Raw genomic sequence first — 115,343 nt, forward strand, 5'->3', positions numbered from 1 at the left:
CTTATTAACTAGTAGACTCTAGAATATAGGTTTTATAAGATAAAAGCAAAAAATATAACTTAAAATGCCGAATTGCTAAATTTGCTCTAATATTTACTTAGAAGGCTCGGACGATACCTTAGTTGCACTTATGCAAATCATTACGTTGGGGCGAGTAATCGAACCCAGACAGACAAAATTCATCAAAAAATGCTGGCACTAAGTAAGTACCAGCATTTTTTAATTTATTTATGAATTTGAGATGTAGCCTCTGCAACAATTTTTTTACTCAATGCGTAATCTTGTTCACGTCGTCTTTCAACTTTCATACGATTAGAGAGTTTTCTTTCATATTCAGAATAGTTCATCCCATGAGACTTTTCCATAGCCTTTTCCATTTCATGTGTATACTTCATGTATAACTTAATCATCCTTTCAAAAGGTATAAAATAATTTTAGCACTTGATGTTTTATCTTACAACATGAAATTCAAAGGATATAGTTCGATTCATGAACGTATAACACTCTTCCAATCATATATGATTAAGTTATACAAAATTGCTTTATTATCCTGCCAAATACTAATGTTTATTTGTCATTTTGTCCTACTGGAACTACTGCACCATCATATTTTTCTAATATAAAGTTTTGAATCTCTTCTGAGTGAAGAACTTCCACTAATTTTTTAATTGCTTCATTATCTTTATCTTCAGCGCGAACAGCAACTACGTTCAAGTATGGTGAATTTTCATCTTCAATAAATATTGCATCTTCTAAAGGATTTAATCCTGCTTCAATGGCATAGTTCGTATTAATTGCTACTAAAGCATCTGCTTCTGATTCATACATTTCTGGTAAGAATGCTGCATCAACGTCAGGTGAAAATGTTAAATGATGAGGATTATCCACAATATCGTCTACCGTTGCTTCCGCTTTTTTAACATTCTTATCTAACGTAATTAAACCTTGTGCCTCGAACAATGCAAGGACACGACCATGGTCAGCAACAGAACGACTCATAATGACTTCTGCGCCATCAGGAATATCTTCTATACTTTTAATATTTTTAGAATAAACACCCATTGGCTCTACATGAATTCCATCAAAATAATCTAAATCATTTCCAGTGTCAGCAATTGTTTGCTCTAGATATGGAATGTGTTGGAAAAAGTTCGCATCTAATTTGCCATTTGCCAAATCATCATTTGGAAAAACATAATCTTGGTATTCTTCAATATTTAATGTAATACCTTCTTTTTCTAAGAGTGGTTTTGCCTCTTCTAAAATTTCAGCATGTGGGGTACTAGAAGCGCCAATGGTGATTTCCGCATCCTCTGTTGATTCATTTGCTGAATTCTCATCTGATGATCCACCACAAGCAGTTAACACGATGGTGAAAAGTAAGACTAGTAATGTACCTAATAATTTCTTCATATTTACTCTCTCCCCTTATTATTTTTTGCTTATAAAGAAGACTTCCATCAGTAGGGATTTTCCTTCATCCCCACTGATGGTTAGTCGCTTTTATCGGATCTTAACGGGTAGTTGACTTCTTTGTTCCCCTTAAGCTTGAGGTGGGGGTCTTACTGCCCGTTTAAGCTTGTCTATCTTTTATCCATTTTATTAGTGATATAGTCTCCAATAAATTGGAAAATAAAAACGATAATTAAAATCAGAATCGTACATAGTAAAACAACATCAAATTGCCTTCTCTGGAATCCGTAAAAATATGCATAGTCCCCTAGTCCCCCGGCGCCGATAACACCTGCCATTGCGGTATACCCAATTAATGCTATGGCGGTTACGGTTAAACCAGAAACTAAAGCTGGTTTTGATTCAGGGATAAGCACTTTAAAAATAATCGTACTTGTTTTTGCCCCCATAGATTTTGCCGCTTCGATTACCCCTTTATCTACTTCACGAAAAGCAATTTCAGCTAATCTAGCATAAAAAGGTGCCGATCCGATGATCAGGGCCGGTAGAGCAGCTGTAGGTCCCCGAACCGTTCCTACAAGAAAATTCGTAAATGGGAAAAGTAATAGTATTAATATGATAAAAGGAATAGCTCTAAAGACATTGACAATACTCGCAACGATAACGTTAAAAGTTGTATTTTCCCAAATTGCATCTTTAGATGTTAAGTATAATAGTAAACCAAGGATAATACCTATAATAGCTGTACCAATAAGTGCGATAATAGTCATATAAAAGGTTTCATAAGTTGCAGTCCATATATCTTCCATCTTTATATTAGTCAGCATTACGTATAACCTCCACTTCTACTGAGGTTTCATGGTGAATGAATTCAATCGCATTACTAATATCTTTTTCATTACCTATAAATTGCGTAATTAATGTTCCAAATCCACCTGTTTGTGTCTGCGTAATTTTACCTTGCAAAATATTAATGTCAATTGGGAATTTCTTCGCTAATTGACTTATTAAAGTCTGATTTGTTGACTCTCCGATAAAACGCAAACGTAATAGAACACCGTCATGGTTTACATTATGTAACAGATTCTCAATATCTTCTGTTTCATCTTCAGAACCCGGCTCCATTAACTGAGCTACGAATTTTTTCGTCACAGGTTGTTTGGGATGAGAAAAAACATCAAGGACATCACCTTGCTCCACGATTTTCCCTTTTTCCATTACGGCAACCCTATTACAAATTTTACGAATCACATTCATTTCATGAGTAATCAAAATGACTGTGAGACCAAGCTTCTGGTTAATGTCGACTAATAAATCTAAAATAGCATTGGTTGTTTCTGGATCTAGTGCCGAAGTTGCCTCATCACAAAGCAATACTTTCGGATTGTTTGCTAATGCACGTGCTATCCCAACACGTTGCTTTTGACCTCCACTTAATTGAGAAGGGTATGCTTTTTCTCTACCAGATAACCCTACTAAGTCAATTAATTCTTGGACTATTTTTACTCTTTTTTCTTTGGAAACCCCTGCAATTTCAAGTGGAAAAGAGATATTATCTTCAACCGTACGGGACCATAACAAATTGAAGTGTTGGAAAATCATCCCAATTTCCTTTCGTGCGGAGCGCAACTCATTCTTTGTTAATGAGGTGATTTCTTGTTTATCAATAATAACATTTCCTTCAGTTGGTTCCTCCAGGCGGTTTAGTAGTCGTACGAATGTACTTTTTCCAGCACCACTGTAGCCTATGACACCAAAAATCTCACCATTCTCTATATCAAGGGTTAAATCATCTACCGCTGTTAATTTCTTATTGTCTGATGTATAAACCTTACGTAACCCTTTAATTGAAATCAAAACGAATCCTCCTTCATTCAGCTAGAATCTCTTTTAGTATACAACATCTAGCATTGGAAATACTTGCAATAATCGTGTGATACAAATGTATACTAAAATAAAAAACGCCTTTCTGAACATGAGAACAGAAAGACGCTTACTATGTCATTCCATTCTCTCATCTTTCAAAGCAATATGCTTTGCAGGAATTAGCACCTTTTTCAAACAACATTGTTTGAAGGTTGCCGCGGTTTCTTCAGGCCTTGTCCCTCCACCGCTCTTGATAAGAGATTGATAGCTTACTAGTATAATATTAAAACCATGATAGCACTATGCCCTTAGGTTTGTCAAATAACGAAGCAAAGTTACATATCCCCTTAGGAAACTTGGCATGTCGTCAAGCTTTTTAAGAGAATGCCTTAGTTAACTCAGACAGATAGGAGAGTATTTTCTGTCCTACCGATCAAAAATAAACCGGCTTTTGTCGATTTCACTTCAGTTATTTCCAAATAACTCTGGCTTATACTGAATTAAATAACGATAAATATTTCCTATAGACCTAAAAGCATAGATTTTTTCTTTTATTTGATTTTCTTCTTTAATAAGTAAACATGGAACACTTTCAATCTTGTTGTCATACATAAATTCTGGAAAATACGATGCATTCATTTCATAAAAAATGGTTTCTTTATGAACAGATTCGATTTTTTCTAACATCGTTCTTGCCACACTACATGTTCCGCAAAAAGGGGTGTAAATATATAATAGATATCTTTCTTCATTTAATGCTTGTTCTGTTATTTCTTGCAATGAAACCACCCTATACCGATTAAATTGAACGAATAATCATTTAAAATTCTTTTATTAAGAATAAAGGGTTAACTGAGAAATGTTTACCAACTAGTGTAGTTGCAAGGATATGTTCGGGTGTTGTTGCAACCTCCCTATATTCACTACTTACATAAATATGATCAGCATGTGGTAATTCACGCGCAAGCTGCTTTCTGAGTTTTATTCCTGAACGATCTTCGTCCACTAAAATAAAAACATCCCTATCATCTAATTGATACATTTCTAACATCTCGTCAAATCGCTCTACTCCTAGTGTACCGTTCGTACAGACAATCGTTACGTCGTCATTGATAACTTTTTCGATTTGACGTTTATCGGTCAACCCTTCTACAATGATTACTTTTTCCGAATCAGACGTTATCATCACACAGCACTCCCCATGTAAGCAAGTAAGATGCTCGTTATAAGTATCCTGTTTACATAAGTATATGATAAAATGGAGGATAACTATACGCTTTTTAGAATAAATGTACGTTAGCCATGTTTTTTTGTTTTAATTATCTATTAGTTCCTCGTACTCATTTGGCTTCAACATTGAATCTAATTCAGACTCACTTGATGGTTCTACTACAATCATCCATGCTTTTTCGAAAGGTGACTCATTCACAAATTCTGGATGATCTTCTAATTCATCATTTACTTCAACTACTTTTCCGGTTATTGGAGCGTATAGCTCAGACACCGTTTTAACTGATTCAACACTACCGAATGGTTCATTTAATTTAATCTCATCGCCCACTTCAGGCAGTTCCACGAATACAATATCTCCTAGTTCATCTTGTGCGAAGTCCGTAATCCCAATACGTACGTTATCCCCTTCTTTTTTTACCCATTCATGCTCTTTTGAATATAATAAATCTTTTGGTAAACTCATCATCTATCCCTCCAAATGTTCGTTTGTATAATCCTATTACTTATAGGAAAAACTTATGTTTATAATGCTGTTCAAAAAGGGCCAAGATCAGCTAAATTCGCAGTGTTTTTTTCACCAGACTTTTGAACAACCTCTATAACCAATTTTCTGTAAACATCTCTTCTTTAAATCCAACCGTTACTTTATTTCCATCTGTAACTATCGGACGTTTAATTAGCATCCCATCTGAAGATAAAATTTCTGCCATTTCCTCTGTGGATGCATCCTTAATCTTTTCTTTTATATTTAATTCTCTATATTTTTTCCCACTTGTGTTAAAGAATTTCTTTGCAGGTAATTCGCTCTTCTTTATGAGACTTAATAACTCTTCTTTTGTAGGTGTTTCTTCTACAATATGAATTGCATGATACTCTATTTGATTATCATCAAACCATTTTTTTGCTTTTTTACATGTTCCGCAGTTTGGATACCAGTAAAAAGTTAATGCCATTATGTACACTCCTTGCTCATGATCATTTCTTCTATCTTATCATGTTTTCCAGCTAAATACATTAGTTTGACTTATCACTGGCGATAGATAGACTTTACTAGAATCAAACATGAAACTATAGCATTCATACCAAGTTATCAGTATTCACTCGCTGAATATCAGTACAACTCAACCTGAAAAGCAAATAAAGATATGATTCCCATTATATTTCGGGAATCATATCTTTTTCTTTGTTTACCAGGGAATTATAAAATTCGCTGCATGTGGATAATTATTCAGAGAAGGCCACGTCCAGCTCCAGCGCCTTTGTTCTTTCAAAATCAAACTACATATTTTTCTTCTTCAATAATTTTAGCGGCAATTTCACGCTTTTTCTTCACAACGTTAATTGGGTTGTGACGTGTTAATTTACGTAAGGAAGATAACATCATACGTAAAGTATCTCCTTCGCTGGCAGCGATAATCGTTTCTTTCGCATCAGCTTCCACACGATTAAATGCTTCTTGTACGTACACTTGTGTATAAAGAAGTTTTTGGTTATTAGCTGCTTCTCCGGATTTTTTTATTGCCTTTTCTGTCCGTAGAATAGCCGCTTCCATATTATAAACCTCGGAAACCATGTCTGCCAAGTTCACAAGGATTTCCTGCTCAAATTCAATCTTTTGCTGGTATTTTTGAACAGCTAACCCTGCAGCAAACAATACGATTTTCTTCGCATTTTTAAGTAAGTATTTCTCTTGTTCCAATGTACCAGTTCCAACCTGTTCAGGCATCTTCGTTACTAATTCTTCTTGAAGATCTTGAGCTTGTTGCATTAAAGGTAATTCACCTTTCATCGCCTTCTTCAATAAAGTTCCAGGTACAATCAATCGGTTAATTTCATTTGTTCCTTCAAAAATACGATTAATTCTTGAATCACGGTACATTCTTTCAACTGCATATTCTTGAATAAATCCATTTCCACCATGTAATTGAACTGCTTCATCTACTACATAATCCAATGCTTCTGTAGCCGTAAATTTATTTAATGAACATTCTATTTGATATTCGGCTATAGCTGCAGCTACTTCCCTTCCATCATTTAATTGCTCATCTGTTAAGGCTCCCATTCTTTGTTCAAATAATCCAACTGTACGATATACAGAACTTTCATTAGCATAGATACTTGCAGCCATCGTAGCGAGTTTTTCCTGTGTTAAAGAAAAACTAGAAATCTTCGTATTAAATTGCTTACGTTCATTTACATATTTCACACTAGCTTCAAGTGCATCTTTTGCCCCACCAATTCCGCCAATGGCCAATTTATATCTTCCAACATTAAGAATATTAAAGGCTATCTTATGTCCTTTCCCTTTTTCACCTAAAAGATTCTCTACTGGGACCTGTGCATCATCTAAAACTAGCGTTCGTGTAGAGGATGATTTAATTCCCATTTTCTTTTCTTCCACACCAGTAGAAACTCCCGGATAGTCTCGTTCAACGATAAAGGCACTGAAGTGTTCTCCATCAATCTTTGCATAGACTACAAATATATCAGCAAAAGCAGAATTCGTAATAAATTGTTTTTCGCCATTTAATACATAATGTGTTCCAGCCTCATTTAAAACTGCGGTTGTTTTGGCTCCCAATGCATCTGACCCTGATGTAGATTCTGTTAGCGCATATGCTGCAATTAGTTCACCAGTTGCAAGTTTTGGTAAGTACTTTTTCTTTTGTTCTTCATTACCAAAAAATACGATTGGAAGAGAACCGATCCCTACGTGTGCACCATAAGAAAGGGAAAAACCACCAGCTCTTGAGAATTCTTCTGTAATTAGAGCAGAACTTGTCTTATCTAAACCTAATCCACCATATTCTTCTGGGACATCAGCTCCTAGTAGACCTAATTCTCCAGCCTTTTTAAGAAGATTTTTATTTAAATCGAAGTTCTGATTTTCTAACTCTTCTATGTTTGGTAATACCTCTTTATCAACGAAATCATGTGTTGTTTTAGCAATCAGTTTTTGTTCATCATTGAAATCTTCTGGTGTTATAACATCGTCACTTGTTAAGTCTTCTGTTAAAAATGCTCCACCTTTAAATAATTTTTCCTTTGTTTCACTCATTTTCTTCATCCTTTCTAAAATAGATTACTAGTTTTTATAAAATTGAGTGTTCAAAAAGGAGGATAAAAAGGACCGAGAAGTTCAAGGCGGCTTTGCGCCCAACGTCGGCATACCCCTTTTGCAGGGGCATGTCATTTTTACCGTACTTTTTGAACATCCTATAAAAGTTCAAATACACCGGCTGCCCCCATGCCCCCACCGATACACATGGTAACGACACCAAATTGAACATCTCTACGCTTCATTTCATTCATTAAGGTTAGGGTTAATTTTGTACCAGTGCAGCCGAGTGGATGGCCAAGAGCAATTGCCCCACCGTTGACATTTACTTTATCGATATCTAAGTCCAAAGCATGAATGACGCGTACTGCTTGTGCAGCAAATGCTTCATTTAATTCAAATAAACCTATATCAGATAATTCCAATCCTGCAATTTGTAATGCTTTGGGAATAGCAGCTACGGGGCCAACCCCCATAATTTCAGGTTCAACTCCTGCAACCGCAAAGGAGCGGAATTTAACAACTGGGGTTAATCCAATTGATTTTGCCTTTTCCCGATCCATTACTAAAACGGAAGCAGCTCCATCACTCATTTGTGAGGAATTACCTGCTGTTACAGTCCCTTTATTTTTAAAAGCTGGACGTAACTTGGATAACGTTTCTACACTCGTTTCCGGTCTCACTCCTTCATCGATTTTAAACGTAAAGGATTCTTCATCTATTTTATTGTTATTTCCTAAAACACGTTCCTTTACATCAACAGGAACAATTTCATCTGTAAAGCGTCCCTCTTGAATAGCTTTAGCAGCACGTTCATGACTTCTTGTCGCAAACTCATCTTGGTCAGTTCTAGATATGCCAAAACGACTTGCTACCTCCTCGGCTGTATGACCCATGCTCATGTAATACCCGGGTGCATTCTCAACTAATTTCACGTTTGGCTTAATCACATGTCCTCCCATTGGTATTAAGCTCATCGATTCTGCTCCACTAGCAATAATCGTATCGCTTGCTCCGACCATAATTCTTTCTGCAGCATAAGCAATTGACTGTAAACCTGATGAACAATAACGATTGATCGTTACCCCTGGAACATCATGACTTAAACCAGCCAACCCTGCTACGTTGCGGGCCATATTCATACCTTGCTCAGCCTCTGGCATGGCGCAACCGATAATGACATCATCTATGTTTCCATCATAATCATCTGCACGTTTTAATGTCTCTTTTATAGTTAATGCCGCCAAATCATCAGGTCTTGTATTTGCTAAGGAACCTTTAAATGCTTTTCCCACAGGGGTTCTCGCCCCTGAAACAATAACAGCTTCTTTCATTTTACCGCCCCCTTAATTACGTAGTGGCTTACCTTTCAATAGCATGTGTTGCATTCTTGCTTGAGTTAAAGGCTCTCCAATTAAACTTAAAAACGCTTCTCTTTCCAGATCCAACATTACTTGCTCATCAATGATACTTCCTTCTCTTATACGTCCACCTGATAAAACATAGGCTAATTTTTCCGCGATTTTAATATCGTGTTCAGATGCATAGCCTCCATATTGAAGTGATTTAGCACCCATCAGCATAGCAGCATATCCTGCTTCCCCAACAACAGGGATCTTTTCACGAATTGGCGCTTTATATCCTGTCTTAGATAAAGCTAATACTTTTTCTTTCGCATCATGTAATAGATAGTCTGAATTCACACTTATACTATCGCCATTACCAAGGAATCCGTTTTCAATAGCCTCCGCTGCAGATGCCGAAACTTTAGCAGTAGCCACTTTTTCAAAAACATCATTCGCTACCTTACCTAAATCAATTGATATACCTTCAGGGATTTGACGTAATTGTTTCAAATAAAGTTCTTTCGTTCCTCCACCACCAGGAATTAAACCAACTCCAACTTCGACAAGTCCCATATACGTTTCGGCAGATGCTTGAACAGAGGTAGAAGGTAAAGCTACTTCTGCGCCACCACCCAACGTCATATTAAACACAGCACTAACTACTGGTTTTTCACTATATTTAATTTTCATTCCTATATTTTGAAATTGGCGAATGACTAAATCAAGTTCATCAAAATTATCATCCTGTGCTTCCATAAGCATAAGTGCTAAATTTGCACCGACACTGAAGTTTCTCCCTTGATTCCCGATAACAAGTCCTTCATAATTTTTTTCTACTTCTTCAATAGCGGAATGAATCATCTGGATCGAATCTATTCCTAAAGCATTACTCTTCGAATGAAATTCTAGTAATGCAACACCATCACCCATATCTATTAAACTTGCACCTGGATTATGTTTAATGACACCTTTACTTTCTTTTAATCGTTGAATATTAATTTCCTTTTTATTATGAGGAAGGAGTTTATATTCTCCTTGATCATAGAAGTAATCTTCATGACTATCATATTTGTAAAAGGATTCATATCCATCTTCTAATAGATTAAGTACCCATCTAGGAACTGTATCCCCTTCCTTTTGCATTCGACCAACCGATTTTCTTAGTCCTATTGCGTCCCAAGTCTCAAATGGGCCTACTTCCCAACCAAATCCCCATTTCATTGCTTGATCAATCGCTACAATATCATCAGAAATCTCTCCAACTAGTTCGGCTGAATAAAGTAATGTTGGTTTTAAAATAGCCCATACTAAATCACTAGCCTTGTCTCCCGGAGCATTCAGAAGTGTCTGCAACTTTTTATTGACACCTTTTTGTTGCTTTACCATCTCTGTTACTTTCGTTTTTAGCTTCCTTCTTTCCTCATATTCAAGCGTTGAAGGGTCGATTTCCAAAATTTCTTTTCCTTTTTTCCAATAGAATCCTTGATTTACCTTAGCACCAATCCAACCTTTTTCATTCATTTGATGCATAAATTTAGGAATTTCAAAAACCTCTTTCTCATCTCCATCTACATGGTCATATACATTTCGAGCAACATGGATGAAAGTATCTAAACCAACAACATCTAATGTTCGGAATGTTGCACTTTTTGGTCGGCCAATCATTGGTCCTGTAACAGAATCAATTTCACCAACACTATACCCTCTCTTTAACATCTCTTTAACCGTGACAAGTAATCCATGTGTTCCAATTCGATTGGCTATAAAGTTAGGTGTATCCTTCGCTTCAACTACACCTTTTCCTAAAAATTCTTCTCCGAAAGATTTCATAAAAGTTAAAACTTCTGGTTTTGTATCATTCGTTGGAATAACTTCCAGTAATTTCAAGTATCTTGGCGGGTTAAAGAAATGTGTCCCTAAGAAATGTTTTTTCATATCATCTGAACAGTCTGCAATCATTGCATTTACAGAAATACCAGATGTATTAGTGGATACGATTGATCCAGATTTCCGGTACTGATCTACTTTTAAGAGAACATCCTTTTTTACTTCAAGGTTCTCTAGAACAACTTCAATAATCCAATCTACTTCAGATAATTTTTTTAAATCATCATTTAAATTACCTATTTCAATTAAGTCGAGACTTTTTTTCGATGTAATAGGTGAAGGTTTTTGCTTTAATAACGCTTTTTTACCATTTGCTGCAAAGCGATTTCGAACAGCCGGGTGATCCAGTGTTAGGCCTTTCTTTTCTTCATCATTAGCTAATTCCCTGGGAACAATATCAAGCATTAAAACAGGAATTCCATTGTTAGCAAGATGCGCAGCAATACCAGAACCCATTACACCAGACCCTAAAACTGCAGCTTTCTTTACTTTGTAATTCATACTTCATCCCCCTTCGAAATACTGAGTGAATACTCATTCATTTTAAGTTCAAAAAAAATATCAATTACTTATTTTCCTATTTACACTATATACTATATTCTGATATTTCGCAATAAGTTTATTCATTAAAAATGGTGATAACTGTAAACATTGGACTTAAAAGACGCAACTTATTCAAAAAAAATATCATAATCGTAATCATTCTTATTTACAAATCGGAATCATTACGTTATTATATTTAAGTATTTTAGTTGCAGAGGAGACAAATTAAATGAGAATTGGTAAGGTATTTATCCTATTGTTTATTATCGCAGCAACCATGTTTGGATGTAATTCTAATAATGAATCAGAAACAAAAAGTAATGAATCCCTCAAAGTATATACGACACTCTATCCTATTCAATATGCGATTGAAAGGATTGCCGGAGATAGTGTTACAGTAGAATCCGTCTATCCTCCGGGAGTAGATGCGCATTCCTACGAACCTACTTCAAAAGATATAACAAATATTGCTAAAAGTGATGCATTTTTTTATTTAGGTGCAGGAATGGAGGCATTTGCGGAAACAGCTGCTGATGCGCTAGGTAATCAAGATGTGGCACTAATAGAATTAGGTAAACATGAAGAACTCTTTCATGTAGAGGAATCTGAAGAACGAGACGAACATGCAGAACAAAATGAGGATCATGATGGACATCATCATGGTGATCATGATCCTCATATATGGATTGATCCAATCCGCATGTTAGAAATGTCCAATATTATTAAGCAAGAACTGATTAATTTAAATCCAGAACAAGAATCACTTTATAATAAAAATTTTGCAAAATTAGAAGAGGATTTACTGGAACTAGATCAGGACTTTAAAAACACGCTTAAAGACAAACAAAATAATAAAATTTTAGTTACACATGCAGCGTATGGATATTGGAAAGAAAGATACGGTATCCAACAAATTGCCATTAATGGGCTATCTTCTAGTAGTGAGCCATCACAAAAAGAGTTAACCAATATCATTAATCAAGCAAAAAAGAGTAAATTAAAATACATTATTTTTGAACAAAATTCTTCTAATCGTTTATCTGAAGTAATTCAACAAGAAATCGGCGCGGAAACAGCAGTCATTCATAATTTAGCCGTATTAACGGATGAAGACATTCGAAATCATGAAGATTATTTAACTTTAATGAAGAAAAATCTAGCAACCTTAAATCAAGTAACTAGCTAAATAAATTGTTAGGAGGTGTTCGTTTGGGAAAACCAGTAGTATCAATGAAAAATGTTACGTATGCTTATGAAGATAAAATAGTTCTTGATCATATCAATTTCGAAATACCCCAAGGTTCCCTTATGGGGTTAACCGGACCAAATGGTGGCGGAAAAACAACTTTAATTAAATTATTGCTTGGTATATTAAAGCCTGATGAAGGTACAATCAATATTTATGAAGAACCTGTTAGTAAATTTAAAGGAAGAAGTAAAATCGGCTTCGTATCCCAAAAAGCAAACTCCTTTAACCGTGGCTTTCCTGCAACTGTTTTTGAAGTTGTTTCAACTGGACTTACTGCTAAAATTGGCTACTTTAAATTTATGAATAAAAAACATAAAGAAAAAATACTTCATGCTATTGATCAAGTTGGGATGTCAGAATACACGTACCAGAATATCGGGAATCTTTCAGGCGGACAGCAACAACGTGTCTTTATTGCTAGAGCACTTGTCAGTGATCCGGAATTATTAATATTAGATGAACCAACGGTCGGGATTGACTATGAAAACGTAAGGCGTTTCTATGACTTATTACACCAACTACATGAAAAGAGAAACATCACGCTTCTTTTGGTTACGCATGATACTGGTATAATGACTGAACATGCTACCGATATTGTTTGTCTCAATAAAACATTACATTTTCACGGTAAACCGGAAGAATACCATTCCTTATCAGAGAAGGAACTATCTAATTTCTACGGTTACCCAGTTCATGTCGTTGAACATAACCATTAGAAAGGAGGCGTCGTCTTGTTAGCTGATTTTTTTCAATATGATTTTTTACGTTATACATTTTTAACTGGGTTATTAATTGGTATTATTGCCCCCTTACTAGGAACTTTTATTGTAGTAAGAAGGCTATCCCTAATCGCCGATGCCCTTTCACATGTAACGCTTGCAGGAATATCTTTTGGATTAATGTTGGAAAAATTACTTGTTATTTCTTTTAGTCCATTACTTGGGGGGATGATCTTCTCCGTCATTGGTTCCATTCTAATCGAGAGACTGAGAAGTGTATATAAGGCATACCAAGAAATCGCAATTCCTATTATTCTATCAGGCGGTGTTGGTTTAAGTGTTATTTTTATCGCGTTAGCTAACGGATTTAATAACGACTTATTTAACTATTTATTTGGTTCTGTATCCGCTGTTAGTAGAAGTGACTTTTTGATGATTGTAACCATTTCTATTTTTGTTGTATTTATGGTTACTATATTTTATAAAGAATTATTTACCTTATCATTTGATGAAGAGCATGCAACTGTATCTGGGTTACACTCGAAAACTATTCATTTATTATTTATTGTCTTAACAGCCCTAGTTATTGCCGCTTCCATTCGTATTGTTGGGGTATTACTCGTATCAGCACTTATGACACTACCAGTAGCCGCGGCAATGCGCATAGCAAAAGGGTTTAAACAAATGATTGGATTATCCATCCTATTTGGTGAATTAGCTATTATTATAGGTTTAATATCAGGCTATTATTTAAACATTCCACCCGGTGGAACAATCGTGATGGTATCTATCCTTATTTTATTAATTTCAATCGGAATGAAACGGTTAAAGTTTTTTAAAGCTGTAAAAGCGAGGGAAATCAAATGAACGTAAACGAAGCAATAGATCTCTTGAAACATAATGGCTATAAAGCAACAGGCAAAAGAAAAGATATTTTAGACTATTTTTCTGAACAAGATGGTTATCGAACTGCAAAGGATTTAATTACACATCTAGAAAACGACAACGAGACAGTGAGCTTTGATACCATTTATCGGAACCTTCACTTGTATAAAGAAATGGGCATATTAGAGACGACGGAATTAAATGGGGAGAAGCATTTTCGTATGAACTGTGCTAAGCATCATCATCACCATTTTATCTGTAATGAATGTGGGCGCACAAAAGCAATTGATGTGTGTCCTATGGCGGATGTCAAGAAATCTTTGGCTAACTATGCAATTGAAGGTCATAAATTCGAAATATATGGATTGTGTCCAAATTGTCAAAACAATTGAATAGAAAATTATATATAGCGGTTGGGATTGGAGGAATGATTGGTGCAGTTAGTCGATATGGAATCTCATCCGCTTTTTCTTACTTTGAAAACTTTCCAATCGGCACACTAGCTGCTAACCTATTAGGTTGCTTTATTTTATCATTTTTATTACAACACCAATCCATTAAAGAAAAACTTTCTCCAGAATTTTTAACTGGCCTTACAACTGGGGTAATTGGAGCATTTACTACTTATTCCACTTTTGCATTAGAAACCATTCAATTGTGGCAACAAAATGCCGTGCTAAGCATCTTATATGTAGGTTTAAGTATGTTCGGCGGTTTACTAAGCTGTTATGTGGGCTTTAAATTAGCAAATAAAAGGCAGGATATGAAATAAATGAATATTATTTTAGTTGCTTTAGGGGGATTTTTTGGTAGTATTCTTAGATTCTATATCTCACAAATAACCGGGAAACGTTTAATAGGGACGTGGATTGCCAATATTTCCGGATCTCTTTTACTAGCATTTATTTACTACCTACATGTGAATGGCCAAATAACCGCTTCGATTTGGGCCTTATTAGGTGTAGGTTTTTGTGGAGCGTACACGACATTCTCCACTTTTGGTAATGAAACATTAGAATTAATTTTCGACAAAAAGTACAAAATAGCTTTCCTATATGTTTTTACTACGTTAAGTGTCTCTTTCATTCTTGTTTCCATTGTCCGTTACATAACCTATTAAAGAATTAGAGTTTTACTTCAACTAATCTTTTATTTGATGTATACTATTCTTGGTAGAAAAATGTAATAGGAGAAGAAGTAATATGAATAAAAAACGAGGTTTTTTGACATTTTTATTATTTATACTAACCATCGCTTTCATCGCCTTCGTTATTATTATGCAGCATAACTTTTTAAATCCTGATTTTGCAACAGCGGAAACGAATGAAAATATAAATTTAAATGACAACAAAGACAAAAGGAAAGAAAACGTAAAAGATGTAGAAAAAGTGGATAAAGATAATGATGTCTCTACGGAAGAAGACCAAGATAAAACTATGCCAACTACAAAGTACGTGAACGTGGATTTATTAAATGTTAGGAGTGACCCAAACACTAACAGTGAGATTGTAGGCGTTGTTACATTAAATCAAAAAGTAAAAGCGGAAAATATCGATAATGATGAGGGCTGGGTTAAAATTACAACCGATGACTTTACAGGATTTGTAAATAGTAAATTTTTAGATGAAGAAGTATAAACAAGAGTTCTAGAGAATGAGTATCTCTAGAACTCTTTTCATATGAACTTTTATCTTTCACAAATAAAAAAACCACCTCATTTAGGTGGTTTTTCTATTTGTTTTACAATTTTATCTTACTCGTCGAACATGTCCAGAGAAATGATCTTTCCAGTATCCACTAGACATATTTGCTACGTCTAAACCAGTGGAATTTTGTGCACCGATGAATTGACCTCCACCTAAGTAGATACCAACATGTCCATTTGTTTTATACGTATCAAAAAATACTAAATCACCAGGTTGTGCTTCACTATAAGAAACCTTTGTACCTACACTTTGTAACGCAGATGTACTTGATGGAATAGATATTCCTGCTTGTGCAAATGCCCATGATACGAACCCGGAGCAATCAAAACCACCTGGAGCTTTACCACCCCATACATATGGAGTACCTATATGACCAAACCCAGCATTGATAGCTGCCTGAATGCCTCCACTTGATTTTGTATCTGTGTTTGAGTCGCCCTGCTTACTACTTGTTTCTGATTTTGTTGATTTGCTAGATGATTCATTAGACTTACTGGATGGTTCACTAGATTTACTAGATGATTCGTCAGATTTACCGGATGGTTCGCTAGATTTACTAGATGATTCACCAGATTTACTGGATGGCTCGCTAGATTTACTTTCTTGACTTTGAGTTGTAACTTGTTCACTGGATGATGAACTTACATTTGCAACTTGAGTCTCTTTTGCCGGTTCTGTTATTGTTTGCATGTTTTCTTTTACTTCTGCTTCAAGTGAAGCCAATTCATTATCTTCCAAGTTTAACTCTGTTTTTAGATCTTCTAATTTTTGTTGTTCATTTTTTAATTCTTTTGCTTTACTTTCCTTTTGACTTTTTTGCTCATTAATTGTTTCTTGCATACCTTTTAATTCTTCTTTTTTCTCTTTTAATCCTTCAAGCTCGTCCTCTAAGGATTTTTTATTCTCTTCAACTTTTTGTTTATCTCTTTCTTGTGCATCTATTAAATTTTGATCAGATTCTGTAATTTTTGATACTGCGTTCACTCGACTAACAAAATCTGAAAAGTCGGCTGAGCCAAAAATAACTTCCAAATAATTAACAGAACCACCAGATTGTTGATAAGATTTCATACGTTCTTTCAAAATATCATAACGTTTTTCAATTGCTTCCTCAAGCTTAGCAATTTCATCTTCCAATCCTTTTATTTTCTCTTCTGTTGCGGAAATGTCCCCTTCCGTCTTATTCATCTTTCCTTGATTTTCTTCTAATGCACGATTTACACGATCAATTTCTTCTTGTAAATCATTTAATTGAAATAGGACATCTGCAATTTGGCTTTCTGCATCTGAAAGCTTTGCTTTAAGATCCCCACGTTGATTTTGAATTTCTTCTTGTTTTACAGTTAATTCCGCTTTGGTTTCTGCATGAACCGTATTTAATAATGCTGGACTGCTAAAGCCAATTACAGCAACCGTAGACAATGCTATCATTGTTTTTTTCAATCTTACTTCCCCGCTTCCTTTACCATTCAAGTAATTTCATATTTTTTTCTATAAATCTATCACAAGTTTTCTATTATATATGTATAAATCTTTCATATTCAACATGTCGTAGTATAACATCAAAAGGTTTCACACATATTATATTAATGTTACAATTATGTTTCAAAAGCGACAGAAATCGATAATACTATAAAAAAAACAACGGTATCCCTCTTATTTCTTTGCGAATACCGTTGTTATCTATTTAATTAACTTGAAAATTGTTCCATTTCGGTGGAGCCTTGTAGTGCAGTAGTGGAGGAAGTCCCACCTGAGATTACTTGTGCAACTTCATCGAAATACCCTGTACCAACTTCACGTTGATGTCTTGTAGCAGAATATCCATAACGTTCACTTGCAAATTCAGCTTGCTGTAATTCAGAATAGGCAACCATTCCTTCTTCGCGATATTTTCTCGCTAATTCAAACATACTATGGTTTAATGCATGAAATCCAGCAAGTGTTACAAATTGGAATTTATAACCCATTTCTCCTAATTTATTTTGAAAACTAGCAATCTCCGTATCTGTTAATTTTTGCTTCCAATTAAATGAAGGGGAGCAATTATATGCTAATAGTTTAGTTGGATATTTTTCATGAATTGCATCAGCAAATCTTTGTGCTTCTTCAATATTCGGTTCAGAAGTTTCGCACCAAATCAGATCAGCATATGGGGCATACGCTAGACCACGCGAAATCGCTTGGTCAATTCCTGAACGGGTACGGAAAAATCCTTCTGTTGTTCGACTTCCTGTTAAAAATGGTTCATCATAAGGGTCCACATCACTTGTTATTAGATCTGCAGCATTTGCATCTGTTCTTGCGATAATAATTGTTGGTGTCCCCATTACATCAGCTGCCAATCTTGCTGCAATTAAATTTCGAACTGCTGTTTGAGTTGGAAGTAATACTTTCCCACCAAGATGACCACATTTCTTCTCTGACGATAATTGATCTTCAAAGTGAACACCTGATGCACCTGATTCAATCATAGACTTCATCAATTCAAATACATTCAATTGACCGCCAAAACCAGCTTCCGCATCAGCTACTATCGGCACAAACCAATCAATTTCTTCATTTCCTTCTGCACTATGAATTTGATCTGCACGTTGCAATGCTTGATTAATTCGCTTTACAACATTAGGTACACTATTCACTGGATATAGACTTTGATCTGGATACATTTGTCCAGCCATATTTGCATCTGCAGCTACTTGCCACCCACTTAAATATATAGCTTTCAATCCCGCTTTAACCTGTTGAACAGCCTGGTTTCCAGTTAGTGCCCCTAAAGCGTGGATATATCCTTCCCCATTAATAGATTCCCAAAGTTTATTTGCACCACGAGTTGCTAATGTATGTTCTATATCTATAGAACCCCGTAAACGAATAACATCTTCTGCAGTATATGGTCTTTCAATTCCTCTCCATCTAGGATTTGTATCCCAATCGTTTTTTAATTTTTCCGCCCGATTCATTTCCATTTTTATTCCCCCTCATTATTTAACTGTTCATATGCTGGTATTGTTAGAAACTCTGCAAATTCTTCTTGCATAACCAATTCACTAAAAATAGTTGCAGCTTTTTCATAATTTCCTGTTGTAAATGCATCCTCTCCAACTTGCTCTCTTATTTTCATCAGTTCCTCATCGATTAACGTTGCAACCATTTGCTCCGTAATATCTATTTTATTACCTATTTTTCCTTTAGGATGTCTTATCCACTGCCATATTTGTGCTCTTGAGATTTCTGCTGTCGCTGCATCCTCCATTAGATTGTTAATAGGTACAGCGCCCATACCACTCAACCACGCAGCTGTATAAAGAATCCCTACATTAATATTTGTTCGAACTCCTTCTTCGGTAATTTCTCCTGTAGGAACTTCCAATAACTTTTCAGCCGTTACCTCTACATCTTCTCTTTTATTAAAAATTTGATTTGGAGTCGGCATTCTTTCATTAAATATTTCCTTTACAAGTTCAACCATTCCTGGGTGGGCAACCCACGTACCATCATGACCATCCCTTACCTCTCTTTCTTTGTCAGCTCGAACTTTTTGAAATGCAACTTTGTTCGCTTGCTCATCATTTTTTACCGGGATTTGTGCTGCCATTCCACCGATTGCCGGAGCATTTCGCTTATGACAAGTCTTAATTGCTAGCAATGAGTAAGCCCTCATAAATGGAACTTCCATTGTTACAATAGAACGATTGGGAAAAATAACATCCTTATGATTTTGAAACTTTTTTATAAAACTAAAAATATAATCCCATCTTCCACAATTTAACCCCGCTGAATGTTCTTTTAGTTCATATAAGATTTCATCCATTTCGAACGCAGCGGTAATAGTTTCAATTAGAACAGTCGCCTTTATAGTGCCTTGTGGAATTTCAAGATGGTTTTGCGCGTAAATAAAAACGTCATTCCATAATCTTGCTTCATAATGGTTTTCCAACTTAGGTAGGTAAAAATATGGTCCGCTTCCCCGACGTAGTAGCTCTTTCGAATTATGATAAAAATAAAGTCCAAAATCTACTAAACTACCAGACATCGGTCTACCTTCATAGTGAAGATTATTCTCTTCTAAATGCCATCCTCTTGGACGAACGATTAATACCGCTGTTTCCTCATTCAATTTATAATCTTTTCCATTATTTGCTGTAAAATCTATTTCACGTCTAATGGCATCTCTTAAATTAATTTGACCTTGAATCATATTTTCCCAAGTTGGTGAGGTTGCATCCTCAAAATCTGCCATAAATGTTTTAGCTCCTGAATTTAAAGCATTGATAATCATTTTTCGGTCAACTGGTCCTGTTATTTCTACCCGGCGATCTTGTAAATCCTTTGGAATAGGATTAATCACCCAATTACCATTTCTTATGCTTTCTGTTTCTTTAAGAAAATCAAGTGTCATACCTTGATTTAACTTCTGTTGTAGTTCCTCACGCCTTTTTAACAATCCCCTTCGACGTTCATCAAAATGATAATGAAGCTGCTCGATAAATTCCATTGCCTCTGGTGTAAGAATTTCTCCAAATCTGTTTTTCTGATTGCTTTTTATTTCTGAAGTATTTAGCATAACTCCCTCTCCTTTGTTATAGTGTAGATTCACCTTAATCAAATTGTTATATAACAATTTATACAAAAAAATTAATCTTCTCTTTTGGAAAGACAATAATCACAAACCATTGAATAGCTTTTTGCATCTACTTCTTTTCCACATTCTGGACAGTAAATTGTTTCCACTTTTACACCCCTAATCCCCATTATATTTCAAATCATTTATGTTATATTACAAGTATTTTATATCACATCTGTTGTACAACATCATATTCAAAAAAATTAGTCCTCTCTTTTGGAAAGACAATAATCACAAACCATTACATAACTTTTTGCATCTACTTCTTTTCCACACTCTGGACAGTTGACTTTCTCCATTACTTTCACCTCTCTTATATAACAGTTATTCAACTATCATTTGTTGTTATAATACAGTCTATTCGATAATTTCAAAAAAATCAACCCCTTTTTTTAAAATTATTTGAAAATCCCTTTCTGGGTTGAGGCAAAATATTGAAATGCTGCACTTAATGGGTGATTATTTAAAAAATGTAAAATAAAAGGGAGTAGAAAGCGGACTTATATAAAAGCCACCCTTCTACTCCACTAAATCATGTTTAAACGCATAAATAACAGCCTGCGTGCGATCCTGTACTTCTAATTTTCCTAAAATATTACTAACATGTACTTTTACTGTTTTTAACGAAATAAACAACTCATTCGCAATGTCTTGATTTGATTTTCCTTCTGCCATTAATAACAAAACTTCCATTTCTCTATCTGTTAATTGATGAAATAATTCGGTTTTAGTTTTGTTCCTCATTTTTGTCATAATTTTCCCCGTTACTTCCGGTTCCAATATGGATTGCCCTTCGTACGTTGCACGTATTGCTTTTGCAATTTCATCTGCTTTTGATGTCTTTAGCATATAACTTGTTGCACCAGCTTCTAATGCAGGGTAAACTTTTTCATCGTCCAGAAAACTCGTAACAATAATTATTTTCGCTTCTGGCCACGCTTGAATAATCTGTTTCGTTGCTTCGATACCGTCCATCTCTTTCATTACGAGATCCATCAAAATTATATCTGGTTTAAGTTCTAGTGCCAATTTTACTGCGGGAGCTCCATCATCAGCCTCAGCAACCACTTCGATATCAGATTGGGCAGAAAGATATGACGAAACTCCGATACGAACCATTTCATGATCGTCCGCAAACAATACTCTAATCATTTTGTTCCTCCACCTTTTCTAATATAGGTACTTTTACTTCTAGTTGTGTCCCCTGATTTGGTAAACTAACTAATTTAAAGGTTCCACCAACTTCATAAGCACGCTCACGCATATTTTGTAATCCATAAGAGCCTGTTTTCATACTTTCCATATCAAATCCCACTCCATTATCAACTACACGAAAAATAATCGTTTCATCTCTTACGATTAACAATACGCTTAAATTCGTCGCCTTCGCATGTCTTAAGGTGTTGGACAAAGACTCTTGAAGAATACGGAATAGCTGATCTTCTACTCCTTTATCCATTGGGAACTGTTCTATTTTTTGCGTGATTTCCATTGGTACTTTTTGTGTAAGCTCACGTAATAGCTCCTCTATGCCTTCTTGTAATGTTTTTCCTTTTAGTGCGACCGGTCGAAGATGCAATAATAATGCTCGCATTTCTAATTGGGACTGATGAATCATTTTTTCTACCATTCGTAATTGATCTTTCATCTTTTGGTCACTTGGTGGGTTAGATTCATTTATAGCGGACATCATCATGGAAGATGCAAATAATTGTTGGCTAACAGAATCGTGAAGCTCTCTTGCCAAACGATTCCTCTCCTGTTCTACAATTTCTTGCAAACCTTTCTCTCTTTCCTCTGTTCGTTCGGTTGCCAAACGCTGGGACAACTCTACTTGTTTCTTCATTTTTTCTTGTAACTCATACATTTTATGTCTTACCTGTTCCATTTCTCTATATGAGTCATCAGACATCGCAAGTTTTTTCCCTTTTATTAATTCATCTAAATCACGTTCGACCTCATAAACCCGTTGTTTCCAATATACTCCAATCGTTACGCCAAAAATAATCCCCGTTACAATGGTAATTCCGATAATCCAAAGTAAATAAGATACACTACCAAGCTTTTCATTCCAAATCAGCATCCATTCTTTTAAAGGAAAAAACAGGAATGTTATACTTATAATTGCAGCGGAAAGTAAAATGGAAAACAATACAGAAGTAAATATATGCCTAATAATAATATTCATATTCGCTTCACCTCAATATCTCCAGAAAAGATTGAGGTGATAATTTTTACTCTAGGAAAAGACCGACCATAATTTTCCGTCTGATAGAATAATGATTTATTCATTAGTTTCCAATGATGTTCACCAAGAATATGAGCTCGACCAAAAACTGAGCTATGATGAATACTAACTTCTACTTCATAAGGGACATAGATTTCAATATTCCCCATAAAATGCCTCATCGAAATAACGGCTGTATCATTTGGTAAAACGGTATTCGTTAAATCGATTATTTTATCCCCAAAAACGCTATGGATATTAATATCTCTCCAGCCATAAGCAGTTTCTTCTGTTTTTTGATCCTCAAATAACGTGTGATCAAATAACGGCTCCATTTGAATGATGGTACCTTGTTTCACTTCTTCTCCTGGAAGTGTCGGTGTTATAAACTCATCCTCTTTTTTCTTTTTGGCATAATCAAGAATCCATAAAACAAGTACCGTCACAATCAAGAATCGAACGGCTAAAATATTAAATAACGAAAATATAAAACTAATTAGGAAAATCCAAAATAGAATTTTCCCCCATAGTTTGTAAAAGTTTTTCCAACCAATGTACAGAAACAAGGCGGAAAAAAACACTTGAAATAAGGCTCCACCATGGAAAAAAATAATTTCAAAAATGAGGAGGATAAGACCGATAATTAAAATCCAGTTAAATGTATCTGTACGAAAACGTTTTAACATTTTATCCCCTCCTCTTTTCATTATATACGAATACAGGCGTAAGTTACGCCTGTATTATACCATGATTTACCAATAACTGTATGAATATTATATTTCCATCTCTTTTTCTTTTAATTCCTTTTCTAGCTTGTCTATTTTACCATCAAAGGTACTTCGGAAATAAGATTGATTCACTTTGTACTCTAGCCCTTCAATATAACGTTCCATTTCTGAGAATCTTGAATATGGTTCTTCAGCTGAATGTTGCATTACTTTATTAATTTGATGGTTAGCATGGGCAATATTTTCTCGACCCATTAAATCCATTCTTCTTAAATGCATATCTTTTAAGCGATGTTTCATTTCTTCATATTTTTGCTCTAGCTTATCTAATTGTTCTATCGCTTCATTTTTGGAAACTTTCATTCGGTCTGCACGATTTTTGTATTCTTCGTGTTCCTTCATCGCAAATTCGAACATTTCCACTTCATTTGCCTTTTCAGCAACTTTCGCTTGGTTTAAGCGTTTTTCAGCAAAATGAGTTGCTTTTTCAAATTCCTTTGTAAACTCTTCTTTTAATTTGTATTGACGATCAATTAATCTTCTTACTTTTTCCGTTTCTTGTTCGGCTTGACGTAAATATTGGTTCAAAGCTTTAATCGGATTCTTCTGTTCTTTTTTATCCAAAACATCATGTAAGTCTGCTTCCACTGCATTTTTAATTCTTGTAAAAATATTTGCCATTAAAATCCGCTCCTTTAATTATTTATTTAATTCTGCCCACTCGCGCTCAAAGTTTGTAAATGGATCATCATCTTCTATCACACGAACTACTGGGTCATCGTCTTCCTTGTTCCAATTTTTATATATTACATACAATGCGTAGGCTGCGACCAAACCAATTACCGCATATAAATTGGAAAAGGCGATACTAGCGATAATTAGGCCTAAAATAGCCCAACCTATTTTCCCGAAAATTGACTCACTTCTAACAAACTTCTTGAAGACAATGTATAGCAACCAAACGGATAGTCCTAATAAAACCATTGATCCAAGATTTGCCAAAAGAAGTAGTAATGCAACCAATCCTCCAGCAAACAACATAAATTTTTTCATATTTTTCCTCCTTCCTTATCTTGATTCCATCATAACGAAATTTACGTTTTCTTTTAATGATCCTGAGGAATATTTTTGTATAGGACTTGAGGCGTATTTGGGGTAATACTTGTGTTTAAATGTATTGGATGTATGAGTTGCAGTGTGTTGATTTTTACGATGTGTTCCGGCACTCATCAGGTCGATTAAAAGAAGCCTGGATACACAAATTATCCAAGCTTCATTAAAATATAATTGTTTTATCTAGGATCACGCCAAACAAAATTCCTCTGCCAAGAGCTGATACGATTTTTTTCGAGCTTCGTAGCTATGGGTAATAGTTACAATCATTAATTCGTCGACTTCATATTCGGATTGTAAGTTCTCTAGTTGCTCCCGAACTTGAGAAGGATTCCCTACGATTTGGTTTTGTTTCATTCTTTCTATTCTTTCCTTTTCCTCCAATGAATATGGATATGCTTTAGCTTCTTCAATGGAAGGAACACCTTCTTTTCCTTCTCCCTTGTCTTGTAATATTTTCCACAAATAATTGCTCATTGCTATTTCTTCCGCTTCTTCTGTCGTCTCTGCACAAATCGCAGAAACGGTAACAATCACATTAGACTTCCCATTAAGAACATTTTTCATATACTCTTTGACGATAGATGGTCCATCTTCATTACTCATAAAATGACCAAACACAAATGGTAACCTTTTTTCAATCGCTAACTTTGCACTCTTATTACTCGTTCCTAATAACCATGGTACTGGAGGTGTTTTTGGTACTGGAGTTGCAGAGACTTTCGCATACATATGATCACTTGGAAAATCTTGATGTAAAAAAAGAATAACTTCATCCACTAATTTTGGATACATCCGGACCTTTTCTAAAAAGTTTCCAGCAAGTGCTATCGAAACTTCTGCGGATCCACCAGGTGCTCTTCCAAGTCCCAAGTCCACCCTATTTGGATACAATGTTGCAAGTTCATTATATCTTTCAGCAATATGATAGGGACTATAGTTTGGTAACAATACTGCACCTGAACCAATGCGGATTTGTTCTGTTTGCGAACCAATAATTCCTAATAAGATATCTGGAGCCGGTGACGCTAAACCGCCTAAATCATGATGCTCTGCTACCCAATAACGGTGGTAACCAAGTTCGTCAGTCAGTTTGGCAAGTTCAATGGATGCCTCTAAAGCGTCTTTCGGAGTCTTTCCTTTAGAAATTGGGGACTGGTCTAATATACTTAATTTCATTTGTAATCCACCTCTTTATGAAAAAGCGAACCTACCACACTGGTAAGTCCGCTTGTCTTTTATATAGAAATCATTTTAGATTGTACATAATGATAAAGCAAATTCTCTGTTTCCTTTAATGAATCTTCATGGGTTCTCTCAAAAGCATGAGAGGAATCAATCCCAGGTCCAATTAATCCATGTACAATATCATATCCGGAACGAATCGCAGCAGAAGCATCTGAACCATAATATGGATAAATATCTAGCTTATAACCGATATTATTTTCCTCGGCTAACCTGACAAGATGTTTCCTTAATTCATAATGATAAGGACCACTTGCATCTTTCACACAAATGGATACGGTATATTCATCTGTAGATTGTCCATCTCCCATTGCACCCATATCCACTGCTAAATATTCCACTGCTTCTGGGGTAATATTTGAATTACCTCCATAGCCTATTTCTTCATTGTTAGAAATAAGAAAATGGGTTGTATATGGAAGAGTAATACTTTCTTCTTTTATCCGTTTTATTAATTGAAGAAGTATAGCCACACTTGCCTTATCATCCAAATGACGTGACTTAATAAATCCATTTTCGGTAAGTTCTATTCGAGGATTAAAAGAAACGAAATCTCCAACTTCAATTCCTAGTTCACGTACATCATCTGCATTTTTCACTTTCGCATCAATTCTAACTTCCATGTTTTTTTGATTACGCTCCGCTTCTCCTGCATTTTTATATACATGCACAGAAGTTTGATGCATCAAAATAGTTCCTGTATATTTCTTTCCTGTTGTAGTGTGAATTTCACAATATTCTCCTTCAATTGAATTGTAGCGAAATCCACCAATTAAATCTAAACGAAGCCTGCCATTCTTTTTTACTTCTTTTACCATAGCACCTAATGTATCAACATGAGCTGTTAACATCCGATGTTCATTTTCTACTTTACCAGGGATAGTAGCAATTAACCCACCTTTCCGATTTCGTTTTGTATCTACGTTTAAACTGTTCAAATATTCCTCAACAAATTGTATGACTTTAGCGGTATTTCCAGATGGACTTGGGATAGAAACAAGTTCCTTGATTAATTCCTTTGTTTCGTTAACTTTTGGATATGTACTCATTTTTTCCACTCCTTTAATATTAGAATGATTTTATTCTTCTATTTCATCCACTATTTTCTCCGCGGCCCTTCGAAATAAATTACTCATATGTGTAAAAGATGCAACTAGCAGAAGTTTTCTTAAATACTCTTCATCCTTATCATCCATCATTTTATCTTCTATCTCTTTGTAAATATCTGAACTATCATTTTTAAATTGCTCCACATTTTTCTCATTAGAAGTAATATAAGTATTGTATACATCCTCCAAAGAAAACTCTTCTGCTAAAACTTTTTTATTTAATGGTGACAATGTTTTCTTGATATCATTTATAGATAACGAACTCTTCATTTGATAGATCATACTGATAAGCATGATATGTTCTTTTGAATATTTTTTATTCTTTACAGGGAAAAATAACTTACCCTTAGCATAATTATTAATCATTGTTTTGGTAAGTATTTTTTCTTCATCATTCCGCTTCGTTTGGGAAAACTTATTTTCGAATAACTGAATCACTTGGTCCATATATAAATCTATATCAGGTATTTCCTCTATTGTTAATTGAGTATCCAGATATAGTTTTTCTAATAGTTCATCTATATTTTGCATTATAATAAACCCCTATTGTATTTTCTTTTATTATAAAATAAATATTTTATTTAGTAAAACATTGACTACATGATAACAATACGTGTATGATTGATATATAGTTTTCGAAACTACATGTTGAAGTGGAGGAATAAGTAAATGAATTCTTATATACGGGAACCTATTAACACATGGACCCATTTAATTGGAGCAATTTTAGCAGTTTTTGGTTTGGTAGCAATGATTGTAAAGGCAGTAATTACTTCCGGTTCTTGGCTCGTCACTACAGCTGTTATTATTTTTGGGGTAAGTATGATTTTATTATACTCGGCATCCGCTACATACCATATGGTAATAGCTAAAGACCGTGTTATAGCTTTCCTAAGAAAAATTGACCATTCCATGATTTTTGTTCTTATTGCTGGGACGTACACTCCATTTTGTTTAATTACACTACAAGGAACGAAACTTGGATGGATATTGTTTTTTATCGTAAATGGTCTTGCTATATTAGGGGTAACGTTTAAATTAACTTGGTTCCACTCCCCGCGTTGGCTATCTACTGCGATTTACCTAGGAATGGGATGGCTTGTTGTCTTTTTCACCGGAGAATTAGCACCTGGATTAGGTATTGGTGGAATGACTTTTCTTATTTTAGGTGGTGCTTTTTATACAGTAGGCGGACTTATATACGGATTTAAACCAAAGTTCCTTCAATTTAAAAATTGGGGATTTCATGAGATTTTTCACCTTTTCATTTTGTTTGGAAGTCTCTTTCACTTTATTTGTATCTACGCATACGTTTTATAACACGCCTTAATATGGCGTGTTTTTTTTGCATAAAAGCTCTCCTTTTCCAAATACTAGTAAGAAACAGTTTTCCTAGGAGGCTATTTATGAAAAAAGTATTATTCCCTATTGTCTTTTTGTTTATTTTTCTAACGGGTTTTGATCACGCTGAGAACCTAGAGATTACAAAAATTGAAACAACGGTCGATGAGGCAAACCATGAATTGCGTTACGACTTTGAAATTAAAAATAATGGAAACGAACCTATTAAAAGCGAATTTGATTACCCAGGAAGCCATCCATACGGAATTGAACTAGTAGTTAAGCCTAATGAAGAACTAGCTGGTTTAATGGAAATGGAAGAGAATACAAAACATCAAAAAATGCTTTCTTTGAGCAGTGGCAGTAGAGGCTTTTTCGAACCGAACAGCGAGTCTTATTTTTACGTATCTTACCAAATAAAGAACGGAGCAAATTTTGCTAAAGTAAAAAAACATGCGCTAGATTCAACATTACTCATATTAGACGGAGTTGAAGTATCAGCAGAATTCCCTTTACAGAATATCAAATAAGTTACAAAAGCGTTGGTTTATCTACCAACGCTTTCCCCTTTTAAAAATCTTCTACAAATCGTCTACGGTCTAGAACAACTTGTTCAAGTTCATTCTCTTTTAAATGAATCTGTTCTTTTATATTTTCAACGATTCGACCTACTTCTAACTGTTTTTGACTAATTTGATCCTGTGATTCATTAATTCTTTCTTGAACCAAATAATCAGTGAAGAAATTATCCAAGAAAAAGTCGGCAAATTTCAACATACTTGAAATATCTATCGAAATATTTAAATCCGCTTCTACATCTAATAATTCCTTTTGAAACTTACGTAAGCTTTTTTGTGCACGGTTAATAGCTTCCATAGCTTCATCCATATTACTATGTTTCAAGAGCCCAGATATTGCACCACCTCCAAACATATCGAATACTCCCCATGTCGCAGCATTATCTATTGAATCTCCTGCAATATCGAGGTCAGCTTTCGCTTTATTTCCAGCTATTAAAGCTTCATCTAATTCTTCTATGTATGCTCTTAAGTCTTCTTCCTGTTCACTAAATTCAAATAATGTAGTGGAAGATGCACTTTGTTTAATGATTCCTTCTTTTTTAGTAAAAATTTCGTTATAACGATATTCTACATCTCCCATTTTTTCAATACGGTATTGAAGATTACTTATTTCTAATTCAACATCCTTTTTATGTTTCTTTGCCTCGTTTAATTGGATTTGAACAGTAAGGACTTCCTGTTTTTCTTTTTCCAGTTTTTCTACCTTATTGCCTAACAAGGTTTGGACCAAATTGGAAAAACTTAAACCCTCTAACTTTTCCACATCTTTTTCTTCTTCCTTTAATTGATTGGAGAGAAATGATATATTTTCTTCAATTGCCGTAAGTTCATTTTCATAATCTACAATTTGTAATTGCCACTTTTTCTTTTTTCTCATTTTCGTTTTTAATTCCATTAGTTCTTGGTTAAGTTTTTCTTCTATCATCTAAAATCCCCCTCCATTATTATACGAACGAACTTATTTAAAAGTTTCATACTCATTTAAAAAATCCCGCCAATATACACGGCAGGATTTTACCAATCTAAGCATGTTCCTCATGCATAGCCTCTTCTTTTGTCTGGTGAACAGTCCCGAATGGATGTTCAGGTGGTGCATAGATAGAATATAATTTCAATGGCTTGTTACCAATATTCACGATATTATGCCAAAAACCAGCCGGAACCATGATTGCATCATCGTCAGAAACTTTAACATTATAATCCAAGCGATCTTTTTGTTTCCCCATTTGAACGATGCCTTTCCCGTCTTCCAAGCGTAAAAATTGGTCTGTTGTTTGGTGATTCTCCAATCCAATATCTTCTCCTACGGGTATACTCATCAAGGTGACTTGTAAATGCTCCCCTGTCCAAATTGCTGTTCGAAATGTATCATTTTCTTTCGTAGCATCCTCAATATCTAAAGAAAAAGGCTGTTTCCCATGATCTTTAATTATCCTGTCTTCTATTTTAATGTTTGGGTTAAACGAATAATCATACATGTTTCCATAAGGCAGTGGCATATTTACTGGCTGTCTAGCATGATAGTATCCATGTGGATTAACGTAAAACGGATTTGGATAAAAATAAGGATAATAATACATCTGAAACACTCCCCCAATTGAATTCATGTCATCCTATCCTATGCTACAGATACCAAAATGTACTTTGTATTATTTTTTTCAGAAAATCGCATCTAGCATTTAATGTTATACTAAATTTAAACATTCTTTTATAGAAACAAGGTGTCTACTATGTCTTATATCCAAAAAGGAACTGCATCCTACCGTAAAGCACTGTTCGCTTTATTCTCTGGAAGTTTCGTAACATTTAGCTTACTTTATAGTGCTCAACCTTTAATTCCAATATTTTCAAGCGAGTTTGGTGTATCACCTACAAATGCTAGTTTATCGCTTTCTTTTTCTACAGGAGTCTTAGCCATTGTAATGCTTTTTACTCCGAGCTTGTCTAATTCCATTGGGCGCAAACAGATTATGTCGATTGCTCTTTTGGCAGCTTCTATTCTTTCCATTTTAACGGCTATAACACCAAACTTTTCTCTATTACTACTTAGTCGAGCATTATTAGGTGCTGTTTTGGCTGGCTTTCCAAGTATTGCCATGACTTATATATCTGAGGAATTCCACCCGAAGGAACTAGGTACGGTTATGGGAATCTATATTAGTGGAAATACAGTTGGGGGGCTTTCCGGAAGAATTGTTACTAGTGCCCTCACGGATTGGTTCACTTGGGAAATTGCCCTCTTCATCATTGGAGGTATCGCACTCTTCATTAGCATATGGTTTTGGAGGCATTTACCCGAAGAACGACATTTCGTAAAAGAGCATGGCACTTTAAAAAACTTAATCCCTGAATTAGGCTACCATTTTAAAAATCCAGCTTTGCTTTGTCTTTATGGATTATCTTTCTTGCTTATGGGGAGCTTTGTCACTCTATATAACTACATTACCTATTTATTAATCGGCGAACCATATCATTTAAGTCATGCTGCGGTAGGCTCCATCTTTTTTGTCTATTTAGTAGGTACATTCAGCTCAACCTTTATGGGTAATCAAGCTGATCGGCACGGAAAAGCCAAAGTATTGCCACTCGGCATTTTGATTATGACAATAGGTGCAATCGGTACATTATATGAAGGTTTGTGGTTAAAAATTGTAGCAATCGCTATATTTACCTTTGGTTTTTTTGGCAGTCATTCCATCGCAAGTGCTTGGGTTGGGCAGAAAGCAACAGCCCATAAGGCACAAGCTTCTTCTCTATATTTATTATTCTACTATGGTGGTTCTAGCTTATTTGGTACATTGGGGGGGATCTTCTGGAGCAATTACGGTTGGAACGGTGTAATCGGAATGATTAGTGTATTATTAGTCATTGCTTTTGTATTGGTAGGAATTCTTGTCTTTTCAAAAAGTACGTTACGATCCAGGTAAATAGTAAAAAGGCATAAATTCCATAATAAGGAATTTATGCTCAACTTGGAGAGACTAATCACCTTTTAAACCATTGTAAATTTTATCAATATTATATTCTAAAAACTTAATATACGTGTCTCCGGCTTCCCCTTTTTTTCCTATTTCATCTGAAAAGATTTTGTCTTTATAGATTTCTACTCCACTTTCTTCGGACACGGTTTCCATCGGTCTAGAATCCACATTCGATTCTAAGAATAATGTAGGAACGTCGCGCTCTTTTAGGAAATTAACAAGAGATTTTATTTGCTCTGGAGATCCGTTTTCCTCCGTATCAATCTCCCAGATATAACCTTCTTCTAGCCCATATCTGTCTGCCATATATTGAAATGCACGTTCACTTGTTACTAGAATTCGATTTTCTTCTGGAATATCGGCAATTTTATTTTTATATTCTTCATCAATTTCTTTTAATTTTTCTATATATGCCTTAGCATTCTTATCATATTCCTCTTTATTCTCTGGGTCTGCTTTCACTAATGCATCATGTGCGTTTTCCACTATAATCATACCAACATTTGGATCTAGAAAAGCGTGAGGGTTCATTTCATGTTCTGCTTCCCCTTTTCCATTTAAATACTTGGGTTCTACACCTTTCGTTAATTCAAAGATATTTTCGTCTTTTTGTCCAACAGTGTTCATCATTTTAAAAAACCAGCCATGCTCTCCACCTTCTAGATTTAAACCATTATAAAATAATATATCTGCATCTGTAGCCTTCTTAATATCTTCTGGAAGTGGCTCATATTCATGTGGATCTGTACCAATTGGAACGAGATTATGAATCTCTACATGCTCCCCACCAATTTGATGTACAATATCCTCTAACAACGTAAAACTAGTTACGACTTTTAAAACATCGTCATTGTTATCATTCGCAGTAACATCCTTATTTCCACAAGCAGCTAATAGTAAGGATATAGCGGCTAAGCTTAACATTAATCGAACTAACCTTCTCATCTTTTATTACTCCTTCTCTTTTTAAATAGAAGCTTTGTTTCTCTTTTCCCTTATCGCACGCCATAAGATTCCTTGTTTTGGCGAGAAAATAAAAGCTAAAATAAAAATAAATGTTGTAGCAAGGACAATGACTGCACCCGACGATAAATTATATTCTGAACTAAAGTACAAACCGATGACAGCTGATAAAGCTCCAAAAAAGGCTGATAGGAATATCATCGTTGATAAGCGGTTTGTCAATAAATACGCTGTAGATGCTGGTGTAATAAGCATTGCAACTACTAATATAACTCCTACTGTTTGCAAGGAAGCAACGGTTACTAAGGTTAATAAGATCATAATGACGTAATGAATAAAACGAACTGGTAACCCGTAGGCTTGAGCCATCGTTGGATCGAACGTTGTAATAAGAAATTCTTTATAAAATAAAATAACAATAAGTAAAACAATGGCACCAATGATTAATGTTAACCACATATCTGATGATTGAACAGATAAAACATTACCAAACAATATTTGGGTTAAATCTATGGCTGTCGAAGCTTTTGTAATCAGTATTACCCCTAGTGCAAAAAAGGATGAAAAAACAATACCAATCGAAGAATCACTTTTAATACGGCTATTTTGACTTATATAACCAATACCGACAGCAGTTAATAAACCAATAACCACTGCACCATAAAAATAATTAATCCCTAACATGAAAGATATAGCGACACCTGGTAGAATAGCATGGGAAATAGCGTCCCCCATCAGGGCCATACCTCTGAGAATGATGAAGCAACCAATAACCCCACATATTATTCCAACCATTATTGAGGTAAACAACGCTTTTTGTAGAAAGCCGTAATTCATAAGGTCTTGTATAAATTCCATTACATTTTCACCCCAACATTTTCCAATATAGAAAGGTTTGCACGATATGCCCGAGTAATCTTTTCTGGTTTAAATACTTCTTGAACGGGGCCGAAATCCACTAATTCCTTATTTAACAAAATTAGCTCATCAAAGTAATCCTCCACTTTCGTTAAATCATGGTGAACAACTAATACTGTTTTTCCTTTGTCACGAAGTTTCTTTAGAATTTGGATAATGGTGGTTTCACTAGATACATCAATCCCAACAAAAGGCTCATCCAAGAAAAATAATTCCGCTTTTTGCGCAAGTGCCCTAGCAAGAAACACTCGTTGCTGTTGTCCTCCTGACAGTTCTCCAATTTGCTGTTTACTGTAATCCTCCATTCCGACTTCTTTTAAACATTGGAATGCCCAATCTTTTTGCTTTGCATTAGGTCTGCGCATAAGACCAAGATGTGGGTATGTTCCTAGAAGAACCGTGTCTATAACATTAATAGGAAAATCCCAGTCCAAATTATTACGTTGGGGAACATAAGCAATTTTTTTTCGTATAGCTTTTAAAGGCTTCCCTAATACCCTCACATTTCCCTTATCTTTAGGAATTAGGCCAAGTGTAGCTTTCATAATGGTTGATTTACCTGCGCCATTTGGACCTATTATTCCTACTAATTTTCCTGTATCAATTGAAAAGGAAACATCTTTTATAACTTCCTTTCCATAATAAGAAACATGTAGATGGTCTACCGTGAGCGCTTTTCCCATCTTTTTCACCTTCCTCTTCCATTTAATACTATTACTAGCTAATATTTACCTCACAAACAACTTTTTCCCTAGGGCAACATTTGATCATACTCTATTCAATAAAAACTAAAATGGTTCATTAAAAATCACTTTTATAATAACTAGTGTAAATGACAAAGTCTTTTATTGTCAACAAATAGTTTCCCTAAGGCAACATTATGTCAGGTATACAAATATATGCATGAACAGTTGTGATTTTCTCTGCAAATATAACTAAACCAACTCTTATTAGTACGGCTACCACATCGTTACCTAAAAATAAAATGGTTCCCCATTTTCTATGATGGGAAACCATTCCATTACACTTTTATTTCTTTTTTCTGATACCTATTACACGTCCCACTTCTTTCGGTTTCTTCATAGGAGTATGCTTTGCTGCGAGTTCTTTTACTTGTGAATAAATTTCCTCTGGGAACGGTGATGCTTTCCCTGTTGACTGATCAATCCCCATTAGCATTTGTTCGCTTGTTGCGGCTCGTTTACCATGTTCTCCGTACAATTCAAAAAATAGATGAGTACGTTTAACATCATAATCGATAACGTACATACGGATCTCAAATGGTTCGTCAAGTTTCATTTCATTTAAATAACAAACATGAGTTTCCATCGTGTACATCGTATATTGACTCTTATTCCGGTAATCTTCCGTTATACCAATGAAGTTCATAAAGGCATCGACAGCCCAACTAAATGCACGTACATATTCTGCATCATTCATGTGTCCGTTGTAGTCAATCCAAGTCTCTGGTACTTTATCCTGAATAATCAATTTGGATTCGTTCAAGTTCTATCTTCCCTTCTAAAAACTAGTTAAATGACTCGTAGCTTCCGGACATATTTTCCCCTGGCCAGTATTTTTCCAATAACTGTTGTAATTCAATTAAAAACTGATCACGGCGGTCTTCTAGTCTTTCCATTTCCACACCATCCGTTTGTGCTTCACAACCAGTAATTACTTTTTCAGCTAGTTCTTCCGTTAGTTCTGGTGCTTCCAGTTTGGTCCATGGTAATTTCAATGCAGGTCCGAATTGTTCCAGCAGGTGACGCATCCCTTCTTTCCCTCCACCCATATGTAGAGTCATGAATGGTCCCATTAGCGCCCATCTGAGTCCTGGCCCATATATAATGGATGCATCCACTTCTTCTGTACTTGCAGCACCATCGTTAACAATATGAAGTGCTTCACGCCAAATTGCTTCCATTAAGCGGTCAGCAATATGACCTTCAATTTCCTGACGAATCACTAATGGTTTCATCATTATGTTGTCATAAAACATTTTTGCCTTTTCAATATAAAATTTGTCGGTTTTATCCCCGCCAACTAATTCCACAAGCGGCATCAGATATACCGGATTAAATGGATGGGCAACCATAACACGTTCTGGATGATTCTTGCAATCCGCCTGTAAGCTACTTGGTAATATTCCCGATGTGCTTGAAGCAATAATGGTTTCTTCTTTGGTATATCGATCAATATCAGCTATAACCTTTCTTTTTAATTCCTCTCGCTCCGGGACATTTTCCTGAACAAAGTCCGCTTCCTTTAATGACTTTTCTAAATCAGTTTCAAAAAATAAATGATCTTCTGGAGCACCCACAGCTAATCCCATTTTTTTCATCCAAGGCCATGCACGTTCCACAGCTTTACGGGTCTTTTCTTCTGTGTTGGGATCTGGATCATATGCAGTAACGGTGTAGTCATTTGCTAAAAAGCGTGTTATCCACCCATTGCCAATTACACCCGTTCCGACAACTGTGATATTTTTAATTGAAGTTTCTTTCGTCATACTAGCCTTCCTTTCCATATGGGTTACGTAAATTTAGATGCTCTCGCGCTTCGGTCGGCGTCATAATATCGGAACCTAAAGCTTGTACCATACCGACAGCTTTATCAACAAGTTGCTCGTTTGTAGCAAGTTTTCCTTTTTCTAAATACAAGTTATCTTCAAGGCCTACACGGATATTTCCACCTTGAAGTAGGGATTCCATCGCTATTGGCATTTGCATTCTACCAATTCCAAAAGCTGCCCATTTCGCGTTATCCGGAATACGACTCTTCATGTAAGACAGCGTTTCTGCATCCGCTGCTGCTCCCCATGGGATACCAAGGCAAAACTGAAATAGTGGAGCTCCTTCAATTAAACCTTCCTCCACTAATTGGTTCGCGAAACGAATATGACCTGTATCAAAACATTCTAATTCTGGTTTCACCCCAATATTTTTAACAAGTTTCGCCTGTCTTCTTAACCAGTCAGTCGGGCTTACGTATAACATATTGCCAAAGTTTAAGCTACCACAATCAAGGGTGCACATTTCTGGTAGAAGTTTTTCAATAGGTTCGTGGCGTTCTTCAGGAGTTTGAATATCGGTTCCTTCTCCACCTGTAGTTGGGGCATCTTCACTTGGTATCCAGTCTCCACCCCCACCAGAAGTAAGATTTATAATTACGTCGGTCTCTGACTCACGAATACGTTCTACGACTTCCTGAAACAGGCTGACATCATGGCTTAGCTTGCCAGTTTTTGGATCACGAACATGGATATGTGCAATTGTAGCCCCTGCCTTAGCAGCTTTAATGGCTGAATCTGCAATTTCTTTTGGAGTTACGGGTACATGTGGACTTTTTGCCGTTGTGTCACCAGCTCCTGTTAATGCGCATGATAAAATTACTTTTTTATTCATTGCTTAATTCCTCCCATTCTTTTTCTTCGGTACGTGTTCGAATATTTCACCGCTTTCAAAAAACTCAGTTACTCGACGAATCCAGTCATAGTAGTCCATCCAATCCCTCATTTCATGAAAAAGTTCATTAATAGCCTCTTCATCCTCCTCAGTAAGTCCAGATACATTCTGTAATTCATCCAATGTCTTTAAAAGCCTTTGTTCAAAGGTACGGCTACGTTTAATAGCTTTATGCCAAGTAGAGGTAAAAAGAGAAATAAATGTTTGGTAATAATCTTCTTCTACTTGAAATAAATCTTTTCGAATACCTTTTTTAAATACACGCTCCGCAATATCTAAATCTATCATTTCCCGGACAACCTGACTCATTCGAGTTTTGCTCATTCCGGTCTCTTCTGATAACTCGTCGAGGGTCATCGGTTTCTGGTTCATATAAATAATTCCGAGAACACGTCCAACACTTGTCGAGACACCAAAAGCATTCATATTATCCGTTATTTTTTCAATAAATTGAGTTCTGACAACTTCAATTCGTTCATCATGAATTTTCATAGTACTTCCCCTTTCGGCATGCTACACATAAAGAAGACTTCCATCAGTGCGGGTTTTCCTTCATCTCACACTTATCGGACCTTTACGGGCGGTTGACTCCCACCTACCTTCTTTATTTCCCCAGAAGCTTGAGGTGGGATAAAATTAATTCAACCTTTAAATAGTACTAGGAGAAATAATTAAATTTACAAAGGGTTATTCGTTTCATTTTCACTTATTTCTCTAGTGGTATTATTAATTTCGATGCCTTTTCTCCTCCCTGATAAATGTATTCAACCGCAGCTTTTCCCTCCGTATGTGTTTTTGTTGTCGTTCCGTTATTTAAATTGATATCATAAAATGGTGCATTACTTGCTGCTATATCTAACCTCAGACGATGGCCTTTTTTCAGGGTATAAGATGTAGAACCTATTTCGGTTTCCAAACAAAATGGCTGATTCACATTTTCAACCTTTTCCCTGTGAAACGTATCAACAAAATTATACGCACGACCTAATTCGTCCACATCTGATAGTCTCAAAGAAATATCAAATAGATTTGTTGGAGAGGAAACCCAAATTTCTGCTTTAATAGAACCCAATAGTGGTAATTCCGTATCAAGTTCCATACTTGTATATACGAGGACATCATCACGATCCTGAATATCACTAACATCAAACATTCCTGACTCATGTCCTGCAATCAATACTCCTCCGCCACGAGTCGGTACTGGATTGCTCGGATCTAGTTTTAAGGAACTTTTCGTTTGTGTTGGGGAAGGCTGTATGTTTAACCTCCCATCTCCATGACGTGTTTGTGACATGCCGTTACTTTGAAGGTATACTTCACTTAACTTCACATCCTGTTTTATTGGCCACTCATCAAAAGCTTCCCAACTCTCTCGCCCCATCATATATAGATGAACAGGCTTTTTTATGGGCATTGGTTTATCTTTTAGCCAGTAATCAAACCACTTAATATGAATTTCTGTTGGATCTTTTATGTTATCAGTCCCGATATTTTCAGCACCAGCGTTAAAAAACTTGTCCCCACATCTACCTGTCATTTCTTCATGTGTCCACGGTCCAACCCATAACATTCGTGGTCCTTTATAAGCTTGATAGGTTTCCAATGTAGAATCCAATAATGCATCAAACCATCCACCGATAAACAATGCCGGAATATCTATATGTTTTAGTTTTTCAGTTAGGTCTGTACATTCTCTAAGTTCTGGAGATAAATTCCCCTTTATAAAATCAAAGTAATAAGAATCTGGGTCAAGATCTTGGATTGGCTCCCATTCATTACTAGGAGCATAAGATAACCATTCTGCTATATCCTCTAAATAATAGTAGAATTTTTTCTTGTCGAAGTTCCCCTTACGTTTCAACTGGTCCTCCATCATCGACCCTAATTCCCAAGTTTGTAGATTAGCTGATGCGAAGGCTTCCCCCTCTTTTCCTAGAAAGTTCCCCATCAGATTTGCTCCCGTCATAACCGGTGCAATCGCCTTTAAAGAAGGTGGCTTTTCCACTGCTGCAGCTAACTGAGTATAGCCGTGATAAGACATCCCAAAAAGTCCAACTTTGCCGTTCGAATAGGGAAGTTTTGCCGCCCATTCTACCGCCTCATACCCATCTTTTCCCTCATGGATAAATGGATAAAATTTACCTTCTGATGCAAACCTTTCACGTACATCTTGAAGAATGACGATATATCCAGCTTGAACCATCCGAGGTACTTCTAAGTACTCATCATAATAACGTGGCGTTTCTTTGTTATAAGGTAAGCGCAGCATCAGCACCGGATAGCGTTCTCCATCATCCGGACGATACACATCGGAACGAAGGATGGTTCCATCTGATAATGTGCAAGGAACATTTTTTTCAAGTTTAATCCCAATTTCCCCCATAGTAGTCACCTCTATCTATACTTTCGCTTTTACGTAACTATTACTCTATAAACCTATCATGCTGCTCTAGATTTAGAGGACTTAATAGGTTGGAGTTTCCTTTCAATCCATACCATAATTAGATCAGCAATAATGGCCATCAACGCTGTCGGTATAGCACCAGCTAGAATAATTGCTGTTCCATCTGATGCATTCGTTCCCGTTAAGATAACTGCCCCTAATCCTCCAGCCCCGACAAAAGCTCCAATTGCAACAATCCCAATACCTATAACTAGTGCCGTACGTAAACCAGCCATAATTACACTAATAGCAAGTGGAAGCTCCACCATTCTTAAAAGCTGGAACCTCGTCATTCCAGAGGCAAAGCCAGCTTCAATAACTGTTTTATCAACATCCTTCATCCCTACATAGGTGTTTTGCACAATCGGTAGGATGGAATAAAGCATTAATGTTACAATTACCGTATTTGTGCCGAGACCTAGTACAATCATAATGACAGCCATAGCACCTAAAGCAGGAATAGTCTGAACGATACTTCCAAGCGCTAGGACCCAACTACTCAATTTCCCATATTTTGCAATAAGGATACCTAAAGGAATAGAAATAATTGCTGCAAACAAAACCCCATACGCTGCCATTAGGAAATGTCTATAAAATTGAACCCAAATATATCCACCATTTTGGGTGACATAGTATATGAACTGTTCCAACGTTTCCATATTACTTCTCCCCCTTATCTGTATCCTCAAAGAAATTATGGGTTTCTAGAAAATCCATTGCAACTTTCCTTGGACTCATTAATTTAACATCCGCATTATAATTTAATTCCTGCATCGTTTCCGTTGTGATTTGCTCATGAAGGCGTTCTGTAATATCCAATATCTCTGGATATTGTTCTAAAACCTTTCCAGCAATAACAGGTGATGCATCATATGGTGGGAAGAAGCGTTTATCGTCCTCTAAAACTTTCAAATCAAATTCTTTAATTCTTCCATCTGATGAATAAGCTAGTACAACATCCATATGATCATTAGCGGCCGCCTCATATACTAAACCAATATTCATTGGGTAAACTTCACCAAATGAAAAATAGGTTTCTTGAAATCCTTCATATCCATCCCCTTTACGGTTGATCCAGGCATTATCCACTCCAAATCGCAGCTCACCTGCATAGGCTTCTAAATCTGAGATTGTTTCGATGTTGTTTTCCTCAGCAAAATCTGTTGTAACAGCAACGGAGTAACTGTTCTCAAAACCATATGGACTTGCCCATGTTTGATTGAAACGATCTTTAAATTCATGAGATACGATATTCAACGCCTTTTCAGGATCTGTAATCGGGTCCATTCCCAGTGATCCCGACAGATCTGTTCCTGTATAACGTGTACTTGTTATATCAAGGTCACCTCTTAACATACCCTGGTGTTGTACGATGGATGATCCTAGATGTGTAACAAGATCAGTAGTAGCATCTGTTTCCCGTTCAATCAAGATAGATAGCATTTCAGCTAAAATTTGTGATTCAGATGTACCAAGAGCCCCTATTTTTAACGTATCTTTTGATGTACTTGCAAGACCTGGCAAGGAACAACCAGCAAGCATCACTACTAAAAGTAAAATAAAACATCCTCTATATAGCATCTTTTTCAGCACAACTTTTCACCTCCAACATTATGCGGCTTCATAAGATTTCTTTAACCCTTCCGGTGTCAATCTTTTTTCTATAATGGCTAGGAAACGATCGGAAATCAAGGCTAGGACGGTTGCTGGTACTGTTCCCGCAATAATCAATGAAGGCTGATATAAGTTCAATCCATCAAATATAAAATCACCAAGACCACCACCACCGATGAATGCTGCCAATGTCGCCCAACCAATCAAATATACGGTCGATAAGCGAACACCCGCCATAATTACCGGTAAGGACATTGGAAATTCAACTTTTATTATCGATTGCAAATTACTCATCCCCATACCCTTACCTGCTTCTATCACACTTTTATCCACATCTCGAACCCCAATGTAAGTGTTTCGTAAGATTGGTAATAGCGAATAGAAAAATAGTGCCAAAATAGCAGGAATTTTTCCAACACCTAAAAATGGAATAAAAAATGCTAGGATTGCAAGACTTGGAATAGTTTGTAGAATACCAATAAAAGAGATAAACTTATCAGCGAAGTTTGGCACCCTTGAAAGGAGAATCCCGAGGGGAATAGCAACTACCACACCTAGCAAGATGGCCGCAACAGAAATATACAAGTGTTCCCATGTTTTTATTATTAATTCATTACCATGTACAGCAAAAAAATCCATCATAACGATCTCTGCCTCCTTATTCTGCTACTGATATGATTTCTTCCAATTCCGTTCCGTCGCCCCAAATTGTGTCATAAACAAGCGTTGCAAGCGTCGCACGTGTAACAATTCCGACTAGACGATGCTGATCATCTACAACAGGAACATATTGAGCTCCATGTCTGAGTATTTTGCGAACGGTATCACTTAACAAACTATCTTGAAATACAGAATAAAGTTTGGTCTCCATTACTTCCTCGACCTGATTAGCCTTTTTATAATTAAGATTAATTGCTTCAATATCAAGATATCCTTTTAATACATTATCTGAATCTGTGATAAGTAGAGAATCAACCCGTTTATCTCGCATCGTAGAAATAGCAGATTTTAACGTTGTGCCAGTTTGTACTGTAACCGGGGTACTATTCATAATCTGTCCTACTGTTGTGACATCAGGTCGACCTTGAATCAACCGTTCCTTACCCAAGAATTCCTCTACAAATTCATTCGCTGGGTTTCTAAGAATTTCATCTGGTGTATCAATCTGAACAATTTCTCCTTCCCTCATGATCACAATTCGATCAGCAAGCTTAATTGCCTCATCCATATCATGTGTAACGAAAACAATTGTTTTATTTAATTCCCTTTGTAACTTTTTGAACTCTTCTTGGAGGGAATCTCTCGTAATCGGGTCAAGTGCACCGAATGGTTCATCCATCAATATCAATGGAGGGTTTGCAGCAAGCGCACGTAATACACCAATCCGCTGTTGTTGTCCACCACTTAATTCATGTGGATATTTATCTAGATATTCTTCTGGCAAATCTACTAACTTTAATAACTCACGTGCCCGTTCCTCTTTTTTCTCTTTTGTCCATTTTAATAAAGTACCAACTAACACAATATTTTCTTTGATTGTCATATGCGGCATCAATCCAATTTGCTGGATCACATACCCAATGGACCTGCGCAATGCTACCGGATCTTGATCCTTAATATCTTTCCCATCAACTAAAATGGATCCATCTGTAATGTCAATTAGTCGGTTAACCATTTTCATCGTTGTTGTTTTACCACACCCACTTGGACCAATAAAACAAATAAATTCACCTTTCTTTATCTTTAAATTCAAATTATTTACAGCAAACTTTCCGTTATTATATCGCTTTGTTACATTATGAAACTCTAACAATTTCCTAGCACCTCCATATGTGATCCGTTTAATCTTTCTTGTAAGTATAAGTTAATAACGGAATAAAGGAAATAGTCATATAAGTCCATAAAGTACGATAAATTTGTATAATTTTTATTGTATAAACTTTATAGAGTGCATATCATAGAAATCCTGCATATATCTAGATATTTCACCTGTTTATGACTTTCCGTATATTGTAGCTGTAATAAATAAAGGCAAGGTGATGTCGAAAATGTTTGATTGGAAAGACAACTAATTCTACCTAAACTCAAATAAAAAAGACTAGCCATCAGTAGGGTTTTTCCCTCATCCTCCACTGTTGGTTAGTCGTACTTATCAGACTTTACGGTCAGTCAATTTTCCACCCATCCCCTTCTCCATGAACACTTTTGTAAATATTTCAACATCCTCTTTAGTGAATGTTCGGTCAAATTCAATTTAATCTCCCCCTAAAATAGTTTGAAAGAAAAATTTAAAATCTATCTATGTTCTTTAATAAGTTCAGATAACCTTATAAGCCCTTTTTCAAGTTCTTCTAATGATGCATAGGAATACGATAAACGTAAATGTTCTTGATTATTCTTATCATAGACACTTCCCGGATTTAATAATATGCCGTCCTTAAGAGCTGTTTCAAATAATTTTCGCGTGGATATCCCTGGTTGTAATTGAAGCCATAAATAAAATCCTCCCTTTGGAATATTCCATGTTGCAATATCAGAGAAATATGTATTTAAAATTTCGATCATAAAGTCCCTTCTACGTTTTAATTCTACACGCACTTGATTTAAATACTCCCCATACAAACCATTTTTCATCCACTTATTTACAATAAATTGCGATATGGAACTTGACCCATAATCTGTTTGCATTTTTATATCGGCGAGACGATCAATAACCGGTTCTGGACCAACAATCCATCCAATTCTAAGCCCCGGACTTAACGATTTGGAAACACTACCAATGTACAGCACATTCCCTTGTTCATCGTTTGCCTTCATTGGTTTTGGAGGTGGTGTATCCAACCATAATTCACCATAAACATCGTCTTCTATAATCGGAAGTGCTTCTTTTCTGCAAACCTCTAATAATTGTTGCCTTCTTTTTTCTGTCATTAAAGTGCCTGTTGGATTATGGAATGATGGAATCGAATAAAGTAATGCTGCATTGTGCTGACGTTGTAAACGACTAATAGATTCATGCACTATCCCTTCTTTATCCATAGGAATACCAAATAAATTCATACCAGCTGATTGAAACACATGAACTGAGTTGAGGTATGAAGGTGTTTCGTGAAAGATAACTGAACAGCGTTTTAATAAACCAATTGAGATTAATTGTAGTGCCTGTAATGCCCCTGAGACAATTAATATGGAAGCAGGTGCAGCTTCAATGCCTTTCTTTTTTAAATAGTGGCTAATAGTTTCTCGCAGTTCGAAACTTCCTTTTGGCTCTTCATAGCCTAGAGATAGGGTATCGCCCACCTCCATCTGTAAAAACTTCTTCATTTGTTCATTAGGTAGTAAATCAGGGGAAAGTTCCCCAGTACCTAAACGGATGATATTAGAATTTGCTTCCGACTCGTTAATTTTTTGAATCGTGCTTATATTAGGCTCATAAATACCTGAACGAACATAACTAGTCCAATCGGGGGGTGGTGTTGATGCAAGGAGACTCCAAGTATTATTTACTACCCTTGTACCACTCCCCACTTTCGATTCAATAAATCCATCTGCGACCAAGTCCTCAAGTGCAGTTACAATGGTACTTCGATTTACTTGAAATTGTTCGGCCAAAATCCTCTGTGACGGTATTTTCGTGCCGATTGTCCACTCCCCATTCAAAATTTTCTTTTTCATATAATTGGTGATTTGCAAATGTAAAGGTAATGTTGAAGATTTTTGCGGTTTCCATTCTATTTTAGACATATCCCTACTCCATCTTTTTTCTATAAGTGTATCAAATGGTTGGTTACATTACCATCCATTTGGTTGGAGACATATTAATGCCAATCATTTATTCTATATTAGATTGGAGGGTAAAAGATGGAAGCCTTTATTCACGGAATGGCGCTTGCTTTCGGATTAATACTACCTTTAGGGGTACAAAATGTTTTTATACTTAATCAAGGTGCAACACATAAAAGATTTACTAGCGCATTGCCTGCTGTTATTACGGCCGGAGTTTGTGATACGTTATTAATTTCTTTAGCTGTTGCTGGTGTATCTATTATTATTCTAAGTTTCGAGTGGTTAAGAACAGTCATGTTTTTGATTGGATTTATTTTCTTAGTGTACATGGGATGGCTAATGTGGAGAGAAACACCCGAAGTAAAGAACCACCAAGAATCTAATCCTTTCTCCGCAAAGCGACAAATTATATTTGCCGCTTCTGTATCCTTGTTAAATTCTCATGCTATTTTGGACACAATAGGCGTCATTGGGACTAGCTCGTTGGTCTATACGGGGCATGAGAAGTGGATTTTTACAATAGCCTGTATTCTCATTTCTTGGATGTGGTTTCTAGCTTTAGCCCTTACTGGGGAAAAAATCGGTCAAATCGATAAAGACGGAAAACTGTTAAAACGGATGAATCAATTTTCTGCCATCATTATCTGGGTTATGGCTGTTTATATGGGGGCGCAGTTATTTTAAATCGATTGTAATAAATGGAACATTAAAGTTATTAGAGTTTCTTAATCGCAAGGTACATACTAGTTGATATATGTGCCTCATTATTTTAATTATTTTAAAAGGAAAAATTCATATCCTTATTTTTCTACTTTTTGAACAAACTTTTCCTTAACAGTAAAAGCGATAATAATATGCTATAATAAAACATAGACTGGCTTCGCATGAGGGGTTTTTGGTAGCACTGTCGATCTGCCGTTTTGTCTTCATTGAGAGACTTCTCGGGAGGGAGGTGCTTGCCTATGGACATTGTTAGTGCGCTAACGCTTATGATATCCTTCGGGATGTTGGTGGCGTTTATCGTTTCTGATAAAAACCATAAAAAATAACCCCTCATGCACTCTAGCAGGTATGTGAGGGATTATCTCTCTAGCTACCTACCCCTCTTGACGGGGTTCGGTCTATTGCGACCGCTCCATGTACCAGCATGGGCGGTCCTTATTATTGTATGCACTTAGAGATTTTCTATGTTAATTATACCACGAAATCAATGATTGTGTACATTGATTTTATACTTTACCCTCGGACCTTTTATGTCAATAGGTACCCATTTTTAATTTACAATATACGATCTTTATGATCAAACTATATTAATTTCCGACAACTATGTTAGCAAGTTCATCTATTGCATATTTTATTTCATCTTTCGTGTTGTAGAAATGGGGAGCAATTCTGATTACAGGAAATTCACATATTTTTGATTACAACCATGTAACCCCGAGAAATGGGAAGTATAGCGATGAAGCTCTAAAAAATAAGTTGTTATTTGAAGAAAACTTTTTTAAGTTATAGTTAGCAAAAAAACCACCAACTTATGTATTGGTGGAGACGGTGGGACATGCTCTTCCATGCTTTCGTCATGGCACTGACTATATCTTGAACCTATTTGAAGGTCCTTCGGCGTTTTATACGAAATATAAATTTACCATAATGGTAGGATTCCGTATCCTAGTACTACCTGATAGGCAGCCTATAAGTCGATAGATGGCTGTTGGATTACTCCACATACCACTCGGTATTGCCTTATTGCTATATTTATAAGCAACTTAGGTTTCACCGATAAAGCCGAATTTTCACTTTTGTGTTACCACAAAAGGCGACTAAATTACTAATCGAACCCACGTCCAAGGGCATCGCCACTTAGGCTTCTACGCGTGTAGTTGGTATATTATCTTTCGCCATTCCTTCAGCCTACCAACAGGCTTCCAGATGGCTAGTCTGATTAGTTTCTGCAACAATCCTCAGACTGCGGATTGAAGCAAAAGCCCGCTTCATTTGAGACCCTTCAAGGCTACCACACGGGCGATGGTAGGAAGGATCGCTTTAGGCTACTTACGCAGCTGCTAAAGCAGGTTGATTATAAGATTTGCCAGTTATTATTAGGCGATAACGTTTTACGAGTCGTAACCTCGACGCGCGACCAAAGCTCGACCTACCCCTGTCGAATCCGTAACGTCCCCATATAAATGATGTTATTCAAAAATAATTTGAATACATACTTTAATGAGAAACGCTCAAGGATAAATGAGCATTCGCTATTAACTTGTATCTTTATTATAACAAATTAAGAGAAGAAATCAAGGACTGGTAGAAATTACATCCCTACCGGTTCATATCTTTGAGTGCTCGATCTATATCTCTCTTCATTTGTTTCTTCTTCAAATCTTCGCGCTTATCATATTTTTTCTTCCCTTTTCCAAGTCCGAGAAGAATTTTTGCATAACCATTTTTTATATATAACTTCAATGGAACAAGCGCATAACCTTGTTGTTGAATCAAACCGATTAATCTATCAATTTGTTTTCGATGCAAAAGTAATTTTCTTGACCTCGTAGGATCATGGTTGTAACGATTCCCTTGTTCATATTCAGAAATATGCATGTTTATTAATTGGACTTCTCCATTACGATCTATTCTTGCATGGGAGTCTTTTAAATTTACCCGACCATTACGGATTGATTTAATTTCTGTACCTTTTAATACGATTCCCGCTTCGAACGTTTCCTCAATTGCATAATCATGATTTGCTTTTTTATTTTGTGCGATTGTTTTTCCTTGTCCTTTTGGCATAAGGTGTATCCTCCTACAGCTCAGGTAATCCTTATTTTAACAAATTATTACTGTAATTCCAATTGATTAGGCAAGTAGTATTAAACTAACTGCCATAATTGCCATTCCAAATATCACTCCATAAATAGACAAATGGGCTTCATCATATTTTTTAGCGGCAGGTAATAATTCATCTAAAGAAATGAATACCATGATACCTGCGACCATGGAAAATATGATTCCAAACAATACATCACTTAAAAACGGCATGAGGATTAAGAAAGCAACTAAAGCCCCTACTGGCTCTGCTAAACCGGACAGGAAAGATAGTTTAAAGGCTTTTTTCTTATCATTTGTAGCGTAATAAATTGGAACAGATACCGCAATGCCTTCCGGGATATTATGAATAGCAACGGCAACAGCAATGGCAATACCAATACTCGGGTCGTTTAAGGCCGAAATAAAGGTTGCAATTCCTTCTGGGAAATTATGAATTGCGAGAGCCAATGCCGTAAAAATCCCCATTTTCATTAGATCCGGGTCATTTACTGGAGATGTTGATTTTTCCATATCTTCTACTTTTTTAACTTCATGAGGATTCGAATATTTAGGAATAAATCGATCAATCAGTCCAATTAAAAGCATTCCAGCAAAAAATCCAATTACAGTTAACCAATAGCCACTCGTTTCATCAAGTGCCATCGTTAAAGAATCTTTTGCTTTAAAGAAAATTTCAACCATCGACACATAAATCATAACCCCTGCTGATAAACCTAATGCAAAGGAAAGAAATTTGGTATTCGTTGTTTTTGCGAAAAAGGCAATTAAACTTCCTACACCAGTGGCTAATCCAGCAAACAATGTTAGTAAAAAAGCAAGCATTACTTCATTCATCTGAAGTACCCCTCTCATGATGTCTCCCGTTTAACCTTTATATAGCTTATTATTGTTAATCAGTATAAAAGACGATAATTTAGATGTCAACAATAAGTTTTCCCAAGGGCAAAATCCATTAATTGATATAGATAATGAATTATATGCAGGGCAATTGTCCAATGTTTTAATAAAGAAGACTAACCATCAATAGGGTTTTTCCTGTATCCCCAACTATGGTCAGTCGTACTTATCGGACTTTTATGGGCAGCTGATCCCACCTACCTTCTTTATCCCCTAGAAGCTCGAGGTGGATAAAAAAAGCGAGCCCAATCAACTGAAGGCTCACTTTCTTTTTTTCTTATTCTTCTTTTGCTTCTTTTTTGGAGGTCGACCTTTTTCGGATGATTTATCATTTTTAATTGGCTTTCTCTTCCTTGCTTTTGTACCAGAGCCAACTAATTCAAAATCAATCGCGTGTTCATCCATATTAACTCCAGCGACTCTTATTTTCACTTCATCACCCACACGATACACATTAGCCGTCCGTTCACCAATTAGTGCATGACTTTTTTCATCATAGTGATAGTAATCATCCGTTAGAAAACTAACATGGATAAGGCCCTCCACCGTATTAGGTAGCTCGACAAACATACCAAAATTCGTTACGGAACTAATAACACCAGTAAACTCTTCACCGATTTTATCTTGCATGTATTCCGCTTTTTTCAAATCATCTGTATCTCGTTCTGCATCTACAGCTCGTCTTTCTCTTTCCGAAGTATGACGTGCTATTTCAGGCATACTTTCTTTCCAATGCTGAATGGTTTTACTATCCATTTGTTTATCAATTAAATACGTTCGAATTAAGCGGTGGACAATTAAATCCGGATATCTTCTAATCGGCGAGGTGAAATGTGTATAAAATTCCGTTGCCAACCCAAAGTGTCCAATACTTTGCGGATCATATTTTGCTTGTTTCATGGATCGAAGCATAAGTTTAGAAACAATCATTTCTTCTGGTTCACCTTTAATTTCCTCTAGAACCTTTTGTAAAGCTTGTGGGTGAATTTCATTAGCAGTACCTTTTACTTTGATTCCTAATCCACCAAGGAATTCAAAGAAGTTTTGTAGTTTCCCATCATCAGGATCTTCATGAATACGATGTATAAAAGGGACATCCATCCAATGAAAATGTTCCGCTATCGTTTCATTTGCTGCTAACATAAATTCCTCAATCAAACGTTCCGCAACAGAACGTTCGCGTAAAACAACATCGAACGCTTTACCTTCATCGTCCACTAATACTTTTGCTTCCTTAAAATCAAAATCAATGGCTCCACGTCCCATTCGTTTTGCTCTTAATATTTCCGCAAGCTTCTCCATGTTTTCAAACATCGGAACGAGCAATTCATAACGATTGCGAAGTTCCTCATCATGGTCAACGAGAATTTTATTCACATCGCTATAGGTCATCCGCTCCGTCGTTTTAATCACACTTTGGAAAATTTCATGGTTTACGACTTCACCGGTCGAAGTAATTTCCATTTCACAACCAAGGGTTAATCGATCGACTTGTGGGTTTAATGAACAAATCCCATTGGATAATCGATGCGGAATCATCGGGATAACCCTATCTACTAAATACACACTTGTTCCCCGATCAAATGCTTCTACATCTATGGGAGAACCTTCTCTTACATAATAACTAACATCAGCAATGTAAACCCCTAATTTATAGTTTCCATTTTCTAACTGTTTAACGGAAACGGCGTCATCTAAGTCTTTCGCATCGGCACCATCAATGGTTACAATCATTTCATCTCGCAAATCTCGACGTCCTTTTAGTTCATCTTCCGAAATGGTTTCCGGTGTATCAGCCGCTTGTTTTAAAACTTCTTCTGGAAAATCAATGGTGATTCCGTGCTTATAAATAATCGAAAGTATATCAATTCCTGGGTCATTTTTATGCCCCAAAATTTGAATTACTTCTCCTTCTGCACTTTTTCTTCCTTCAGGATATTTCGTGATTTCCACAATTACCTTATGTCCATCTACAGCACCATTTGTTTTTCCTTTTGGGATGAATATATCATTTGGGATTCGTTTATCGTCTGCTATGACAAAACCAAAGGAGCGATTGTCCTCAAACGTTCCAACTACTTTTGTCACTGCCCTTTCTAATATACGAATAACTTGTCCTTCAGGGCGATTTCCCACATCAGACATTTTTTCGATTCGTACGAGAACTTTATCATTATTCATGGCGGAAGCTAAGTCAGATGCGTGTATATAAACATCTGATAAACCTTCCTCATCAGGAATTAAAAAGGCAAAACCCTTTTGATGCATCTGAATTCTACCACGAATGAGGTTCATTTTTTCTGGTAGCCCAAATCTATTTTTCCTCGTACGTACTAATTCACCAGCTTCCTCTAATTCATTTAATGCAATGATAAGTTCTTTAAAATCACTTGAATCATCTATTCCAAGTTCACGTTCAATCTCATCGACGGCTAATGGTCTCATCTCAGTTTCTTTGAACATGCTTAGTATTCTATCTTTCATCTTCTCACCTGCTTTCCAATTTATTGTTTGCTCTCTATTCTATTTATACTCAATCATTCCACTGAAGGCTTTCTAAAAATTGATAAATGTCTTCGTACAATTCTTCCTTTTCATCTCCCAAGGTAATTACATGAGTAGAGTTTTCATACCATTTAATGCTTTTTTCATCAGATTCTACGTTTTCAAATATATAAGTTGCACTATCTGTATTTATCATTTCATCGTTACGAGCTTGTACGACAAAAGTTGGTGTATATATGGTGTCAATGTTACTTTTTACTTCGTTAATCGTTTCTCCTAATTCATGGAATAAATCTAATGAATCTTCCATTAACTGATTTACTTCTTTTTCAATGGTTTGCTCATCTTTGCCTTCTAATTGTTTATACTCTTTGGCAAATATTTCAAAACCCTTAGATAGTTGAAACTCATTATCAAAAAACATTGGAGCACACATTGAAATAACCGCTTTTATCGGTGTTGAGTAGGCTAATTTAAGTCCTAAAACACCTCCAAGGGATAGCCCGGCAACAGCTATTTCTTCATATCCTAATTCTTTTAAATGATTTAACCCTTTATTGACATCTTCCCACCATTGCATTGGATTAGATTTAAGAATCTCTTCAGGTGGCAAACCATGTCCTCTATAGATTGGTGCATGGGACGAGTATCCTTTTTTCTCTAAAAATCGACCAAGCATCCGTACATCAGCAGAATGCCCAGTAAATCCATGTAATAAAAGTACGGCTCGTTTACCTGCTTCAAATGTAAATGGTTTTGGTTGAACTATTTTCATGATGCTACATCTCCTATCTTTATATGTATTCCCTAATTTTACCAATTTTAAAATAGGTGTTCAAAAAGAAGGATGAAAGCAAGCCAACTAGAAACGTTGAAGTGTCATTTTCACCGGACTTTTTGAACAACCTTTTAAAAATCATAATTAAACCCTTATCACTTCTCATTGTGATAAGGGTAGAATATAATTATACTAAATATCCACTTATAAATGCTAATACAAAAAATAAAACGCCAGTAATTACTGTACCACGATGTAAAATTAAATCCATACCACGCGCTTTTTGTTTACCAAATAATTGCTCAGCGCCACCAGAAATTGCTCCGGACAGCCCAGCACTTTTTCCAGGCTGTAGTAGAACGAAAGTGATTAAAATAATCGCATCAATAATCAATAATGTATTTACTAATCCAGACATATTTCCATCATACCTCCTATTTCCGACACTAACTACCCTTTACTTTAGCACAAATAATTTTAAAATACCATTGATTTAACTAAAAGTGTGTGTTCAAAAAGGAGGATGAAAAGGATCAAGCAGTTCGAGGCGGCGTAGCTTTGAGTACCGGAACGTATGCAACTAATACGTGAGGAACGGAAAAGCAAGCCAACGAAGAAATGCGAAGTGTCATTTTCACCGGACTTTTTGAACAACCTCTAAAAGAAAGGATGATCAGATGGGACAGTCCTTTTGGTTTAAAACAAAAGATTATACGGATTTATACATAAAAAGATGGTCAACAGAAAATGCTAAACCAAAAGCAATTATTCAAATTTCCCATGGAATGTCTGAACATATAGAAAGATATGATTCCTTTGCAACGTTCCTAACGAATAAGGGATTTACTGTATACGGAAATGATCATAGAGGCCATGGACAAACTGGCTTAAAACAAGGTTTGCTTGGTTACTTTGATCAAAATAATGGTTTTTTTAAAGTAGTTAATGATCTTCATCAGATTAATGTTCACATAAAAGAGGAACATCCTCATGTACCAATTTTTCTTTTTGGTCATAGTATGGGTTCTTTTATCGCAAGAAGTTTCATACAAAAATATAGCCATTCGATTGATGGAGTAATCTTATCTGGAACCGGTTATTATCCAGATAGCATAACCATACCAGGTAAATTACTTTCCATGCTATTGCCTAGTAAAAAGCCATCTAAGATTATGAATCGTTTAGCATTTGGAAATTATAATAAGAGAGTTACAGGTCATAAAACGGCGTATGATTGGATATCTAGTGATGAATTAGAAGTAGAAAAGTATTTGAAAGACCCTTTATCTGGATTCATTCCAACCGCTCGTTTCTTTTATGATTTAATGTCCGGATTAAACCAAATGCAGAAACAAAATCATTCCATACGAAAAGACTTACCGATGCTTTTTATAAGTGGTTCAGATGATCCAGTAGGGAATTATGAAAAAGGCGTATGGAAAAGTGTTCAATTATATAAAGATGTGGGTATAAAGTCGATAGATACACATTTATTTAAAGGCGCTCGACACGAGATATTAAATGACTCAGTCAAAGAAGAAGTCCATTCCGTCATTTATAACTGGATTAATCAACAATTAAGTAATATCAAGCATAGCTGAAAAAGAGATGGAAAGGTTGTAGTAATTAAAATGACACACATCAATGGAATTGCAGCATCGTCAGGAATTGCAATAGCAAAAGCGTATCAACTAGTCACTCCAGATTTATCTTTTGAAAAGAAAACGATCGATAATCCCAGTGTAGAAATAGAAAGGTTAAATCAAGCACTAGAAACATCTAAATCCGAACTTGAGAGAATTAAAGAACATACGAAAAATTCCTTGGGAGATGAGCATGCTGAAATTTTTTCCGCACATTTACTTATTTTAAATGACCCTGAAATGATTAATCCCATGAAGGATAAAATCAAGGAAAATAACGTAATGGCGGAAACAGCTCTTGAAGAAGTTACAACAATGTTTATTGAGATGTTTCAAAATATGGACAATGAGTATATGCGAGAACGTGCAGCTGATATTAAAGATGTGACTAAACGTGTGATGGCCCATTTATTAGGTGTGACATTTCCTGACCCTGCATTAATTAATGAAGAAGTGATTGTAATTGCTCAGGATTTAACACCATCTGATACGGCTCAATTAAATCGCCAATATGTGAAAGGTTTTGCAACCGACATTGGTGGAAGAACCTCGCATTCTGCCATTATGGCTAGGTCCCTTGAGATTCCGGCTGTCGTAGGAACGAAGAATGTAACTACCTCCGTAAACCAAAGCGACATGGTAATCATTGATGGTATAGAAGGAAAAGTAATTATACAGCCTAGCGAAGAAGAATTAACAAGCTATCGTGAGAAACAAAACTCTTTTCGCAAACAACAGGAAGAATGGGCAAAATTAAAAGACGAACCGACATTCTCCAAAGAAGGGGAACAAGTTGAATTAGTTGCTAACATTGGAACCCCGAATGACATTGACGGAGTTTTAAATAATGGGGGCGAGGGAGTAGGACTTTATCGTACAGAATTTCTTTATATGGGTAAAAGTGAACTACCATCAGAAGAAGAACAATTCGAAGCGTATAAAACTGTCCTAGAAAGGATGGATGGGAAACCCGTCGTTGTTCGAACGCTGGATGTTGGTGGAGACAAGGAACTTAGTTACCTTAATCTGCCTAAGGAAATGAACCCTTTCCTTGGTTTCCGGGCCATCCGTTTCTGTTTAGAAAATGAGGCTGTTTTCCGTCCACAATTGCGCGCATTACTTCGCGCTAGTGCTTACGGAAACTTGAAAATTATGTTCCCAATGATTGCAACGTTAGAGGAATTCCGCCAAGCTAAATCCATTCTTTTAGACGAGAAGAAATCCCTAAAAGCCGATGGTGTCAAAGTATCAGAGGATATTGAAGTCGGAATTATGGTTGAAATTCCATCGACTGCCGTTACCGCAAAGCAATTTGCAAAAGAAGTGGATTTCTTTAGTATTGGAACGAATGATTTAATTCAATATACGATGGCAGCGGACCGGATGAATGAGCGAGTTTCTTACTTGTATCAACCATATCATCCAGCTATTCTCAACTTAGTTAACAACGTTATCCAAGCCGCACATAAGGAAGGAAAATGGACTGGTATGTGTGGTGAAATGGCTGGCGACCCAATTGCCATTCCCATTCTTTTAGGACTTGGTTTAGATGAATTCAGCATGAGTGCAACATCTATCTTACCTGCACGTACACAAATTAAAAATTTATCTAAAAAAGATATTTCCAAACATAAAGAGCAAATTCTATCGATGAGGACTGCGGATGAAGTGGTGGAGTTTATTAGGGAAATAACTGAGTGAAACGGCTAACACCTTGTCTATATTTTGACAAGGTGTTTTTTGATCGAAAAAGTATGTTCGACATTTTGAATTTAGAACTCCACAAATTCCATTTTTTCTCCTATCGGTGTTCTCCCTTTATCAATGGGAATCTTTTTTGGATACCCAATTTGCATAACAGCTGCTATTTTAATTTTCTCGTTTTCTAACCCTATTTCTTTTGCAAACTGTGGATCGTGCATATAGGGTGTGATAGTCCATAACATACCTACCCCAAATTGCCATGCAGCTAGTTGGGAATTTTGTATGAACGCACAAATGGAAGCATATTCCTCTTCATTACGAATTCTATCATCAGGTTGTTCATAATAAATCACAGCATGATGGGGAATAGCTAGAAGAAAACTGGATAAGGAATCTATTGTTTTTAACGTTTTCGGATGATCATCATCTTTAATCATGCCAATCCTTTGATAGCTTTTCATGATGCTTTGAACAAATTTCTTCCTACCGTCACCTTGGTACACCTTTATCTTCCACGGTTCTTTCATATAATGGGTCGGTGCATAGGAACCATATGTGAAAATTTGCTCCAATATTTCTTTACTTACTTGTTCCTCTTTAAATGAATGGATAGACCTACGGCGCTTAATCCCCTCTAAAATATCTATACGAGTCCCCTCCCTGTCGTGTAAATTTTTCTATTTTGTCTTTATTTTAGCATAGATAGGATGGTAAAGATTGGTGATTTGAAATAGCGTCTTTATCTCTTTTACATTTTAAAAGTCTCCATCGCATATGGTTTTTCGATTTCACAGTCCCATCTTCTTGGCATCTCTTGCCATAGTCTAAGACTATATCAAGTGATAGATTTTATGTGTTACCCTATATTTATTTTTCCATGCTACACTTACTTTACATCAAATTCAAACAAGGAGAGGGTTAAGTTAGATGGGAATATAAGTATAAGGCGGCCTATCGGGTAGGATAGCGAAGTGATTCAAATATGAAATAGATTGTTCAAAAGGTTGAACACAAAAATTAAGGGGAGGAAATTCGTATGAAACGCAGTTTAGAAGAAAGGCTGAAAGATGGAACGGTTATTGCAGGAGAAGGTTATTTATTTGAATTAGAACGCCGAGGTTATTTGCAAGCGGGCTCCTTTGTGCCAGAAATAGCATTGGATAATCCAGAAGCACTTAAACAAGCATATCGAGATTACATGAATGCAGGTTCAGATGTGGTATTGGCCTTTACATACAATGCCCACAGAGAAAAAATGCGTATAATTGGTAAGGAAGATTTATTAGAACCTCTCAATAGGAATGCGATACGATTAGCAAAAGAAGTCGCAAAGGAACACCCCTATGAAGAGGCATTGGTTGCAGGTAATATATCTAACACGAATATTTTTGATCCACAAGACTCCGAATCGAAACAAAAGGTTAAAAATATGTTTGCAGAAATGGCCGGATGGTGCAAGGAAGAAGGAGTCGACTATATTAATGGTGAGACGTTTTACTACCATGAAGAGGCAGTAATCGCACTGGAAGAAATTCAAAATCAAGGATTACCAGCTGTCATAACTTTAGGTTTAATGGGTGAAAATATTTTAAGAGATGGGTATACAGTAGCAGAATCATGTAAAATACTTTCCGAAAAAGGTGCATTAGTGGTGGGAATGAATTGTTTTCGAGGCCCTAATACGATGCAGCCTTACCTTGCTGAAATACGTAAAAATGTGGATGGCTACGTAGCTGGATTACCAATCCCTTACCGTACAACAGAAGAAAATCCTACATTTTTCAATTTACCAGATGGTGGGTGTAGTTGTCATTTGCCTTTAGAAACAACTTTTCCCACTGCTTTAGACCCACTTTATCATAATCGTTACGAGTTGGCTGAGTGGGCTAAGGAAGCCAAAGACATAGGAATAAACTATATAGGATTGTGTTGTGGCGCATCCCCTGCGATGCTGCGTGCGGTAGCTGAAGCTGTGGGTATTGAAACGGTAAATTCCAAATACTCGCCTAACATGGAAAAACACTTCTTGTTCGGGAACGATAAAACATTAAAAGATCATAACTTGAACTATCGTTTAAAAGCCTAAGTCTGAAAATATTTTTGAAATGTTGAACATCTAATTTCCAAAACAGTTAAACGATTAAGGCTCGGTTCTACAGAATAGAACCGAGCCTTTTTAATCGCAAAATTTTATACAAAGGAAAGCCCATAATTCTTCCTAACCAATTCAATATATTTCCATCATCTCTTTATTGATTCCTTATCCTGACTTTTTGGACAGCTGTGTCATTTCTACTGGAACAAGTTCCACCCATTTGAATTTTAATACTAGAAAAGTGAAAAGTACCGTTAATCCCTCAGCTACCGGAAAAACAAGCCAAATCGTGTTAGGACCGAAGACATTCGGTAAAATCCAAAGCAAAGGGATAAATAAAATTATGCTACGACTTAAGATAATCCATGTAGCAATGCGGATTTTTTTAATAGATTGATAATATTCCACAAAGACCATGTTGATCCCTAGAAACAGATATCCTACAAAAAAGTATACGATCCCTATTTTCGTATAATTGATGATTTCGGGAATATCAATCCCGAATAAATCAATAATAAATCCTTTTCCGAAAAGCCCAATAATAAATACAGCTGATCCAAGACCAAATCCTGTAACGAGCGCAATCCGGATAAATTGTTTCATACGCTGATAAAGTTTCGCACCGTAATGATAGCTTGTAATAGGTTGCAGGGCTGCTCCAATCCCGATAAAAAGCATAAGAAACACCGTATGCAAATAGTTGACAACCGCATAGGCTACAACTCCCGTTTCTCCGACATAATGGCTAAATGTTATATTGAATGCAACCATCATCACCGCGGTTGAGCCTTCCACGATAAAACTCGGAAAACCAATCGAGAAAATATTACCAAGTATTGACAAGTCAAGTTTCGTATGGACGAACCCTAGTTGTTTTTTCCTCGTTAAGAAGTGTGTAAGTAAAACAAGAATTCCTATGAAAGTACCGATTACTGTTGCATAAGCGGCCCCTTTTACCCCCCAATGAAAAATGAAGATAAATAGATAATTTAAAATAATATTCACAACAGATGTTACAATTAACCCTGCCATCGCAAGCGTAGGATTTCCATCGTTTCGGATAAAAATACTTAAAATATTTTCAAATACAAAGACAAGGCCAAATAATAGGATAATGTGAAGATAATCGTCAACATATGAAATAATGGAATCGTTTGCCCCGAATAAATAAGCAAGTGGTTCCTCAAATAATAGACAGAATCCTATAATCAATCCTGTTGTCAAAACAGCAAGAATAATCGAATGTGTAAATATTTCTTTCGCACGATGTTGATTGCTTTGGCCAAGTGCAATCGAATACAACGTGGCACCGCCCATCCCAATCCACAAAGAAACGGATAAAATGACCGAATAAATCGGCACTGCAATATTAACCCCGGCTAACCCTTTTTCTCCAACACCATGGCTAACGAATAGACCATCAATTAAAATATATCGCCATCAACACCATTCCAAATAAGGAAGGAATTAAATACTTCATAAATAGTTTACGGGGCTCCATCGTTTGCATCATTAAATGATTGTTTTCCATAAAAATACCACCTCAAGTTTACATTCTTTGATGTCTATGCCTCATTCATTCGGCGCTTGTCGACCTTTCTATGTTATGATGATAAAGTATTCGGTTACCATATAGTCAAGAGTGAAGAGGTGAAAAATTTGGAGTCCACTAAAATACTATTTACGACAGGAGAATTTGCGGATTTATGTGGTGTAAAAAAGCAAACACTCTTTCATTATGATGATATCGGTCTTTTCAAACCAGAGTATAAAAACGAAAATGGGTATCGCTTTTATTCCGTTCAACAAGCAGAGGTTTTTAGCGTGATCGAAATGTTAAAAGAAATTGGTATGTCTTTAGTAGAAATTAAAGACTTTTTACATTTCAAAAACCCTAAGCAAGCAATCGAATTATTAACGGAAAAAGAAAAAGCAATGAAAGAGAAAATTGTGAAAATGCAACGTACGCAGCAAATTATTCAAAACAAGAAAAAACAAATTGAGGAAGCGTTACGGTTGGATTTTGACAAGTTTACAATTGAAGAGATGGAAATAGAAAGCTATGTATTAAGTGAGGACATTTTAAACTGTTCCGATAAAGAATATACGAAATCCATTATGTCATTTATTAAATACACAAAGCAAAAGGAACTTGATACCGGCTATCCTATTGGTTCTCTAGTTCGACAAAAGCAATTAGAAACGGGAGACTACTGGAATTATTCGCATCTATATATGCGTATCGATCAACCTGATTTTGCGGAACCTTTTATCAAAAAGGCAGGCAAATATGTAATTGGTTATCATAAAGGAAGTTACGTAACGATTCCAGAAACATATGAAAAAATGAAAATTTATTTAAATAAGGAAGGCTATAACATTTGTGGGGACAGCTTCGAAGAGTATGTGATAGATGAGGTAAGTGTACACGGAGAAGATAACTATGTGACAAAAATAATGATACAGGTAGAAGAAAAATAAGCAAAGTGTTATTTTTCTTCTGCCATTTTTAGTTATATCGCTTATTTTTTCATTTTCTTCTTCTAGTATGATTGGATAGTTCCTCTTAAAAACGAATATTTTCCTATTCAAAATTTCCCCCTGTCATCACTTCCATAAAATGATTGAAAAACTTCGGATAGTCTAACTGTGACGCAATTTGATGTTTTTTAATCACCGCTGTCGTTTCTTCTTCTAAATTTCCAAATGGTCTTATGTCAGCAATACTCTGACCCCGTTCCGTTCCATTTAATGATCGTACGACATAAACTGGAAAACTTTCATACTTAAGCATATCATCATAATATACTGCCATTATTGTGAGTACATCATGTAACGGACTTCCTTGTACACTTGGATCGCGTTTTTTATAAAAATTATAATAGTAATCAAGGAGGGTTTTGATTAGGGGAACTTTCCCGACTTGATCAATATAATTAACCATTTCAGGTGTAACAATAGCTCTAGATGTTACATTTAAAGGATAGATTTTCACCCTATTTGCATAACTAAGAACTAATTGTGCAGCTATTGGATCACCATGGAAGTTAGCTTCAGAGACCGATGTAACATTACCCGGATACCAGAATGCCCCACCCATAATGTAGTATTCTTTAATTTGTTTCATCAATTTAGGCTGTAGAATAAACAATGTAGCTAAAGATGTTAGTCGACCAATATTAACGATAATAAGATCATCAAAGTGTTCATTAATAATTTCGATGACTTCATAGAAATTTTCACTTAAAACCTCAGCCCCATCTGCAGGGGGAATGATAGGCCCAAGTCCATATTCCCCATGAATTTCTGGGTAAAACTTAGGAATTTCCGCAGTCATCGAGAGTTCAGCTCCTGCAATAATTTTAACATTTTCTATTTTTGGTGTATCAAAGATGTTATGAACGTAATTAATGTTAGCTATCGCATTTTCCCTAGGTATGTTCCCATAATCTGCTACCACACCTACTACATCAATATTTTTACTTAAATAAGCATAGATGAGAGCTACTGTATCATCTATACCAATATCTCCAAAGAGCAATACTTTTTTTGCCAATCTTCCTCCCCCCTTATGCTATGATATTAATTCGATAATTTGTCCTATGCCCTTATGGAAAAAACTGGGCAGTTAATCTCCCACCTACCTTCATTGTTCCCCAGAAGCTCGAGGCAGGAGTCTTACTGCCCGTTTAGGCGGGATAAAAAATACATTCGCTAAACTTATGCAGATAGTTACTCATCGACGATTACATTTCAATCTTTTACAGGCTCTTATCTGACCTTTTATGGAAATATAAAAAAATAGAGTGCTAAACCTTATGATTTAGCACTCTTTTTATATTGTTTCAACTTATTTTTTTAAGTTATAGAATGAAGCTAGTCCACCATATTCGCCCATGCCAGCTAATTCATCTTCAATGCGTAGTAATTGATTATATTTAGCTACACGGTCTGTACGTGATGGAGCACCAGTCTTAATTTGACCAGCATTTGTTGCAACTGCAATATCAGCGATTGTTGAATCTTCTGTTTCACCAGAACGGTGAGAAACTACTGCTGTATAACCAGCGCGTTTCGCCATTTCAATTGCATCAAATGTTTCTGTAAGTGTACCAATTTGGTTCACTTTAATAAGAATAGAGTTACCTACACCTTGTTCAATACCTTGTGCAAGTTTCTTCGTATTTGTAACGAAAAGGTCATCACCAACTAATTGTACACGATCGCCAAGACGGTCTGTTAATAGTTTATGGCCTTCCCAGTCGTTTTCATCTAAACCATCTTCAATGGAAATGATTGGGTATTTGTTCACCATTTCTTCGTACCATGCCACCATTTCTTCAGATGTACGAGTTACCCCTTCACCTTTAAGGTTGTACTTACCATCTTCATAAATTTCAGAAGAAGCTACGTCCATCGCTAATTTTACTTGTTCACCTGGTTTATACCCTGCTGCTTCGATTGCTTCAACAATTGTTTGTAGAGCTTCTTCGTTTGAACCAAGGTCTGGTGCAAATCCACCTTCGTCACCTACAGCAGTATTGTGTCCTTTGGAATTTAATACTTTTTTCAAGGAATGGAAAATTTCTGCACCCATGCGAAGAGCTTCTTTAAAACTTTCAGCACCTACAGGCATAACCATAAATTCTTGAATATCAACATTATTATCTGCATGTTCTCCACCATTTAAAATGTTCATCATTGGTGTTGGAAGAGTTTTTGCATTGAATCCACCTAAATAATTGTATAAAGGAACATCTAGTAAATCAGCAGCAGCACGAGCACAAGCCATAGATACACCTAGAATTGCGTTTGCTCCTAATTTACCTTTGTTTTCTGTACCGTCTAATTCAATCATAGTGGCATCAATGATATTTTGACGAGTTACGTCTAGTCCAATGATTTCAGGTGCGATTGTTTCATTTACGTTTTTCACCGCTTGAAGAACACCTTTACCTAAATAACGGTCTTTATCTCCATCACGTAATTCAACTGCTTCATATTCACCTGTTGAAGCACCACTTGGAACTAGAGCACGGCCGAAAGCACCCGATTCTGTATAAACTTCTACTTCTACTGTTGGGTTACCACGTGAATCTAATACTTCACGTGCGTATACGTCTGTAATGTATGGCATAATTTTTTCTCTCCTTAAATATGTTAGTTTTCTATCAAGTCCATGTTCCCGTATATGAGTGGCTAGCCAATCTTATCTCACCACGGGAATTTTAAGACATATAGTTATTTTTCAATCAATGAATTCCCAGTCATTTCTTCTGGTTTATTAACATTCAATAAATCAAGTAAGGTTGGTGCTAAGTCTGCAAGGATTCCACCATCACGTAATTTGACATCTTCTTTCGTAACAATGACAGGTACTGGATTTGTTGTATGAGCTGTCATTGGTTTACCTTCCATTGTTACTACTTCGTCTGAATTACCGTGATCAGCAGTAATAATTGCATTTCCACCTAGTTCAAGAATTTTATCGACAACTTTTCCTAAACATTCGTCCACCGCTTCGATTGCTTTAATGGTTGGTTCTAACATTCCGGAATGTCCAACCATATCTGGGTTAGCAAAATTAAGAATGATGGCATTTGGACGATCTTCAGAATCAAGTTCATCAAGCAACGCGTCCGTCACTTCGTATGCACTCATTTCTGGTTTAAGATCATATGTCGCTACTTTTGGTGAATTAATAAGAATTCGTTTTTCTCCTTCAAATTCTTTTTCACGTCCACCACTCATAAAAAACGTTACGTGCGGATATTTTTCAGTTTCCGCAATACGTAATTGTTTTAAGCCGTTTTGAGAAAGAACTTCACCTACTGTATTATCTAAGTTCACTGGTTTATAGGCAACATACCCATCAACTGTTTCACTAAAGTTTGTTAACATTGTGAAGTCCAAGTTTTTCGGTACACCTTCACCACGGTCAAAGTCACGGAAATCTTCGTTTGCAAAGGTACGTGAAATTTGGATGGCACGGTCTGGTCTAAAATTATAGAAAATAATAGAGTCATTATCTTGTACTTTTCCAACCGCTTCTCCATTTTCATTAACGATTACAGAAGGAATAACGAATTCATCATAAATCCCGTTCTTATAGGAGTCTTCTACTACTTCCAACGCTGATTGGTAGCTAGGTCCTTCTCCATATACCATGGCATCATATGATTTCTTCACACGATCCCAACGTTTATCCCTATCCATGGAATAATAACGTCCAGAGATTGTAGCAAACTTACCTACACCTAATTCCTTCATTTTTTCTTCCGTTTGTTTAATGAATTCTTTCGCTGTTTGCGGTCCAACATCACGACCATCAAGGAAACCATGGACATAAACTTCTTTAAGCCCTTGATCACTCGCAAGCTTTAACAAAGCGAATAAATGACTAATGTGACTGTGCACTCCACCGTCTGATAGTAGACCAAATAGATGTAATGCTCGGTTATGATCTTTTGCATGTTGAATAGATTTTAAGAAAGCTTCATTATGGTAAAATTCGCCTTCTTTAATGGATAAATTAACTCTTGTTAAACTTTGATAAACGATACGACCCGCACCGATATTTAAGTGTCCAACCTCAGAGTTACCCATTTGCCCTTCAGGTAATCCAACCGCTTCACCACTAGCTGTTAACTGATTATGTGCAAATTGCTTCCAATAACGATCAAAGTTTGGTTTTTTTGCTTGTGCAACTGCATTCCCAAATTGTTCATCGCGAAATGCGAATCCATCTAAGATGATTAATGCAGCTAGTTTTTCATTATTCATTTTGCTCCAGCCTCCACAAGCTGTAAGAAAGAATCGGCTTCTAGGCTTGCTCCACCAACAAGTGCGCCATCTATATCGGATTGTGCTAATAATTCATCCACATTGGCAGGTTTTACACTTCCACCATATTGGATAATAACTTGTTCAGCAGTAGCTTTAGAAGTTAATTCTCTTACAACGTTACGAATATGTGTACATACTTCATTAGCTTGTTCACTTGTTGCTGTTTTACCAGTTCCAATTGCCCAAATCGGCTCATAAGCAATGATAGTATTTGCTACTTGTTCTTCGGATAACCCTTGAAGTGCTTTTTGCACTTGAGTTTCGATAAGTCCCATTGTTTCGTTTGCTTCACGTTGTTCTAACGTTTCACCAACACAAACAATTGGTGTTAAACCATGTTGAAATGCTGCATGGGTCTTTTGGTTAACTGTTTCATCTGTTTCAGCAAAATACTCACGACGTTCCGAGTGACCTAATACAACGTGAGTTACACCTAAGTCTTTTAACATAACGGGACTTACTTCACCAGTAAATGCTCCATCATTTTCAAAATGCATGTTTTGTGCAGCGATTTTTAATTTAGATCCCTTTGTTTTCTCTACAAGAGATGCTAAAAATGGAAACGGTGCACATACGATTGCTTCTACTTGTTCACTATTAGGTACTTTTTCTTTTACTTCATCTACAAAACTATTTGCTTCAGATAAAACTTTATTCATTTTCCAGTTACCAGCAATTACTTTTTTACGCATCGTCTCACCTCAATATAAAATACTATTTTTCGTCTAGGGCTGCTACTCCCGGTAGAACCTTACCTTCCATAAACTCTAGGGAAGCTCCACCACCAGTTGAAACGTGATCCATCTTGTCTGCTAGACCAAATTTTTCAACTGCTGCTGCCGAATCTCCTCCACCAATAACCGTATAACCTTCTGTTGTTGCAAGAGCTTCTGCTACAGCTTTTGTACCATTAGCAAATACATTCAATTCGAATACACCCATCGGCCCATTCCAAATCACTAGTTTAGATTCAGATACGATTTTGCTGTATTTCTCGCGTGTCTTCGGTCCAATGTCTAGCGCTTCCCAATCAGATGGGATTTCTTCAATGGATACTTCTTTTGTATTTGCTTCTTCAGAAAAATCATCTGCAATAACTACATCTTCAGGAAGGACAAAGTTTACACCTTTTTCTTCCGCTTTTTTCATAAATTCTTTTGCTAAATCAATCTTATCTTCTTCTAATAGGGATTTTCCAATTTCATGACCTTGTGCTTTGATAAATGTATAAGCAAGGCCTCCACCGACAATAAGATTATCTACTTTATCTAACAAATTATCGATTACATCAATTTTGTCTTTTACTTTAGCCCCACCAATAATCGCTGTAAATGGGCGCTCTGGATTTTCTAAGGCTTTACTCAACACACTGATTTCTTTTTCCATCAAAAAGCCAGCTGCAGAAGGTAATTTTTCCGCAATACCAGTTGTTGAAGCATGTGCACGGTGAGCTGCTCCAAATGCATCATTCACATATAAATCTGCCATAGATGCAAAACTTTGCACTAATGCAGGATCATTTTTTTCTTCTCCTGATTCGAAGCGAACATTTTCTATTAATAATAAATCACCATCATGAAGATTAGCGATAGCTTCGTTTACCTCTTCGCCATAAACTGCATCTGTTTTGACTACTTCTTTACCACTTAATTCGCTAAGTCTTTTGGCTACTGGATCAAGTCGTAACTCTTCTACCGCTTGTCCTTTTGGTCGTCCTAGGTGACTAGCTAAAATTACCTTAGCACCATTGTCTGATAAGTGTTTGATGGTTGGTAATGCGGCTTTAATTCGGGTATCATCGGTTACTTCCCCATCTTTCATTGGCACATTAAAATCGACACGGCAAAAAACTTTTTTCCCTTTTACATCAAGGTCTTTTAATGTTTTCTTATTCACGTTAGGTCCTCCTATATTATGTAGATGTCTAGTATATAGCGTCTGCCATTTCCTGCATCCTTATCCATTATATACTAAATGTACGATTAAAAAATAGGAAAATGGAAATTGGGAGAGGAGCTACCTCCTCCCCCTAAGGAAATTATTAAACACTATTGGTTGATTTTATAGTCCTTTTTCTGCCATGAATACAGCTAAGTCTACACAACGAGTAGAATAACCCATTTCGTTATCATACCAAGAAACAACTTTTACCATGTTATTTTCCATTACCATTGTTGATAATCCATCAACGATAGAAGAATGAGTATTTCCTACAATGTCTCTAGATACTAATGGTAATTCACTGTATTCAAGAACTCCTTTTAATGGTCCTTGTGCTGCTTCTCTAAATGCATTGTTAATATCTTCAACTGTTGCATCTTTTTCAAGTTCAGCAACAAGGTCAGTTAATGAACCGTCTGGAGTTGGAACACGAACAGCCATACCATTTAATTTACCTTCTAATTCAGGTAATACTAAACTTACCGCTTTTGCAGCACCTGTTGTTGTTGGAATGATGTTTTCAGCAGCTGCACGAGCACGACGATAGTCTTTATGTGGTAAGTCAAGAATTTGTTGGTCATTTGTGTAAGAGTGAATAGTTGTCATTAGACCACGTTTGATTCCAAATGTATCATTAAGTACTTTAGCAAATGGTGCTAAGCAGTTTGTTGTACAAGATGCATTAGATACAATGTTATGTTTGCTTGGATCATATTTATCATTATTAACACCCATAACGATCGTTAAATCTTCATTAGACGCAGGTGCGGAGATAATTACTTTTTTCGCTCCAGCTTCAATATGTTTCTTCGCATCTTCTCCGTTAGTGAAACGACCTGTAGATTCGATTACGATGTCTACTCCTAGGTCTCCCCATCCTAATTGTGCAGGGTCACGCTCAGAAAGTACTTTAAATTCTTTACCACCTACTGCAATATTTGAACCATTTACAGTAACTTCTTCTTCTAAAATCCCGTGAATAGAGTCATATTTTAGAAGATGTGCTAACATATTTGCATCAGTTAAGTCGTTAACTGCAACAATTTCTACATTATCATTTTTTAGAGCTTGACGGAAAACATTACGTCCAATTCTTCCAAAACCATTAATACCTACTTTAACTGCCATTAAAAATTCCTCCTAATGTTTTTTATATAGGTTTGTTCAAAGTGTAGATGATTTCTCCTCTACTCCTCGAACATATATTTAAAAGGATTTCCCTCTTAAAATCTGTTCTGCAGCTGCCTCATCTGTAATTAATAAATCACTTTTTCCTTGTTTAAAGTATGATTCTATAGCTTCTGCCTTAGAAGTTCCTCCAGCAACCGCAATTACATGATCAATTGATGATAAGTCTTCCAGTTGTAATCCAACTGTTCGTACTTTATGAACAACAGCCCCATCTTGATTGAAATAATATCCGAAGGCTTCACTAACCGCATGATTGGTTATAAGTTTACGCATTGTTTCTTCGGATGTCTTTCTTCGCTTGGCCATTGTATTTGCATCACCTATACCATGAATGACGATGTTCGAACCTTTAATATGTTCTAAAACATCCCTAATCATTGGTTCGTCAATTAATGTTTGGTATGCTGATTCACTTATTGGGTCTGGAACAAATAGTTGACGATACTCACCATTCGCTTTATGCGCCATCTGGGAAACAATACTACTTGCCTGGTTCTCAGCCTTCTCTCCAACCCCACCACGAGCAGGAACAAATAAAATCCGGTGATTTAAGGGAGTCATTACATCGGCAATGGCTGCCATTGTTGTTCCACCAGTTACAGCAATAATGGAACGAGTAGTAACAATCTTTTTAAGATAGGTAACACATGCTTTACCCATTTCCTGTTTTACCCATTCATATTCATCACTGTTTCCAGGGACAATAATAACGTTTCTTACTTTTAACTTTTCCCGAATTTGCTTTTCTAAAACAGATAATCCGACAATTTCCCGCATCATGCCAGATAATTGTTCAAGAACTAATTTGCCCTCTTTCGAAATATACATACCCTTTGACGTTACATCAAGAAGTGCTTGTTTATGTAAAAAATCAACTTCACTTCTGACATATCTTTCCGTCATATTTAAATGATCTGCCAAGCCTCTTCTTCCAATTGGTTCAAAGTTCTCGACAGCTTGTAAAATAAAATAACGTTGTTGCATAATTTCCAAAAGATCTGGCACCAATTTCTTTTGCAATTCAGTAAAAGTTCTCATATAATCCCTTCCTAACTGGACACAATATGTCCCATGCGGTTTTATTATGTCCCAGCTGATTTTAATTATAACATAGTTTAATGAATATACAAATATAAACAATTGCATAAAAAGACAACTTCCATTTCTTGCAAAAAACCAGTAATTCACTAAACCGATTAAAAATTTCGTGTTGCCATCGTTGAAGTAATAATTTTAAATTTAGATACAATCGGTAAAAATAGCAAAGAGGCTGGAAAATAACTAAATTGACCATTCACAAAGCCTAATAATTTGTAATTTAATTAAGCGATAAATAAAAAACCCAAACTATTACGAAACTCTAAATTAGAATTTCACGTAATAGTTCGGGTTTTTTATTAGTCGAAATACATTTGCTAAGTTAAGTATTCAACAACCGCTTCAAGCGCTTTTTGTGCATCCTCACCTACTGCCCTTACTTCCACTTTATCACCATTAGTTAAATGAATATTGATTAAGCCTAATATACTTTTTAAATTCACCTCGTATAACATGCCCCGATAAATTTTCTTCAAAAAGATTTCAGATTGAAAGGGTTTTTAGAATCTCACTAAGCTTAATAACAGTTTGTGATTCGTCAAGATTTACGATAATATTTTGACTACTTTCATTCATATGAACAACTCTCCTTATGATCCTAGAAGTAATAATGATAACTGCGGAATGAAGAGAATCAATCCTAATGTAATTAACATGACAAAGAAAAACGGAATTAACGCTTTTGATAATGGTAAAATAGAAATCCCTGATATACCGGATGCGACGAATAAATTTACTCCAAGTGGTGGTGTAATAAATCCAATTGCCAAGTTCGCGATCATAACTACACCAAAATGCACGGGATCAAATCCTAACTCCGTTACTATCGGAAGTAAGAGTGGTACTAAGATAATGATTGCCGCAGTCGTATCCATAAAACATCCCACAATTAGTAAAATTATCATAATTAATAGAGTCAAAATAAGTGTGTTATCTGAAACTGAAAGGATTGCTTCCGTTACCCTTGTTGGAATATGTTCAATTGTCATAAGTTGTCCAAATGCAGTAGCTGTTCCAATAATAAACAATATCGTTGCAGTAGTCATTGCAGAATCCGCAATAATTTTTGGTAGTTCTTTTAGTTTTATTTCTTTGTAAATCATTAAACTAACAATTAACCCAAATACAACTGCTACAACACCAGCTTCAGTCGGTGTAAAGATCCCACCATAAATACCACCGATAATAATGAAAGGCATAACCAAAGACCATTTTGCATCCCAAATAGATTTAAAGAAGCGCTTAAAAGAAAAGGGAATACCATTTCCTGTATAGCCTTGTTTCTTCGAGTAAAAGTAGGAATAGATCATTAACCCTATTCCAATGAGAATTCCAGGGATAACACCTGCTATAAACAAATCTCCTACTGATACTCCTCCAGTTACACCATACATGATCATTGGAATACTTGGTGGGATAATAACACCCAACGCACCGGCAGAAGCTACAACAGAAGTAGCAAATCTTTTATCATATCCAATACGAACCATCTCTGGAATCATTATTCCTCCTATCGCTGCAACTGTTGCAGGTCCAGAGCCAGAAATAGAAGCGAAAAACATACAAGTGACAATCGTGGCCATCGCAATACCGCCTGTTTTATTTCCAAGCATCGATTCGGCAGTGTTAAAAAGCCTTCTAGAAATGCCGCCCTTTCCCATAATTTCACCTGCTAAAATAAAAAACGGTACAGCCATAATAGGGAAGGAGTCTACAGAAGTAATTAAACTTTGACTTATAAATTCTAATGGTAAAATACCAGAATAAATTAACGTCAATAATGAAGAAAGAATCAAAGCAACCCCTATAGGAACACTAATTAATAACAATAGCCCGAAGGTTCCAAATAATACTATACTCGCCATGATTTACCTCCTTTTTAGATCGACATACTATTTTTATTATTTATCGAATATCCATCCTCTTTATCCATGTTTTTAAAGTATTTATACTGTTTAAATAGTTGCTGCAAAAGACGGATTGCGGTTAACCCTAATCCAACCGGTGCAGATAAATAAACAAATCCCATTGGAACACTCATTCCTGGTGACGTTTGTCCCCAACCAAATAACAGTATCGCAATCTTGGCACCATAAACGATAATGAATATAGCCAATGCCAAAAAAATAATGTTTACGATCATGTTTAAAATCACTTGTACTCTATCTTTTAGAAATAATACAATTACATCTACCTTGATGTGCCTTTGCTTTTTCACAGCATAACTAATTCCTATATAAATTAACCAGATAAAACAGTATCTGGCTAACTCCTCGGACCATCCCAATGAAGATCCAAATAATCGCATAAAAACCTGTAATGAAATCGAAATAACCATGATGGAACTGAATATCACTAATAATGTCTGTTCCACATTGTTATCAAGCCATTTTATTACTTTCATTACATCTCTTCTCTCCCTTCTTTACATCTAATCAATCGATTTCTGATAGTATTTGATCTAAAAGGTCCCCGCCAAAATTTTGCCGATAATTATCGTAAACAGGCTCGACTGCTTCTCGGAATTTTTCCCGTTCTTCTTCAGATAATTCTATGATTTCCATCCCCTTTTTTTCCAGTAAATTATAACCTTCCTCCGATTCTTGCCTGTTCACTTCACGCTGATATTCCATTACCTCATCAGCTGCTGATGCAACAATTTCCTGTTCTTCCCCAGTCAATGAATCCCAAAATGGTTTACTAATGATGAACGGACTAGCATTGTAAATATGATTGGTTTTCGTTAAATAATCCTGCACTTCATAGAAATTACTATTTACAACGTTTCCTACTGGATTTTCCTGTCCATCAACTGTTCCTTGTTCCAAACCAACATAAAGCTCACCATAGTTCATTGGCGTTGGATTAGCACCCAGAGTATTCCAGGTCTTCAAATGCATCGCGTTTTCCAATGTTCGGATGTTTAGACTTTGTAAATCTTCTAGCGTTTCTATAGGTCTAACATTATTTGTAAGTTGACGATATCCATTTTCCCAATAGTTCAAACCAATGATATTTTGTTCTGGCAATTTATCTAACAGTTCTTGTCCAATAGGTCCATCTAACACCTTGTAAGCGCTATCCTCGTCAGGAAATAAAAAAGGCAAATCAAAAATTGTGAAGTGTTTTTCAAATTGAGAAATCGGGCCTGTCGACATCGTAGCCCCTTGAATCGTGTTTAATTGCAATCCTTCAAATATCTGACGATCTCCTCCTAAAATGGCATTCGTAAACACTTCTACTTGAATAGACCCTTTTGTTTCTTCTTCAACAATCTCTTTAAATTTATAAAAAGCCTTACTTAATGACCTATCATCGGAAACGACATTAGCAAGTCGCATAATTTTAACGTCATCCGTAGAATTTGCACTTGTATTCGCACAGGCGGAAAGAACCATTAACAACATCATAATGATTAACAAGTACGCCTTTTTATTCAATCTAAATTCCTCCCTAATTCGTAGCATGATTGGGTTTCCTTGTAATTAAGTATAAAAGGAAAACTATGAATAACCTCAACAAAATCATTTATTTCCTTAGAAGACACTGAGTATTGAGACGCTCTTATTTTTTCTATCCTATTATAATTAGTATTTTCAAACTACTATCTTATAAAAAAAGGAAGGGAAGTAGATTTTAAAAAATAGCTTTAAATCAAAGTGATTGTAAGTCATCTTGATGTATCTAAACCCTTCTATTATTCAACAATATATTAAAATAACTGTTCTTTTATATAATTAACTGGCATTTGGTGTCCCGTCCAAAGTTCAAATGCTTTAGCTCCTTGCCATAACATCATCCCAATTCCTGTTACTGTCTTACACCCTGCGGAATTAGCCATCTGTAACAACTTCGTATGAAGGGGTGCATAGACTGTTTCCGAAACTATCAAATCTGGTCGTAAGTAGGAGATATTTGGAATTAAGCATTGATCTTCGAGTGGATGCATCCCAACTCCTGAAGTATTTGTTAAAATATCCGTACTCTCTATTTCGGTACGCAAAATATCTAAATTAGCAATATCATAAACATTTGCTTTGCAATTAGAGTCCTCCATTTGTTCGTTAATTATATAAGCATTTTCAACAGCACGATCAAAAAATTCATCTTTTTGATTAAAAATAGTCAATTCGGCTAGACCTTCAAGTGCTGCTTGCATGGCAATAGCTGTGCCTGCACCGCCCGAACCCAGTAAAACCATTTTCTTACCATGGACATCTACTCCATTTTCCTTCAAATTTTGTAAATATCCCTTTCCATCTGTATTAAAACCTATCAACTTACCATTTTCGTTTAAAACGGTATTTACCGCTCTTGCGTATTTAGCACTATCATCTAATTCGTCTAATAGCGGGAGAATTTTGGTTTTGTTAGGCATCGAAACATTAAATCCTTTCAGGTTTAATGCACGAAAACCCGTTACGACATCCGCTAGTTGAGCATCACCTACTTCAAAAGCTAGGTATGCGTAGTTAAGCCCTAGGTAACGTATAGCCATATTATGCATGGCTGGTGACTTGGAATGTCCGATGGGGGTAGCGATTAATCCTAACAACTTTGTTTTACCGTCGATTCTTCCCAAATCCGTTGATTGATTACATGCTATTGGAGCTGTGATACCCATAATCAACACCTTCCTTTTTATCAATATTATTTAAATGCTCCGGCGTAAAATACTTACAAAAAAAACAAATCGATCAAGTATGAAGAAATGATAGAACACACTTCTGATAACGCTCCCATTTATACTTATATCTTAGCATTACCTAGTTAAGTAAAGGGAACATTCCAAATGTTTAAACAGAGTCTTCCCTAATGGTTTGCTAGTCATTCAACCATTAGGGAAGACTCTTTATTATTTGATCAATTTATTTTTCTAGTTCCGGGTCATAGAATTCACCAAACAATTCTTGATCAGATGGTTTATCTTCAGGAATAGGTGTAGAAACCCAAGTTGTATTCATATAATGTTTAAGTGAAACGTTCTCGGATGTTGCATTACCGCCCCAAGTACCACAGCCCATTGAGGATGTTTGTGGCATACCGTTTGTAAATGATCCAGCATTTCCGATTGATTGTGGTTGACGAACCATAATACGGCTAACTGGTGCTACTTCTGCCAAATGGTTTATATGCTCTTCGTTTAAAGAATAAATTCCACAAGAGTGACCGATACCACCATTTTCATAAATTCCTTTCGCTACTTTAAGTGCGTTTTTAAATTCACCTTCATATTTATGAAGCGTAAGTAAGGTTGTTAATTTTTCATCCGCGAAAACTTTCCCTTTTCCAACACCATCACTCATCACCATAATAAATTTACGATCTTCTGGAATGGTGAATCCAGCTTTTTCTGCAAGTTTCTGCGGAGAAACCGCTACTGTATCTGGTAGACGATGTCCTTCTTCATCCCAAACAACGACACGAATTAATTCCCTTTCTTCATCTGTTGCTAAATATCCACCTTCTTTTTGAAGTTGTTCTACCAAATCATCGAATATAGATTCATGAATTACTAAGTTACCATCAGCTGAGCAACCAGAACCGTAATCTTTTGTTTTACTTAACATTGTATTATGCGCTGCTTCTTTCACATCAGCAGTTTCATCAATAAGCATTGTTGCGTTCCCTTTTCCTACACCGTATGCTGGTGTACCTGAACTGTACGCTGCACGAACCATATCCTGGCCACCTGTTGCCATAACTAAATCCGCACGTGCCATTAGTTCATGTGTGATCGCTTTGTTAACCCGTGGCAAACATTGCAAAATATCTGCTGGTGCTCCTAATGATTCTAAGGCTTCACGCATAAGGCGTACAACTTCATTTGATGTGCCTTTTGAGCGTGGATGTGGACTATAGATAACAACGTCACGTGCTTTAATTGCATAGATTGCTGTTACGACTGGTGTTAATTCTGGATTTGTAGTTGGGATTAATGAACCAATAATTCCAACTGGTTTCCCATATTTCTTAATACCTTTTTCCGGAATTTCTTCAATGACACCGACACTTTTTTGGCGTAATGCATCACGTAATACACCACGCATTTTCATACGTTTGCCGATACGACCAACTGGATCACCTAAACCACTTTCTTCCACACCCATTACCGCTATTTTTTCAAATGTTTTCTTATTCGCGACAGCCCATGTAACTTTTCGAATTAAACGATCCACGTCTTCTTGGCTGTAGTTTTTAATAACTTCAAATGCTTTTTGCGCTCTTTCAAAGTATTCATCCAATAATTGAGAATCTTCCTCTGTTAATGGTTTTGGTTGTACTGTTACTGTTGCCATCTAATTACCTCCAATTTAATATTTTAATAGAATTCTCTAATCATTAACCTAATTTTTCTTGTTTCTTAGGTTTTGCATGCAATTCATAATTAGGGCCAGCTTTCATCATATAGCTTCCTCCATCATAGCCAATTATTCCTTTGACATCTTTTGCTACTTGAATAAGCTTATCTAAATCAATCCCAGTCTTAACACCAGCTTCATGAACTGCATGAACAAAATCTTCTGTTGACAAATTACCTGATGCGTTCGGAATATAAGGACAGCCTCCCAACGCAGCGATAGATGAATCAAACCCAGTAATTCCTTGAAGCATCCCAGCAAATGCATTCGCCACTGCCATATCTCTTGTGTTATGCAGGTGCATTGTAAATGTTACATCAGGGAATACATTTCTTAACTCGCCTACCGTTTCGTATACACTTTTCGGATTTCCCATACCAGCTGAATCTGCAAGCGAAATTTCATAGACACCATACTCGGTGTACCGTTCAATAATTTTTTTCAATCGGTGAATCGGTACCTTGTGTTCAAACGGGCAACCAAAGGCTACAGAAATCGAGCCCCCCACTTTGACTTGATGCTTTTCAGCTAATTCAATAATTGGTGCAAATCCGTCTATTGCTTCTTTTGTAGTACTGTTTGCATTGGAAAGACTATGCGAATCGGTTGCAGATAGCATCAATTTTATTTTTTTGATACCCGCATCAATCGCTCGTTGTGCACCTTTCTCATTTGGAACCAATGCTCGGAATTGAATTCCTTTTTCCTCTAAATCTAAACACGCTTTTACGACTTCTTCAGCATCTTTCAACTGTGGAATTGCTTTTGGATGTACAAAGGATGTGAGTTCAATGGATTTAATCCCTGTATCTGCCAATTTCCTTACAATAGCAACCTTCTTTTCAGTGGGAATCCATTGATTCTCTGCCTGAAAACCATCCCTTGGCGCTACTTCACAAACCGTTATTTCAGAAGGAAGCTTTAGCCCTGTAGGAAAACTCATACAATCTCTCCTTTTATATAGAATGAATACTTAGTTCGTTGCAACGTGTAAGATGCTTTCCCCCTTACCTGGTGAATAGATATCATTAATGTTCCAGTATCCATCTGTTGGAACAGGATTGTTTATCATCGCAACATCAATAACAGTTGGTTTATTGGATTTCACTGCTTTTTCAAGAGCTGGTTTAAATTCTTCTGTTGATTGGATTTTGATTCCTTCTATACCATAAGCGCGTGCAATAGCTGCGAAGTCTGGTGAAATCTCTTTTCCGTCTTTCTTGAATACTGTACCAATCGTTGTGCCATAGTGAGCAGCTTGTAATCCAGCAATTGTACCAAATGCACGGTTATTCATAACAATCCAAATTACAGGAATGTCTTCTTCAAATGCCGTAGCTAACACCGCAGGATTTTGTCCAAACCCACCGTCACCAACTAAGGATACAACCGTCTTATTAGGTGCTGCTACTTTCGCACCTAGTGCAGCTGGTGCACCAAATCCCATCGTAGCGTAGCCTCCCGGTGTTAAAATACTACCAGCTTCATATACCGGAAACTGTTGACCTACACCATTTTTATTCCAGCCTACATCAGTCGTAATAATGGCATCTTTTGGAAGAACCTCACGGACTTCTTTCAAGATTCGTTGCGGTATCATTGGGAAGCTATCATCTTCAATGTTTTCTTGATTGCTTGCACTGAATTCTTTTCTGTATGCTGCGATTTCCGCTTTTAGGGTTTCTAGATCATCTCGTTGTAGACCTTCAGGATATAATTCTTTCGCAACACGATTGATAACAGTAAGCGCTTGCTTCATATCTGCAACTGCACCAATTTCAACCGGATAGTTTCTTCCAATTTCATCTGGGTCGATATCAATTTGAATTAATTTAGTAGGCGGAAAATTGAACGTGAATTTATCATTCCAGGAACTGCTGTCTGCTTCTTTAAAACTAGTTCCTAAAGCGAAAATATAATCCGCATTCTTACATTTATCGTTAATGAATTGTGTTCCCCAATAACCGGTCATTCCCAAGGTTAATGGATGTTCATCAGATACAACACCTTTACCCATTAGCGTGTGTGCTACTGGAATATTTAGATGATCTACAAGTTTTCTTAATTCATCTGCAGCACCTGAAGAGATTACTCCTCCGCCCGCATAGATTAATGGTTTTTTGGCATCTGCCAATGTTAATACAATTTCTTTTGCTGTTTCATCATCTATAGATGGTTTATGCAATATTTTTGTATGTTTTTTTACCTTTTCGAATAATGATGTATCAATTTCTTTCGAGAAAATATCCATTGGTACGTCTACTAATACTGGACCGGGTCTTCCACTTTCAGCTAATTGGAATGCCTTTTCCATAATTTCTGGTAATAAATGTGGACTGTCAACGCGCCATGCACGTTTAACAAATGGACGATATATTTCATATTGTGATGCATCTGCATGTAAATTTACTTCTTGGTGTGGATGCTTACCATAGTAATGGGTAGGCACGTCTCCGGCAATAATAACCATTGGAATAGAATCCAACGCAGCGTTTGCAACACCAGTTGCTGCATTAGTTAAGCCGGGTCCTAAATGACTTAATACAACAGATGCTTTTTTATTAACCCTTGCATAGCCATCTGCCATGTGTGATGCAATTTGTTCATGCTTTACACTTACATATTTGATGGTACTTTCTTCTAATGCTGTTAAAACAGCTATATTTGTGTGACCACAAAGGCCAAATATATGTTTGACATCCCGATCTTCAAGGTACTTAACTAGTTGATGAGAAACAAGCTTTTTCATAAAAAAATCCCCCTTCTTAATTTGAATGACTATTTTTAAATCGTTCTATTTGTAGTTTACCACAATTTATTAGATCGATCTAATAAATTTACCTATTCTTCTAATAAATTCGAATAATCTTTAGGTAAACGTTAACAACATCCTATAATAAAAGATAAATTTATTCAATGATTCCAACTTCTTTTTTTATTGTTTTCAAAAAGTAAATTAAGGTAAAGATAGCATCTCTTAACTTTTAGGGATGCTACCACCTATAAAGATTAATTTCTTTCTATAATAACTAGAGTACTTTACATACTTTTATGTAAGATCTCTAAAACAGTCCTTAGTTCTGAAACAGGGATTTGACCAGGAGCTGAAGCTTCTTCCCCCGCACCAAATGTAAAAGCAGATCCAAATAACTCTCCCGCTAAACGGCTTATAACACCTGTTCCAGCCATTGACATTGTAATAATCGGACGGTCTGCATATTGTGTTTTCATCGTATTCGTCGCATCCATAAGGGTAATAACATCTTGGACAGATTTTGGCATCACTGCTATTTTGGGAATATCCGCATCTAATTCTTGCATTTTACGAAGGCGAGATACAATTTCATCTTTTTCAGGCGTTTTAAAGAAATCATGGTTCGACATGACTACATATACACCATTTTCTTTTGCAGTTGAAAGAAGGTTTTTGACATTCTCCTCTTTAGAAAATAACTCAATATCTAAAAGGTCAATATCTTTTGTTAAAATTGCTGCACGATTAAGTTCTACGTAAAAATCATCACTTATTTCTTTATTACCACCTTCTCTATGAGTTCGAAAAGTGAAAAGAAGAAGTTCGTCTGTGTAAATATTCCTTAATTCAGTAATTAACCTTTTTACCTCTTCTAAATTTTCAACTTCCTCGTACATATCAACGCGCCATTCAACTACATCCGGTTTAAGATCTTTTACAATTAATGCTTCTTTTAAAATTTGTTCTTTCGTAGATCCAACCAAAGGAACAATTATTTTAGGAACCCCTTCCCCAATAGTAAGATTTTTGACTTGTAATGTAGACATAATTAAATCACCCTTTAACGTAAATTTATATAGACATTTATTATTTAATTTACAATTGTGTCCCATTTGAATTTCAATGTTTTCTCAACTAATGCAATACTTAGATCGATCTAACTCTCAGGTAGTTCAATTCTTTTCACCTTTCCGATTACAAATATATAAGCGAAAGTAGCAATTAAGGCAACACCAGATACAAAAGCAAGCGCTGGGGTAAAAGAACCTGTACTATTAACAATGAAGCCTACAATTAATGGTGATAAAGCACCACCGACATTTGCAACAAAATATAATGATGAACTTGTTATCCCTACCATTCCTTTTGGAGCAATATCAGATAAAAGAGCACCTGTAACCGTTGAGGCAATCCCTTGTCCTAAGAATGCTATGGACATAAAAACAATTACTAAATTAGCAGAATTTGTGAAATTCCCTCCAAGGATAGAACATGAAAGTAATAAGCCGATAATAATTGGAAGCTTCCGAGCCGTTCCTGTTGAAACCCCACGGTCGAGCATCCAATCCGAGAATTTTCCTCCAAGAAGCGTACCAAGAATTGCGACAATATACGGAATACTTGCGTACCATCCTGTTTCTAGCATCGTTAATCCCTTTTCTTGGATTAAATAAGTTGGAAACCAAGTCATAAAGAAAAACATTGTCGTCATAATTGAATACTGACCAATAAACATCCCCCAAATTTGACGATGCTTTAACAATTGTCCGATTCTTTTCCAGGAGAATGGCTGTTGATCTTCAGATCCAATCATTCCTCCACCATTAACAATGTAATCTTTTTCTTCTTTGGAAAGCTTCTTATGTTCTTTTGGGTTACGATAAAAGATATGCCAGATCGCAGCAATCAAGAAACCAACGATTCCTGCACCATAAAATAGAACTTTCCAGTTAAATGTTACGATAATCCATGTTATAACTGGGGTCATAAAGGCTAGCCCAATATATTGAGTTCCAGTATAAAAACCTACAGCTGTAGCACGCTCTTTCTTTGGAAACCATTCTGCAACACACCATGCATTAGTAGGAATCGAGGGAGATTCACCAGCACCAAGCCCCAATCGATAAATTAATAAGGTACCAACATTTTTTGCCGTTCCAATGAGGAAGGTAAAAGCAGACCAAATAATAAGCGAATAAGCATATACTCTCCGTGGTCCAAATTTATCTAAAAAATAACCACTAAATAGTATTGCAACTGTATAACTCCAACCAAAAGCAGAAAATACGATTCCCATTGCAGCAGCATCAATTTGTAAATCACTTTGTATAGCTGGAGCAGCAAGTGATATGATTGCTCGGTCAATATAATTAATCGCAGTAACTAAACATATCAAAAAGAGAATAAACCAGCGAACTTTCATTTTCTTTCCTTTTTTTAATAAATTATCTGGAAGTCTATCTGTTCCAACTTCTTTTTGTCTAACTGCATTACCCATAAATTTCCCCCTTTTCTGTGCAATTGTTTAATAGCGTTCATGACACATTCATTGTACCGCTCTAGGAAAGCGATTACATTTCAATCGAACAAAGTAAATTATATCAACAGTAAATAATTTTGGCAATAAAAATGCAGAAAAAAATGAATAGTATATAATATAACTCCTATTCTAAACTACTCTATTTATCTGATATATCACTATACTATCATCTTTATTAACATTGATTTTTATATAAATGAATTGTAGTATAAATAAAATGAAGATATTTTTTTAAAAAATTAAGTAGCTTCATAGTAATACTTAGTTAACTATTAATATAAAATAGGTGAAGAAATGAGTACAAAAAAAAGACATCGAGTCACACTTATGCAAGTGGCCGAGCATGCTGGTGTTTCCAGAGCAACCGCATCCCTAGTCGCACGTAAAAGCCCAAAAATTTCAAAGGATACCCGGGAAAAAGTTCTAGCTTCTATGTCTGAATTAGGGTATGTTTATGATCGTGTAGCTGCCAATCTTCGTTCACAAACCTCAACCACCATTGGTATTATCATTACGGATGTTGCAAATACGTTTTATTCCGAACTTTTATTAGGTGTCCATGAGGAATTGGAAAGACATGGATATACTGTCTTTTTAGGTACTACTTTTGATTCAGTAGATAATCAGGAGCGTCTCATTTCTACCATGCTTGAACATAGGGTGGGAGGAATTATTTTATGTCCAGTTTCTAGTACTTCTACTGAGACAGTTAATCGAATTAAAACATTAGATATCCCTTTAGTACTTGCTGTTAGGGAACTTCCCAACCTCGATTTTGATTACGTTGGCCTTGATTATACGCAAGGCGCACAAATGGGTGTGGAGTACCTAATCAAAAAAGGGCATAAACGAATTGCCTTTTTAGGAGGTCGTCCGCAATCTTCTACCTGGCATCAACGAATAAAGGGATTTTATCAGGCTCATGAAATTGCTGGATTGACAGTTGATCCATCTTTAATCATAGATAGCCCCCCAACAAGAGAAGGTGGGACTGAGGGGGTTAAAAATATAATTCAGCACCCAAACCCACCTACTGCAATATTCTGTTTTAGTGATCTTATTGCCTTTGGCGCCATAATTGGGTTAAGAAAAGCGGGCATAACACCTGGGGAAGAAATGGATATCGTTGGGTTTGATAATGTTCCGGAGACAGAAATCTCATATCCACCTTTAACAACGATTTCTTCTTTTTCAAAACAAACCGGAATGCAGGCAGCAAAACTACTTCATGAAAGAATTAAAGACAACCAAAAAGAAACGCAAAAAATAATTTTAAAACCCGAAATTGTAATCCGTGATTGATCATGAATATTCAATAATAATGCGAGTATAATCCGCATTATTATTGAATGCTAAATGATTAGGAATTTCCAGCATAAAGAATCTGATTGAATCTAACAGTGGCTCACACTTTTAATTAATCATTTTATTTACTCCTCAGTGTAATGTACTTTCTAAAAATAAAATCCTGTTTAAATTAGGGCCTCAGTGCAAGAATAATCCAATTAAAATGCAGCAAAAGTTAGACTGTCCTAACTTCTGTTTGTTGTGCTTTTTCACAACTATTTGTCCAAGTAATACCGCGATTGTCTTTTGACATTTATTAATTCATTACTTATAATCGAATAGTAACATTTGTTAGATCGATCTAACAAGGAGGGGTTCTTTTTTTATATTTTTTCTTTTATAGAAACTTATATTTATAGAATGCTATTTTTCAATCACCTATAATTGAAAGCGTTTTTAATCAAAGGCTAAATTCATTTTTAAGATTAATGGGGAGGAATTAAGATGAAGAATGAAGAAAGAAAATACTCATTGGCATACCTTACAGTTGGTGGCTGTTCTCCAGAAGAAATGACCTATATTGCATCACGTGCAGGTTATGATTATGTTAGTTATCGCCTAATTAGTATGAATTTACCCGGTGAGCCAAATTTTGACCTTACTAAAGATAAACAGCTATTTAATAATACTAAACAAGCATTAAATAATACGGGGCTTGAGCTTTTAGATATTGAATTAGCACGAATTGATGATGAACATGATCCAAAAAGTTATGAACCAGCGATGGAGGTTGCCGCTGAACTTGGTGGACGTCATGTATTAAGTAGTATATGGACGGATAACTATGATCTGTATATAGAGCGTTTCGCTCAAGTTTGTGATCTTGCCAAACAATATGGATTAACCGTTGATTTAGAATATGTACCAATTGCTAGTGTTACTAATTTAGAAGGCGCAAAAAATGTGCTAAACACAGTTAAAAGAGACAACGCTGGATTATTAATTGACATCCACCATTTCCATCGTGCTGGAGATAACCCAGAAGAATTAGCAAAATTACCAAAAGAATGGTTTAACTTTATTCACCTATGTAATGCCGTTAAAGATATCCCTCAAAAGAAAGAGGATATGATTCGAATTCTCCGTGAGGAACGTTCCTACCTTGGAGAAGGTGGGATTGATGTAAAATCTATCGTTGACGCAATGCCTAATGTACCTTTCTCCATCGAATCACCTAATCTAGCGAATGTTAAAAAGTACGGAGTAGACGAACATGCTAGACGCTCGCTTGAAGCTGCTAAGAACTATTTTAGTAAAAGAGAGTCATCAAAGGAAGAGTCAGTTAAAATGTAATCACATCCAACCAAGTACCCCAATCATTAGGGCTTAGTAATTTATTCTAGAGTAAAGATGAATTTATTCAAAAAAGGCTCAGCATTCGCGAGGCCACTGAAAATCTTATAGTTTTTCAGTTGTTTCTAATATTCGTATCGAAAAAAGCGACTTTAACATTCCATTAATGAATTTAAAGTCGCCTTTTTATAGATATGTGGATAAATACGACTACAAATTGTATTACTAAATTTTATAGTCGTATACCCTTTTATATTATTGTTTAAAATAACACTAGCAATCACCTATTTCCAACGTCCTCTTCATGTTCTTCTTTTAATAATCTTTTTACAGAATCATAATTAATTTCCTCACAATTCAATTGTTTTCCGTTTACTTCGATAACTGGAATTAATAATTGGTACTTTTCTAACCAATCGTCATTTGAGTATATATCACGCATTTCTAACTCATAAGGGTAATCTCTTTTGAATGTGGACAGGAGTGCTTCTGCATCCACACATAAAGAACAATTCTCCTTCGTATAAAAGTTAATATGTAACATCATTGTTTTCTCCTTCTATTAGTTGATGACGGTATATGTAATTGTTCTCAATATTTCATGATTGTTCTACGGCAGTTTGAGTTCCATATTCGTCTTATAGAGCTTTATGTAATAAAGATAAAGTATTTTTTAATTCATTAACAGCTACTTGTCCTGGTGCTGAGGCCTTCTTCGCCGCTCCAAATGTTAATGCTGAGCCAAATATTTCACCAGCCAAGCGAGAAATTACACCTTTTCCAGCCATTGACATCGTAATAATCGGGCGATCGGCATAATGTTCTTTCATTTCTCTTGTCGCATCCAATAATGTCAATACATCAGCCGTATTTTTCGGCATAACAGCAATTTTTGGAATATCCCCACCTAGCTCTTGCCCTTTTCGTAATCTGGCTACAATTTCCTCTTTATTTGGAGTTTTATGAAAATCATGATTGGAAATAATCACATATACATTATGGTCATGAGCAACATCAATCAAATGTTTTACATCTTTTTCATCGTTAAACAATTCTACATCTATCATGTCCACTTGCCCGGTTTGAACCATTATACGATTTAATTCCATATAATAAGATGTACTAATTTCCTTTTGTCCGCCTTCTCTTAAACTACGAAACGTGAAAATGATAGGGGTTTGTGGCAATCGTTTTCGTATTTTCTTTAATGCCTCTTTTACTTGATTGATATCTTCAACTTGTTCAAAAAAGTCAACTCGCCATTCCACTACATCGGCCTCAAGAGTAGTAAGATACTTTGCCTCTTCTACTATTTTTTCAACGGTCTCTCCTACAATCGGTACGCAGATTTTCGGCATTCCTTCGCCTATAGTAATATTCTTCACTTTAACTATAGTCATCATTTGGGACTCCTTTTAGTTAGGTTTAATTGATTTTCTCGTTACACCAGTGCTAATCCTACTAAAAAATCTTTCTATTCAGTGAATTGGATCCACATGTTTGAAATCCGTTTGAAAATCACCTTTTTCATAGTAAAATAGCAAGGGAAGAAAACATCTTTTATCCCTTGCTACACTTGACTTCATCTAACGCGCCCAGAGGGATTCGAACCCCCGACAAACCTGGTACCGGAAACCAGTGCTCTATCCAGCTGAGCTATGGGCGCATAATATAAAATTGGACACATATATTATTATAACCTTAACTTTTACTAGATTCAAGTCTTTAATTAATCCATTTACATTGCCAAAAAACTTGACACCTAGTACCTATGTGACCTCTTTTACAAAATTATGAATTTACATTATAATATCCTTAACTTATCAAAGAGAAAGAGGATTAAAATGGGATTAAATAATGTTTCTCTCAGAGAACAAAATATTGTGCTTATCGGATTTATGGGAGCAGGAAAAACAACAATCGGTAAAGCTGTTGCAAGAAAACTTTATCGCGATTTCATTGATATAGACGAAGAAATCGAAAAACAATTCAACATGCCTACCTCCCAAATATTCCAGGTATTTGGGGAAAAAACATTCCGTGAAAAAGAAAAAGAAATCATTCAGGATTTTTGTAAAAATCAAAGACTCAAAATTATTTCACTTGGTGGTGGCGCATTTTTACAAGAAGAAATAAAAGAGACTTGCTTAGCTAATTCTATCGTATTCTACCTTTCGTTATCTTGGGAATCATGGAAAGAAAGAATCAGTATGATAATAGATAATCGACCGGTTCTTCAAGGAAAGAATTATGAAGAAATGAAAGAACTATTTGAAAAAAGACAGCCAATATACGAAGAACATCATTCCAAAGTAGCAACGGACAAGCAAAATGTCGAAGAAATAGCAGATTATATTGTATCCTCATTAAAAACAGCTTGGGATATTTATGAACCAAATCGTTAAATAAAATTTTAGGGAAAGAAAAGTAGAAATATACTTTCTTTTTTTTAGCGGGAAAGTATAACATCTTTCCCGTCTGGGGCTCCGATTACTCGCCCCACCTTAAAGAATTGCATAAGTGCAACTAAGGCATTCGCTAAAGCCTAGCGAATGCCAAGTTTTCTAATGAAGCCATAAAGAAAACTTCCATCAGTGGTTTTTTCCTTCATCCCCCACTGATGGTTAGTCGCACTTATCGGACCTTTCTCCCACCTACCTTCTTTGTTCCCCGGAAGCTTGAGGTGGGATAATAGTCAATAATGATAAAATGAAGGGATTTCAAACTTTCCAATGGTTTATTTGGTTTATTAAATAAAATTATGGGAAAAATGGAAAGTGTATCCAATTTGTCGAACGTTTTTGTTTGACCTTCATTGACCATTGAGCTATTATGGAAATATAACATTTTGGCTAAACTATTGTTATTAAGGGAGGATTTACTATGAATTTAGTACCTACAGTTATTGAACAAACTAATCGTGGTGAACGTGCATATGATATTTACTCACGCTTATTGAAAGACCGTATCATTTTACTTGGAAGCGGAATCGATGATAATGTGTCAAACTCCATTGTTGCACAATTATTATTCTTAGAAGCTGAAGATCCAGAGAAAGATATTTCATTATATATTAACTCACCAGGTGGTTCTATTACTGCTGGGATGGCAATTTATGATACGATGAACTTTATTAAACCAGATGTATCCACTATCTGTATTGGAATGGCTGCTTCTATGGGAGCATTCTTACTTGCAGCGGGGGAAAAAGGAAAACGATATGCCCTACCAAATAGTGAAATTATGATTCACCAACCATTAGGTGGAGCACAGGGGCAAGCAACCGACATTGAAATTCATGCAAGACGTATTATAGAAATCAAAAAACGCATGAACGAAATCCTTGCTGAGAAGACTGGACAGCCTCTAGAAGTAGTAGAACGTGATACGGAACGTGATAACTTCTTGACTGCTCCACAATCCGTTGAATATGGATTAATTGACAAAATTCTAGAACGTCAATCAGAAAAATAATAGATATAAAAACTCCCTTTCAACTTTTCGAAAGGGAGTTTTTATATCTTATTTTTTGGAAACAAATTCACATAAATGATCAATTGCATTTTCTTCATCAGGACCATCCGCAATTAATTTAATTTCTTCTCCACATGCAATAGCTAAACTCATAAGCCCCATTATACTTTTGGCATTTACTTTCTTACTATCTTTCTCTAAAAATAAATGCGCTGCATAGCGGTTTGCTTCTTGAACAAATTGTGCCGCTGGTCTAGCTTGTAGACCCGACTCTATTTCTACCTTTATCTGTTTTTCAATCAAACTTCTCATCCTCCCAATTGAGTAAGCGCTAACATTGTTTTTCTTTTGTACCATCCCATGTTGCTAACTATCTAAAAAATTAAATTTTATACTGTAAATTACATGTATTATATCATATGTAAAGTTAAAAGGAAAATATCCCCTTTTAACTTTAATATAATCAGAATACACTATTAGCTGGTGACTTATGTAGATAAGATAGTATCATACTTTCTTATCCGCTAAACAAATTCACCTTGCTTGATTTTTTCTGCAAACTCATCTATCTTTTTAAGGCGGTGATTTACACCAGATTTGGAAATCTTTCCACTTCCAACTAATTCCCCTAATTCTTTTAACGAGACATCTTGGTGCTCGACCCGTAACTTAGCAATCTCTTGCAATTTTTCTGGAAGCTTATCCAGACCAACTGTGTTTTCTATAAGTTTTATATTCTCTATCTGACGGAAAGCTGCTCCAATCGTTTTATTTAAATTCGCAGTTTCACAATTCACTAATCGATTAACGGAATTTCGCATATCCCTTACAATTCGAACATCCTCAAATTTAAATAATGCATTATGTGCTCCTATTATTCCTAGAAACTCAGTAATTTTTTCTGCTTCCTTCATATAGACAATATAACCTTTTTTCCGTTCTAACGTTCTTGAACGTAAACCATATGAATTAAGTAATTCGAATAACTCATTATTATGATCCTCATAATTATTAAAAATCTCTAAATGATAAGATGATGTTTCGGGATTATTAATGGAACCACCAGCTAAAAATGCACCACGTAAATAGGCACGTTTACAACAAGATTTAGATAAGTATTTATCAGATATCGTTCTTACAACCGTATATGAATCCTTTAAAATTCCTAACTCCATTAAGAATTCACGTACCTTCTCCTTTAAGCGAACAATGTAAACATTATTTTTCTTAAGCTTCATTTTCTTTCTAACAAGTAGCTCTACTGGTGGATCATAATTTGCTTTTATAAGCGTGTATATTCTTCGAGCGATTGCAGCATTTTCAGTTTGAACATCTAACGTGTATTGTAACCTATTGACAGAAATAACACCGTTCATCCGAATTAATGCAGTTAATTCAGCTTGTTTACAACATTCATCAACTTCTAGGCTTGTCAGTTCTTTCTTTATTTCTGAAGCAAAGGACATCGTAATCCCCTCCCTTCCTTTTAAGAGGTTGTTCAAAAAGTCCGGTGAAAATGACGCTTCGCATTTCTAGTTGGTAATAGCAGCGTTGCAATAAAACGTTACGCATTTAGCCGACCACGGTCCTTTTTGAACTCGCATTTTATCCCAATTATTTGTCGATGATCGAAAATAATAGCTTTGCAATTTTTTCTTTATCATGTCTTACGGTCTTATTTGAATGATTAATAATATCTCCTTCAATAATCTCCAATCCCATATCGACCAATTTTTCAATATCGTATACAACTGGTTCAGCATTTTCTTCTGCATAAATCGCACGAATCGATTGTTCGATAGGTTCGTTATGTACAACAATAGAGTCAACACATCCAGTACCAATATGATTCTGAATTGCTTGAATATGATCAGATGCGGTAAAACCAGTAGTTTCCCCAGGTTGCGTCATAACGTTACAAATATAAACAACTTTCCCTTGCGTTTCCCTTAATGCAACATCAATTTGCGGGATAATTAAATTGGGCATGATGCTTGTAAATAAACTACCTGGAGAAATAATGACTAAATCAGCATTCTCGATTGCACGTACAGCATTAGGAAGTGGCTTAATCGGGTTTGGCTCCAAAAATACACGTTCAATTTTTTTATTTGCTTTAGGTATATTGGACTCTCCACAAACATATGTCCCATCCGTGAACTTAGCATGTAAAGTCATATTTTGGTTAGAAATCGGGAAAATATCTCCCTTTACATTGAGTACTCTTGAAATTTCTTGTATTCCATCATAAAAATCACCAGTAATGGAGGTCATTGCGGCTAAGAGTAAATTTCCTAGTGAATGACCTGATAAACCATTACCATCAGAAAAACGATGTTGAAAAAGATCAAGTAACATAGGTTCCGCATCAGACAACGCTGCAATTACATTTCTTATATCACCTGGGGCAGGGATTGCCATTTCGCTTCGAATTCTTCCTGTACTACCACCGTCATCAGCAACGGTAACTAGTGCTGTGAGATCAATTGGCAAATTTTTTAAACCTCTAAGAAGAACCGGCATACCAGTTCCGCCCCCAATGACAACTACACGTGGTTGCTCTTTCTTCATCATGTTAGGAGTTTCCCTTTCTTTTATCAATATCGCGATGACTTACATGTGTTATATAGCTAGAGGATAGTTCTTTACCGAAGTATTCCGCTAATGCTACGGAACGATGTTGTCCGCCTGTACAACCGATACCTATGACTAATTGTGTTTTTCCTTCTTTTTTATATTGAGGGAGCATAAACCGTAATAGATCTAAAACTTTTTCAATAAATGTTTGTGTCTCAGACCACTTAAATACGTAGGAAGAAACCTCTTGATTCAAACCTGTTAACGGTCGTAAATTACCTACATAATGAGGATTTGGTAAAAACCTCACGTCGAATACAAGATCCGCATCAATTGGTATTCCATGTTTAAATCCAAAAGAAACCATATGCACAGAGAAAATTTCTTGTTCCTCTTCGGAATATATATTAATAATCTTCTCTCTTAATTCTCTCGGTTTTAAATTTGTTGTATCAATAATTCGTTGAGCTCTACCACGCAGAAGATCTAGAATTTCTCGCTCTTGTCTGATACCATTAAGCGGTAAACTACCAGGATCTAGTGGGTGGGAACGTCTTGTTTCTTTGTATCGACTAACTAATTTTTCATCTTTCGCATCAAGAAATAGAATATGTTCATCTAACCATTCTTCTTTCCCTAAAGATTCCAACGCATCAAATAAGGAGTCAAAAAATTCCCGACCCCTTAAATCCATGACAACTGCAACTTTTTGTATCGTATTAGCGGAATCCTTCATTAATTCTAGAAATTTTGGTAATAAAGTAGGGGGTAAATTATCTACACAGTAATATCCTAGATCTTCAAAACTTTGTACAGCTACTGTTTTACCAGCACCTGACATTCCAGTAATAATGACTAATTTTGTTTCTGTATTTTTATCGCTCATCCTGTATGTCCCCTTTAAAATACCTTAATGGAAGGATTTTTATCATTACGCTAGTTTCATTAATATATTTTATCTTCCTTACATATTATACTATGAATAACACTAAACTTCCATGACAGTAGAGTTTTTGTTTTTTCCTAGTTTTAACAATAATAATCATTTGATGTAGAAAATTGTAATAAGTCTTTTTAGAACAAAAAAATGCACAGGTTTCAAACCTGTGCCAAGTAACTAATCTATTTATAAAAGGGGGTCAATTAGTTATTTTAATTGTACCCCATATTTATTTCACCTGTGTTACAGCAGGATTAAAACTTCGTAAAAATCACAATACCTTATGAATTAGAGACTTTGGATCTTTCTTGCCATTCTTCGACATATTTGATAGCTGATTCTGCAGCAATACTTCCATCGCCGGTAGCTGTCACAATTTGTCTAAGTTGTTTTTCTCGAATATCACCAGCTGCAAAAATTCCCGGTACATTCGTTTCCATATTTTCATTTGTTGGGATATAACCTTCATTATTTGTAATTCCAAGTGATTCGAATGGTGTACTTAATGGCACCATACCGATGTAAATAAATGCTCCATCAGCAGGAAATTCTGTTACTTCACCCGTTTTTGTGTTTTCTAAAGTAATACTGCTCACTTTACCTTCAGGACCGTTAATTTTCTTCACAACGGTATCCCATATGAAATCAATCTTCTCATTATCAAATGCACGATCTTGAAGAATTTTTTGTGCTCTTAGTTCCGAACGACGGTGAATGATGGTAACCTTATTTGCAAAACGTGTCAAATAAACACCTTCTTCAACGGCTGAATCACCACCACCAACGACGACTAGTTCTTTTTCTTTAAAAAATGCACCATCACAAACCGCACAATAAGAAACGCCACGGCCGGCTAGTTCATCTTCACCTTCGACACCGAGTTTTTTATACTCTGCACCTGTTGCAATGATTAATGCTTTTGTCTTATATTCCTTATCGCCAGCTTTGATCGTTTTATAGTCGCCTTCATCTATAATCTCTTTAATATCTCCATAAGCATATTCTGCACCAAACTTTTTAGAGTGATCAAACATTTTGTTAGATAAATCTGGTCCTAAAATATGATCATATCCTGGATAATTTTCGACATCTTCCGTATTAGCCATTTGTCCACCAGGAATTCCCCGCTCGATCATAAGCGTTGATAAGTTTGCACGTGAAGCATATACAGCAGCGGTCATACCAGCAGGACCTGCACCCGCAATAATTACATCATAGATTCGTTCATCGGACATTTTCTTCGCCCCTTTAATCCTATTTATTTAAAGCATGTTCAAAAAAGTCCTTCTTTTGAACTTGCACTTTCAGTCATCTCTAGCTTATTAAAATAAACGCAGTACGTCTATTATTCTGCTCATTGGCTTTTCGGACTTATTTAACAATTCCAAGGCCCTTTTTCCTTAGATAAATGTGGATGTAAGTGACACCCTTCTTTCCATAACTCTATGGATTTAGATGGCTCTCCTAGGTGATAAGCAGTAGTACTGTACCAGCGATAATAAGAGGAGTGATTTTTCACTTTTCCTTTTGCAATTGAGCGAAATCGAAGGTATGCTTCCTCAAAATTTGCAGTACGAGCTAACGTAACCGCTATTTTTAGCTTTTGCTGTTCATGTATTGGGTATACATTACTTATAGCTTGAATAAATGGATCACTTTTTTCGTTTTGACCTAATTCATAATAAAAGATTGCTAAATTCGTTAGGCTATATAATGAAGTTGGGTCTTCTTCAAATAGTTCTAATTCCTTCTGTAAAGCCTCTTCCCTTCGACCTGAAAAGAATAACGCTCGCGCGTAGTCATGTTTTGGAATTTCATGATTCGGAAATAGTTCAACCATTTTTTCTATAACCGGTAATGCCTTATCCCATTCCATCTTTTCCATATAAAAAAAGGCAGTTTCTTGATAAATAAGAAGCTCATCCTCATCTTCTAAATCAAATTCATCCAATTCTTCGTCATCAATTTCAATCAACTCTAATAACTGTTTGGCATCATCACTAAAATCGCCATTTGGTTCTTTATCAAGATATGAAGTTGCATATTTTTTCGCGTCATTTAATAGTCCTAAATGCGCATAATTATTAGCAATTAAATAATAACAATCAATATAATCACTTGATTGTAATACGTTTGTTAATAATTGATTGGCTGCATGATACGCACCAATTTCAGTATATATAATAGACATCTGACATTGATATAATGGTTCATTTGGCTTTTGTTCGACAGCCTTTTTCATCCATTTTAATGCAATATCAAATTTCCGATTACGGAATGCCTCAACACCTTTTGTAAAATAAAAATCACCATCTGGAATATAAGGGACGATATTATTTACTTTATTCTTTTCTTTATTTGTTACATGTGACATGTGTATCCCCCTATTTTTCGAACATACGAAAAAAGTATACCATATATAATCTTCTAAATATATACCTAGTTCTTGGATAATCATTTAAGCCTTTTCGAATACTTGGTGTTACAAATCTAAAAGGACAGCCATAACGGCTGCCCTTTTAGATTTGGATTTAGGTAAAGAGACATTATTCCTTTATTGGGTGTACAGCTTCATAAAGTAATTGATCTAATTCTTTGGTGTACACTTCCTTTTGTTCCTTACTCCATTTTAGAACTTTTTCCATATAATTGATGACAGTTTCTTTATGTTGATGCACCCAATTTATATCAAAGAACAATGCACCTGTTCTCCGGATGAAAAAGTCAATAGGTTTATAAACTAATTCATGTTCAATTCCATAAACAATCATTGCGAACACGTCAGGGTCGATATTTTCCTCCTTAGCTTCCTCAGAGCGGTTTTGATATACATCAAAAACTAAATCTACATTTGTACCATATTTTTGAACAAGTTTTAATGCAGTTTCCTTATCTAAACCTAAGTTTATTCCTTCTCTAACTTTTTGCTCTTTAAAACGGTCGAACCCTTTAGAACCACCTATGTCTCCACCAGATATCGGCATTTTTTCTGTATCAGATTCAGGATAAAGTATTCCTTCTTCTTCCTTTAATTGTTTTACGACTGTGTCGACAGCTTGTTCCGCCATTTTCCGATATCCGGTTAATTTTCCGCCTGCCATGGATATAAGTCCAGAATCTGAGATAAAGATTTCATCTTTCCTAGAGATTTCACTCGGACTATTACCTTTACCTTCTTCCGCAATTAACGGCCGTAATCCAGCCCAACTTGATTCAATATCATTTGGTCCTATATTCAGTGATGGGAACATATAGTTTATTGCCTCAAGTAAATAATCTCTGTCCTTGTCTGTTATTTGTGGATGTGCAATATCACCCTGATAGGTTGTATCCGTTGTTCCGACATATGTTTTATTTTCACGCGGTATTGCAAAAACCATCCGACCATCAGGAGTGTCAAAATATATCGCCTGTTTAAGTGGAAAAACTTCTTTTGGTATTACTAAATGAACACCTTTTGTTAAATGTAATGCTTTTCCTTTTTTAGATCCATCCATTTCTCTTAAATTATCTACCCATGGTCCACCTGCATTAATTACCTTTTTCGCAAATACCTCATGTTTTTCACCAGTAATTTGGTCTTCCACAACTACACCAATTATTTTTTTAGATCCATCGTAAAGTAATTCCACTACTTTTGCATAATTTATTGCATGGACACCTTTTTCAACGGCTTTTTTCATTACTTCAATGGTTAATCGGGCATCATCTGTCTTATATTCCACATAATACCCTGCACCTTTTAGGCCTTGGTCTTTTACTAGTGGTTCTTTTTTCAACGCCTCATCCGCGCTTAACATTTTTCGACGTTCTTGTTTTTTTACGCCAGCAAGAAAGTCATAAACCCGAAGTCCAATATTTGTTGTAAACGGACCAAATGTGCCACCTTTATGAAATGGGAGCATCATCCATTCTGGTGTTGTTACATGTGGCCCATTTTCATAAACAATCGCTCTTTCTTTCCCAACTTCGGCTACAATTTTTATTTCAAATTGTTTTAAATAACGAAGACCACCATGAACAAGTTTCGTGGAACGACTTGAAGTACCTGCAGCGAAATCTTGCATCTCAACTAGTCCCGTTTTTAATCCTCTTGTTACAGCATCCAATGAAATTCCTGCTCCAGTAATCCCACCACCAATTACTAAAAGATCTAATTTTTCTTTTTCTAGATTATGAAATATATCTTCACGTTTATAGCTTGAAAAGTTATTCATTGTCTACACTCCTTATAGGTAGTATTACCAATTTTGAAAAACTCTACCCAAAAAAAGAACCACAAACAGACTAATGCCATTGCATTAGTTGCTTGCGGTTCTCCATCTCTCCGAGCAGATTATTAACTTACCATTAGTATAGCACCATTTGATATAACATTCAACAGCAATTTCTCTTATATTTGGTACTTAAAAGTCTTTACTACACCTATATACTTCTAAATTACTTAAATACTCTAGTTGCTTCCACTGCTTTCTTCCATCCGGAATACAATTTATTCCTATCTTCTTCATTCATTTGATTTGTAAAAGTACGTTCATTTTTCCATTGTTTAGCAATCTCATCTTTATCTTCCCAAAATCCTATAGCTAAACCAGCTAAATATGCTGCTCCTAGACCGGTGGTTTCTTGTATAGCTGGTCGTTCAACCGGAACACCTAGAATATCACTTTGAAACTGCATCAAGAAATCATTTGCAACAGCACCACCATCAACACGTAGCGTTTTTAGATCCATGCCTGATTCAGAAATCATAACATTTAGGACATCTTTTGATTGATACGCTAGAGATTCCAACGTAGCACGGATGAAATGCTCCTTTGTTGTTCCACGAGTTAAGCCAAATACGGCCCCCCTTGCATTACTATCCCAGTATGGAGTACCTAGTCCAACAAATGCCGGAACCATGTATACTCCGTCCGTAGATTCAACACTCTTTGCATATGCTTCACTTTGTGGGCTAGATTTAATCATTCTCAACCCATCCCGTAGCCATTGTATAGCGGAACCAGCAACAAAAATACTTCCTTCTAATGCGTATTCTATCTTCCCATCAATTCCCCAAGCTAATGTTGTTAATAGCCCCTTTTCGGATACAACGGCTTTTTCACCTGTATTCATTAGCATAAAGCAACCTGTTCCATACGTATTTTTAGCCATTCCCTTTTCAAAGCACGCTTGGCCAAATAATGCTGCTTGTTGGTCACCGGCAATTCCTGCTATTGGAACCTTCTGGCCAAAGAAATGATAATCCACGGTTTTAGCATAGATTTCTGAAGACTGATGTACTTCTGGCAGCATACTTTTTGGAACCGTTAAAATATCTAATAATTCCTCATCCCATTTTAAATCATAAATATTATACATTAATGTTCTGGAAGCATTAGAGTAATCAGTTACATGCACCTTTCCACCAGAAAGTTTGTATATAAGCCAAGTGTCAATTGTACCAAACATTAACTCATTATTTTCGGCCTTCTCTCTAGCTCCATCCACATGATCAAGTATCCATTTTACTTTTGTGCCTGAAAAATATGGATCGATTAATAACCCAGTTTTTTTCCGAATGATATCTTGATAGCCTTGATCAGCTAGCTCTTTACAAATATCTTCTGTTTGTCGCGATTGCCAAACGATTGCATGATAAATTGGTTTACCTGTATTCTTATCCCATACTACTGCAGTTTCTCTTTGGTTCGTAATTCCAATCCCAGCAACTTGTGAAGCTGACACATCTGCTTTTCGTAATACGTCAGAAATACATGCTAAAATACTTGTCCAAATCTCATTGGCATCATGTTCAACCCAACCAGGGTGCGGAAAAAATTGTTCAAACTCTTTTTGTGCTGTCTGAACTATTTCTCCATTATGATTAAATAATATTGCACGTGAACTTGTTGTACCTTGATCTAAAGATAAAATAAACTTCTCACTCATTTGCTACACTCCTAACTAATTGTTTTTAGCTGATATTATTTCTTTCTTTTTCAATTCAATATTTGCAGCGACAATTACTATTAAGGCTACAAAAACACTTAATACCCAGAACATCACGGAAAAATTCCCTAGAAATATCGCATTATAAAATAGGGCGCCATAAACACCACCAATTATTGGACCAAAGACAGGAACCCAAGCATACCCCCAGTCCGATTTACCTTTCCCTGGTATCGGTAGAATTGCATGAGCAATTCTCGGTCCTAGGTCACGAGCCGGGTTAATTGCGTATCCCGTTGTACCACCTAATGACATTCCAATTGCTACAATTAAAGCACCAACAATAATCGGATTTAATCCTTCTGTAATTTCATTTGCACCAATAAACATCAGTCCCATCATTAAGACAAATGTACCAATTATCTCACTAACCAAATTGGATAGAGGGCTTCGTATTGCTGGATCTGTTGCGAACACTCCTAATTTCGCTCCTTTATCCTTTGTTGCCTTCCAATGTGGCAAATAGTTTAGAAAAACAATAACCGCTCCAATAAATGCACCAATCATTTGTGCTGTAATATAAAGTGGGACCTTTGCCCACGGGAATTCACCAGCTGCTGCAAACCCTAATGTTACAGCAGGATTGATATGGGCACCAGTAAATTTACCTACTGCATAAACCCCCATTGTCACAGCAAGACCCCAGCCAATGGTAACCACTACCCAACCAGAATTCTCGGCTTTCGTCTTTTTTAATACTACACCACCTACGACACCTCCACCGAAAATAATAACGATCATAGTTCCTATAAGTTCAGCCAGAAATTCTGACATTTCTACCATACCTCCGTTTCTTAGATGTATCTATAAGCAAGTTATGTTATTTTGAAAAACTTTATTCACTCGTCCTTTAACGAATCCATAATGTTTTTCCTACAGAGAAATATAAAGATTGAACTTATTAATCCTTTTGTTTTACTTGAAACGTTAAAATGTTAGCGTCGCTTGCTAAATTTCCCTAACGTGAAATAAAAAGAGCCCACACTAATTATTCATACCCTTTTTTTATAAAAGTACGATAAACGTGTGGGACTCCATTTCTCCGTCACAATATTAACTTATGTTTAGATGTTACTACACACTGAAAACGTTGTCAATAATAAAATATTATTTCTTATTATGATAAATGCCATAAATTCTTTCTTGAAGTTGAAACAGCAATTGCTCCTGCATCATACGCTGCCTTTACATCATTTGAGCTTGTTACTAACCCTCCCGCTATGATAGGAAGATTTGTTTTATCATAAATTTGTTTAATGATGCTTGGCATGATACCTGGAAGCACCTCAACACAATCGGGTTTAATACGATTAATCAATTTCAAATTATTTTCAAGTGCGATACTATCTAACAAAAACATACGTTGAATCGCTAATAATTGGTGTTTTTTTGCTAACGTAACCACATTTCCTCTGGTAGATAAAATACCATCTGGTTTCATTTCATGTACCAAAAATTCCATTCCATAGTCATCTGACTTTAGGCCATGGATTAAATCAAAATGAACAAGCACATTTTTATTTGCCTTTTTCGCATAATGTATCATACTCTTCAATTGACTAATTCTAGTTTCTAAAAAAACAACTGTGTCAAATGGTGTCTCAATGGCTAATTCAAATTCTTTCATTTTTCTTACTGCTGGTATAATACCAGTAGGAATTTCCAACCTTTTCACCTACTCTTCTCTTAAGCTAACTTTTCTTTTTTCCATTTCCTCTTTTGTATAAATAATTTTCATTGGGTTCCCTCCAACGAATGCACCTTCAGGGACATCTTTATGAACAACTGATCCTGCAGAGACAATGGCACGGTCGCCGATGGTCACTCCAGGAAGAATGGTAGAATTTGCTCCGATCATAACTTCATCACCAATGATGACCTCTCCCACACGATATTCATCAATTAAATATTCATGCGCTAAAATAGTTGAGTTATATCCGATAATACTATTTTTACCAACCGTGATTTTTTCGGGATACATAATGTCTGGGACAACCATAAAGGCAAAGGCTGTTTTATCGCCAATTTTCATATGCAACAACATGCGGTACATCCAGTTCTTTAAACGCATAAACGGGGTATATCTTCCAATAATGATAACAACCGTATTTTTAAATACTTTAAAGAAAGAAATCGTTTGATATATTTGCCATAAGGAATTTGAATTCTGTACTGGGTATCGCTTCGTTTTACGCATTTATTCGACTCCTACGATTTTTAATAAATCACGCATATCTTCTAACATATAAGTTGGATTATACTTCATTAACCGCTCTTTTCCTTTAAAGGACCATGCCACTCCTGCTGTTTTCACTCCCGCATTTTTACCTGCTTCAATATCGTGAGAATTATCTCCAACCATTAATGTCGTTGTTGAATCTGCATCTAATTGTTTCATCGCCTTCATCACAGGTTCAGGATGTGGTTTGGAATGTGAAACATCATCAAGTGTCACGATTGTATCGAAATAATCTTCTATACCTACTATACTAAGTCCGCGATGGACACTATCGTTCATTTTCGTTGTCACAATCCCTAGCTGGAAGCCTTTTTCTTTAAGTATATCTAATACTTCTACTACATTCGGAAAAGCCTTTACATAATGATCGTGTTCCCTTAAGTTATGTTCTCGATAAACATCGATCATTTCTTCCACACGGTCTTTATCAATGTTTGAAAAAGTTTCCCTTAATGGTGGTCCATTAAACTCTATAATTTCCTCTCTTGTATAAGGTAAATTATAATGTTTAAACGTATGGGTAAAAGAAGCAATGATTAGTTCATTTGTATCAATTAATGTTCCGTCTAAATCAAATAGTATGGTATGTATGCTCATTTTCTCTTTCCTTTCTAGAATGTTTATTCATAACTAAAGCAACACACATAGTTAAAAGGATTGCTGTAGTCAATCGAATTACTAACAGTGGCCAGACCGGGATTCCTAATGGGATAAAAACCAACGTATCTTCAACTACTGCATGACATGAAACAAGAAATATAATCGCTAAGTACATATCTTTCTTAGATACCCCATCCTCTTTCACCGCCTGAATCATTAAACCTGCTCCATATGCTAAGCCTATTGTAAGCCCTGCTACCATCGTCATTGATGTATTCTTGTTCATTCCAAGCACTTTCATGAAAGGAGCAAAAGCGTTGGATAATTTATTTAACCACCCTTTTTCACGTAATATCTGCGTGAAAATCATTAATGGTATCACGATTGCAGCTAATTGAATAATCGCCAAAATTGAAGTTTGTATACCATGGAAGATGATTTCGCCCCATCCATTAGGTTCCTCTGTTGCCGCTATAAACCCATATTGTGCAGCTTGTGATCCACCACTCCAAAACAAGTTGATAATAACCGCAGAAAGTACCGCTAACCCAAGACGGATACTGACAATAATCCACCATTTAATTCCAACTTTAGTAGCTACAGCAGATTCAATGAGTAAATTATGAGAGAACGAAAGCATCATAGCCATAATAAATACTTCTTTTACAGTAAAATCAAACGAAATAATTGCCCCAATTCCTGCGTACAAATTTAAAAAGTTCCCAAGCACTAAAGGAACTGCTGCCTCTCCTGATAAACCTATAAGGCCCATCACCGGCTCTAATATATTGATTAGCCATGGGAGTAAAGGAGTAAACTGTAAAATGGTAACAATTAATGTAACTGGAAAGATTACCTTCCCTAATGTCCATCCGGTTATTAATCCTTGTATAAAACCGCGTTTTAAAATACCTGTCATACGCAATCTCCTTTACGTTAATGTTAATCCATTTATTTTTTCTTCCTTAAAAGATTTGTATGAAGTGCAATTAAGGCATTCGCCTAAAAGCTTGACGAATGCCAAGTACTCTAACCTTTTTTCTTTTTATTATTGGGAATATCATTGTATCTGATAGTTGTCGTTTTTCGTCGGTAAATGATCAATAGAATTGCTGTAACAATAGCAATGACAGAAACTATTTGGGCTGTTCTCCATTCACCAATAACATATAAACTATCCGTTCTCATACCCTCGATAAAATAGCGTCCAATCGAATAGCCAATGACATACGTTAAGAATACTTCCCCACGTAATGGATTGTATCTTCTTAATATAATAAGTAAAACAAAGATTAAAATGTTCCACAATGATTCATACAAAAATGTTGGATGGTAGGTAACCCCATTAATTGTCATTTGATTTATAATAAAATCCGGGACAATATCATAAATAATGGACCCATCAGGGAGTGGGCCACCATGAGCTTCTTGGTTCATAAAATTTCCCCAACGTCCAATTGCCTGAGCGAGAATCAAACTTGGAGCTACGATATCAGCCAATTGCCAAAAAGGTATCTTCCTAGCACGCGAAAAGACGATTGCAGTTAATACTCCCCCAATAATAGCACCATGAATAGCTATACCGCCTTCCCAAATTGCAAACACTTTCCAGAATGGACCATTCGCGTAACGTTCACTCCATTCAAACGTAACATAATAAATTCTTGCACAAATAATCGCTATAGGTACCGCATAAACAATGAAGTCGATTAGCAGTTCTTTATTTAGACCAAGGCGATCCGCTTCTTTCATAGCTAGCCATAGTCCCAATCCAGCACCTACTGCAATGATTACCCCATACCAATAAATGGTTAACGGGCCAATTTCTATAAATACTCTATTTAATGGTGCAGTTAAGATCATTTTTAAACCTCACTTATTCTGAAATATCTTTTTCAAGTTCAATCATTTGGGTTAATCGATCTGAAAATTCTTCTGCAGCATTTACACCCATATTTTTCAATCGGAAATTCATTGCTGCGACTTCGATAATTACAGCAAGATTTCGGCCTGGACGTACTGGTATCGTTACCTTAGGTAAATCTACGTCCATAATTCTCATTTTATCCTCATCTAAACCGAGTCTGTCGTACTGTTTCTTTTCATCCCAAATTTCCAAATTGACGGCTAAAGCAATCTTTTTATAATTACGGACTGCCCCAGCTCCAAATAAGGTCATGACATTTATAATTCCCAATCCACGTATTTCAAGCATATGTTCAATTAATGGTGGAGAAGTTCCAACTAAGGTGTCATAATCTTCCTGTCTAATTTCCACACTATCATCTGCAACTAACCGGTGCCCCCTCTTAACCAATTCAAGTGCAGTTTCACTTTTTCCAACACCGCTTTGTCCAGTAATGAGTACACCTACCCCATAAATATCAACTAAAACACCGTGTACGGCTGTAAATGGTGCAAATTTTGCTTCCAAATAGTTTGTTAACCGACTAGTGACCCTAGTCGTTTTTCTAGGAGAAAGTAAAATAGGTACTCCAGCATGATCTGCAGCTTTGATTAACTCCTCTGGAACTTTCATACCACGGGAAATGACAATACATGGTGTAATGTCTGTACATAATTTTTCTGCTCGGTCTTTTCTTTGTTCAGGTGACAATTCAAGAAAATATGTCATTTCTGTCTTTCCAATAAGCTGTAAACGCTCTTTAGGATAATATTTAAAATAGCCAGTCATTTCGATTCCTGGACGAGATATATCGCTTGTAATAATTTCTCTATGTATACCATCTTTCCCTGCAACTAGAGTTAGATTAAAATTATCCAGTAGATCTTTTGTGCGTACTATTGCACCCATTCAGGTAGCCTCCTTCAATAATAACTGCTAATATTATAGCATAAAAAAATATAGGCAATACACCTACTAGATTTTTTTGATTAAAACTAGTACACGCGATTGGGCTAGGCGATTATCTTAGTTGCACTTTACAAATCTTTACGGTGGGACGGTTAATTGGATCCCAGGACTAAAAGTTTATTATAACTTCTTGCTAAAAAAAAAAACCTAACATAAGTAGGTTCCTTTATTCTTAAAACTTCCATATATAGAATCTTTCTATTCCCATGTTCTGTTTTGCAATTTCTTTTAAATCAATATTGACACTTGCTTCGTCTCTTCGTTGCCCTAAAACACCTTGTGCTTGAGAAGCATGTGCGAATATTGCATCGATTTTCTTATCAAAAATAGCCGTTATATCATTTTCGATTTCAGGCTTTCCAAGTACCTCTTCATAATCATTGGATATAGCTTGAGCCCAAACGGTTGGTCGATCTTCAGGATTCATTAGGCGAACAGCTTCAATGGCAGCTGCACCTAATGCATTATGATCCGGGTGAACTGCATAGTCTGGATAATGCGTGATAACTAGGCTAGGCTTAATTTTATCTAAATATGATTTTAAATCTAATGCAATTTGGTTACGGTCTTCGAATTCAATTGTTTTATCGCGGTAACCTAACATTTCTAAATTCATATCCAGAACTTCACATGCATCTATTAGTTCTTTTTTTCTAATTTCAGGTAATGTCTCGCGGTTTGCAAATATAGGAGATCCCATATTTCTTCCCATTTCTCCAAGTGTTCCACATAAGTACGTAACAGGCACACCTTCTTCCCGAAATTTTGCAATGGTCCCCGCAGCTCCAAATGATTCATCATCTGGATGTGGGTAAATAACAACAACGTGTTTTTCCATAGTTAACGTTCCTTCCTTCACTTAATAGCTAAATGGTGTTTCACTTATCTGTAGGGAAACCATTAAACGTCCTTCTCTATCATGACCGGCCATTAATAGTTTAGAATCTTCATGAATGGTCCAATCCGTTAGACCTTCCGCATAAATCCATCCCATTTCCATTTTAAGACCGACACGATATGACTTTCCATCTCCTACAATTTTCGCTTGGTTAAAGGAAACTTTCGCATTTCGTATATATGCACCAACATTATATGCTTTTTTATTAATATGGCTCGCGTATGCACCATTTGTTGTTTCCAAATGGACATATACTTCTTTATTTTTAAATCCATCAATTATTTTTTGAACTTTTTCCAATTCAATTGGTTTCATTTTTGTTCCTCCAATTCTTCCTCTATTAACTGTAACGGAAGAACAAAATACAGTCAAAAATTTGGTTTGTTTAAAATAGATTGTAGCCCGAAATACACTCCTCGTTCTTAAGGATCATATATTCGGGCTGCTTGGTGTTTCCACTTTTATTTCGTACTAATTTTCTCTTTTTCGGTAATTAGTTCTTCCATACGTTTTTGGTCTCTTTCTAGTACTGTTTTAAGGTACTGACCAGTATAGGAAATATCAGATGCCTCCGCAATTTCCTCTGGTGTTCCAGTTGCAATAATTTGCCCACCACGATCTCCACCTTCAGGGCCTAAGTCAATAATATGATCGGCACATTTAATAACATCTAGATTGTGTTCAATAATTAAGATGGAATCCCCGTTTTCTACGATACGTTGTAAAACAGATAGAAGTCGCTTAATATCATCAACATGTAAACCTGTTGTAGGTTCATCTAAAATATAGAAAGTTTTACCTGTTGATCGTTTATGGAGCTCACTCGCTAACTTCACACGTTGGGCTTCTCCGCCAGATAACGTAGTTGCAGGTTGTCCTAATTGAACATACCCCAATCCAACATCAACTAATGTTTGGAGTTTTCGTTTGATTTTAGGGATAGGAGCAAAAAATTCTAATGCTTCTTCAATTCGCATATCCAAAACGTCTGAAATACTTTTTCCTTTATATTGTACTTCTAATGTTTCACGATTGTATCGTTTTCCATGACAAACCTCACAAGGAACGTAAACATCTGGTAAGAAGTGCATCTCAATTTTAATAATTCCGTCTCCTCGACAAGCTTCACAACGCCCACCTTTAACATTAAAACTGAATCGGCCTTTTTTATAACCTCTTACTTTTGCTTCATTCGTTTGTGCATACACATCACGAATATCGTCAAAAACCCCCGTATATGTTGCCGGGTTGGAACGTGGTGTTCTTCCTATCGGTGACTGGTCAATATTAATCACTTTATCAAGATTATCTAATCCCTTGATTTCCTTATGTTCCCCGGCTTTTATATTGGCTCTGTTCAATTCCTTCGCTAGCGATTTATAAATAATTTCATTTACTAATGTACTCTTACCTGAACCTGAAACTCCAGTAACTACGGTCATTAATCCGATCGGTATTTTTACAGATACATTTTTCAAATTATTCTCTGACGCACCAATAACTTCAAGTTTTCGTTTATCTCCTTTTCTCCTGCTCGCAGGAAGTGGGATAAACTTTTCTCCTGATAAATATTTACCAGTAAGTGAATTTTCGTGTTTCATTACGTTTTCCGGTGTATCACTTGCTATGACTTGACCACCATATTCCCCAGCTCCAGGGCCTATATCGATTAACCAATCCGCAGCAAGCATGGTATCTTCATCATGCTCCACTACGATTAACGTATTATCTAAATCACGCATCTGTTTTAACGTACTTATAAGACGGTCGTTGTCTCTTTGATGTAATCCAATAGATGGTTCGTCTAGCACATATAACACTCCGGTTAATGCGGATCCAATTTGAGTAGCTAATCGAATACGTTGTGCTTCTCCACCAGATAAAGTACCTGCAGCACGAGACATTGTTAAATAATCCAATCCTACATTGACAAGGAACGATAAACGATTATTAATTTCTTTTAAAATCATTTTTGCAATTTGTTTTTCTTTCTCCGTGAAATCTACTTTCTTAAAGAATTCCATTGCTTCCATGATAGAATAATCGGTTATATTGCTAATATGTAACCCATTAATTAATACCGCTAATGCTTCTTGTTTCAATCGGTGTCCTTTACATTTAGGACATTTTTTTTCCGTCATATATTTCTGTAGTGTATCCCTTGTAAAGTCAGAGCTTGTTTCTTTGTAACGTCTCGCAATGTTGTTCATAACACCTTCAAAGTAAATATCGGTATCCCTAATGTTTCCAAATTCACCTTCATAGTAGAAATGAATTTTTTCATTTCCACTTCCATATATGACTTTATCCATTTGTTCCTTTGGCAAATCTTTCACTGGGGTATCCATGTCAATGTTATAATGCTTGCAAACACTTTTTAGTAATTGTGGATAGTATTGTGAACTAATAGGTTCCCAAGCAACAATCGCATTTTCATTTAGTGTTTTATTCCAATCAGGGATTACTAAATCGATGTCTACTTCTAGTTTTGTACCAAGTCCATCACAAGCAGCACACGCACCAAAAGGGCTATTGAATGAAAATAAACGTGGTTCTAATTCTCCAATGGAAAAACCACAAATAGGGCAGGCATGATTTTCACTAAAAGTTAATTCTTCTTCTCCAATCACATCGACAATGATTTTTCCTTCACCCAATTTCAATGCTGTTTCAATGGAATCACTCAATCTTCCTTCTATACCCGGTTTTACAACTACACGATCAATAACCACTTCAATCGAATGCTTTTTGTTTTTTTCCAGTGCTATGTCTTCTGTTACTTCACGCATTTCTTTGTCTACACGAATTCGGACATAGCCTTCTTTTTTCAACTTCTCTAGAACTTTTTTATGTTCACCTTTTTTTCCAGAAATAACTGGAGCAAGTATCTGCATTTTGGTTCGCTCTGGATACTCTATGATTCGATCAACCATTTGTTGAACAGTTTGTGATGCTATTTCGATTCCGTGCTTTGGGCATGTTGGGTGCCCCACTCTAGCAAATAAAAGACGTAAATAGTCATAAATCTCTGTAACTGTTCCAACCGTTGACCTTGGATTACGACTTGTAGTTTTTTGATCTATTGCAATTGCTGGGGATAAGCCTTCGATCGAATCGACATCTGGTTTTTCCATTTGACCTAAAAACTGTCTTGCATAGGCAGATAGGGATTCAACATATCGACGTTGACCTTCTGCATAGATTGTATCGAAAGCGAGCGAAGACTTTCCCGAACCAGATAATCCTGTAACCACTACAAGTTGATTTTTCGGGATATTAATATCAATGTTTTTTAAATTATTGGCCCTTGCTCCCTTTATTTGTATCGTTTTATTCGTAGACATATTTGAAATCACGCTCCCGCTTTCAGTTCAAAAATAATATCACGGAGTTCAGCAGCTTTTTCGAAATCAAGCGCTTTTGCTGCCTCTTTCATTTCCTTTTCCATTTGTTCAAGCACTTTTTCCTTTTCCTTCTTCGGTAACTTCTCTATTGCTTTAGACTTACTATCATATTTTTCAGTATCCTCTGCAGCCATTGTTGCACGGATCACATCACGTACTTCTTTCTTAATCGTTTTTGGTACGATGTTATGTTCCTCATTATATGCCATCTGTTTTTCCCGACGTCTTCCTGTTTCATCAATTGCTTTCTGCATCGAATCCGTTATTTTATCTGCATACATAATAACTTCTCCATTTGCATTACGTGCCGCCCGACCAATTGTTTGGATTAAAGATCGTTCAGAACGAAGGAATCCTTCTTTATCCGCATCTAAGATAGCAACTAACGAAACTTCTGGAATATCAAGTCCTTCACGAAGTAAGTTAATTCCAATAAGTACATCATATTTTCCTATTCGTAAATCACGTATGATCTCAATTCGCTCTAATGTCTTAATTTCTGAATGTAAGTAGGCAACCTTCATCCCGATTTCTTTCAAATAATCGGTTAAATCCTCAGACATCTTTTTCGTTAAAGTTGTTACAAGGACACGTTCATTTTTATCGATTCGTTGATTTATTTCTTTAATTAAATTATCAATTTGTCCTTCAATTGGACGTACTTCTATTTTCGGATCTAGTAATCCGGTCGGGCGAATTATTTGCTCCGTCATTTCTGGAGAATGTTCTAACTCATATGGCCCAGGTGTTGCAGAAACATAGACAAGTTGATGTGTTTTCTCTTCAAATTCCTCGAATTTTAAAGGACGGTTATCCAAAGCAGATGGTAAACGAAAACCGTGATCCACAAGTACTTGTTTTCTAGCTTGGTCCCCATTATACATTCCCCTTATTTGCGGCAACGTAACATGGGATTCATCAATAACAACTAGGAAATCCTCTGGAAAATAATCGAGCAACGTATATGGTGTCGCACCTGCTTCTCTTAAAGTCAAATGTCTAGAATAGTTTTCAATCCCTGAACAAAAACCCATTTCCCGCATCATTTCTAAATCATAATGGGTTCGTTGTTCTAGCCTCTGTGCTTCTAATAGTTTGTTGTCATCCCGTAATTCTTTCAATCTTTCTTCTAACTCTTTTTCGATATTAGCTATAGCCAATTTCATTTTTTCTTCTCTCGTAACGAAGTGGGAAGCAGGGAAAATAGCAATATGTTCTCTGTCACCAACTATTTCTCCTGTTAAAGCATCAACTTCTCTAATTCGGTCTATTTCATCCCCAAAGAACTCAACACGAATACAATGTTCCTCTCTAGATGCGGGAATAATTTCAACCGAATCCCCCCGAACTCGAAATGTTCCGCGCCCGAACTCAATATCATTTCTAGCGTATTGAATATCCACTAATTCTCGGAGCAATTGATCACGATCTTTTTCCATCCCCATACGAAGGGAAAGTACTTGACTACGATATTCTTCTGGTGAACCTAAACCATATATACAAGACACACTTGCTACTATTAATACATCATTTCTTTCAAAAAGAGAAGATGTGGCAGAGTGCCGTAATTTATCTATTTCATCATTAATACTTGCATCTTTTTCAATAAATGTATCTGTAGAAGGGACATATGCCTCAGGTTGATAATAATCATAATAGCTAACAAAATACTCCACTGCATTATTGGGGAAAAACTCCTTAAATTCACTATATAATTGCCCTGCAAGTGTTTTATTGTGAGCTATCACTAATGTTGGACGATTAATTTCTTTAATTACATTGGACATCGTAAATGTTTTACCAGTACCTGTTGCACCTAATAAAGTTTGGTGTCGTTGACCAGCCAACACTTTTTCCGTTATTTCTTTAATTGCATTTGGTTGGTCCCCTGCTGGTTTATACTTAGATACTAATTCAAACTTATTATTATCCAAAATGTCCGCCTCCGTTCTTCTTTCCCTATATTCTATCATATCTGCTTCATATTTTAACATAGCACGAACAAATATTCGATTCATAAGTATTAACGCTTTACTATTTTATCCATAATTTGCAGGGAAAATAAGGAGACAATGAGGACAGAGGTACTTTACGGGAATTTGGATCTGCCTCTCCCTTCTTTGTTTCCCTGAAGCTTGTGGTGAGGGTCTTACTTAAATGAGATAAATTAACATTTTAGCCAACGAGCCCCATGTATCAAAAAAAGACCCCTATCCACGATAGAAGTCTAATAGCATGAAGAGCTTTAGCAGGCTCTTAAGCTATTCATTAATTTACCTTTTTCATCTTTTCTTTGTGAGGTTTCTCAGAAAATAATAATCCCAATTCATGATGTTCCCCTTCATAATAGGCGCCCTGTACAAACCTTACTTCTTTGTTATCATCTAAAACATCTAATTTAAAGTAGGCTCCACTATTTTGTAAGGCTAGATAAAATTGATGAACATTATTTACCTTAATTCCGTTTACCTTTGCGATGATTTCTCCGACTAGAACTCCACTTCGTTCAGCGGGAGTACCAGGAATAACACTTACAATTTTAAGCCCAGCATTTTCTGGATGGAAATAAGGTAATCTTACTTTATCGCCGTATCTATAACGATAATGAATATATTCTTTTCCTAAAATGGCTACAATTAATGCAACAAAGGACAACCAATGTATGAAGATTCCACCTACTGCAATGGCAACAATCCCAAATCCTAGTAACATAATATATTTCGAAAGTTTCTCCGCGGCTTGTTTTGGCATGTGGCCTTTTGCAATATAGTCAAACCCAATAATAAAAGGAATAAGTACGGTGCCAAAACTTTGATCACCTAAAGAAACAACTGGCCAGTAAGGCTCAATAGGAACAATATTGCCAGTAGGAATTAGCATAAAAAATGGAATGACAGCCATTCTTTTTAATCGGTGCTGACCTACCCAAATTCCTCGTCTACTTAATGATAGGCTTGGAAAAGTTCGATTTCGTTTTATGCTTTTAATTAAAATCGCCTCTACAATTAAAAATAAACCTAATAAAATAGATAATACGGTAAAGTTTGTTTCCATTGTAAAGGACATACCGAATAACTCTAAGTCTTTCGATACGAATGGCAAAAATAAAAACAATAAGTAAGTAATACCTATCGTGTATATCGGTGAAAGCAGCGTAAAGCGCATTGTTATACTTAATAGAATAGTTAATATACATAGTAAAATGATAGTCTCATAGTTAATAACCATACCTGTCCCTAAAGTAATAACCGAAATGATTATACCAGAAACAATTGCAATCAAGTGCGTGCCTTTCCATTCAGAAAAAATATCAAAAACTTTAGAACCGAAATCAAGGCGTTCATCTTTAATGCGTTTATAGCCAGAAAAAACAACTAATAAAATAGACCAATATACAAGAGGATTTAAGAAGAACCTTCCAATTCCTTTTAACACTTCCATGAACCAATCTTCTATCAAGTTCATCACCTTCCAACAAGATGCATTTAAAAATATATTCGATTAAGGAGACTTCCATCCGTGGAGGGTTTCCTTCATCCCCACTAATGGTTAGTCGCACTTATCGGACCATTACGGACAGTTGATCTCCCACCTACTTCTTTGTTTCCCCAAAATCTTGAGGTAGGATAAATAAATGTATTTTCTGCATCATACTCTAATTGAAGTATAACAAAAAAATGAAATAAAATCCGTGGTTTCCCACGGATTTTATTTTCTAACATTATTTATATATTTCTTCTAATGCCTTTTTCAATTGTTGATCATCTTCACCATTTCGAATATGTTCTATTACTTTAGCTTCAATAAGACCTGCAGTATTCTCATCGACCTTTCCTGTTGCATCCAATTTATTGTCTGCTTGGAACTGTTTCACTGCTTTTTCCGTTTCCTTATTGAAGTAACCATCTGTACGACTTGTATCATAACCTAACCCACTCAACATTGTTTGCATATTTCCAATTGCTTCATTGGTTTGATCGTATTGTAAAGGTTTTTCAAGTGAAATTGGATTCGTATAATAATAATCAGGTTGACTTACATCGATAGTTGGTTCTACCCCAACTTCATTGATCCATTTACCTTTTGGAGACAGCCATTTGTTTGTAGTAAGTTTTAAAGAACTTCCATCTCCAAGAGGAATAGCTTGTTGAACCGTTCCTTTACCATAACTAGTATGACCAACTATATCATAACCTAATTCCTTCATCGCTACGGCCAATATTTCCGAAGCAGACGCACTACCTTCATCAATTAAGACACTAATTGGATAAGATTTTTTCTCATCAAGATTAGAGTAATATGGCTCTTTATTACCATTTGCATCCTCAATCTGAATATATGGGATATCTTTCGGTACGAATAAGGATAATATTTCCTCAATTACATTTAGGAGTCCTCCAGGATTACCTCTAACGTCAATGATTAAACCTTCTATCCCTTTATCTTCCAACGTATCCAATTGTTCTTTAAATTCGGTATATGTATGCTCAGAAAAATTCGTAATCTCGATTATACCTGTTTTCTTCCCATCGACCGTTTCTATTTTATTATATACTGTTTCAACCGGGATTTCATCACGAGTTATCGTCAAATCAAAAGGATCTTTAGCCCCAGCACGTCTTATTTCTAGTACTACTTTTGATCCTTTTTCTCCGCGAATTTTAGCTACAGCTTCATTTAGATTTAATCCTTCTAAGCTTTCCCCATCAACGGAAAGCACTTCATCATTCGGTCGCATTCCCGCTTTTTCTGCTGGGGAATCCTTTATAGGCGCTACAATCGTAACAACACCATTTACCATACTTACTTCTGCACCGATACCTTCAAAGGATGATTCAATTTGTTCATTGAACTGATCCATCATTTCAACATCTAAATAAGAGCTATGTGGATCCTCTAAAGTGGCAAGCATTCCCTCAATTGCTCCTTCGGTTAACTGCTTATCATCAATATCTTCAATATAATTATCTTGAATCAGCGCAAAAGCCTGTGCTACTTTTTCCATATCCTTAGGCAATTGATCGGACTGAGCTCCTTTTTTACCGAAAAGAACAGAATCCGTAATGGATGTTTGCCCCTTATCATCATCATTCGCTTGAGCCAACTTCACACCAGTGTAAGCACCAATACCACCTAAAAGTAAAGCCCCAACTAAAATGAGGATAATATGCGAATTTTTAAGTCTCATTTTTCCACCTCAATATTTTAGTTAACTTTTAACCATTGTATAACGAACAGCTTTTCATTTTCAAACCCCTTCTTATCTGCTAAAAAAAGCATAACACGTTATATTGCATTTTACTATTAGAAAAACTATAACAAAGTAATTTCATTTATTAACGATTGCATACACTACTGGGTCTTTAAATCAGTAAATAAAAAAGAAGACACTGCTCGTGATGAGCAATGTCTTCTTTTTTATTTAAGGTAGATAGTTCATTGGATCCTTAGCGTTAGCATCGCCATTCCATCCACCTTTATGAATTTCAAAATGTAAATGTGGACCAGTTGAATGGCCAGTATTACCAGAATTACCAATTACCTGTCCAGCACTAACAACATCTCCAGATGATACAGCCATAGAACTTAAATGAGCATATAACGTTGTATAAGTTTCACCATTAATAGAGTGCGCAATTAGGATTACATTTCCATATCCATTCATCCCAGGACCATGCTCTTTATTTGTTTGAATAACAACACCAGGTGCAGCTGCTTTAACTGGAGTTCCTACTGACACAGCAAAATCTATACCTCTGTGAAGTTTACCCCATCTATGACCATAAGTAGAACTGATCGTACCTGATGTTGGCCAAGAAAACGTTCCATTTCCACCACCACTTTGTGTGGTAACTTCCGGTGTAGACTGTGATGGACTGGATGTAGAACTTGATTTAGAATCTGAACTAGATGATGAAGTATTATTATTTTCACTAGCTTGCTTCTTAGCGGCTGCAGCAGCCTCTGCTTCTTTTCTAGCCTTTTCTTCTTGCTCTCTAGCAGCTTGTTCTAATTTACCTTTTTCACTTTCTGCTATTTCCTTCGCTTTAGCGGCAGCAGCAGCTTGATTTGCCAAAATTTGTTTTTCATCTTCTATAGATATCTTATATTCCTCAAGATGATTATGTTCCTCTTCCAATTTTTCCATAATCTTTTCTTTTTGTGCTATTTGCTTATCTAAATCTTGTTTTAAAGATTCTAATTCTTTCTTCTGGGCCTCTAAGTTTGCCTTTTCAGTTTCAATTTTTTCCTTTTTATCTTCCACTTCTATTTTTGCAGCTTCTAAAGTTGCTTTATCCTTCTTTTGTTGATCCATTATTTCTTTATCAGAATCCATTATTTTATTAACAGAAATTGATCTACTAATAAAGTCTCCGAAACTTTGTGAACCAAAAATCACTTCTATGTATGGCATCTCTCCACCATTTTGTTGAATGGAACGTAATCTGTCTTTTAGTAACTTATCTCTTTTTTCAATTCTTTCTTCTAAGTCTTTAATTTCTTTCTTTAGTTCTTCGATTCGATTTGTTAGATCTTCAATTTCTTTATTCGTTGCATCTATTTGTTTCTCTTTAGCATCTATCTTATTTCTTGTATCTGTTAATTTCTGATCAATATTATTTATATCGGATTGCGTCTTGTTTTGTTCGGCTTTATTATCATTTATTTTGTTTTCCGTCTCGTTTTGTTTTTCCTCTAATTTGTTCGTTTCATTTTGTTTAGTATTTTGTTCTTTCTCTAAATTCTCAATTTCCTTATTTAAATCTTCAATGGATTGTGCCGATGCTTGTTGAATCGGACTTAATGATATTACTAAGGTTCCGATTAACGCACATGATAATGCCTTCTTCATTTCAATCTTCCTTCCCCATAAAAATTAACCTTAATATGGAATTGTTAATGAAACATGATCTATGTATAATGCACTAAGCCTTATGTTCCCCTCTATTTAAATAGAGGGGATTGGCTTGAGATCTTAAAGTCTATCAAATCTTAAGGTATTTGCGAATACTCATAACACTTCCCCAAATACCAATAATGGCACCTATTGCTATAATTAGTAAGGAAAGTTGCCATGCAAATGGATTATACGGTAGTACCTCAACAAAGTTAAATGACACTTGATTTGCTACTGCATCTTCTACATAATGGTACCCCACCAAGATGAGTGCGATTGGTATAATCGAACCAAGCACACCATGAAGCATACCCTCAATAAAAAACGGCCAGCGAATAAACCAATTCGTTGCACCTACTAATTTCATAATTCCTATCTCTTTACTACGTGCCATAATAGTAATTTTAATCGTATTAGAAATAAGGAATATAGCTGTAAACACTAATGCAATAATGAGTACAACTCCAATGGTCCTTGCATACTTAGTAAACTTGAACAACTGTTCCACAACTTCTTGTCCAAAAACAACTTTCTCTACATGATCCAAATCTTTAATTTGATCTGCAATCATTTCCGTATCTTGTGGATTCTTTGCTCTAACAATAAAGGCATGGTTAAGTGGATTGTCCTGTTCTAATAATTTCCATGCTTCTCCTTCTTCTCCCATACCTTTAATGAGTTTATTTAACTCGTCGTCATTGGAAGAGAAGAAAACCGTATCCACTCCGTTAATTTCTTCGATTTGCTTTCCTAGACTTTGTACATCTTTTTCATTCGCTGTATGATCGATTAACGTTTGAATTTCAACATCATCTTCAATGTTCTTTGCCATTTCATTTAAGTTCAAGATTAGCGCAAGAAATACTGCAACTAGAATAAGGGTAGTAGTAACGGCACCAACTGAAGCCACCGTCATCCAGCCATTACGAAAGATGTTGCTACACCCTACTCGTATATGTCTTAAAAATGTTCTAAACTTCATATCCGTATTCTCCTTGTTGTTCGTCTCTAGCGATAATTCCATCCTCAATTGCAATAACCCGCTTTTTAAATTGGTTCACAATTGCTTTGCTATGGGTCGCCATAATCACAGTGGTACCACCCTCGTTAATGGACTCGAAAGTTTTCAAAATATCTAGTGACGTTTCGGGATCTAAATTTCCTGTAGGCTCATCGGCAATTACAATCTTTGGACGATTTACAATGGCACGAGCAATGGATACACGTTGTTGTTCACCACCTGATAATTCATCTGGTATCGATTTAGCTTTATTTTTTAGTCCAACAACATCTAAAACATCCATTACACGATTACGAATATTACGTGGAGATTCTTCTATTACCTCTAAGGCAAAAGCGATATTTTCATAGACTGTTAGTTTTGGAAGAAGTCTAAAGTCTTGGTATACTACGCCGATATTTCTTCGTAAATAAGGTATTTTCCTCTCCTTTAATTCCGAGAGATTAATATCATTTATAAAAATTTGGCCACTCGATGGTTTTTCTTCTCTAAAAATTAATTTAACGAATGTTGACTTCCCAGCTCCACTCGGGCCAACAACATATACAAATTCACCTTGATCTATTTTAACATTTACACCACTAAGTGCTGTTACCCCATTTGCATAGGTTTTATATACATCTTTCATTAAGATCATTTTAAAATCACCTTTATAATTTTTTGATTTTCAAATAATGTCGAAAAATATTTTTATTAGACACTCTTTTTCAACAAGTCTTTTACATTATATCATTTTTCGACGAAAAGTTTAGGTATAAAATTATTACATTTGTATTTCATTTGTAAGTAGTTGGTAATAATTGTCAGTTTATGTCTCTATGATAGGATTTTTAAAGAGAAGAAAAAAGCTTATCTACACGACAAGCTTTTTTATGATAATTTATTTTTTTTCTGCTAACCAATTTGCCAAGTTATCTAAATCATCACCTGTAACTTGTTTCTGTGGCGGCATTTGTCCTTTACCGTTTTGAACGATATCTTTAATTTCATCAGCAGAGTATTTAGATCCAACATTTGTTAAATCTGGACCAGCTCCACCAGATAAATCAGCACCATGACACATTGCACAGTTGTTCGCAAACACTTCTTCAGCTGCCGCAGTGTCAACTGCTTCGCCAGCTCCGTTTGTATCCCCTTTATCTTGTTCTTCAGCAGCATTATCATTTGCAGGTGGCTCGTTGTCATTGTTATCATTGCCTGCTCCACCACAAGCTGCAAGTGTTAATACTGTACCGAAAATAATGGCTAATAACCATTTTTTCATCATGTCTTCATCCTCCTATCAATATAAAGTACTTCACTGGTTATTATACCCGTATCCATTTTTTTTAAAAGTACTCAACCATAATACTTTTCTAGAATTTTTGTTGTAATCCAGCATCACCAAGGCTTTTGGATAATTATGGCAAATTTATGAAATAATGGAAGGGGAGGAAAATGATATCCTCCTACTGAAAAAAGCTAATTCAACGGCCAATACCTTGACTTTTGAATTAACTTTTATCCACCATTAATTTATCTGTAATCTTAAATAAGCATCAATAAATGGATCTAT

108 protein-coding genes, 1 tRNA gene, 1 other RNA gene and 1 riboswitch (1 of these 111 running past the window's edge) are annotated in these 115,343 nt (G+C 35.9%); of the genes, 19 read left to right on the forward strand and 91 right to left on the reverse strand.

Annotated features, from left to right (window positions below; translation table 11 throughout):
• Positions 1–224 precede the first annotated feature (224 nt).
• From KM885_RS05225 to KM885_RS05275, 11 genes are all read right to left on the reverse strand, one after another.
• Positions 225–395 (reverse strand): YuzK family famiily protein, encoded by a 171-nt coding sequence (locus KM885_RS05225; RefSeq protein ID WP_165589169.1) that lies wholly within the window; start codon positions 393–395, stop codon positions 225–227.
• A gap of 172 nt (positions 396–567) precedes the next feature.
• On the reverse strand, positions 568–1,413 hold the full coding sequence (locus tag KM885_RS05230; RefSeq protein WP_047184640.1) for a MetQ/NlpA family ABC transporter substrate-binding protein: 846 nt from the start codon (positions 1,411–1,413) through the stop codon (positions 568–570).
• Between the two features lie 170 nt (positions 1,414–1,583).
• Positions 1,584–2,240 carry a methionine ABC transporter permease gene (locus KM885_RS05235; protein WP_047184641.1) on the reverse strand — a complete coding sequence of 219 codons (657 nt, stop codon included), beginning with the start codon at positions 2,238–2,240 and terminating at the stop codon, positions 1,584–1,586.
• Positions 2,230–3,270, reverse strand: a complete 1,041-nt coding sequence (locus tag KM885_RS05240) for a methionine ABC transporter ATP-binding protein (protein WP_047184642.1) — start codon at positions 3,268–3,270, stop codon at positions 2,230–2,232. Before KM885_RS05240 ends, KM885_RS05235 begins: the two co-directional genes overlap by 11 nt.
• A 154-nt stretch (positions 3,271–3,424) precedes the next feature.
• Positions 3,425–3,539, reverse strand: a riboswitch (SAM riboswitch).
• A gap of 205 nt (positions 3,540–3,744) precedes the next feature.
• Positions 3,745–4,068: a thioredoxin family protein gene (locus tag KM885_RS05245; protein WP_225344122.1), complete on the reverse strand. Its 324-nt coding sequence runs from the start codon at positions 4,066–4,068 to the stop codon at positions 3,745–3,747.
• A gap of 31 nt (positions 4,069–4,099) precedes the next feature.
• The gene (locus tag KM885_RS05250) at positions 4,100–4,465 is read right to left on the reverse strand and encodes a toprim domain-containing protein (RefSeq protein WP_047184644.1); all 366 of its coding nucleotides are present in this window, start codon (positions 4,463–4,465) and stop codon (positions 4,100–4,102) included.
• Between the two features lie 129 nt (positions 4,466–4,594).
• Complete coding sequence (gene gcvH / locus KM885_RS05255; RefSeq protein ID WP_047184645.1) at positions 4,595–4,975, reverse strand: glycine cleavage system protein GcvH; 381 nt, start codon at positions 4,973–4,975, stop codon at positions 4,595–4,597.
• Between the two features lie 133 nt (positions 4,976–5,108).
• Positions 5,109–5,465, reverse strand: coding sequence for an arsenate reductase family protein (locus KM885_RS05260; protein ID WP_047184646.1), 357 nt, complete (start codon positions 5,463–5,465; stop codon positions 5,109–5,111).
• Between the two features lie 320 nt (positions 5,466–5,785).
• Positions 5,786–7,570, reverse strand: coding sequence for an acyl-CoA dehydrogenase family protein (locus KM885_RS05265; protein WP_204797612.1), 1,785 nt, complete (start codon positions 7,568–7,570; stop codon positions 5,786–5,788).
• 158 nt (positions 7,571–7,728) lie between these two features.
• Positions 7,729–8,904 (reverse strand): acetyl-CoA C-acetyltransferase, encoded by a 1,176-nt coding sequence (locus tag KM885_RS05270; RefSeq protein WP_047184648.1) that lies wholly within the window; start codon positions 8,902–8,904, stop codon positions 7,729–7,731.
• 12 nt (positions 8,905–8,916) lie between these two features.
• Positions 8,917–11,304, reverse strand: a complete 2,388-nt coding sequence (locus KM885_RS05275) for a 3-hydroxyacyl-CoA dehydrogenase/enoyl-CoA hydratase family protein (RefSeq protein ID WP_216883644.1) — start codon at positions 11,302–11,304, stop codon at positions 8,917–8,919.
• 271 nt (positions 11,305–11,575) lie between these two features.
• Between KM885_RS05275 and KM885_RS05280 the strand changes: the two genes are divergently transcribed.
• From KM885_RS05280 to KM885_RS05310, 7 genes are all read left to right on the forward strand, one after another.
• Positions 11,576–12,532 (forward strand): metal ABC transporter solute-binding protein, Zn/Mn family, encoded by a 957-nt coding sequence (locus KM885_RS05280; protein ID WP_052771675.1) that lies wholly within the window; start codon positions 11,576–11,578, stop codon positions 12,530–12,532.
• Between the two features lie 23 nt (positions 12,533–12,555).
• Entirely contained in the window at positions 12,556–13,311 is a 756-nt protein-coding gene (locus KM885_RS05285; RefSeq protein WP_204797614.1) for a metal ABC transporter ATP-binding protein, read from the forward strand.
• Positions 13,312–13,326: 15 nt separating this feature from the next.
• Positions 13,327–14,181, forward strand: coding sequence for a metal ABC transporter permease (locus KM885_RS05290; protein ID WP_204797615.1), 855 nt, complete (start codon positions 13,327–13,329; stop codon positions 14,179–14,181).
• Positions 14,178–14,591, forward strand: a complete 414-nt coding sequence (locus KM885_RS05295; RefSeq protein WP_047184651.1) for a Fur family transcriptional regulator — start codon at positions 14,178–14,180, stop codon at positions 14,589–14,591. Before KM885_RS05290 ends, KM885_RS05295 begins: the two co-directional genes overlap by 4 nt.
• Entirely contained in the window at positions 14,576–14,971 is a 396-nt protein-coding gene (crcB, locus tag KM885_RS05300) for a fluoride efflux transporter CrcB (protein ID WP_240473188.1), read from the forward strand. The genes KM885_RS05295 and crcB (KM885_RS05300) overlap by 16 nt, the downstream gene beginning before the upstream one ends.
• On the forward strand, positions 14,972–15,319 hold the full coding sequence (crcB, locus tag KM885_RS05305) for a fluoride efflux transporter CrcB (RefSeq protein WP_047184653.1): 348 nt from the start codon (positions 14,972–14,974) through the stop codon (positions 15,317–15,319). It begins immediately after the preceding gene.
• 82 nt (positions 15,320–15,401) lie between these two features.
• Positions 15,402–15,836 (forward strand): SH3 domain-containing protein, encoded by a 435-nt coding sequence (locus tag KM885_RS05310; RefSeq protein WP_204797617.1) that lies wholly within the window; start codon positions 15,402–15,404, stop codon positions 15,834–15,836.
• A gap of 111 nt (positions 15,837–15,947) precedes the next feature.
• Here the strand turns inward: KM885_RS05310 and KM885_RS05315 are convergent, their stop codons facing one another.
• The 11 genes from KM885_RS05315 to KM885_RS05370 all read right to left on the reverse strand — a co-directional run bounded on the left by KM885_RS05315 (position 15,948) and on the right by KM885_RS05370 (position 27,485).
• Positions 15,948–17,348: a C40 family peptidase gene (locus tag KM885_RS05315; RefSeq protein ID WP_047184655.1), complete on the reverse strand. Its 1,401-nt coding sequence runs from the start codon at positions 17,346–17,348 to the stop codon at positions 15,948–15,950.
• Positions 17,349–17,596: 248 nt separating this feature from the next.
• Complete coding sequence (aceA, locus tag KM885_RS05320) at positions 17,597–18,874, reverse strand: isocitrate lyase (RefSeq protein WP_047184656.1); 1,278 nt, start codon at positions 18,872–18,874, stop codon at positions 17,597–17,599.
• Positions 18,875–18,876: 2 nt separating this feature from the next.
• Complete coding sequence (gene aceB, locus KM885_RS05325; RefSeq protein ID WP_047184657.1) at positions 18,877–20,472, reverse strand: malate synthase A; 1,596 nt, start codon at positions 20,470–20,472, stop codon at positions 18,877–18,879.
• A 579-nt stretch (positions 20,473–21,051) separates the two neighbouring features.
• Entirely contained in the window at positions 21,052–21,684 is a 633-nt protein-coding gene (locus tag KM885_RS05335; RefSeq protein WP_047184658.1) for a response regulator transcription factor, read from the reverse strand.
• A complete protein-coding gene (locus KM885_RS05340; protein ID WP_047184659.1) occupies positions 21,677–22,720 on the reverse strand; it encodes a sensor histidine kinase in 1,044 nt (347 codons plus the stop codon). Before KM885_RS05340 ends, KM885_RS05335 begins: the two co-directional genes overlap by 8 nt.
• The gene (gene liaF / locus KM885_RS05345) at positions 22,717–23,445 is read right to left on the reverse strand and encodes a cell wall-active antibiotics response protein LiaF (protein WP_047184660.1); all 729 of its coding nucleotides are present in this window, start codon (positions 23,443–23,445) and stop codon (positions 22,717–22,719) included. Before liaF ends, KM885_RS05340 begins: the two co-directional genes overlap by 4 nt.
• Before the next feature lie 87 nt (positions 23,446–23,532).
• Entirely contained in the window at positions 23,533–24,168 is a 636-nt protein-coding gene (locus KM885_RS05350; protein ID WP_047184661.1) for a PspA/IM30 family protein, read from the reverse strand.
• An 18-nt stretch (positions 24,169–24,186) separates the two neighbouring features.
• Complete coding sequence (locus tag KM885_RS05355; protein ID WP_047184662.1) at positions 24,187–24,540, reverse strand: lmo0954 family membrane protein; 354 nt, start codon at positions 24,538–24,540, stop codon at positions 24,187–24,189.
• Between the two features lie 249 nt (positions 24,541–24,789).
• The gene (locus KM885_RS05360) at positions 24,790–25,779 is read right to left on the reverse strand and encodes an LLM class flavin-dependent oxidoreductase (protein WP_060667551.1); all 990 of its coding nucleotides are present in this window, start codon (positions 25,777–25,779) and stop codon (positions 24,790–24,792) included.
• Positions 25,780–25,838: 59 nt separating this feature from the next.
• Entirely contained in the window at positions 25,839–26,894 is a 1,056-nt protein-coding gene (locus KM885_RS05365) for a M42 family metallopeptidase (RefSeq protein WP_204797620.1), read from the reverse strand.
• Positions 26,895–26,924: 30 nt separating this feature from the next.
• Positions 26,925–27,485, reverse strand: coding sequence for a DUF1836 domain-containing protein (locus tag KM885_RS05370; RefSeq protein WP_047184665.1), 561 nt, complete (start codon positions 27,483–27,485; stop codon positions 26,925–26,927).
• A 138-nt stretch (positions 27,486–27,623) separates the two neighbouring features.
• Here KM885_RS05370 and trhA point away from each other — a divergent pair, with 138 nt between their 5' ends.
• Positions 27,624–28,274 (forward strand): PAQR family membrane homeostasis protein TrhA, encoded by a 651-nt coding sequence (gene trhA / locus KM885_RS05375; protein ID WP_047184666.1) that lies wholly within the window; start codon positions 27,624–27,626, stop codon positions 28,272–28,274.
• 86 nt (positions 28,275–28,360) lie between these two features.
• Entirely contained in the window at positions 28,361–28,825 is a 465-nt protein-coding gene (locus tag KM885_RS05380) for a hypothetical protein (protein WP_047184667.1), read from the forward strand.
• A gap of 40 nt (positions 28,826–28,865) precedes the next feature.
• Here KM885_RS05380 and KM885_RS05385 read toward each other — a convergent pair whose 3' ends face one another.
• Together KM885_RS05385 and KM885_RS05390 are read right to left on the reverse strand one after the other, a co-directional pair.
• Complete coding sequence (locus KM885_RS05385) at positions 28,866–29,801, reverse strand: hypothetical protein (RefSeq protein ID WP_060667553.1); 936 nt, start codon at positions 29,799–29,801, stop codon at positions 28,866–28,868.
• A 97-nt stretch (positions 29,802–29,898) separates the two neighbouring features.
• Complete coding sequence (locus KM885_RS05390) at positions 29,899–30,456, reverse strand: cupin domain-containing protein (RefSeq protein WP_047184668.1); 558 nt, start codon at positions 30,454–30,456, stop codon at positions 29,899–29,901.
• Between the two features lie 150 nt (positions 30,457–30,606).
• Here KM885_RS05390 and KM885_RS05395 point away from each other — a divergent pair, with 150 nt between their 5' ends.
• On the forward strand, positions 30,607–31,803 hold the full coding sequence (locus tag KM885_RS05395) for an MFS transporter (RefSeq protein WP_204797622.1): 1,197 nt from the start codon (positions 30,607–30,609) through the stop codon (positions 31,801–31,803).
• Positions 31,804–31,857: 54 nt separating this feature from the next.
• On the opposite strand, the gene KM885_RS05400 is transcribed toward KM885_RS05395, so the two are convergent.
• The 13 genes from KM885_RS05400 to pdxR all read right to left on the reverse strand — a co-directional run bounded on the left by KM885_RS05400 (position 31,858) and on the right by pdxR (position 45,003).
• Positions 31,858–32,802 carry a metal ABC transporter substrate-binding protein gene (locus KM885_RS05400; protein WP_047184670.1) on the reverse strand — a complete coding sequence of 315 codons (945 nt, stop codon included), beginning with the start codon at positions 32,800–32,802 and terminating at the stop codon, positions 31,858–31,860.
• A 21-nt stretch (positions 32,803–32,823) separates the two neighbouring features.
• Positions 32,824–33,678, reverse strand: coding sequence for a metal ABC transporter permease (locus KM885_RS05405; protein ID WP_145542943.1), 855 nt, complete (start codon positions 33,676–33,678; stop codon positions 32,824–32,826).
• Positions 33,678–34,421 carry a metal ABC transporter ATP-binding protein gene (locus KM885_RS05410; RefSeq protein WP_204797624.1) on the reverse strand — a complete coding sequence of 248 codons (744 nt, stop codon included), beginning with the start codon at positions 34,419–34,421 and terminating at the stop codon, positions 33,678–33,680. The genes KM885_RS05405 and KM885_RS05410 overlap by 1 nt, the downstream gene beginning before the upstream one ends.
• 346 nt (positions 34,422–34,767) lie before the next feature.
• Positions 34,768–35,244 (reverse strand): thioesterase family protein, encoded by a 477-nt coding sequence (locus KM885_RS05415; protein WP_047184678.1) that lies wholly within the window; start codon positions 35,242–35,244, stop codon positions 34,768–34,770.
• Between the two features lie 22 nt (positions 35,245–35,266).
• Positions 35,267–36,247, reverse strand: a complete 981-nt coding sequence (locus tag KM885_RS05420; RefSeq protein ID WP_047184679.1) for a 3-hydroxyacyl-CoA dehydrogenase NAD-binding domain-containing protein — start codon at positions 36,245–36,247, stop codon at positions 35,267–35,269.
• 1 nt (position 36,248) lies between these two features.
• On the reverse strand, positions 36,249–37,142 hold the full coding sequence (locus KM885_RS05425; protein ID WP_204797625.1) for a beta-keto acid cleavage family enzyme: 894 nt from the start codon (positions 37,140–37,142) through the stop codon (positions 36,249–36,251).
• 3 nt (positions 37,143–37,145) lie between these two features.
• Entirely contained in the window at positions 37,146–37,694 is a 549-nt protein-coding gene (locus tag KM885_RS05430) for a GbsR/MarR family transcriptional regulator (protein WP_216883645.1), read from the reverse strand.
• 214 nt (positions 37,695–37,908) lie between these two features.
• On the reverse strand, positions 37,909–39,585 hold the full coding sequence (locus KM885_RS05435) for a CocE/NonD family hydrolase (protein WP_216883646.1): 1,677 nt from the start codon (positions 39,583–39,585) through the stop codon (positions 37,909–37,911).
• A gap of 56 nt (positions 39,586–39,641) precedes the next feature.
• Positions 39,642–40,304, reverse strand: coding sequence for an ABC transporter permease (locus KM885_RS05440; RefSeq protein WP_216883647.1), 663 nt, complete (start codon positions 40,302–40,304; stop codon positions 39,642–39,644).
• A gap of 1 nt (position 40,305) precedes the next feature.
• Positions 40,306–41,226, reverse strand: coding sequence for an osmoprotectant ABC transporter substrate-binding protein (locus KM885_RS05445; protein WP_276516054.1), 921 nt, complete (start codon positions 41,224–41,226; stop codon positions 40,306–40,308).
• Between the two features lie 30 nt (positions 41,227–41,256).
• The gene (locus tag KM885_RS05450) at positions 41,257–41,901 is read right to left on the reverse strand and encodes an ABC transporter permease (protein ID WP_047184684.1); all 645 of its coding nucleotides are present in this window, start codon (positions 41,899–41,901) and stop codon (positions 41,257–41,259) included.
• A 16-nt stretch (positions 41,902–41,917) separates the two neighbouring features.
• Positions 41,918–43,072 (reverse strand): betaine/proline/choline family ABC transporter ATP-binding protein, encoded by a 1,155-nt coding sequence (locus KM885_RS05455; protein WP_047184685.1) that lies wholly within the window; start codon positions 43,070–43,072, stop codon positions 41,918–41,920.
• Between the two features lie 482 nt (positions 43,073–43,554).
• Entirely contained in the window at positions 43,555–45,003 is a 1,449-nt protein-coding gene (pdxR, locus tag KM885_RS05460; RefSeq protein ID WP_047184686.1) for a MocR-like pyridoxine biosynthesis transcription factor PdxR, read from the reverse strand.
• 117 nt (positions 45,004–45,120) lie between these two features.
• Here pdxR and KM885_RS05465 point away from each other — a divergent pair, with 117 nt between their 5' ends.
• Positions 45,121–45,729: a LysE/ArgO family amino acid transporter gene (locus tag KM885_RS05465; protein WP_216883648.1), complete on the forward strand. Its 609-nt coding sequence runs from the start codon at positions 45,121–45,123 to the stop codon at positions 45,727–45,729.
• Positions 45,730–46,874: 1,145 nt separating this feature from the next.
• Here the strand turns inward: KM885_RS05465 and ssrA are convergent.
• The 6 genes from ssrA to secG all read right to left on the reverse strand — a co-directional run bounded on the left by ssrA (position 46,875) and on the right by secG (position 52,472).
• Positions 46,875–47,217: a transfer-messenger RNA gene (gene ssrA, locus KM885_RS05470) on the reverse strand.
• Between the two features lie 150 nt (positions 47,218–47,367).
• Positions 47,368–47,835, reverse strand: a complete 468-nt coding sequence (gene smpB / locus KM885_RS05475; RefSeq protein WP_047184688.1) for an SsrA-binding protein SmpB — start codon at positions 47,833–47,835, stop codon at positions 47,368–47,370.
• A gap of 66 nt (positions 47,836–47,901) precedes the next feature.
• Positions 47,902–48,708, reverse strand: coding sequence for a zinc transporter ZupT (zupT, locus tag KM885_RS05480; protein ID WP_047184689.1), 807 nt, complete (start codon positions 48,706–48,708; stop codon positions 47,902–47,904).
• 324 nt (positions 48,709–49,032) lie between these two features.
• Complete coding sequence (gene rnr, locus KM885_RS05485) at positions 49,033–51,255, reverse strand: ribonuclease R (protein ID WP_047184690.1); 2,223 nt, start codon at positions 51,253–51,255, stop codon at positions 49,033–49,035.
• Positions 51,256–51,304: 49 nt separating this feature from the next.
• Positions 51,305–52,051: an alpha/beta hydrolase gene (locus KM885_RS05490; RefSeq protein ID WP_047184691.1), complete on the reverse strand. Its 747-nt coding sequence runs from the start codon at positions 52,049–52,051 to the stop codon at positions 51,305–51,307.
• A 190-nt stretch (positions 52,052–52,241) separates the two neighbouring features.
• Positions 52,242–52,472 carry a preprotein translocase subunit SecG gene (secG, locus tag KM885_RS05495; RefSeq protein ID WP_047184692.1) on the reverse strand — a complete coding sequence of 77 codons (231 nt, stop codon included), beginning with the start codon at positions 52,470–52,472 and terminating at the stop codon, positions 52,242–52,244.
• Between the two features lie 259 nt (positions 52,473–52,731).
• On the opposite strand from secG, the gene KM885_RS05500 reads away from it, so the two are divergent.
• Both KM885_RS05500 and ptsP read left to right on the forward strand, forming a co-directional pair.
• Positions 52,732–53,655, forward strand: a complete 924-nt coding sequence (locus tag KM885_RS05500; protein ID WP_204797630.1) for an alpha/beta hydrolase — start codon at positions 52,732–52,734, stop codon at positions 53,653–53,655.
• 30 nt (positions 53,656–53,685) lie between these two features.
• Positions 53,686–55,398, forward strand: coding sequence for a phosphoenolpyruvate--protein phosphotransferase (ptsP, locus tag KM885_RS05505; RefSeq protein ID WP_204797631.1), 1,713 nt, complete (start codon positions 53,686–53,688; stop codon positions 55,396–55,398).
• Between the two features lie 71 nt (positions 55,399–55,469).
• On the opposite strand, the gene KM885_RS05510 is transcribed toward ptsP, so the two are convergent.
• Positions 55,470–56,048: a nitroreductase family protein gene (locus tag KM885_RS05510; RefSeq protein ID WP_060667568.1), complete on the reverse strand. Its 579-nt coding sequence runs from the start codon at positions 56,046–56,048 to the stop codon at positions 55,470–55,472.
• A gap of 389 nt (positions 56,049–56,437) precedes the next feature.
• Here KM885_RS05510 and KM885_RS05515 point away from each other — a divergent pair, with 389 nt between their 5' ends.
• On the forward strand, positions 56,438–57,487 hold the full coding sequence (locus KM885_RS05515) for a homocysteine S-methyltransferase family protein (protein WP_204797632.1): 1,050 nt from the start codon (positions 56,438–56,440) through the stop codon (positions 57,485–57,487).
• 174 nt (positions 57,488–57,661) lie between these two features.
• On the opposite strand, the gene KM885_RS05520 is transcribed toward KM885_RS05515, so the two are convergent.
• On the reverse strand, positions 57,662–58,927 hold the full coding sequence (locus tag KM885_RS05520; protein ID WP_338113666.1) for an MATE family efflux transporter: 1,266 nt from the start codon (positions 58,925–58,927) through the stop codon (positions 57,662–57,664).
• Positions 58,928–59,155: 228 nt separating this feature from the next.
• On the opposite strand from KM885_RS05520, the gene KM885_RS05525 reads away from it, so the two are divergent.
• Positions 59,156–59,977 carry a MerR family transcriptional regulator gene (locus tag KM885_RS05525; RefSeq protein WP_216883649.1) on the forward strand — a complete coding sequence of 274 codons (822 nt, stop codon included), beginning with the start codon at positions 59,156–59,158 and terminating at the stop codon, positions 59,975–59,977.
• A 103-nt stretch (positions 59,978–60,080) separates the two neighbouring features.
• Here KM885_RS05525 and KM885_RS05530 read toward each other — a convergent pair whose 3' ends face one another.
• From KM885_RS05530 to KM885_RS05610, 17 genes are all read right to left on the reverse strand, one after another.
• A complete protein-coding gene (locus KM885_RS05530) occupies positions 60,081–61,052 on the reverse strand; it encodes a nucleoside hydrolase (protein WP_216883650.1) in 972 nt (323 codons plus the stop codon).
• A 294-nt stretch (positions 61,053–61,346) separates the two neighbouring features.
• Positions 61,347–62,633 (reverse strand): phosphopyruvate hydratase, encoded by a 1,287-nt coding sequence (gene eno, locus KM885_RS05535; RefSeq protein ID WP_047184699.1) that lies wholly within the window; start codon positions 62,631–62,633, stop codon positions 61,347–61,349.
• 104 nt (positions 62,634–62,737) lie between these two features.
• The gene (gene gpmI, locus KM885_RS05540) at positions 62,738–64,279 is read right to left on the reverse strand and encodes a 2,3-bisphosphoglycerate-independent phosphoglycerate mutase (protein WP_047184700.1); all 1,542 of its coding nucleotides are present in this window, start codon (positions 64,277–64,279) and stop codon (positions 62,738–62,740) included.
• Positions 64,276–65,034: a triose-phosphate isomerase gene (tpiA, locus tag KM885_RS05545; protein WP_216883651.1), complete on the reverse strand. Its 759-nt coding sequence runs from the start codon at positions 65,032–65,034 to the stop codon at positions 64,276–64,278. The genes gpmI and tpiA overlap by 4 nt, the downstream gene beginning before the upstream one ends.
• Before the next feature lie 22 nt (positions 65,035–65,056).
• A complete protein-coding gene (locus KM885_RS05550; protein ID WP_216883652.1) occupies positions 65,057–66,238 on the reverse strand; it encodes a phosphoglycerate kinase in 1,182 nt (393 codons plus the stop codon).
• A 165-nt stretch (positions 66,239–66,403) separates the two neighbouring features.
• On the reverse strand, positions 66,404–67,411 hold the full coding sequence (gene gap / locus KM885_RS05555; protein ID WP_145523692.1) for a type I glyceraldehyde-3-phosphate dehydrogenase: 1,008 nt from the start codon (positions 67,409–67,411) through the stop codon (positions 66,404–66,406).
• 78 nt (positions 67,412–67,489) lie between these two features.
• Entirely contained in the window at positions 67,490–68,512 is a 1,023-nt protein-coding gene (locus tag KM885_RS05560) for a sugar-binding transcriptional regulator (protein WP_216883653.1), read from the reverse strand.
• Positions 68,513–68,889: 377 nt separating this feature from the next.
• Positions 68,890–69,027, reverse strand: coding sequence for an HPr family phosphocarrier protein (locus tag KM885_RS05565; protein ID WP_084824043.1), 138 nt, complete (start codon positions 69,025–69,027; stop codon positions 68,890–68,892).
• Between the two features lie 135 nt (positions 69,028–69,162).
• Complete coding sequence (locus tag KM885_RS05570; protein ID WP_216883654.1) at positions 69,163–70,437, reverse strand: TRAP transporter large permease; 1,275 nt, start codon at positions 70,435–70,437, stop codon at positions 69,163–69,165.
• Positions 70,438–70,451: 14 nt separating this feature from the next.
• Positions 70,452–70,976 carry a TRAP transporter small permease gene (locus KM885_RS05575; RefSeq protein ID WP_047184706.1) on the reverse strand — a complete coding sequence of 175 codons (525 nt, stop codon included), beginning with the start codon at positions 70,974–70,976 and terminating at the stop codon, positions 70,452–70,454.
• A 31-nt stretch (positions 70,977–71,007) separates the two neighbouring features.
• Positions 71,008–72,012, reverse strand: a complete 1,005-nt coding sequence (locus KM885_RS05580; protein ID WP_244986918.1) for a TRAP transporter substrate-binding protein — start codon at positions 72,010–72,012, stop codon at positions 71,008–71,010.
• 272 nt (positions 72,013–72,284) lie between these two features.
• On the reverse strand, positions 72,285–73,196 hold the full coding sequence (aroE, locus tag KM885_RS05585; protein ID WP_216883655.1) for a shikimate dehydrogenase: 912 nt from the start codon (positions 73,194–73,196) through the stop codon (positions 72,285–72,287).
• A 244-nt stretch (positions 73,197–73,440) separates the two neighbouring features.
• Positions 73,441–74,871: an aldehyde dehydrogenase family protein gene (locus KM885_RS05590; RefSeq protein ID WP_216883656.1), complete on the reverse strand. Its 1,431-nt coding sequence runs from the start codon at positions 74,869–74,871 to the stop codon at positions 73,441–73,443.
• 43 nt (positions 74,872–74,914) lie between these two features.
• Positions 74,915–75,877, reverse strand: coding sequence for a hydroxymethylglutaryl-CoA lyase (locus KM885_RS05595; RefSeq protein WP_047184710.1), 963 nt, complete (start codon positions 75,875–75,877; stop codon positions 74,915–74,917).
• 30 nt (positions 75,878–75,907) lie between these two features.
• Positions 75,908–77,683, reverse strand: a complete 1,776-nt coding sequence (locus KM885_RS05600; protein ID WP_216883657.1) for a thiamine pyrophosphate-binding protein — start codon at positions 77,681–77,683, stop codon at positions 75,908–75,910.
• Between the two features lie 290 nt (positions 77,684–77,973).
• Positions 77,974–78,735 carry a type I 3-dehydroquinate dehydratase gene (gene aroD, locus KM885_RS05605; protein ID WP_216883658.1) on the reverse strand — a complete coding sequence of 254 codons (762 nt, stop codon included), beginning with the start codon at positions 78,733–78,735 and terminating at the stop codon, positions 77,974–77,976.
• 110 nt (positions 78,736–78,845) lie between these two features.
• Positions 78,846–80,186 carry an MFS transporter gene (locus tag KM885_RS05610; RefSeq protein ID WP_216883659.1) on the reverse strand — a complete coding sequence of 447 codons (1,341 nt, stop codon included), beginning with the start codon at positions 80,184–80,186 and terminating at the stop codon, positions 78,846–78,848.
• Positions 80,187–80,522: 336 nt separating this feature from the next.
• Between KM885_RS05610 and KM885_RS05615 the strand changes: the two genes are divergently transcribed.
• Both KM885_RS05615 and KM885_RS05620 read left to right on the forward strand, forming a co-directional pair.
• On the forward strand, positions 80,523–81,530 hold the full coding sequence (locus tag KM885_RS05615; RefSeq protein WP_216883660.1) for a substrate-binding domain-containing protein: 1,008 nt from the start codon (positions 80,523–80,525) through the stop codon (positions 81,528–81,530).
• A 489-nt stretch (positions 81,531–82,019) separates the two neighbouring features.
• Positions 82,020–82,868 carry a sugar phosphate isomerase/epimerase family protein gene (locus KM885_RS05620; protein WP_216883661.1) on the forward strand — a complete coding sequence of 283 codons (849 nt, stop codon included), beginning with the start codon at positions 82,020–82,022 and terminating at the stop codon, positions 82,866–82,868.
• A gap of 280 nt (positions 82,869–83,148) precedes the next feature.
• On the opposite strand, the gene KM885_RS05625 is transcribed toward KM885_RS05620, so the two are convergent.
• The 3 genes from KM885_RS05625 to KM885_RS05635 form a co-directional block, all read right to left on the reverse strand.
• On the reverse strand, positions 83,149–83,415 hold the full coding sequence (locus KM885_RS05625; RefSeq protein ID WP_244986919.1) for a glutaredoxin family protein: 267 nt from the start codon (positions 83,413–83,415) through the stop codon (positions 83,149–83,151).
• 91 nt (positions 83,416–83,506) lie between these two features.
• Entirely contained in the window at positions 83,507–84,271 is a 765-nt protein-coding gene (gene aroD / locus KM885_RS05630; RefSeq protein ID WP_216883662.1) for a type I 3-dehydroquinate dehydratase, read from the reverse strand.
• A gap of 187 nt (positions 84,272–84,458) precedes the next feature.
• A tRNA-Arg gene (locus KM885_RS05635) sits at positions 84,459–84,534 on the reverse strand.
• Positions 84,535–84,712: 178 nt separating this feature from the next.
• Between KM885_RS05635 and KM885_RS05640 the strand changes: the two genes are divergently transcribed.
• Positions 84,713–85,273: a shikimate kinase gene (locus tag KM885_RS05640; protein ID WP_216883663.1), complete on the forward strand. Its 561-nt coding sequence runs from the start codon at positions 84,713–84,715 to the stop codon at positions 85,271–85,273.
• A gap of 478 nt (positions 85,274–85,751) precedes the next feature.
• Positions 85,752–86,342 carry an ATP-dependent Clp endopeptidase proteolytic subunit ClpP gene (clpP, locus tag KM885_RS05645; protein WP_047184718.1) on the forward strand — a complete coding sequence of 197 codons (591 nt, stop codon included), beginning with the start codon at positions 85,752–85,754 and terminating at the stop codon, positions 86,340–86,342.
• Between the two features lie 48 nt (positions 86,343–86,390).
• Here the strand turns inward: clpP and KM885_RS05650 are convergent, their stop codons facing one another.
• The 26 genes from KM885_RS05650 to prfB form a co-directional block, all read right to left on the reverse strand.
• On the reverse strand, positions 86,391–86,645 hold the full coding sequence (locus tag KM885_RS05650) for an HPr family phosphocarrier protein (protein WP_047184719.1): 255 nt from the start codon (positions 86,643–86,645) through the stop codon (positions 86,391–86,393).
• A gap of 221 nt (positions 86,646–86,866) precedes the next feature.
• The gene (whiA, locus tag KM885_RS05655; RefSeq protein WP_047184720.1) at positions 86,867–87,808 is read right to left on the reverse strand and encodes a DNA-binding protein WhiA; all 942 of its coding nucleotides are present in this window, start codon (positions 87,806–87,808) and stop codon (positions 86,867–86,869) included.
• A gap of 148 nt (positions 87,809–87,956) precedes the next feature.
• Positions 87,957–88,916, reverse strand: a complete 960-nt coding sequence (locus KM885_RS05660) for a gluconeogenesis factor YvcK family protein (protein WP_047184721.1) — start codon at positions 88,914–88,916, stop codon at positions 87,957–87,959.
• Between the two features lies 1 nt (position 88,917).
• The gene (gene rapZ, locus KM885_RS05665) at positions 88,918–89,805 is read right to left on the reverse strand and encodes an RNase adapter RapZ (RefSeq protein WP_047184722.1); all 888 of its coding nucleotides are present in this window, start codon (positions 89,803–89,805) and stop codon (positions 88,918–88,920) included.
• Positions 89,806–90,140: 335 nt separating this feature from the next.
• A complete protein-coding gene (gene trxB, locus KM885_RS05670; RefSeq protein WP_047184723.1) occupies positions 90,141–91,094 on the reverse strand; it encodes a thioredoxin-disulfide reductase in 954 nt (317 codons plus the stop codon).
• Between the two features lie 140 nt (positions 91,095–91,234).
• Positions 91,235–92,233: a tetratricopeptide repeat protein gene (locus KM885_RS05675; protein ID WP_047184724.1), complete on the reverse strand. Its 999-nt coding sequence runs from the start codon at positions 92,231–92,233 to the stop codon at positions 91,235–91,237.
• A 172-nt stretch (positions 92,234–92,405) separates the two neighbouring features.
• On the reverse strand, positions 92,406–94,076 hold the full coding sequence (locus KM885_RS05680) for a glycerol-3-phosphate dehydrogenase/oxidase (protein ID WP_204797637.1): 1,671 nt from the start codon (positions 94,074–94,076) through the stop codon (positions 92,406–92,408).
• A 223-nt stretch (positions 94,077–94,299) separates the two neighbouring features.
• Positions 94,300–95,793 (reverse strand): glycerol kinase GlpK, encoded by a 1,494-nt coding sequence (glpK, locus tag KM885_RS05685; RefSeq protein WP_047184726.1) that lies wholly within the window; start codon positions 95,791–95,793, stop codon positions 94,300–94,302.
• Positions 95,794–95,808: 15 nt separating this feature from the next.
• The gene (locus tag KM885_RS05690; RefSeq protein ID WP_047184727.1) at positions 95,809–96,627 is read right to left on the reverse strand and encodes an MIP/aquaporin family protein; all 819 of its coding nucleotides are present in this window, start codon (positions 96,625–96,627) and stop codon (positions 95,809–95,811) included.
• Between the two features lie 343 nt (positions 96,628–96,970).
• Positions 96,971–97,519 (reverse strand): glycerol-3-phosphate responsive antiterminator, encoded by a 549-nt coding sequence (locus KM885_RS05695; RefSeq protein ID WP_084824056.1) that lies wholly within the window; start codon positions 97,517–97,519, stop codon positions 96,971–96,973.
• Positions 97,520–97,528: 9 nt separating this feature from the next.
• Entirely contained in the window at positions 97,529–98,050 is a 522-nt protein-coding gene (locus KM885_RS05700) for an acyltransferase (protein ID WP_047184728.1), read from the reverse strand.
• The gene (ppaX, locus tag KM885_RS05705; RefSeq protein WP_047184729.1) at positions 98,051–98,689 is read right to left on the reverse strand and encodes a pyrophosphatase PpaX; all 639 of its coding nucleotides are present in this window, start codon (positions 98,687–98,689) and stop codon (positions 98,051–98,053) included. It abuts the gene before it with no gap.
• Positions 98,664–99,611 carry a nucleoside recognition domain-containing protein gene (locus KM885_RS05710; protein WP_047184730.1) on the reverse strand — a complete coding sequence of 316 codons (948 nt, stop codon included), beginning with the start codon at positions 99,609–99,611 and terminating at the stop codon, positions 98,664–98,666. Before KM885_RS05710 ends, ppaX begins: the two co-directional genes overlap by 26 nt.
• Before the next feature lie 110 nt (positions 99,612–99,721).
• Complete coding sequence (gene lgt, locus KM885_RS05715; protein WP_047184731.1) at positions 99,722–100,555, reverse strand: prolipoprotein diacylglyceryl transferase; 834 nt, start codon at positions 100,553–100,555, stop codon at positions 99,722–99,724.
• Between the two features lie 13 nt (positions 100,556–100,568).
• Positions 100,569–101,507: an HPr(Ser) kinase/phosphatase gene (gene hprK / locus KM885_RS05720; RefSeq protein WP_047184732.1), complete on the reverse strand. Its 939-nt coding sequence runs from the start codon at positions 101,505–101,507 to the stop codon at positions 100,569–100,571.
• 232 nt (positions 101,508–101,739) lie between these two features.
• Complete coding sequence (gene bshB2, locus KM885_RS05725; RefSeq protein ID WP_047184733.1) at positions 101,740–102,405, reverse strand: bacillithiol biosynthesis deacetylase BshB2; 666 nt, start codon at positions 102,403–102,405, stop codon at positions 101,740–101,742.
• A gap of 21 nt (positions 102,406–102,426) precedes the next feature.
• Positions 102,427–102,780, reverse strand: a complete 354-nt coding sequence (locus tag KM885_RS05730) for a YojF family protein (protein ID WP_047184734.1) — start codon at positions 102,778–102,780, stop codon at positions 102,427–102,429.
• Between the two features lie 146 nt (positions 102,781–102,926).
• On the reverse strand, positions 102,927–105,809 hold the full coding sequence (gene uvrA, locus KM885_RS05735; RefSeq protein ID WP_145523684.1) for an excinuclease ABC subunit UvrA: 2,883 nt from the start codon (positions 105,807–105,809) through the stop codon (positions 102,927–102,929).
• An 8-nt stretch (positions 105,810–105,817) separates the two neighbouring features.
• Positions 105,818–107,803 carry an excinuclease ABC subunit UvrB gene (gene uvrB, locus KM885_RS05740; RefSeq protein WP_244986920.1) on the reverse strand — a complete coding sequence of 662 codons (1,986 nt, stop codon included), beginning with the start codon at positions 107,801–107,803 and terminating at the stop codon, positions 105,818–105,820.
• Between the two features lie 334 nt (positions 107,804–108,137).
• Positions 108,138–109,328, reverse strand: a complete 1,191-nt coding sequence (locus KM885_RS05745; protein WP_216883664.1) for a PDZ domain-containing protein — start codon at positions 109,326–109,328, stop codon at positions 108,138–108,140.
• 262 nt (positions 109,329–109,590) lie between these two features.
• Positions 109,591–111,057 carry a S41 family peptidase gene (locus tag KM885_RS05750; RefSeq protein WP_145523683.1) on the reverse strand — a complete coding sequence of 489 codons (1,467 nt, stop codon included), beginning with the start codon at positions 111,055–111,057 and terminating at the stop codon, positions 109,591–109,593.
• A gap of 234 nt (positions 111,058–111,291) precedes the next feature.
• Positions 111,292–112,722: a murein hydrolase activator EnvC family protein gene (locus KM885_RS05755; RefSeq protein WP_060668034.1), complete on the reverse strand. Its 1,431-nt coding sequence runs from the start codon at positions 112,720–112,722 to the stop codon at positions 111,292–111,294.
• Between the two features lie 133 nt (positions 112,723–112,855).
• Positions 112,856–113,749: a permease-like cell division protein FtsX gene (gene ftsX, locus KM885_RS05760; protein WP_060668033.1), complete on the reverse strand. Its 894-nt coding sequence runs from the start codon at positions 113,747–113,749 to the stop codon at positions 112,856–112,858.
• A complete protein-coding gene (gene ftsE, locus KM885_RS05765) occupies positions 113,739–114,425 on the reverse strand; it encodes a cell division ATP-binding protein FtsE (RefSeq protein ID WP_047184741.1) in 687 nt (228 codons plus the stop codon). The genes ftsX and ftsE overlap by 11 nt, the downstream gene beginning before the upstream one ends.
• Positions 114,426–114,668: 243 nt before the next feature.
• Positions 114,669–115,052, reverse strand: a complete 384-nt coding sequence (gene cccB, locus KM885_RS05770; protein ID WP_060668040.1) for a cytochrome c551 — start codon at positions 115,050–115,052, stop codon at positions 114,669–114,671.
• A gap of 246 nt (positions 115,053–115,298) precedes the next feature.
• Positions 115,299–115,343, reverse strand: a protein-coding gene (gene prfB / locus KM885_RS05775) for a peptide chain release factor 2 (RefSeq protein WP_111014427.1) (it continues 1,057 nt past the right edge of the window). Within the gene, positions 115,299–115,343 belong to an annotated coding region that runs on past the window's edge; the region does not span the whole gene.

The sequence above is a fragment of the Oceanobacillus caeni genome (genome assembly GCF_019037185.1).
GTDB classification, from domain to species: domain Bacteria; phylum Bacillota; class Bacilli; order Bacillales; family Amphibacillaceae; genus Oceanobacillus; species Oceanobacillus caeni.

Excerpts from the sequence above, each read along its gene's own strand:
- aceB (WP_047184657.1), bottom strand. The coding sequence starts at position 20,472 with ATGCTAAATACTTCAGAAATAAAAAGCAATCAGAAAAACAGATTTGGA.
- KM885_RS05515 (WP_204797632.1), top strand. The coding sequence starts at position 56,438 with ATGAAACGCAGTTTAGAAGAAAGGCTGAAAGATGGAACGGTTATTGCA.
- glpK (WP_047184726.1), bottom strand. The coding sequence starts at position 95,793 with ATGAGTGAGAAGTTTATTTTATCTTTAGATCAAGGTACAACAAGTTCA.
- cccB (WP_060668040.1), bottom strand. The coding sequence starts at position 115,052 with ATGAAAAAATGGTTATTAGCCATTATTTTCGGTACAGTATTAACACTT.
- liaF (WP_047184660.1), bottom strand. The coding sequence starts at position 23,445 with ATGTTAAAACGTTTTCGTACAGATACATTTAACTGGATTTTAATTATC.
- KM885_RS05450 (WP_047184684.1), bottom strand. The coding sequence starts at position 41,901 with ATGATGGATTTTTTTGCTGTACATGGTAATGAATTAATAATAAAAACA.
- clpP (WP_047184718.1), top strand. The coding sequence starts at position 85,752 with ATGAATTTAGTACCTACAGTTATTGAACAAACTAATCGTGGTGAACGT.
- tpiA (WP_216883651.1), bottom strand. The coding sequence starts at position 65,034 with ATGCGTAAAAAAGTAATTGCTGGTAACTGGAAAATGAATAAAGTTTTA.
- KM885_RS05610 (WP_216883659.1), bottom strand. The coding sequence starts at position 80,186 with ATGGGTAATGCAGTTAGACAAAAAGAAGTTGGAACAGATAGACTTCCA.
- secG (WP_047184692.1), bottom strand. The coding sequence starts at position 52,472 with ATGTCTGGATTAGTAAATACATTATTGATTATTGATGCGATTATTTTA.
- KM885_RS05380 (WP_047184667.1), top strand. The coding sequence starts at position 28,361 with ATGAAAAAAGTATTATTCCCTATTGTCTTTTTGTTTATTTTTCTAACG.
- KM885_RS05590 (WP_216883656.1), bottom strand. The coding sequence starts at position 74,871 with ATGGCAACAGTAACAGTACAACCAAAACCATTAACAGAGGAAGATTCT.
- hprK (WP_047184732.1), bottom strand. The coding sequence starts at position 101,507 with ATGGGTGCAATAGTACGCACAAAAGATCTACTGGATAATTTTAATCTA.
- KM885_RS05700 (WP_047184728.1), bottom strand. The coding sequence starts at position 98,050 with ATGCGTAAAACGAAGCGATACCCAGTACAGAATTCAAATTCCTTATGG.
- KM885_RS05430 (WP_216883645.1), bottom strand. The coding sequence starts at position 37,694 with ATGAAAATTCATGATGAACGAATTGAAGTTGTCAGAACTCAATTTATT.
- KM885_RS05730 (WP_047184734.1), bottom strand. The coding sequence starts at position 102,780 with ATGAAACCAATTGAATTGGAAAAAGTTCAAAAAATAATTGATGGATTT.
- KM885_RS05600 (WP_216883657.1), bottom strand. The coding sequence starts at position 77,683 with ATGAAAAAGCTTGTTTCTCATCAACTAGTTAAGTACCTTGAAGATCGG.
- KM885_RS05575 (WP_047184706.1), bottom strand. The coding sequence starts at position 70,976 with ATGAAAGTAATAAAATGGCTTGATAACAATGTGGAACAGACATTATTA.
- gpmI (WP_047184700.1), bottom strand. The coding sequence starts at position 64,279 with ATGAATAATGAAAAACTAGCTGCATTAATCATCTTAGATGGATTCGCA.
- KM885_RS05400 (WP_047184670.1), bottom strand. The coding sequence starts at position 32,802 with ATGAGAAGGTTAGTTCGATTAATGTTAAGCTTAGCCGCTATATCCTTA.
- KM885_RS05275 (WP_216883644.1), bottom strand. The coding sequence starts at position 11,304 with ATGAATTACAAAGTAAAGAAAGCTGCAGTTTTAGGGTCTGGTGTAATG.
- ftsE (WP_047184741.1), bottom strand. The coding sequence starts at position 114,425 with ATGATCTTAATGAAAGATGTATATAAAACCTATGCAAATGGGGTAACA.
- KM885_RS05420 (WP_047184679.1), bottom strand. The coding sequence starts at position 36,247 with ATGACGAAAGAAACTTCAATTAAAAATATCACAGTTGTCGGAACGGGT.
- KM885_RS05490 (WP_047184691.1), bottom strand. The coding sequence starts at position 52,051 with ATGAAAATAGTTCAACCAAAACCATTTACATTTGAAGCAGGTAAACGA.
- pdxR (WP_047184686.1), bottom strand. The coding sequence starts at position 45,003 with ATGTCTAAAATAGAATGGAAACCGCAAAAATCTTCAACATTACCTTTA.
- KM885_RS05370 (WP_047184665.1), bottom strand. The coding sequence starts at position 27,485 with ATGCAAAATATAGATGAACTATTAGAAAAACTATATCTGGATACTCAA.
- KM885_RS05465 (WP_216883648.1), top strand. The coding sequence starts at position 45,121 with ATGGAAGCCTTTATTCACGGAATGGCGCTTGCTTTCGGATTAATACTA.
- KM885_RS05690 (WP_047184727.1), bottom strand. The coding sequence starts at position 96,627 with ATGTCAGAATTTCTGGCTGAACTTATAGGAACTATGATCGTTATTATT.
- ppaX (WP_047184729.1), bottom strand. The coding sequence starts at position 98,689 with ATGAGCATACATACCATACTATTTGATTTAGACGGAACATTAATTGAT.
- KM885_RS05295 (WP_047184651.1), top strand. The coding sequence starts at position 14,178 with ATGAACGTAAACGAAGCAATAGATCTCTTGAAACATAATGGCTATAAA.
- trxB (WP_047184723.1), bottom strand. The coding sequence starts at position 91,094 with ATGTCCGATGAACGAATCTATGATGTAATTATTGCGGGTGCAGGTCCT.
- KM885_RS05225 (WP_165589169.1), bottom strand. The coding sequence starts at position 395 with ATGAAGTATACACATGAAATGGAAAAGGCTATGGAAAAGTCTCATGGG.
- KM885_RS05435 (WP_216883646.1), bottom strand. The coding sequence starts at position 39,585 with ATGGGGGAAATTGGGATTAAACTTGAAAAAAATGTTCCTTGCACATTA.
- KM885_RS05365 (WP_204797620.1), bottom strand. The coding sequence starts at position 26,894 with ATGAGTACATATCCAAAAGTTAACGAAACAAAGGAATTAATCAAGGAA.
- KM885_RS05440 (WP_216883647.1), bottom strand. The coding sequence starts at position 40,304 with ATGGAAACGTTGGAACAGTTCATATACTATGTCACCCAAAATGGTGGA.
- KM885_RS05385 (WP_060667553.1), bottom strand. The coding sequence starts at position 29,801 with ATGATAGAAGAAAAACTTAACCAAGAACTAATGGAATTAAAAACGAAA.
- trhA (WP_047184666.1), top strand. The coding sequence starts at position 27,624 with ATGAATTCTTATATACGGGAACCTATTAACACATGGACCCATTTAATT.
- rnr (WP_047184690.1), bottom strand. The coding sequence starts at position 51,255 with ATGAAAGATAGAATACTAAGCATGTTCAAAGAAACTGAGATGAGACCA.
- KM885_RS05680 (WP_204797637.1), bottom strand. The coding sequence starts at position 94,076 with ATGAATAACTTTTCAAGCTATAAACGTGAAGATATATTTCATAATCTA.
- KM885_RS05250 (WP_047184644.1), bottom strand. The coding sequence starts at position 4,465 with ATGATAACGTCTGATTCGGAAAAAGTAATCATTGTAGAAGGGTTGACC.
- aroD (WP_216883658.1), bottom strand. The coding sequence starts at position 78,735 with ATGTCTACATTACAAGTCAAAAATCTTACTATTGGGGAAGGGGTTCCT.
- KM885_RS05280 (WP_052771675.1), top strand. The coding sequence starts at position 11,576 with ATGAGAATTGGTAAGGTATTTATCCTATTGTTTATTATCGCAGCAACC.
- aceA (WP_047184656.1), bottom strand. The coding sequence starts at position 18,874 with ATGGAAATGAATCGGGCGGAAAAATTAAAAAACGATTGGGATACAAAT.
- KM885_RS05425 (WP_204797625.1), bottom strand. The coding sequence starts at position 37,142 with ATGAATAAAAAAGTAATTTTATCATGCGCATTAACAGGAGCTGGTGAC.
- KM885_RS05570 (WP_216883654.1), bottom strand. The coding sequence starts at position 70,437 with ATGGCGAGTATAGTATTATTTGGAACCTTCGGGCTATTGTTATTAATT.
- KM885_RS05595 (WP_047184710.1), bottom strand. The coding sequence starts at position 75,877 with ATGAGTTTTCCTACAGGGCTAAAGCTTCCTTCTGAAATAACGGTTTGT.
- KM885_RS05560 (WP_216883653.1), bottom strand. The coding sequence starts at position 68,512 with ATGAGAACTTTTACTGAATTGCAAAAGAAATTGGTGCCAGATCTTTTG.
- crcB (WP_047184653.1), top strand. The coding sequence starts at position 14,972 with ATGAATATTATTTTAGTTGCTTTAGGGGGATTTTTTGGTAGTATTCTT.
- whiA (WP_047184720.1), bottom strand. The coding sequence starts at position 87,808 with ATGTCCTTTGCTTCAGAAATAAAGAAAGAACTGACAAGCCTAGAAGTT.
- KM885_RS05310 (WP_204797617.1), top strand. The coding sequence starts at position 15,402 with ATGAATAAAAAACGAGGTTTTTTGACATTTTTATTATTTATACTAACC.
- ftsX (WP_060668033.1), bottom strand. The coding sequence starts at position 113,749 with ATGAAGTTTAGAACATTTTTAAGACATATACGAGTAGGGTGTAGCAAC.
- ptsP (WP_204797631.1), top strand. The coding sequence starts at position 53,686 with ATGACACACATCAATGGAATTGCAGCATCGTCAGGAATTGCAATAGCA.
- KM885_RS05260 (WP_047184646.1), bottom strand. The coding sequence starts at position 5,465 with ATGGCATTAACTTTTTACTGGTATCCAAACTGCGGAACATGTAAAAAA.
- uvrA (WP_145523684.1), bottom strand. The coding sequence starts at position 105,809 with ATGTCTACGAATAAAACGATACAAATAAAGGGAGCAAGGGCCAATAAT.
- KM885_RS05405 (WP_145542943.1), bottom strand. The coding sequence starts at position 33,678 with ATGGAATTTATACAAGACCTTATGAATTACGGCTTTCTACAAAAAGCG.
- KM885_RS05270 (WP_047184648.1), bottom strand. The coding sequence starts at position 8,904 with ATGAAAGAAGCTGTTATTGTTTCAGGGGCGAGAACCCCTGTGGGAAAA.
- KM885_RS05675 (WP_047184724.1), bottom strand. The coding sequence starts at position 92,233 with ATGTCACATGTAACAAATAAAGAAAAGAATAAAGTAAATAATATCGTC.
- KM885_RS05615 (WP_216883660.1), top strand. The coding sequence starts at position 80,523 with ATGAGTACAAAAAAAAGACATCGAGTCACACTTATGCAAGTGGCCGAG.
- bshB2 (WP_047184733.1), bottom strand. The coding sequence starts at position 102,405 with ATGGAAAAACACGTTGTTGTTATTTACCCACATCCAGATGATGAATCA.
- KM885_RS05335 (WP_047184658.1), bottom strand. The coding sequence starts at position 21,684 with ATGATTAGAGTATTGTTTGCGGACGATCATGAAATGGTTCGTATCGGA.
- KM885_RS05235 (WP_047184641.1), bottom strand. The coding sequence starts at position 2,240 with ATGCTGACTAATATAAAGATGGAAGATATATGGACTGCAACTTATGAA.
- KM885_RS05410 (WP_204797624.1), bottom strand. The coding sequence starts at position 34,421 with ATGGGAAAAGCGCTCACGGTAGACCATCTACATGTTTCTTATTATGGA.
- KM885_RS05445 (WP_276516054.1), bottom strand. The coding sequence starts at position 41,226 with ATGCTATATAGAGGATGTTTTATTTTACTTTTAGTAGTGATGCTTGCT.
- KM885_RS05640 (WP_216883663.1), top strand. The coding sequence starts at position 84,713 with ATGGGATTAAATAATGTTTCTCTCAGAGAACAAAATATTGTGCTTATC.
- eno (WP_047184699.1), bottom strand. The coding sequence starts at position 62,633 with ATGCCATACATTACAGACGTATACGCACGTGAAGTATTAGATTCACGT.
- KM885_RS05265 (WP_204797612.1), bottom strand. The coding sequence starts at position 7,570 with ATGAGTGAAACAAAGGAAAAATTATTTAAAGGTGGAGCATTTTTAACA.
- KM885_RS05750 (WP_145523683.1), bottom strand. The coding sequence starts at position 111,057 with ATGAGACTTAAAAATTCGCATATTATCCTCATTTTAGTTGGGGCTTTA.
- KM885_RS05755 (WP_060668034.1), bottom strand. The coding sequence starts at position 112,722 with ATGAAGAAGGCATTATCATGTGCGTTAATCGGAACCTTAGTAATATCA.
- zupT (WP_047184689.1), bottom strand. The coding sequence starts at position 48,708 with ATGAATGAAGTAATGCTTGCTTTTTTACTAACATTGTTTGCTGGATTA.
- aroE (WP_216883655.1), bottom strand. The coding sequence starts at position 73,196 with ATGGGTATCACAGCTCCAATAGCATGTAATCAATCAACGGATTTGGGA.
- KM885_RS05390 (WP_047184668.1), bottom strand. The coding sequence starts at position 30,456 with ATGTATTATTATCCTTATTTTTATCCAAATCCGTTTTACGTTAATCCA.
- KM885_RS05500 (WP_204797630.1), top strand. The coding sequence starts at position 52,732 with ATGGGACAGTCCTTTTGGTTTAAAACAAAAGATTATACGGATTTATAC.
- gap (WP_145523692.1), bottom strand. The coding sequence starts at position 67,411 with ATGGCAGTTAAAGTAGGTATTAATGGTTTTGGAAGAATTGGACGTAAT.
- KM885_RS05395 (WP_204797622.1), top strand. The coding sequence starts at position 30,607 with ATGTCTTATATCCAAAAAGGAACTGCATCCTACCGTAAAGCACTGTTC.
- KM885_RS05340 (WP_047184659.1), bottom strand. The coding sequence starts at position 22,720 with ATGAATATTATTATTAGGCATATATTTACTTCTGTATTGTTTTCCATT.
- gcvH (WP_047184645.1), bottom strand. The coding sequence starts at position 4,975 with ATGAGTTTACCAAAAGATTTATTATATTCAAAAGAGCATGAATGGGTA.
- aroD (WP_216883662.1), bottom strand. The coding sequence starts at position 84,271 with ATGATGACTATAGTTAAAGTGAAGAATATTACTATAGGCGAAGGAATG.
- KM885_RS05230 (WP_047184640.1), bottom strand. The coding sequence starts at position 1,413 with ATGAAGAAATTATTAGGTACATTACTAGTCTTACTTTTCACCATCGTG.
- KM885_RS05350 (WP_047184661.1), bottom strand. The coding sequence starts at position 24,168 with ATGGCAAATATTTTTACAAGAATTAAAAATGCAGTGGAAGCAGACTTA.
- lgt (WP_047184731.1), bottom strand. The coding sequence starts at position 100,555 with ATGATCTTAACTGCACCATTAAATAGAGTATTTATAGAAATTGGCCCG.
- rapZ (WP_047184722.1), bottom strand. The coding sequence starts at position 89,805 with ATGAGCGATAAAAATACAGAAACAAAATTAGTCATTATTACTGGAATG.
- KM885_RS05620 (WP_216883661.1), top strand. The coding sequence starts at position 82,020 with ATGAAGAATGAAGAAAGAAAATACTCATTGGCATACCTTACAGTTGGT.
- smpB (WP_047184688.1), bottom strand. The coding sequence starts at position 47,835 with ATGCCAAAAGGACAAGGAAAAACAATCGCACAAAATAAAAAAGCAAAT.
- KM885_RS05355 (WP_047184662.1), bottom strand. The coding sequence starts at position 24,540 with ATGAAAAAATTTATGTTGTTTGCTGGAGGATTGGTTGCATTACTACTT.
- KM885_RS05660 (WP_047184721.1), bottom strand. The coding sequence starts at position 88,916 with ATGATGAAGAAAGAGCAACCACGTGTAGTTGTCATTGGGGGCGGAACT.
- KM885_RS05710 (WP_047184730.1), bottom strand. The coding sequence starts at position 99,611 with ATGACAGGTATTTTAAAACGCGGTTTTATACAAGGATTAATAACCGGA.
- KM885_RS05360 (WP_060667551.1), bottom strand. The coding sequence starts at position 25,779 with ATGAAATTAAGTATATTAGACCAGTCCCCAATTTCTAAAGGAAAGACT.
- KM885_RS05565 (WP_084824043.1), bottom strand. The coding sequence starts at position 69,027 with ATGTTATACGAGGTGAATTTAAAAAGTATATTAGGCTTAATCAATATT.
- KM885_RS05625 (WP_244986919.1), bottom strand. The coding sequence starts at position 83,415 with ATGATGTTACATATTAACTTTTATACGAAGGAGAATTGTTCTTTATGT.